This is a genomic window from Planococcus maitriensis (assembly GCF_003289925.1).
GTDB classification, from domain to species: Bacteria; Bacillota; Bacilli; order Bacillales_A; family Planococcaceae; genus Planococcus; species Planococcus maitriensis.
In genome coordinates, this window is the sequence record NZ_QLZQ01000001.1 from 1,095,760 (window position 1) to 1,211,102 (window position 115,343).

Consider the following 115,343-nt stretch of genomic DNA (forward strand, 5'->3'; position numbering starts at 1 on the left):
GCGGTCACGGACCATGCCGGTGTCCAGGCATTCCCGGATGCCTATGCCGCGAGCCAAAAACACGGCATCAAAGCAATCTTCGGATTGGAAGCGAACTTGGTCGATGACGGCGTGCCGATTGCCTACGAGGAACGCCATGCGCTTCTCGAGGAAGAAACGTTCGTCGTCTTTGACTTGGAGACGACTGGCCTATCCGCTGTCTACGACACCATCATCGAATTGGCAGCGGTCAAGATCAAGGGCGGGAACATTATCGATAAATTCGAGCGTTTTGCTAATCCGCATCACCCGCTGTCAGCAACGACCATCGACTTGACCGGCATCACCGATGACATGGTCCGAAACGCGCCGGAAGTCGAAGAAGTGATCCGTGAATACCATGAATGGGCCGGTGACCATATCATGGTCGCTCATAATGCTTCATTCGATATGGGCTTTTTGTATGTCGCCTACAAGAAATACGGAATCGATAAAACGCATGCCACGATCGACACATTGGAACTGGCCCGCATGCTCCATCCGGAAATGAAAAACCACCGTTTGAATACGCTGGCGAAAAAATTCAATATCGAACTGACGCAGCATCACCGTGCGATCTACGATACGGAAGCGACGGCTTACCTATTGACGCATCTTCTGAAAGAAGCGGACGATAAAGGGATCCTCTACCATGATCAATTGAACGATTACGTCGGCACGGGAGATTCCTATAAGCGCTCACGGCCGACACATTGCACCTTGCTGGCAAAAGACCAGGAAGGCCTGAAAAACCTGTTCAAGCTCGTGTCAGCATCCCATATCAATTATTTCTACCGCGTCCCGCGCATCCCGCGCTCGCTTCTACAGCGGCACCGGAAAGGGCTCCTCGTCGGATCGGGCTGCGATAAAGGCGAAGTATTTGAAGCCGTCATGCAGAAATCGATGGAAGAAGTGGAGCGCACGGCACAGTTCTATGATTATTTGGAAGTGCATCCGAAAGAAGTCTACCAGCCCTTGATCGACCGCGAACTGATCCGCGACGAATGGAATCTCGAAGACATCATCCGCAAGCTCGTCAAAGTGGGGCGCAAGCTCGATAAGCCGCTGGTCGCGACCGGGAACGTCCATTACTTGGATGAAACGGATGCCATCTTCCGCCAGGTGCTGATCGGTTCCCAGGGCGGGGCGAACCCGCTGAACCGTTCGACATTGCCGAAAGTGCATTTCCGGACGACCGATGAAATGCTCGATGCCTTCGATTTTCTCGGGGAAGAGACGGCACGTGAGATTGTCGTCAATAACTCCCGCAAGATTGCGGAGATGATCGATGTTGTCAAACCGATCAAAGATGAATTGTATACACCGAAAATCGAAGGCGCGGATGAGGAAGTGCGCGAACTCAGCTATACGATGGCCCGTTCGATTTACGGAGATGACTTGCCGGAAATCGTTGAAGCGCGCATCGAGAAGGAATTGAAGTCGATTATTGGCCACGGTTTTGCGGTCATCTATTTGATATCGCATAAGCTGGTGAAAAAATCCCTGGACGATGGCTATCTCGTCGGTTCCCGCGGGTCCGTCGGGTCTTCCCTTGTCGCGACGCTGACGGAGATTACGGAAGTCAACCCGCTTCCGCCGCATTATGTATGCCGGAAATGCAAGAAATCTGAGTTCTTCGATGACGGCTCTGTCGGTTCCGGTTTTGACCTGAAAGATAAGGATTGCCCGGACTGCGGAATCCCTTACAAGAAAGACGGGCAGGATATCCCGTTTGAAACTTTCCTCGGATTTAAAGGGGACAAGGTTCCCGATATCGATTTGAACTTCAGTGGTGAATATCAGCCGCAAGCGCATAATTATACGAAAGTGCTGTTCGGCGAAGATAATGTCTTCCGGGCGGGCACGATCGGGACCGTAGCCGAGAAAACGGCGTATGGCTATGTCCGCGGATACGCCAATGACCGCGATATGACCATGCGCGGCGCAGAAATCGACCGTTTGGTGCAGGGCTGTTCCGGCGTCAAGCGCAGCACAGGCCAGCACCCGGGCGGTATCATCGTAGTGCCCGATTATATGGATATCTATGATTTCTCGCCGATCCAATTTCCGGCGGACGCACAGGATTCTGAATGGAAGACGACTCATTTCGACTTTCACTCGATCCACGACAATTTATTGAAACTCGATATCCTCGGGCACGATGACCCGACCGTCATCCGCATGCTGCAGGATCTATCGGGCATCGACCCGAAGACGATCCCGACGGATGACCCGGAAGTGATGAAGATTTTTGCAGGCCCGGAATCGCTCGGCGTCACGAAAGAACAGATCGGCTGCAAAACCGGAACGCTCGGCATCCCCGAGTTCGGGACGCGCTTCGTCCGCCAGATGCTAGAGGATACGAAGCCGACGACGTTCTCGGAACTCGTCCAGATTTCGGGATTGTCCCACGGCACGGACGTCTGGCTCGGCAATGCCCAGGAATTGATCCACAACGGCACATGCCAGCTGTCAGACGTCATCGGCTGCCGGGATGACATCATGGTCTACTTGATCTATCAGGGCCTTGAGTCGTCCTTGGCGTTCAAGATCATGGAATCGGTACGGAAAGGGAAAGGCTTGACGCCGGAGATGGAAGCGGCGATGAAAGAGAAAGCCGTCCCGAACTGGTACATCGAATCATGCAAGAAGATCAAGTACATGTTCCCGAAAGCGCACGCCGCCGCGTACGTGTTGATGGCGGTCCGCATCGCTTATTTCAAGGTTCATTTCCCGGTTCTCTACTACGCCGCGTACTTCACGGTGCGGGCGGAAGATTTCGATGTCAACGCCATGGCGAAAGGATCGCAGTCGATCCGTGCCAAGGTGGATGAAATCAATTCAAAAGGGTTGGAAGCTTCGACGAAAGAAAAGAACTTGCTGACGGTCATGGAGCTGGCGCTTGAAATGGTCGAGCGCGGCTATTCATTCCAGAAAGTCGATTTGTATAAATCGTCTGCGGATGAATTCCTGATCGAAGGCAATACGCTGATCCCTCCGTTCAATGCCATTCCGGGACTCGGTACGAACGCCGCGAAATCGATTGTCGCCGCCAGAGCGGAAGGCGAATTCCTGTCGAAGGAAGATTTGCAGCAGCGCGGCCGCGTTTCAAAAACGATCATCGAGTACATGGATGACCACGGCTGCCTTGAAGGGATGCCGGACGCCAATCAGCTGTCCTTGTTCTAGTCAGTTGCGCGGCTCCGCCAAGCGTGGTATTATTGTAATAACATTTACTGATAGCTCTGTCGCAGAAGAGTGGGTTCTCCCGCTCTTTTCTGTTTGTTATGGCATATTATTGGCAGGAGGCATTTTATGAGCAAAATTACAGATCAAATTGAAGCAATGGCACAACCGATCATCGATGAGCTGGAACTTGAACTGGTCGATGTCGAGTTCGTGAAGGAAGGCAAGAACTGGTTCTTGCGCGTCTATGTGGACAATCCACAGGAGCCGATCGACATCGACCAATGCGCGATCGTCAGCGAACGCTTGAGCGAAGAGCTCGACGCAACCGATCCGATCGAGCAGAACTATTTCCTGGAAGTATCTTCACCCGGGGCGGAGCGTCCCTTGAAGAAAGAAAAGGATTTCGAAAAAGCTTTGGAGAAATTCATCTACATCAAAACGTATGAGCCGATTGAAGACGCTAAGGAATTCGAGGGTTACTTGAAGTCATATGATGAAGAACAAGTGGAGATCGAGATCAAGATCAAGACCCGCAGAAAAACCATCAGCATCCCGAGAAAGAAAATTGCCTTGATCCGTCTGGCGATCGATTTTTCTGCAAGCTGAATAGAAGAATTTAGGAGTGAAAAACATGAGCAGTGAGCTATTGGATGCTTTAGAAGTGTTGGAGAAACAAAAAGGAATATCACGCGATGTGTTGATCGAAGCGATCGAAGCAGCGCTTGTCACCGCCTATAAGCGCAATTTCAACCAAGCGCAAAACGTCCGTGTCGACTTGAACCTCGATACCGGCACGATGCTTGTCTATTCCCGCAAGGATGTAGTTGAGGAAGTCGAAGACGACCGCCTGCAAATCTCATTGGAAGATGCACGTGCGCTCAACCCGGTTTATGAAATCGGCGATATTGTGGAAGAGGAAGTTACACCGCGCAATTTCGGGCGCATCGCTGCGCAAACGGCAAAACAAGTCGTGACGCAGCGCGTGCGTGAAGCAGAGCGTGGCTTGATCTTTGAAGAATATGTCGACCGTGCGGACGATATCGTCAACGGCATCGTGGAACGCATGGATGCCCGCAATCTCTACGTCGGATTGGGCAAAGTCGAAGCGGTCTTGCCGCAGACGGAACAAATGCCGAACGAAAGCTACCAGCCGCATGACCGCATCAAGGTCTATATCACTAAGGTCGAGCGTACGACGCGCGGCCCGCAAGTGTTCGTTTCACGCACACATCCAGGGCTTCTGCGCCGTCTGTTCGAGAACGAAGTGCCGGAAATCTATGACGGCATCGTCGAAATCAAATCGATCGCGCGTGAAGCGGGAGACCGTTCGAAAATCTCGGTGCATGCGAACGATGAAGAAGTGGATCCGGTCGGTTCATGTGTCGGTTCACGCGGCGGACGCGTGCAAACCATCGTCAATGAGCTTGGCGGGGAGAAAATCGACATCGTGGAATGGTCGGAAGACCCGGTCGTATTCGTAGCGAACGCCCTTAGCCCATCCAAAGTATTGGATGTGCAAGTAAGTGAAGACGATAAATCGACGACAGTCGTCGTACCGGATTACCAATTGTCGCTTGCAATCGGCAAACGTGGACAAAACGCGCGTTTGGCGGCGAAATTGACAGGCTGGAAAATCGATATCAAGAGTGAAACGGATGCCCGTGAACTTGGGATCTACCCGTCTGCAGAGTCAGCATCTGTTGCATCAGAAACAGATGAAGATGCGGATGGCTTTGATTTTTACGACGAAGAAGAATAAGCTGAGAAGGTGATATCCGTTGGCTATGCAAAAGAAAATTCCGTTAAGAAAATGTGTCGCGACCGGTGAAATGCATCCGAAAAAGGAAATGATCCGCGTGGTACGCTCCAAAGAAGGAGAAGTATTCGTCGATCTTACCGGCAAGAAGTCAGGGAGAGGCGCGTATGTTTCCAAATCGGAAGATGCCATCGAACTGGCACGTAAAAAGAAGGTTTTGGACAAGCAGCTTGAAGTGAAAGTTCCAGGCGAAATCTATGAGGAGCTCGTCCATGCCGTACGCAGAGAGCAGCTGAAATCATGAATAAAGAAAAGATCCTGCAGTTTTTGGGGCTTGCCACGCGCGCGCGCAAGCTGGTGACCGGTGAAGAACTGGTCATCAGCGAAGTGCGGCGCGGCAATGCAAAATTGGTCATTGTGGCTGAGGATGCGTCCGAAAACACGAGAAAAAAACTGCATGATAAATGCAATTCCTATAACGTCCCAGTCCGCATAGGCGCTAGCCGCTATGAGATCGGGCATGCAATAGGAAAAGAAGCGCGCGTCGTCCTGGCGGTTACCGATACCGGTTTTGCCAAGAAAATGACGAGCTTGTTTGATGAAAACTAACCGGGGGTGAGCAGATGACCAAAATTCGAGTACATGAATACGCAAAAAAAGTAAATAAACCGAGCAAAGACATCATCGATGAATTGTCAAAAATGAATATCAAAGTCAATAACCATATGGCTACACTAGAAGACACTGCTGTGACGAAATTGGACGGCATTTACAAAAAAACTGCACAAGGAAACCGTGCGCAAGGTTCACAATCCCGCCCACAAGGCCAAAACCAGCGCCGCGGGCAAAGCGGACAAGGAAGCCAAGGCGGACAGAACCGCTCGCAAGGCGGCCAATCACGCCCTCAAGGCGGTCAAGGCCAGAACCGCACAGGCGGGCAAGGCGGCCAGAACCGCTCGCAATCCACTCAGCAAGGAACGGCCCAAGCAGGGCGCGGTTCCAACTTCACGCCGAAAGCTGCAAAACCGGCTCCGGGGCCAGGCCAGCGCGGCCGTTCGAACGGACCGGGACGAGGCGGCCAAAACCGCAACCGCAAAGGCAAACAGCAGCGCCCGGTGAACCCGATGCCGCCAATGCCGAAAAAAGAAAAAGAATTGCCGTCAAAAATCACATTCAGTGAATCATTGACTGTTGGCGATTTGGCGAAAAAACTCGGGCGCGAGCCGTCAGAGATCATCAAAAAATTATTCATGCTCGGCGTCATGGCAACGATCAACCAAGAGTTGGATAAAGATGCCATTGAACTTGTCTGTGCAGAATACGATGTAGAAGTGGAAGAAGAAATCCTTGTCGATAAAACCGACTTGGAAGTCTACTTCGAACCTGAAGAAGAAGCCAAAAAAGAAGAGCGCCCTTCAGTTGTTACGATCATGGGCCACGTTGACCACGGGAAAACGACTTTGCTGGATTCAATCCGCCACACGAAAGTGACTGCCGGAGAGGCAGGAGGGATTACACAGCATATCGGCGCTTACCAAGTAGAGGAAGACGGCAAGAAAATCACGTTCCTTGATACGCCGGGCCACGCAGCGTTCACGACGATGCGCGCGCGCGGTGCGAAAGTAACGGATATTGCGATTATCGTCGTCGCTGCTGATGACGGCGTCATGCCGCAGACAGTCGAAGCGATCAACCACGCAAAGGCGGCGGAAGTACCGATTATCATCGCAGTCAATAAAATGGATAAACCGTCCGCTAACCCGGACCGCGTCATGCAGGAATTGACCGAGCACGGTCTCGTCCCTGAAGCATGGGGCGGCGATACGATTTTCGTGCCGCTTTCCGCATTGACTGGCGATGGCATCGATACCCTTCTTGAAATGATCCTACTTGTTTCCGAAGTGGCGGAATTGAAAGCGAACCCTGCCCGCCGTGCGATCGGTACGGTCATTGAGGCGGAGCTCGACAAAGGCCGCGGTTCTGTCGCGACTTTGCTCGTCCAGGACGGCACTTTGCATGTCGGCGACCCGATCGTTGTCGGCAATACCTTCGGGCGCGTGCGTGCAATGGTCAATGACCTTGGCCGCCGCGTGAAGACTGCGGGCCCTTCAACACCTGTCGAAATTACGGGGCTTAGCGATGTGCCGCAAGCCGGTGACCGCTTCGTTGTCTTTGAAGACGAGAAAACGGCCCGTCAAATCGGGGAAGCGCGTTCTGCAACAGCGCTGCAGGAAATGCGCTCTGAAAAGAACCGTGTCACACTCGACAATTTGTTCGATCAGTTGAAGCAAGGCGAGATGAAAGAGTTGAACTTGATCGTCAAGGCTGACGTTCAAGGGACAGTGGAAGCGATGGCTGCTTCACTCTTGAAAATCGATGTGGAAGGCGTCAACGTGAAAGTCATCCATACTGGCGCCGGCGCCATTACGGAGTCCGATGTGTCACTGGCGGCAGCTTCTAACGCGATCATCATCGGCTTCAACGTCCGCCCGGATGTCAATGCCAAGCGTGCAGCAGAAGCAGAAGGCGTCGATATCCGCTTGCACCGCATCATCTACAAAGTGATCGAAGAAATCGAAGCGGCGATGAAAGGCCTCTTGGACCCAGAGTTCGAAGAGAAAATCATCGGCCAGGCGGAGGTCCGCAGCACCTTCAAAGTGTCCAAAGTCGGGACGATTGCCGGAAGCTATGTAACGGAAGGCAAAATCACCCGCGATAGCGGCGTGCGTATCATCCGTGATGGCATTGTCGTTTTCGAAGGTGAAATCGATACATTGAAACGCTTCAAAGATGACGCGAAAGAAGTCGCTAAAGGCTATGAATGCGGCGTGACAATCAAAAATTTCAATGATGTTAAAGAAGGCGACATCATCGAAGCCTACATCATGGAAGAAATCGAACGAAAATGATCCTTTTGATGGAATGCGAGTTTTTCATCCCTACCGCGCATTCATTGAAAGAAAAACGCGCGGTCGTCAAAAGCATGATGACCCGCACAAAACAGAAATTCAATGTATCGGCGGCGGAAGTCGATCACCAGGAAGTCTGGCAGCGCACGCGCCTCGCGTTCGTCACCGTTTCTTCTTCGAAAGAAGCGGCGGAACGTGAAATGGAGCATGTGCTGCGCTTTCTCGAAAGCAATCCGTCGTGGGAATGCATGGAAATACAGAAAGAATATTTGTAAGAACGGAGTGGATTCGAAATGTCATCAATGCGCTCGAATCGTGTGGCTGAGCAGATGAAAAAAGAGCTCGGCGAGATTATCGGCAGAAAACTGAAAGATCCGCGCATCGGATTTGTCACAGTGACGGATGTCGAAGTGACGGGCGACCTTCAGCAGGCAACAGTCTATATCAGCGTATTGGGCGACGACAAAGAGAAAGAGCAGACATTGCTCGGCCTTGCGAAGTCCAAAGGATTCATCCGCTCGGAAATCGGGCAGCGGATCCGTCTGCGCAAGACTCCTGAATTGGCGTTTGAAATCGATTCGTCTGTCGCATACGGCAATCGGATTGAATCATTGCTGCGGGATATTAAAGATCCAACAGAAGAGTAAACCGAAAGCCTGCCAGTCTATTACTAGACAGCAGGCTTTTTTCTACATACTATAGCTCGGTCCTAGAACCGATGAAGAGAGGGGCTTCCGATATGGAACCGAATGGGATCCTTCCGTTATGGAAAGAACCGGGCATGACGTCACATGATTGTGTTTTCCGGCTGAGAAAAATCCTTAGAACAAAAAAGGTCGGGCATACCGGGACACTTGATCCCCAAGTGGATGGCGTGTTGCCGATTTGTTTGGGCCGATCAACTAAAGTCGCAGAATACATCACAGATCAAGGGAAAACATACGAAGCAGAGGTGCTGATCGGATTTTCCACGGAAACCGAAGACGCAGAAGGCGCGGTAGTCGCACGGGACACAAGCGAGAAAACAATCACCCGCAAGCAGCTTGAAGCAGTGCTGAAAAGCCTGACCGGCGAAATCCAACAAATTCCGCCGATGTATTCAGCGGTCAAAGTGGACGGCAGAAAGCTTTACGAATATGCCCGCAAAGGCCAAACGGTGGAACGCCCGGTACGGACGGTGCAGATAGACTCAATCGAATTATTGGGTGAAGCGGACGCTTGGAGCGGGCAGAATATTCGTTTCCGTATCCGCATCCGCTGTGGCAAAGGGACGTATATCCGGACGCTTGCTGTCCAGATCGGCGAAGCGCTTGGCTATCCGGCCCATATGTCACAGCTGACACGCACCCAATCCGGCAGTTTTACGCAAGAACAATGTGTGACGCTTGCCGAAGTGGAGGAAATTGCGCAAAATGGGGATATCGGTTCCATTTTGCAGCCTCTCGCCTATGGCTTAAGTGCATTTCCTTTTGAAGAGATTCCGGCCGATTTGCTGTTCGGCATCAAGAATGGTCAAGTGCTCGAGGAGCATCCGGCCCTGAAGGCAGAACCGCTTGTCGTGTTCACCTATCAAGGCGAACCGGCAGCATTGTACAAACGGCATCCGGATAAGCCGGGCAAAATGAAACCCGAAAAAATGTTTGGATTTCCCCCAACGGACGAGGTGTAATATGAAAATCATTCACTTGAGTTATCCGCATGAGATGAAAGCACAAGAACACGGCCCGCTGTCGATGGCGATCGGCTTTTTTGACGGCGTCCACCGCGGGCACCAGAAAGTGATCGGCACGGCGATCGATAAAGCGCAGGCAGGCGGAATGAAATCCGCTGTCATGACTTTCGATCCGCATCCTTCATTGGTGCTCGGTGGCCGGAAAGAAGAAGTCTTCTACATCACGCCGCTTGGCCAAAAGATGGAAATCTTGCAGAAGATGGGCGTAGACATCTGCTATATCGTCCGCTTCACTTCGGAGTTCGCGAAACTTTCTCCGGAACAATTCATCGAGCATTTCATCGAAGGCCTCGGCGTGAAAGAAGTCGTTGCCGGTTTCGATTTTTCGTTCGGCTATAAAGGCGGCGGGGATATGGCGTTTATGGAAACCTGCGGTGCCGGGCAATTCAATGTCACAACGGTCGGTAAAATCGAGGAAGATGATGAAAAAATCAGTTCGACGCGCATCCGCCACCTGCTGAAAGATGGCCTGGTGGAGCCGGTCCATCATCTGCTCGGCAGGCCCTACCGGATTTCCGGGACGGTCGTCAACGGCGACAAGCGCGGGCGCACGATCGGCTTTCCGACTGCGAACGTCGAACCGGAACTCGGCACATTCGTTCCGAAGCGCGGCGTCTATGCTGTGCGAATCGAAGTGCAAGGCGCATACTTCGACGGCGTCTGCAATGTGGGCTACAAGCCGACGTTCAATAATCCCGACGTGAAGAACCTGGTCATCGAGGTACATATCCTAGGCTTCGATAAGTCGATTTACGGGGAGAAAGTTGTCGTCGAATGGCATAAGCGCATCCGTGATGAACAGAAATTTTCCGGCATCGATGAACTGAAAACCCAAATCGGGCGGGACAAAGATACTGCAAAGCAATACTTCGAAGTATAAGTCGGACAGTTGATTTCAGGAAATCACTGTGCTATGATATCAAAGTACTGAACGTACTAACCGTTGCTTGGCAAATCGAATCACCAACGTTTGCTAGGTAATAGGGGCTATCAGAGATTAGGAGGTGGAACAGCATGGCAATCACTCAAGAACGTAAAAATGAATTGATCAATGAATACAAAGTGCATGACACTGATACTGGTTCTCCAGAAATTCAGATCGCCATTCTTACAGAAGACATCAACAACTTGAACGAGCACTTGCGTACCCACAAGAAAGATCACCATTCACGCCGTGGTCTATTCAAAATGGTTGGACGCCGTCGTAACTTGCTTAAATACCTACGCGAGAACGATGTACAACGCTACCGTGAGTTAATCGCAAGACTTGGCCTACGCCGATAATAGCAAGCAGAGAAAGCGGGATTCGTCCCGCTTTTTCTTTATGCTTAAAACTTATCATTGAATCGCACTTGATGTGCTTTTTTGATACACTATTTAAAGATACATACTACATGAAACACGGTAAGAGAGGAGCTCGACTATGGAGCAAACAAAAAAGGTTTACACATTTGACTGGGCTGGCCGCGAACTGAAGGTCGAAGTCGGTCAACTGGCAAAACAAGCAAACGGAGCGGCATTGATCCGTTATGGCGATACAGCAGTGCTGTCCACTGCAACCGCATCGAAATCACCGAAGCCTTTGGATTTCTTCCCGCTGACGGTGAACTACGAAGAGCGCCAATATGCTGTCGGGAAAATCCCGGGCGGATTCATCAAACGCGAAGGGCGCCCATCCGAAAAAGCGACCTTGATCAGCCGTTTGATCGACCGTCCACTGCGCCCGCTATTTCCGGACGGTTTCCGCAATGAAGTTCAGGTCATTTCAATGGTCATGTCAGTCGACCAGGATTGCCCGTCTGAAATGGCAGCGATGTTCGGTTCTTCATTGTCATTGATGATTTCAGATATTCCATTCGATGGACCAATTGCCGGCGTTATCGTCGGGATGATTGACGGCGAGTACATCATCAACCCGACTGGCGAGCAAATGGAAAGAAGTTCGATCAATTTGACGGTTGCCGGCACGAAAGACGCCATCAACATGGTCGAGGCCGGCGCCAAAGAAGTGTCGGAAGAAGTGATTCTTGAAGCGATCATGTTCGGCCACGAAGTGATCAAGAAATTGATCGCTTTCCAGGAAGAAATTGCTGCCGAAGTCGGCAAAGAGAAATCAGCTGTCCAATTATACGAACTGGATGCTGACTTGACGGCTGATTTGAAAACTGCCGTTGAAGAAGATATGAACGCTGCAGTCCAAGTGAACGAAAAGCAGGCTCGCAATGAAGCGATTGCGGCAGTCCGCGAACGTGCGCTAGAAGCGTATGCAGATTCAGAAGACGATGTTAAGAAACAAGCGGGCCAAGTGCTCGATAAAATGGTCAAAGATGAAGTCCGCCGCCTGATCACGGATGAAAAAATCCGTCCCGACGGCCGCGGCCCATCCGAAATCCGCGCGCTTTCTTCTGAAGTTGGCGTCCTTGCGCGTACGCACGGCTCCGGCCTCTTCACGCGTGGCCAGACACAGGCGATGAGCATCTGTACGCTCGGCGCACTCGGCGATGTGCAGATCATCGACGGCCTCGGCTTGGAAGAGACAAAACGTTTTATGCACCATTATAATTTCCCGTTGTTCTCCGTCGGGGAAACCGGCTTCCTGCGCGGCCCCGGCCGGCGCGAAATCGGCCACGGAGCTTTAGGCGAGCGTGCGCTTGAAGCGGTCATTCCAAACGAAAAAGATTTCCCATACACCATCCGCCTTGTTTCCGAAGTGTTGGAATCGAACGGTTCGACTTCACAGGCAAGCATCTGCGCCTCCACTTTGGCCATGATGGATGCAGGTGTGCCGATTAAGGCACCGGTTGCCGGGATTGCCATGGGCCTTGTGAAAAAAGGCGAGAACTATACCGTTCTTTCCGATATCCAAGGAATGGAAGACCATCTCGGCGATATGGACTTCAAAGTAGCGGGAACGGCAGAAGGCGTCACAGCCCTTCAGATGGATATCAAGATCGACGGCTTATCCCGTGAAATCCTGGAAGAAGCATTGACCCAAGCGAAAATCGGTCGCCTTCACATCCTGGAATCGATGATTGCCACGATCAATGCACCACGCACGTCCTTGTCTAAATTCGCACCGAAGATTATCATGGTGAAAATCAACCCAGACAAGATCCGCGACGTCATCGGGCCCGGCGGAAAAGTCATCAATAAAATCATCGATGAAACAGGCGTCAAGATTGACACCGAACAAGACGGCACGATTTTCATCTCTTCCGTTGATGAAGACATGAACGCCAAAGCGAAAGCGATGATCGAGAATATCGTACGCGAAGCGAAAGTCGGCGAATATTATGAAGGCGCAGTCAAGCGAATCGAGAAATTCGGCGCATTCGTTGAGTTATTCCCAGGCAAAGACGGGCTTCTCCATATTTCCGAAATCCAGGAAGAACGGACGAAGGAAGTGGAAGATGTCTTGAAGATGGGCGATATCGTCAAAGTGAAAGTCATCGAAATCGACCGCCAGGGACGCGTCAATTTGTCCCGTAAAACGGTTTTGAAAGAAGAAAAAGAAGCTGCCGAAAAGGCTTGAAACAGCAAGTGAAAACACATTGAAAAAATTGCCGGTGGCACTCGCCGGCAATTTTTTTCATATACAGGAGGGCTTTCAATGGTTACCACTTATACTTGCCAAAATGGTTTGCGCATCGTCTCTGAACATATTCCTCATTTCCGATCCGTTGCGGTCGGGGTGTTCGTCAATACGGGATCACGTGATGAGGGGCCGGAAGAAAACGGCATCACGCATTTTATCGAGCATCTATTGTTCAAAGGCACCGAAAAACGCAGCGCTAAAGACATCGCGCGGGAATTCGACCGCATCGGCGGCGATTTGAACGCCTATACATCAAAAGAATATACGTGTTATTACGCCAAAGTGCTTGACCACCATGCCCCGCTGGCAGTCGAAGTGCTGGCGGATATGTTTTTCAATTCGGTGATGGACCCCGTAGAAATCGATAAAGAGCGGCTCGTCGTCAAGGAAGAAATCAGCATGACAGAAGATATGGCAGATGACGATGTCCACGAGCAGTTATGGCGGGTCATGTATCCCGACAATGCGATCGGTGCCCCGATTTTAGGTACGGTTGAAACGCTGGACCGCTTTTCGAGACAGCAGATCTTGGATTATATGGAGCGCCATTACACACCGTCGAATACGGTCATTTCCGTGACAGGCCATATCGACAGCAAACTGCTTGCGCAAATCGAGTCCTTATTCGGCTCTTTTGAGCGGAAAAGCCCCTGCAATGCCCATGTCCTGCCGACCTTCGTTCCAGGGCAATCGATCAAGCATAAAGAGACCGAACAAGCCCATATCTGCCTAGGGTATCCAGGGTTGTCGCTGCAAGACGATAAGCTGTTCGCGCTGGCTGTTTTGAACAATATCATCGGCGGCTCTATGTCATCCCGGCTGTTCCAGGAAATCCGCGAAGACCGCGGCCTGGCCTATTCGGTCTACTCCTACCATTCAGCCTATTCAGACCACGGCACGCTCGCGATCTACGGGGGCACAGCCGACCATCAAGTCGGGGAAGTCGAGGAATTGATCCGGACATCGCTGCAACGTATGCGGGAAGGGGATATCAGCGACTTGGAAATTTCGGATTCCCGCGAGCAATTGAAAGGCAATTTGCTGCTTGGGCTGGAAAGTACGGGGGCAAGGATGAGCCGCAACGGGAAATATGAGTTGCTTCACGGCAAACACCAATCCGCTGACGACATCATCCGCCTGATCGATGCAGTCGAGCGTGAACATGTGCTTGATTTAATGCAATTGACTGTCGCTGCGCCAGCCATCTCCATCATCCGTTCACAATGAAAAATGAATTGCGGCAATTTGTCGCGCTAATGCGATAAATTATGTTACAATAACGCAAATCAGCTAAAAAGGAGAGAGTCGAGTGAAAACCTATAATGTAGCGATCATGGGCGCAACCGGTGCTGTCGGCCAGCAAATGAAAGACCAGCTGGAGAAGCGCCAGTTCCCTGTCGGGGACATCAAGTTCCTGTCTTCTGCGCGCTCTGCGGGCAAGAAAATCGAATTTAACGGGCAATCCTATACAGTAGAAGAAGCGGTCCCTGAATCTTTTGAAGGCGTGGATATTGCCTTGTTCAGCGCAGGCGGCAGCATCTCCGAAAAATTCGCCCCTGAAGCCGTGAAACGAGGCGCCATCGTGGTCGACAATACGAGCGCATTCCGCATGAACGAAGAAGTTCCGCTCGTTGTCCCTGAAGTGAACAAATCGGCGTTGAAAGGCCATTCCGGCGTGATCGCCAACCCCAATTGCTCGACGATCCAAATGGTGTGCGCCTTGCAGCCGCTAAAAGACCAGTTCGGCTTGCAGAAAATCATCGTTTCGACGTACCAAGCGGTTTCAGGCGCTGGGATCGATGCGATCAACGAATTGAAAGAACAGTCCGCGGATTTCGATAACGCAGCAAATGCTGAAGCGAAAGTCTTGCCTGTAAAGTCAGCAAATCGCCATTATCCGATCGCCTTCAACGCAGTGCCGCAGATCGACCAATTTGCAGATAACGGCTATACGCTGGAAGAAATGAAAATGATCAACGAAACGAAGAAGATCATGAGCGACCAAAACTTGGCGGTCGCGGCGACTTGTGTGCGCTTGCCTGTCGTGACGGGCCACTCGGAATCCGTCTATGTGGAACTGGATGGCACGCCGTCCGTCGAGCAAGTAAGGGACGCATTGAGCTCAGCGCCAGGCGTCGTGCTGCAAGACAATCCTGCCAATCAGGAATACCCGATGCCGTTGATGGCAGCCGGGAAAGATGAAGTGTTCGTCGGCCGCATCCGCAAAGATCTCGACAACCCGAACGGCTATCATTTGTGGATCGTCTCCGATAATTTGATCAAAGGTGCGGCGTTGAACTCGGTTCAAATCGCTGAAGCGCTTATCGAAGAACAATTGCTGTAAGCTGCCAGCCAAACCCCATCCACGGGTAACCGGCTGATGCACATGAAATCCATCGCCATCCGGTGCCGCTTGGAAGTTGTTTCTTCCTAGTGTGTGCGGGTGGCTTTTTTTGTTTCACGAACGGATGTTTTTGCGCCAGGCACGCGGGACAAACGGCTGGGATATTTTTTCTTTGGACTGTTACCGGTGATTACCGTATAATGAAGTCTATGGATCTGTACGGGTGAAATATTTTTAGGAGGAAATCAATTGAGTAAAATTAAAAACGAAGTCATAAGAGTCATTCCGCTTGGCGGAGTAGGAGAGATCGGGAAAGCGATGTACGTCATCGATATCGACGATGACCTGTTCGTTGTCGATAGCGGATTGATGTTTCCGGAAGATGAGATGCTCGGCGTCGATATCGTCATTCCGGACGTCACGTATCTTGAGGAAAACAAAGACCGTGTTAAAGGGATCTTCCTGACACACGGCCATGAAGACGCAATCGGATCGATTGCATACTTATTGAAGAAAGTCCAAGCGCCGGTATACGGGTCGAAGCTGACCATCGCGCTTGCAAAAGAACACGTGAAGGAACTCGGCTCACTCAAGCATTACAAATTCTTCGAAGTAACGAATAAGAGCCGCATGAATTTCGACAAAACACACGTCACCTTTTTCCATACGACACACAGCATTCCGGATGCACTCGGCATCGTCTTCCATACATCGGAAGGCGCCATCGTCCATACAGGCGAATTCAAATTCGACCAGTCGATGCAAGGAAGCTACCGCCCGGATTTTGCCAAAATGGCGAAGCTTGGCGAAGACGGCGTCCTGATGCTGCTGTCGGATTCCACCGAAGCTGAACGCCCGGGCTATACGACGTCAGAGACGGTCGTTGCCGACCATATCCTGACGGCATTCCACCAGGCGCCGGGCCGTATTCTTGTATCACTTTATTCATCAAACTTCATCCGTATCCAGCAAGTATTCGATATCGCGCACCAAACGGGCAAGAAAGTCGCCGTTATCGGCAAAAGCCTGGAGAAGAGCTATGAAGTCGGCTTGCGCCTAGGGTATCTGGAAGTGGACGAAGACACGGTCATTTCCATGAAAGACTTAGAGAAATACAATGATGATGAAGTCGTTATCATCGTGACCGGCAACCAAGGTGAACCGCTTGAAGCGCTCGACAAAATGGTCAAACGCCAACATAAAGATGTGCGCATCAATGAAACGGATACCGTCTTGATCACCTTCACGCCTTCACCGGGCATGGAAGTGCCGATGTTCCAGACGATGAACAAATTGGCGAAAGCCGGGGCGAAAGTGCTGACATCCAACAAGAAAGTCCACGTTTCCGGCCATGGCAGCCAGGAAGACTTGAAAATGATGCTGAACTTGATGAAGCCGAAGTATTTCATCCCAATCCAAGGGGAATACAAAATGCTCATCGCCCACTCGAAATTGGCACAGCAAATCGGGATCGCTAAATCGGATATCTTCATCGCCGATAAAGGCGATATCGTTGAATACAGAAAAGAAAAAGTCCGCATGAGCGGCCGCGTCACGACAGGCAATGTCCTGATTGACGGCATCGGTATCGGGGACGTCGGCAACATCGTCCTCCGCGACCGCAAACTTCTGTCGCAGGACGGGATCTTTATCATCGTTGTCACGCTGAACCGCAAGGAAAAGCGCATCGCTTCAGGGCCTGAAATCATTTCCAGAGGCTTTGTCTATGTCCGCGAATCGGAGCAATTGCTTGATGAGTCGAGCCAATTGGTGCGCAAAGTCGTCGATAAATACGTGACGCGCGATGCGTTCGAATGGAACAACATCAAACAGGAAATCCGCGATACGCTCAATTCGTATCTGTACCAGCAGACGAAACGGCGTCCGATGATCATTCCGATCATCATGGAATACTAAGAATACAAGTAAAGGGATTCCGTACCGATTTTATCGGCAGGAATCCTTTTTCATTACGTAAGAAAAGAGGGAATCCCATGGCGCCAAGCCGCACGAATAAAAAAACCACCGCAAAGCCGCGCACCAAACCACGCACAAAACCGAAGGCCAAAGCGAAGAAGAAGCGCCAGCCGGCACCGATGATCGCCTACGAAGTGACAGGGCTCATCATGATCGGCATCGCGATCCTGATGGTCTTTAGGCTCGGTTTGATCGGACGCATGTTCAATAACATGGCTGAGTACCTGCTCGGCTATTTGGCCTTTCTCGCACCACTGGCATTGATCGCAGCTGCACTCCATATCATGGTCAAGCGGGGGCTGCCGAAAATCCGCGCAAAAATTGCAGCCGGTTCGGTGTTTCTCCTTGCCGGTGCATTATTGATCAGCCATTTGATCTGGGCAGCCGGTTCGATCTTGCCGATCACTTCGGCGAATGTCTTGTCGGAAACATCGAAAATGACGCAAATGACCGGCACGATCTGGGGCAATTACGAAGCGACGGGCGGCGGGTTTTTCGGCGCTGTCCTGTATGCGCTACTTCATGTGCTGTTTGCGACAGCCGGCACATGGGTCATCGCGATCATCCTATTGTCGATCGGCGCCATCATCTTGACCGGCAAAGCGGCAGCGCCGGTGATCGCAGAGCGCTTGCCGGCTGCCGGCGAAGCGATGCGGTCTCTCGCAGAACGCTTCAAGCCGGAACACAAACCGGTGGAGAAACAGCCGCGCAGGAAAAATGCGCCTGAAAAAGTATTGGAAATGAATGAGCAATTGGCTTATGACGATACTTTGGAGGAAACGGAGACCACGCTGGTTTTTGATCAGGAAAGCGAGCGCGAACCGGAAGAGCAAGCGGAAAAAGAGCCGATCATATCGGCATTCACCGAAAAGGTCAAACCGAAGCGGCAGGATGCAGAGGAGGAAAAGCCTAAAGCTGAAGCTTCTGAAGAAATCAGGCACGTCGATCCGGAAACCGGGGAGATCTTGAAAGAGCCGGTCATGTCGATGAAAGAGGAGGCAGAAAATGAAGATTATGCTTTGCCGCCGATCGATCTATTGACCTTGCCGCCGCATAGCGACCAAAGTGGCGAGTATTCGGGCATCCAGAAAAACGCCAAGAAGCTCGAGAAAACCTTCCAAAGTTTCGGCGTTCGCGCGAAAGTGACGCAAGTCCATCTGGGGCCTGCCGTCACGAAATACGAAGTGCTGCCGGATGTCGGCGTGAAAGTCAGCAAGATTGTCAGCCTGCACGATGATCTGGCCTTGGCGCTTGCTGCGCGTGACATTCGCATAGAGGCGCCGATTCCCGGGAAATCGGCGATCGGCATCGAAGTGCCGAATACGGAAGTGGCGGTCGTGAGCCTTCGGGAAGTACTGGAATCGGAAGAGAACAACCGTCCCGATTCGAAGCTGTTGTTTGGGCTCGGCCGCGACGTGACGGGCCAAGCGGTCATGACCGAACTCAATAAAATGCCCCACCTGCTCGTAGCGGGATCGACCGGCAGCGGGAAATCGGTGTGTATCAATGGCATCATCACGAGCATTATCATGCGCGCCAAGCCTCATGAAGTGAAGATGATGATGATCGACCCGAAAATGGTTGAATTGAATGTCTATAATGGCATTCCCCATCTGCTTGCGCCGGTCGTGACGGATCCGCGTAAGGCAGCACAAGCCTTGAAGAAAATCGTTTCGGAGATGGAACGGCGTTATGAGCTGTTTTCCCATACCGGCACACGCAACATCGAAGGTTATAACGATTATGTTGATACATTCAATGCGGAAAATGAAGAAAAGCATCCGAAGCTGCCGTTTATCGTCGTCATTGTCGATGAATTGGCGGATTTAATGATGGTCGCATCGAACGAAGTGGAAGATGCCATCACAAGGCTTGCGCAGATGGCGCGGGCTGCGGGCATCCATTTGATCATCGCCACACAGCGCCCGAGTGTCAATGTCATCACCGGCGTCATCAAGGCGAACATCCCGTCGCGCATTGCATTTGCGGTATCATCCGCAATCGACTCACGCACCATCCTCGACATGGGCGGGGCGGAGAAATTGCTCGGCCGCGGCGACATGCTGTTCCTCGGTGCCGGCCAGTCAAAACCTGTGCGCGTGCAAGGGGCGTTCCTGTCGGATACCGAAGTTGAGAAAATCGTCGACTTTTCAATCGAACAGCAAAAAGCGCAATATCAGGAAGATATGATTCCATCCGACGTCGAGGAAGTAAGCATCGACCAGGAAACGGACGACCTTTATGATGAAGCCGTGCAATTGGTGACGGAAATGCAGACAGCATCCGTCTCGATGCTGCAGCGCAGGTTCCGTGTCGGTTATTCGCGTGCTGCCCGGATCATAGACCAAATGGAGCAGCGCGGGGTCGTCGGGCCTTATGAGGGCAGTAAGCCACGTCAGGTCCTGGTTCCTAAGCAGGAAGAATACTGATCAGTCAATAGCTGATTTGTGACAAAATGTTTAGTATTTGAGCAGGCCCATTAAGGAAAATTCGCAGAATTCGACAAATTGCTATTTATTTCACTTCTATTAAATGGTATAGTATTTCTGATTAGTAGGAATGTTTTACATCAGATGTCTGATCTCTGTCATGGGTGGTGAATCGTATGACAATCAAATCGGATCACCGTGCATTGTATCTCCAAGTGATCGATCGAATGAAGCAGGACATTGCTTCGGGTGTCTATAAAGAGAAAGAGAAACTGCCATCCGAGTTCGAACTTTCGAAATCCCTTGGGGTGAGCCGCGCGACTCTCCGAGAGGCGCTGCGGCTTCTGGAAGAGGATAATGTAATCGTCAGGCGCCACGGTGTCGGGACGTTTGTCAATTCGAAACCGGTCTTCTCATCGGGCATCGAGGAATTGACAAGCGTCTCCGATATGATCCGGCAGGCAGGAATGGAACCTGGGGTGGTCTATTTGAGCACTTCGGAGTCCATTTGTTCTGAGGAAGATGTTAACCGCTTTCATTGCAATCCGGAGGATACTGTCATTACAATTGAACGCGTCCGAACGGCAAACGGGGAGCCTGTCGTCTATTGCATCGACAAAGTGCCTTCCGTCTTCATGCCTGAAGGCTTTCTCGGACGCAAAGAAAGCTCCATTTTTTCGGCGCTTGAAGAATCCGGCGATATCCGCATCTCGTATGCGGTCACCTTCATCGACCCAACCGGTTACCATGAGGAAGCCTCTCCGATTCTTGAATGCGATCCGGAAACCGCTTTACTCGTATTAAAACAGCATCACTACGATGAAAACGATCGTTTGGTGCTGTATTCAAAGAACTATTTCCGGGCTGATAAATTCAGCTTCCATGTAGTTCGAAAACGTCTGTAAACATCTGATTCCTGCTATTATCAAAAAAACCTTGGGGGTTATTACATTGATTAAACGTAAATTTGGCGTAGGTTTATCATTAATGCTAGCGGCTGGAGTTCTTGCGGCATGCGGCAGCGAAGAAGACACTTCAAACGGCGGCGATTCGGCTGCAGGCGGAGAAGGCACTGAAGAAGCAAGCGATTTCTCTGTGGCGATGGTTACGGATGTCGGCGGTGTCGATGACAAATCCTTCAACCAATCAGCTTGGGAAGGGATCCAGCAGTTCGGTGAAGAAAATGGCCTTGAAAAAGGAGACGGCGGGTTTGATTACCTCCAGTCCGCTTCCGACGCTGATTACAACACCAACTTGAACAACTTGATCCGCCGTGATTTTGATGTCGTCTTCGGTATCGGTTTCTTGATGGAAGGTGCAGTTAAGGAAATCGCTGAGCAGCAGCCGGATGCACAAATCGCGATCATCGATGCGGTAGTGGATGCACCGAACGTGGCAAGCGTCATGTTCAAAGAGCAAGAAGGCGCATTCCTTGCAGGTGTTGCTGCAGCATTGATGACTGAAACTGACAAAATCGGTTTTGTCGGCGGCATGGAAATCCCGGTTATCGAACGCTTTGAAGCTGGATTCCTCGAAGGCGTGAAAGCTGTTGATGATTCAATCGAAGTCGATGTTCAATACACAGGTGCTTTTGATAAAGCGGAATTGGGTAAAACGACAGCAAACCGCATGTACAGTGCTGGAGCTGACATCATTTTCCACGCTGCAGGCGGAACAGGAAACGGCGTGTTCACTGAAGCAAAAGAACGCAAAGAAGCCAATCCTGATGAAAACGTATGGGTGATCGGCGTAGACGCTGACCAATACGAAGAAGGCCAGACTGGCGATCAGAACGTAACATTGACTTCTGTCTTGAAACGCGTAGATACTGCGGTTATGAACATTTCTGAACAAGCGATGAACGGCGAATTCCCAGGCGGGGAAACTGTCACTTACGGTTTGTCTGACGAAGGTGTCGGCCTTGCGGATTCACGCGGGGCAATTCCGGAAGATGTCATGAGCCAAATCGAAGAGTACAAAGAGAAAGTGGTTTCCGGTGAAATCGAAGTTCCTGAAACGCTTTCCGAATAAACTGTAGTCAAATACGGTCATCATAAAGACCGGGTATCCGGTCTTTATGATTTTTTTTCGTCTATTTTTCGAAAGATTAATAGATGAAAGGTTTCTGCCAATAGAAGCCTTTCATGTATTAATTCATTAAATCAAGAAACAACCAGTCTCCGAGGGAGTGAAAACCGTGGAATATGTTATTGAAATGCTGAATATCCGCAAAGAGTTCGGGAATTTTGTCGCCAACGACAATATCACCCTGCAGCTTGAAAAAGGGGAAATTCATGCACTGCTCGGTGAAAACGGGGCAGGGAAATCCACCTTGATGAACGTCTTGTTTGGATTGTACCAACCAGAAGGCGGTGAAATCCGCGTCAGAGGGAAGAAAGTGGATATTTCCAACCCGAACGTTGCGAATGATCTCGGGATCGGCATGGTGCACCAACACTTTATGCTGGTCGAGAATTTCAGTGTCACCGAAAACATCATTCTCGGCAGCGAGCCGACAAAGATGGGCGTGACGAACAAGAAAGATGCCGCACAAAAAGTGGCGAAGTTATCGGAGCAATACGGCTTGAATGTCGATCCATATGCCATCATCGAAGACATTTCGGTGGGCATGCAGCAGCGCGTGGAAATTTTGAAAACGCTTTATCGCGGTGCTGAAATCCTGATTTTCGACGAGCCGACTGCATCGCTCACTCCGCAGGAAATCACGGAATTGATCCAAATCATGAAGCGTTTGATCGCTGAAGGCAAATCGATCATTCTCATCACCCACAAACTAAAAGAAATCATGGACGTTTCAGACCGTGTAACAGTCATCCGCAAAGGGCAAGGCATCGGAACCGTCACAACGTCGGAAACAAATCCAAATGAATTGGCTGCCTTGATGGTTGGGCGCCAAGTCACGTTCAAGACCGAAAAAGGCCCAGCCCACCCAACGGAAGAGACCTTAACAGTCAAAGACCTCGTCGTCGAGGATTATCGGGGCGTTGCTAAGGTGAAAAACTTGAACTTGGCCGTCCGCAAAGGGGAAATTGTCGGGATTGCGGGGATCGACGGCAACGGCCAATCGGAATTGATCGAAGCGATCACCGGGCTGCGCAAAGTCAAAAGCGGGCAAATATTGATTCATGGCAAGGATGTAACAGGCATGAAGCCGAGGAAAGTGACGGAATCCGGCGTCGGCCATATTCCGCAGGACCGCCATAAGCACGGCCTGGTGCTCGATTTCCCGATTGGGCATAATATTGCGCTTCAAACCTACTATACTGCACCGATCTCGAAGTCAGGAATCATGGACTATAACAAGATTACGGAAAAAGCCCAGCAAATCATCAAGGACTTTGATGTCCGCACGCAAGGGCCGCATGAACCGGCACGGGCTTTGTCCGGCGGAAATCAGCAAAAAGCGATCATCGGCCGTGAAGTCGACCGCAATCCGGACTTGCTCATCGCCGCCCTTCCGACGCGCGGGCTTGACGTGGGCGCGATCGAATTCATCCACAGCCGCTTGATCGAACAGCGGGATAATGGAAAAGCCGTATTATTGATTTCATTCGAATTGGATGAAGTCATGAACGTTTCCGACCGGATCGCCGTTATCCATGATGGCGAAATCGTCGATGTCGTGATTCCTGAAGAAACAACCGAACAAGAACTGGGTCTTCTCATGGCAGGACATGCGGAAAAAGACAAGAAAGGCGGGAAGCACCGTGTCGAATAGAGCGACAAACTTGCTGGTCCCGATCGTTTCCGTCGTGCTCGGCCTGATCGTCGGGGCGATCATCATGCTCGTCAGCGGCTATAGCCCGATTGAAGGTTATGCTGCATTATGGAACGGTATTTTTGGAGACCTATATACAATCGGCGAAACGCTTCGCCAAATTACACCTTATCTATTGGCTGGTTTAGCCGTTGCATTCGCATTCCGCTCAGGGCTCTTTAACATCGGGGTCGAAGGGCAATTGATCGTTGGCTGGTTCGCTGCAGCTTATGTCGGCGTAGCGGTTGAACTGCCGAAAATCATCCATTTGCCGCTGGCGATTTTGGCAGCGGCTGTAGCGGGGGCATTATGGGGCTTTGTTCCGGGGTTATTGAAAGCCAAGTTCCGCGTGCACGAAGTTATCGTCACCATCATGATGAACTACATTGCCCTTCACGTTACCAATGCTTTGATCCGGACGGTATCCGAAGGGGGAGACCGCACAGAGCGAATTTTCGCCAGCGCGTCCCTTCGTTCTGAATTCCTGGAGAACTTGACGGAATTTTCCCGTTTGCACTTGGGCTTATTGCTGGCGTTGATCATGGTCGCCGTCATGTGGTTCATCCTGGAGAAGACGACGCTCGGCTTCGAGCTGAAGGCGGTCGGCTTTAACCAGCATGCTTCTGAATATGCAGGAATGAATGTCAATAAAAATATTATTATGGCAATGGTCATCTCCGGTGCATTTGCTGGACTTGCTGGCGCAATGGAAGCGCTTGGGACGTTTGAGTATGTTTCGTCCAAAGGCGGCTTCACCGGAATCGGTTTTGACGGCATCGCCGTCGCGCTTCTCGGGATGAACACGCCGCTTGGTGTCATTTTCGGCGCCACGTTATTCGGCTCCTTGAAATACGGCGCACTTAATATGCCGAATGCTGCGGGCATTCCGATCGAGATTGTTGAAATTGTCATCGCCGTGATCATCTTCTTCGTAGCATCCGGCTATATCATTCGTTTGCTGCTGCTCCGAGCGGCCGGCAAAAAGAAGGAGGCGAAGTGATATGAGCTTTTTGGAAATCCTATATTTCATCGTCCCTTCGGCAATTTTCTATGCAGCGCCGCTTATTCTTGTCGCAATCGGCGGGGTGTTCTCTGAACGCTCAGGTGTCGTCAATATCGGCCTGGAGGGCTTGATGGTCATCGGCGCATTTGTGGGAATTTTGTTCAACTTGTTGTTTGCCGATACATTCGGCGGCATGACCCCGTGGCTGGCATTGATCGCAGCGATGGTCGCAGCGCTCCTGTTGTCGCTGCTGCACGCGGTTGCATCGATTTCATTCCGTGCAGACCAAGTCGTTTCAGGTGTCGCCATCAACTTATTGGCGATTGCACTGGCACTTTACTTGGTGAAAAGCATTTTCGATAAAGGTCAGACAGATTTCATCAGCGAACGCTTTGCTCGTTACAACGTGCCGGTATTGTCTGAGATTCCTGTTATCGGCCCACTATTCTTTACATCGGTCTACAATACCTCATTCTTTGCGATCGCTGTCGCGTTCCTTGCGTGGTTCGTCATCTACAAGACGCCGTTCGGCTTGCGCCTTCGCGCAGTCGGCGAGCACCCGATGGCAGCCGATACAATGGGGATCAACGTCGCGAAAATGCGTTATGTAGCAGTCATGATTTCGGGCGCACTTGCAGGAATCGGCGGCGCGATCTATGCGCAGACGATTACAGGAGACTTCGGCCATGCGACGATCAATGGCCAAGGATTCATGGCGCTTGCCGCGATGATTTTCGGCAAATGGCATCCGCTCGGCGCGATGGGCGCAGCCTTGTTCTTCGGCTTCGCACAATCCTTGAGCATCGTCGGTTCTTCAATCCCGGTCATACAGGAAATCCCGAACGTCTTCCTGTTGATCCTCCCGTATGTATTGACGATTTTCGCGCTGGCAGGCTTTATCGGCCGCGCCAATGCCCCGAAAGCGAACGGGAAACCGTATATCAAAGGGCAGCGTTAAAAAACTGCGCCGCCTATTAGCGGCCGGTGAAACTGGTGGGGAAGCCCCACCAGTTTTTTTGTGGGGAAAATCAGGCGCGGATGACGCATGTTCCAAAGAAATCTTTCATTAAATAGAAACTATGGAACGGTGATTTTGCCAGGAATCCGCATTATCAGGGAGTAGCTTGAACTTCGTCCGCTTTTTTCCAGTGCTTTCCTCCGGTTTCATTGCAATTAAAGGAAAAAGTCCGGTATAGTTAGTGTAAGAATCACGAGAGGGGATCCAACATGTTTGAGACAAATAAGATTGCACAAGGCGTCAATGTACACGTACATGAAACGACGCAATTCAAGACGATAAATTTCTCGATTCGCTTCAAGGACCGGCTCACCGTGAAAAGCGCGTCGGAGCGCGCGATTCTGGCGAACGTTTTGCAGCACAGCAACGCAATGTACCCATCCCATACAGCACTCCGCATGGTGCTTGATGATTTATACGGCACATCATTATACATAGATTCCACCAAACGCGGTGACGACCATATCATCAACTTGAATGTCGAAACCGTCAATGATCAATACCTATCGGATGAAGGGGTCCTTGAGAAAGTAATGAATTTGATGTATATCGTCCTGTTCAAGCCCAATTTCGAGAATGGGCTATTCAAGGAAAATATTTTCAAGCGTGAACAGGAATCGATCGTCCAGCGGATCGAATCGGTGTTCGACGACAAAACCCGCTACGCCCAGCAGCGCATGATGGAACTGGGGCTTCCCGGCCATCCGGCATCAATCACTTCCAATGGCTCGATCGATCAAGTAAAGCAAGTGACGAACGAGTCGCTTGTCGCGGCCTACCATCATATGCTGGAAAATAATGAAGTGGAGATTTATGTAGTAGGAGACGTCTCACCGGAAGTGATCACGGCCCATATCCGCGATTATTTCCATTTTGCCGACCGCAAACAGCTTCCGGCAAAAACAGAAAACCAATTGCAATCGCCGAAACAGTCCCGCGTGCTTGAATACGAGGACATGAAACAAGGGAAATTGCATATGATGTTCTTCACGCCGGTCACTTTCCGCGATGAAAATTTCCCGGTCATGCAATTGATGAATGGCGTCTTCGGCGGCTATGCACATTCGAAGTTGTTTGCCAATATCCGCGAGAAGGAAAGCATGGCATATTATGTATCGAGTTCCTATGCCTCTCAGTTCGGCTTGATGTTTGTCCTGGCGGGCATCGACCGCAAACTGGAGGAAAAAGCGGTATCGCTGATCCTCGATCAATTGGGGGAAGTCAAAAACGGGCACATCACCGATACCGAATTGGAACAGACAAAGGCCTTGCTCACCAATCAACTAAAAGAAGCACTCGATTCGGCAAGAGGCCAGATCGATATTTACGATCAATACATGGAACTCTCGGAAGACTTCGAACCCGCTTATTTGATCGGGAGATGGGAAAAAGTGACAAAAGAGCAGATTGCGCAGGCAGCTCAAGGCTTGAGCCTGCAAATGACGTATTTCTTGTCCGGCAAGGAGGAAGCTAGTGATGAATAAAATGGAATTCAACCAACTCGAAGAAACGCTTTATCACGAACAATTACCGAACGGTTTAACGGTTTATATTTTGCCGAAGCGCGGGTTCTCGAAAACCTATGCGACCTTCACGACCAAATACGGCTCGATCGATAACCATTTCATCCCGCTTGGTGAAAAAGAAGCGATTCAAGTGCCGGACGGCATTGCGCATTTTCTGGAGCATAAAATGTTCGAAAAAGAGGAAGGCGATATTTTCCAGGAATTCAGCAAAAACGGCGCTTCTGCCAACGCATTTACCTCGTTTACACGGACAGCCTATCTATTTTCTGCGACAGGGCGCATCCAGGAGAACGTCACGACCTTGCTTGATTTCGTCCAGAGCCCTTATTTCACCGAACAGACGGTAGAAAAGGAAAAAGGCATCATCGCACAAGAAATCACCATGTATGACGACCAGCCGGATTGGCGTTTGTATTTCGGCATGATCGAGAATCTTTACAAGAACCATCCGGTGAAAATCGATATCGCAGGCACAGTCGAGTCGATCCAACACATCACTGCGGAACATCTATACACCTGCTACCACACGTTCTATCATCCGTCGAATATGACGTTGTTCATCGTCGGGAACGTCGAGCCGGACAGCATGATGCAGTTCGTTAAAGACAACCAGGCGGCAAAAACATTCGATGAGCCAGCACCGATCGAGCGCATTTTCCCGGAAGAGCCGAAGGAAGCGGCAGTCAAGGAACGTACATTGGAAATGGCGGTGCAAAAACCGAAAGTGTTTGTCGGCGTCAAACCGGAGCGGCTCGATTTGTACGGGCCGGCAATGCTCAAGCACGAATTGTCCGCACAGCTAGCGTATGAATTATTGTTCGGCAGAACTTCGGATTTCTACCATGAAGCTTATGAAAACGGCTGGATCGATGAATCGTATTCATTCGACTATTCACTGGAAAGCGGATTCGGCTATGCACTCATCGGCACGGACACGAACCATCCTGAAAAATTCGCACAAGAGGTCAAGAAGACGATCCATCAGGCAGTGGAAAAATGGCCTTTCGGACAGGAAGACCTGGACCGCGTACGCCGCAAGAAAATCGGCTTTTTCATGCGCGCTTTGAATTCCCCGGAATACATCGCCAACCAATTTACGCAATATGCGTTCAATGGCATGAATCTTTTCGATGTTGTGCCGGTGCTTGAGCAAATCGAAGTGGCCGATTTGCAGGAAGCATTTGCAGCGGTCAGTGCGGAAAGCCAGCAATCCGTCTTCACGATCAAATCACCGGAGAAAGAACAGGCGTGAAGCGATTCGCTCTGATTCTCGGGGCGTCGGGAGACATCGGCGGCGCTATCGCCAGGCAGATGGCGGATGAGGGCTGGTCGCTTTATCTTCATTACCATTCGAACCCCCTTGAAGCGTTGGAGGAAGAACTAAGCCTGCGCTACCCGCAGCAGGAGTTCATCCCGGTACAAGGCGATTTCACAAAAGACGGCGGTGCCGAGCAAGTCGCAAGCCAAGTTTTCGATAGCTCGTGTCTTGTTTGTGCAAGTGGCCATGCGCTGTCAGGCCTTTTACAGGACACCAGCAGTGCCGATCAAGACGCTTTATGGCGCGTCCATGTAAAGAACCCGATCGAGACGGTTCGGCTATTGTCGCCTTTTTTCAGGAGGCATGACAAATCCTATGTTATCTTCATCGCATCGATCTGGGGCGAGACGGGAGCTTCGATGGAAACGGCTTATTCGGCCGTAAAAGGCGCGCAACTCGCATTCACGAAAGCCTACGCCAAAGAGATGGCCCCGTCCGGCACACGCGTCAATGCGGTGTCGCCAGGCTTGATCCGCACGAAGATGAATGCCGGATTGACCGAAGAGGAATGGCAGGATCTCGAAGAAGAGATTCCGCTAGGTGCGGGCGCACCTGAAGATATCGCCCATGCGGTGGCCTTTTTAGCGAGCGGCAAAGCGGATTATATTACCGGCCAGACGATCCGTGTCAATGGCGGCTGGCTCATCTAGCGCCCGTAAGCTTTTCATCATTGTCGATGTAGGCTATCATAAAGGCAAAGGGCCATAGTGTATGGCGAATGATGTATGGGAAGGGAGAGTGAAGCATGAAAGAATGGTATTTTGAGTATGAAATCCAAGTCAACCGCCCGGGCCTGCTCGGGGACATTGCGTCGCTTCTCGGCATGCTGCGCGTCAATATCGTCACCATCAACGGCGTGGACCAGGGGCGTCGCGGCATGTTGCTGCGTGCAGAGCATGACGTGCAGATTGAACGCTTCGAACAGATCCTGTCGACGATCGAAACGATTGCGGTGACGAAATTCCGCGAACCGAAATTGCGGGACATTCTCGCCGTGCGGCATGGGCGTTATATCCAGCGTGATGCAGACGACCGGAAGACTTTCCGTTTCGTGCGGGATGAACTCGGGCTGCTCGTCGATTTCATGGCAGAAATCTTCAAGCAGGAAGGCCACAAGCTGGTCGGGCTTCGGGGCATGCCGCGTGTCGGGAAAACCGAGTCGATTGTCGCCGCAAGTGTCAGCGCAAACAAGAAATGGATTTTCCTGTCGTCCACGATGATCAAACAAACCGTCCGCAACCAATTGATGGGCGATGAACACAACGACAATAACATCTTTATCTTGGACGGCATCGTCACGCGACGTTCAGCCGATGAACGCCATCTTCAGCTCGTGCGGGAGATGATGCGCATGCCGACCATCAAAGTGGTTGAACATCCGGATAAATTTGTCGAACACTCCGAGTACAGCATCGACGATTTCGATTATATTATCGAATTGCGCCATCACCCGGAAGAAAAGATCACATATGAAGTATTGGAGAAAAACACGTTTATGGACAATAAAGACCAGATGGACATGTTCGGCGACGGTTTCAACTTTTAACCAGGCAGGTGATGACGATGGGACAATTGGGCACGAAGCTGAAACAGGCAAGGCTCGATCAAGGCTTAAGCTTAGGACAGCTTAATGAGCGGACGAAAATCCAAAAGCATCATTTGGAAGGCATCGAAACCGGGGATTATTCCTCAATCCCCGGCGGTTTTTATGTGCGTGCGTTCATCAAGCGCTATGCACAGGCAGTCGGCTTGGACGGCGATGCCCTGTTAAGGGAGCACAAAAGCGAATTGCCGGAAGATGAGCCGGGGACCGTCCCTGCTGAGCATTTGACGCGCAGGCCCGAAAAGAAAAAACGCAGCTCTGGACCTTTCGCAGAATCAATGCCGAAAGTGCTGGTGGCATTATTTATCGTTTTCATACTATTGGTTATTTGGTATTTCTATCTGCTCAGCACATCAGGGAATGATGTCCAGCTGGAAGAGGAAAGCGGCGATGTGGAATACGAAGCACCGCCTGAGCAACAACCGGATGAACAGCCGGAAGCGGCCGAGGAAGAAGCTCCCGCTGATGAACCGGAAGAACAACCGGAACCCCAAGAACCACAAGCACAATTGGAACTTGAAAGCGTAACGGGTGAAACGACGACTTATACGTTCTCAGGCCCGGCGGACAGGGAGCTTGCGTTTACGGCAAGCGGGGATTCCTGGCTGGCCGTCATGGACGATGACGGAGCTGAACTGTTGAGCCTCGCCCGCGTGTTCGAGGCCGGTGAGACGGAAGCCGTTGATGTATCTGATGAGACGAGCGTGTTCATGCGCATCGGGGATTACTCGATGCTTTCAATTGAGCTGAACGGTGAAACGGTTCCGTATGAACAAGAGCGAAAACCTCAAAATATCATCATCCGCTTTGATGATGCCGAATAGCCATCACCCGATGGCTATTTTTCTGCAAGGATTGAAAGGAGAAAAACAAATGAATATTCCAAACCAAATCACCATTTCCCGGATCTTGCTCATCCCGATCTTCATGGCTTTCATGCTCATCGATTTCGGGTGGGGAGACATGACGCTTCTGGGGGCAACGCTTCCGGTCGCGCATTTCATCGGGGCATTGATTTTCATTTTTGCATCCGCCACCGACTGGGTCGATGGCTATTATGCACGCAAATACAATTTAGTCACGACTTTCGGTAAATTCCTGGATCCTCTTGCCGATAAACTCCTCGTCTCTGCCGCATTGATCATTCTGGTCGAGCTCGGATTCGCGCCGGCATGGGTCGTCATCGTCATCATCAGCCGTGAATTCGCCGTAACAGGCTTGCGCTTGGTCCTGGCAGGCGAAGGAGAAGTCGTGGCAGCGGGCAATTTGGGCAAAATCAAGACGGTCACACAGCTGCTCGCGATCATCTCGCTCTTGCTTTACAATATGATCTTTGCGCTGATCGGCATTCCGTTCGGGGAAATCATGCTCTATATCGCATTGCTGTTCACTGTCTGGTCCGGTTGGGATTATTTCTACGCCAACCGCAAAGGGCTTATGGCATCCAAATAAGCGCCACACGAAAGGAAGACCGCTATGAACGCTGAAATTATCGCAGTGGGCTCAGAGCTCCTGCTCGGCCAGATCACCAATACCAATGCACGCTTCATTTCAGGGCATCTTGCTGAAATCGGGATCAATGTGTATTACCATACGGCTGTAGGCGACAATCCGGAGCGTTTGAAGGAAACGATCGCCATCGCGGAATCCCGTGCTGACTTGATCATCTTCTCCGGGGGGCTTGGGCCGACAAAAGATGATTTAACGAAACAGACCATCGCGAACCATCTAGGCACGACGCTTTCGATGGACGATTCGGCGATGGAATCGATTGCCGCGTTTTTCGAGCGCGCCGGCCGCCCGATGACCGACAATAACAAAAAGCAGGCGCTCGTTCTTGCAGGCAGTGAAGTACTTGTCAATGAGAACGGAATGGCGCCCGGAATGATGTATCAAGACGGCGATCATATGTATATGCTGCTGCCGGGGCCGCCGCATGAACTGGAGCCGATGTTCCAGTTCGAGGCGAAGCCTAAATTGGTGCGCATGCTCAATGAGGAAAACATCATTCTTTCACATGTGCTGCGGTTCTACGGAATCGGCGAAGCGGAACTCGAAGACCGCCTTCAGGATATTTTGGATAAGCAGACCAACCCGACGATTGCACCGCTCGCATCCGCGGGCGAAGTGACGCTGCGCATCACGGCGAAGACGGACACCACGGATGAGGCATGGAAATTGATCGACGGTGCAAAAGAAGAAATCCTGGAGCGTGTCGGCGATTATCTGTACGGCTACGATGATGATTCATTGGCATCGAAAGCCATCGACTTATTGAAACAGCAAGGCAAAACGATATCAGCAGCGGAAAGCTTGACGGCTGGCCTGTTCCAATCAGAACTCGCTTCCATCGCTGGGGCGAGCGCTGTCTTGAACGGAGGCGTCGTCACGTATAATGAACAAATGAAAATCCAGCAGCTTGGCATGGCACGGGAATTTTTCAAAGAACATTCCGTGGTCAGCGAGGAAACGGCTGAAGCGATGGCTTCGGCTGTCCGGGAGAAATTCAATACCGACATCAGCGTCAGCTTGACCGGGGCAGCGGGCCCCGACGCGCATGGCAAGGAACCGGCCGGTACAGTATGGATCGGCATTGCCAGCGGTGAAGGGACGAAAGCCTATCGCCTGCAGCTATCGGGCATGAGAAACACAAACCGCATCCGTGCGGTGAAATTGGCATTGTATTACTTGATACGGACACTGGCAGATGAAGACACGCGCAAAATTTAATTTTGCGTGTTTTTTCATGCCCATTTCAGGGGAATGATAGGATAGCGGGGATCAAATTCGGTAAACAATTATACGGACACGAATAAACGTTCGCTTTTTTCTTGTAAATTTCTCAATAAACTAGTATACTGAAATCAGTTAGAAAAATGTTTTTCACATAAGAGGAGGATTTCTTTTGAGCGATCGTAAAGCAGCGCTGGATATGGCGCTAAAACAAATAGAAAAGCAATTCGGTAAAGGTTCTGTCATGAAATTGGGTGAAAGCACAGGCCATAATGTCTCAACAGTATCAAGTGGGTCATTGTCCCTCGACATTGCACTCGGCATAGGCGGATATCCGCGCGGCCGTGTCATCGAGATCTACGGTCCGGAAAGTTCGGGTAAAACGACGGTTTCGCTTCACGCCATTGCAGAAGTCCAGGCTTCAGGCGGGACAGCCGCATTCATCGATGCGGAGCATGCCCTTGACCCGGTTTACGCGAAAGCGCTCGGCGTCAACTTGGATGAACTCTTGCTATCACAGCCGGATACAGGCGAGCAAGCACTTGAAATCGCCGAAGCGCTCGTGCGCAGCGGCGCAGTGGATATCGTTGTCATCGACTCCGTAGCGGCACTTGTGCCAAAAGCGGAAATCGAAGGCGAAATGGGCGACTCCCATGTCGGACTTCAAGCCCGTCTCATGTCACAGGCCCTCCGTAAGCTGTCAGGCGCCATCAACAAATCGAATACCATTGCTGTATTCATCAACCAAATCCGTGAAAAAGTCGGCGTCATGTTCGGTAACCCGGAAGTAACGCCGGGCGGCCGTGCATTGAAATTCTATTCGTCCGTGCGCCTTGAAGTACGCCGTGCCGAAGCGTTGAAATCAGGCAATGACATCATCGGTAACCGCACGAAGATCAAAATTGTCAAAAACAAAGTCGCTCCACCGTTCCGTACGGCAGAAGTCGACATCATGTATGGACAGGGCATCTCGCGCGAAGGTGAAATCGTCGACCTTGCAGCAGACCTTGACATCATCCAAAAAAGCGGTTCATGGTATTCCTATAACAACGAACGGGTTGGTCAAGGCCGTGAAAACGCCAAGCAGTTCATGCGTGAACATGAAGACATCCGCAATGAGATCGCAGGGAAAGTCCGTGAACATTACGGCATGTCTGCAGCATCGTATTCCGTTTCCGTTCCTAAAGATGAAAAGAAGGATGCAGAAGAATTCAACTTGCTTATCGACGAAGAGGAATAAGCTTCAGCTGAAACTTCATAAAAGACCTTGCCAAAAGACTGCGAAGCGGAATGCTTCGCAGTCTTTTTACAAGCACCGGCACCGGCTTGGCAGGGTTGACAGGGAATAGGTCCATCTATACAATTAAAATTGTATTATTTACTAATTTTTAAACGATTGATGAAACACAAAGAGTTATCGATTCATCCTTTGAAAATGTAAAAAATCAATAGCAAGAGGAGGTGTCCGAATGGGTATTACTGAGTTCATCTTCGCTTTGCTTGGTATCATCGTCGGTGTAGTTGTTGGGTATTTTGCATTGAAAAAGGCAAACGATTCCAAAATGGCTGGCGCCAAACATTCCGCAGAGCAAGTCATTGAAGATGCAAAACGGGAAGCGGAGGCGCTGAAAAAAGAAGCCTTGCTGGAAGCGAAAGACGAAAATCATAAATTGCGTACTGAAGCTGAATCTGAAATTCGAGAACGCCGATCGGAAATGCAGAAACATGAAAATCGGTTGTTGCAGAGAGAAGAAAATTTGGATCGCAAGGATGATGCATTAAACAAACGCGAGGCCGGCCTTGAACGCAAGGATCAGGCACTTGCCGAAAAACAACAGCATATTGAGCAGATGGAGAGCAAAGCTGAGAATTTGGTTCAGCAGCAACAAACCGAAATGGAACGGATTTCCTCTTTGACACGCGAAGAAGCGAAGAGCATCATTCTCGAACAAGTAGAGAACGAGCTGTCCACAGACATCGCGGTCATGGTGAAGGAATCGGAAGCCCGTGCCAAAGAAGAATCGGACAAAAAAGCGAAGAACATCTTGTCGCTGGCGATGCAGCGTTTTGCTGCAGACCATGTAGCGGAAACGACCGTTTCCGTGGTCAACTTGCCGAATGACGAGATGAAAGGGCGCATCATCGGGCGCGAAGGGCGCAATATCCGGACGCTTGAAACCTTGACCGGCATCGATTTGATCATCGATGATACGCCGGAAGCGGTCATTCTTTCCGGATTTGACCCGATCCGCCGTGAAACAGCGCGTCTGGCGCTTGAAAAATTAGTGTCGGACGGGCGCATCCACCCAGCGAGAATCGAGGAAATGGTCGAGAAGTCAAGACGTGAAGTCGATGAACAAATTCGTGAAATTGGTGAACAGACCACATTTGACGTAGGTGTACATAACTTGCATCCGGACTTGATCAAGATACTTGGCCGGCTCCGCTACCGTACAAGCTATGGCCAGAACGTATTGAAACACTCGGTTGAAGTGGCATTCCTGTCAGGCCTCATGGCAGCAGAGCTTGGGGAAGATGTGACCCTTGCAAGACGCGCAGGTCTCCTGCACGATATCGGCAAGGCCATCGACCATGAAGTTGAAGGCAGCCATGTGGAGATCGGTGTCGAGCTCGGCACGAAATACAAGGAACATCCGGTCGTCATCAACAGCATCGCCTCCCACCACGGGGACACGGAAGCGACTTCGGTCATTTCGGTCATTGTCGCAGCAGCGGATGCATTATCCGCGGCACGCCCGGGTGCCAGAAGCGAAACGCTGGAGAACTACATCCGCCGGCTTGAAAAGCTGGAAGAGATTTCAGAGTCTTATGAAGGTGTCGAGAAATCGTTCGCCATCCAGGCAGGCCGTGAAATCCGGATCATGGTTCGTCCGGAGCAGATCGATGATATGACTGCGCACCGCCTTGCACGCGACATCCGCAAGCGGATCGAGGAAGAGCTGGATTATCCAGGACATATCAAAGTGACGGTCATCCGCGAAACGCGTGCCGTTGAATACGCAAAATAAAAACGAAAAAGGCTTCGTTGAATATCCATTCAAAGAAGCCTTTTTCTTATGGGGAAAGGTGATTGCATGAAAATATTATTTATCGGGGACATTGTCGGATCGATCGGAAGAGAGGCACTGGAATCGTATTTGCCAAGGCTAAAGCGCAAGTATGCGCCGGATGTCGTCATCGCGAACGGCGAGAATGCCGCTGCAGGCCGCGGCATTACGAAGTCGATCTACCAGGACCTATTGTTCATGGGGGTCGACATGGTGACGATGGGCAACCATACATGGGACCAAAAAGAAATTTTTGATTTTATCGACGATGCGGATTATTTGATCCGCCCGGCGAATTTTTCAGAAGAAGCGCCTGGCCGCGGCATGGCGACGGTTACAAAGAACGGCAAAACCTTATCGGTTATCAATCTGCATGGCCGCGTGTTCCTTCCTGCCCATGACGACCCATTCAAGATGGCGGATGAATTGATCGAAGAAGCGAAGCAAGTCTCCCCGCTCGTCTTCGTCGATTTCCATGCGGAAGCGACAAGCGAGAAGATTGCGATGGGCTGGCATTTGGATGGCCGCGCTTCTGCAGTTGTCGGAACACATACGCACGTCCAGACTGCGGATGCGCGTGTATTGCCGGGCGGTACCGCCTATATTTCGGACGTCGGCATGACCGGGCCGTATGATGAAATCCTCGGCATGAAGAAAGATGCTGTGTTGTACCGTTTCAAGACGAACATGCCGGCGCGCTTTGAAGTGCCTAAATCGGGCCGTTCGGTCGTCAGCGGGTTTTTCACGGAGATTGACGACAATACCGGCAAAGCTCTGGGCTGCGAAAGAATCTATATCAATGAGGATTACCCTTTCCAGGCGTGATCCCGGTGTCGATTTAACGACAATTGGCCGGACAGCTTGTATCAAGCCCCATTCGTTCAGTATAATGGTATGAGGTGGGCGAATGGCTGGCTTAAGGCGAAATTCTTGTCGGGCTGAGCGGATTCACTGTACAATCGTAAGCGAAAGTGTTCTGACAGATAAAGAAAATCAAAATACAGCGTCTGATGCCGGCTCTCGGCACCGGACCAGGAAATGGGTGTCTACGGTAATGACTTATACAAAACAACAAATCGTCGATAAAGCGCGTGAAGTAGCGGACATGATCGCTGAAACAGAAGAAGTGGATTTCTTTAAGCGTGCGGAAGCACAGATCAATGAAAACCAGCAGATCCGCGAAAAAATCGCCAGCTTGAAAAGCCTTCAAAAACAAGCCGTCAATTTCCAGCATTACGGGAAAGAACGTGCGCTTGAATTGATCGAGAAGAAAATCCAGAAAATCGAAGATGAAATCGACGCTGTGCCGATCGTTCAGGAATTCAAGCAATCACAAAGCGATGTCAACTCGCTATTGCAGATGGTTTCTACGGCGATTGCCAATCAAGTGACGAACAACATCATCACGGATACCGGCGGCGACTTGCTGCGCGGCGAGACAGGATCCAAAGTAAGAAACGATGGCGGCGGAAGCTGCTCATAATCCACAGCGCAGGACAAATTGCGCAATGGTTTCATAGAAACTGAAAGAGCCCAGCTCTTTCAGTTTTTTCGTTTCTGCCGGCGAGTTTGTTATAATGGGGAAACGGACAATTGATTGAATGAGAGAGGGTAGACAATGGCACCGACACCAATGATCCAACAATATTTGCAAGTGAAATCAGAGTACCAGGATGCATTCCTGTTTTTCCGTTTGGGCGATTTTTATGAAATGTTCTACGACGACGCCATCAAGGCGTCCCAGTTGCTGGAAATCACATTGACGAGCCGTGGCGGCAACGGGGAAGACCGCATCCCGATGTGTGGGGTCCCGCATCATTCCGCGAAAAACTATATTGACCAGCTGATTCAAAAAGGCCATAAAGTCGCGGTATGCGAACAAGTGGAAGACCCCAAAACGACCAAAGGCGTAGTCAAACGCGAAGTGGTCCGCCTCATCACGCCTGGGACGCATACCGAAGGCAAGAGCGTCGATGCCAAGGCGAATAATTTCATTGCGGCAGCAGATGAAGTGGCAGGCGGTTTCGGTCTCGCATATTTGGACATCTCAACAGGCGAAGCAACCGCCACATACATAGCGGGCAACGAAAAAGCATTGCTCAACGAACTCCAGGCGCTGCATATCCGTGAACTGGTCGTCTCCGAGCAATTGCGCTTATTGCTCGCGGAAGAAGACCAGCAACTCATTTTATCGGTTGAGCATATGGAAGGCCCTTTTACGGCGGAGCCGGCCTTGTTCGCCGATTGCCCGAAAGAGCTCGAGATGTGCGGTAAGCGGCTGTTGGCCTACATCGCAGCGACCCAAAAGCAATCGCTCGGCCATATCCAGCCCTTCGCATTCCGTGAAAACACCCGCATCCTAGGCATCGATTATTACTCGAAACGCAATCTGGAGTTGATTGAATCCATTCGCGGAGGGGACAATAAAGGCACGTTATTATGGCTATTGGATGAAACGGTCACGGCCATGGGCAGCCGCAAATTAAAGCAATGGCTGCATCAGCCGCTTGCGGACCGCTTTGCAATCGAAGCACGGCAACAAATGGTCGAAGCTTTGATGGACCGCTATTTCGTGCGCGTGGAATTGCAGCAATTGTTGAAACAAGTGTATGACTTGGAGCGTTTGTCTGGCCGTGTGGCATTCGGCAGCGCGAGCGGGCGGGATTTGGCGCAGCTGCGCAATTCCTTGGAGAAGATTCCGGAACTCGTGCGTGAGCTTGCAGATTCAGGCCACGCCTCGCTCGAACAATTCAGCGCCGGTTTAGATCCTTGCCCGGAAGTGTGCGAGTTGCTGGCGGCGATCAGCGACAATCCGCCGCTATCCGCAAAAGAAGGCGGCACCATCCGCGACGGCTTCAACGCGCAATTGGATGAATACCGGGACGCTTCACGAAACGGCAAGGATTGGATTGCGGAACTCGAGCAAAAAGAACGGGCCAAAACCGGAATCCGATCGTTGAAGATCGGCTATAACCGGATTTTCGGCTATTATATTGAAATTTCAAAAGCCAATATGCACTTGGCGGACCTCGATCGGTACGAAAGAAAACAGACCTTGGCCAATGCGGAGCGCTATATTACGCCGGAATTGAAAGAAAAAGAAACCTTGATTCTAACGGCTGAAGAAAAGAGCCTGACACTGGAATACGAATTGTTCGTCAGCGTGCGCGAACAAGTGAAGGAATACATTTCGCGCATCCAGCAATTGGCTTCAAAAGTCAGCGCACTCGACGTCTATATCAGCTTTTCGGAAGTCGCGGAAAAATACCGCTTCACGAAACCGGCCTTTAACGACGGGCGAAAAATCTCGATCCGCGAAGGCCGCCATCCGGTCGTCGAGAAAATGCTCAATAAACAGCATTACGTACCGAATGACTGTGAACTTGGCGACGACGGCAATATGCTGCTGATCACTGGGCCGAATATGTCGGGGAAAAGCACTTATATGCGCCAAGTCGCCTTGACGATCGTCCTGGCACAAATCGGCAGCTACGTCCCGGCGGCTTCTGCGGAATTGCCGATCGTCGACCAGATCTTCACGCGCATCGGCGCAGCGGATGACCTCGTCTCCGGCCAAAGCACGTTCATGGTCGAGATGATGGAATCGCAATACGCCATCACCCATGCGACGGAACGCAGTTTGTTATTATTCGATGAAATCGGCCGCGGGACATCCACTTATGACGGCATGGCGCTGGCACAGTCGATGATTGAATACATCCATGAACAGATCGGCGCCAATACCTTGTTCTCAACGCATTACCACGAATTGACGGCTTTGGAAGAAACTTTGCCAAAGCTGAGAAATGTCCATGTCTCGGCAATGGAGCAATCCGGAAAAGTCGTATTTTTGCATAAAGTGAAACGAGGGCCGGCCGATAAGAGCTACGGCGTCCACGTAGCGGAACTTGCCAATTTGCCGGAAGCGATTTTGCGCCGCGCGCGCGAATTATTGCTTAGTTTCGAGGCAGATAACCACAAAACGCAGCAGCAGGCAGAACAATTATCGTTTTTTGATGAACGGGATACGGTGAATGAAGAAGTGCTGCAAACCATCAAAGATGCGTCGATTTCACGCATGACGCCGCTCGAAGCATTGCAGCTGATCAACGACTTGCAGGAGAAAATAAGCGGAGGAGGCTGATCCCATGGGCAAAATCCGGTTGATGGACGAACCGCTGTCGAATAAAATCGCGGCGGGGGAAGTCGTCGAACGGCCGACTTCCGTCGTCAAGGAATTGGTGGAAAATGCGATCGATGCCGGCAGCACGGCTATTGAAGTGCTCTTGCAGGAAGCAGGGCTGACATCGATACAAATTATCGACAACGGGGCGGGCATGGACGAAGAAGACGCGTTATTGTCTTTTTCAAGACATGCCACGAGCAAAATCGAGAATGAACATGATCTGTTCCGCATCCGCACGCTCGGCTTCCGTGGGGAAGCACTCGCCAGTATCGCCTCCGTCTCGAAAGTAGTGTTGCAGACATCCGACGGAACGACAGGGACCCACCTGGAGATTGAAGGCGGCCGGCCCACAGAACAGCGTGCAGGGGCCTTGCGGCAAGGGACGGATATCCGCATCGGCCAGTTGTTTTTCAATACGCCGGCAAGATTAAAATACATGAAAACCTTGCAGACAGAACTCGGGCATACAATTGATTTGATGAACCGATTCGCGCTCAGTTATCCACGTATTTCATTCCGCTTGGTCCATGACGGCAAGCAATTACTGCAGACAGCGGGAAGCGGCGATATCCGCCGTGTGCTGGCGGATATTTACGGAGTGGCCATCGCCAAGAAAATGATCGCGTTTGAAGGCGAGTCGCCTGATTATCAAATTGAAGGCTTTGCTTCACTTCCTGAAATTACGCGTGCCAATAAAAATTACATCTCGCTGTTCGTCAATGGCCGTTGGGTCAAGCATTACGCCATCGCCAATACGGTGCATAAGGCATATCATACATTCCTGCCACTGGAGCGCCAGCCGATTGTCGTCTTGAACATTAAAGGGGACCCGTATTTGACCGATGTCAACGTGCATCCTTCCAAGCAGCAGATCCGGCTGAGCAAAGAAAAGGAATTGCTGGAACTTGTCCATGACACGATACGCAGGGCCATCCAGACCGCCGTTCGCGCACCGGTCATCGAGAAGCCGAAACCGGCCAAGCAGGCGCCCAGCCGGCAATTGGATTTGTGGAAGCGCCCTGTTGAAGAAACGGTGCGCCGTCAACCGGAACCCCTGTCATCGATGGATTGGAAACAGGACAAACTGCAAGAACGGGTTGAGGATTTCAAGCTGGAGCCAAGGCTTGAACCGGTCATTGAACCGGCGTATGAGCCGGTAGAAGACGTGCAAGGGCCATTCGATGAGCCCGAAAGCCGTCAAGCGATTGACGACGGTCCGCAATTTCCGGAACTGGAAGTGGTCGGCCAAATCCACGGGACTTACATTGTGGCACAAAGCTCGGACGGCTTTTATTTGATTGATCAACATGCAGCTCAAGAGCGCATCAAGTATGAGTTTTTTCGTGAAAAAGTCGGCGAGACTGACTCGAACGAACGCCAGTCGCTGCTTTTGCCGTTAACCTTCCATTACAGCCGCGATGAGGCGTTGCATTTGAAAGAGCATTTGGATGCCCTGGAAGAAAGCGGCGTGTTTCTTGAGGAATTCGGCGATACGACGTTCATTGTCAGGGAATACCCGACCTGGTTCCCGAAAGGCTTTGAACAGGAAGTCATTGAGGACTTGATTGAGCAAGTGCTGGCCGAGCGCAAAGTCGATATCAAGAAATTGCGTGAAGATGCGGCGATCATGATGAGCTGCAAACGTTCGATCAAAGCGAACCACTTTCTGCAAAAGCATGACATGGAACGTTTATTGGCTGATTTGAAAAATGCGGAACAGCCATTCACTTGCCCCCACGGGCGCCCGGTCATCATCCATTTCAAAACCTACGATATCGAAAAAATGTTCAAGCGCGTGATGAATTGAGTACTGCGCTTATCGGTGCGCGCTCAAGGGAATAGTAGAAGATGTTTCATCATATCATTACCGGAAGGATGTGGATCGATGGAAATGACAAGTTCATTCGTTCGTGTATCGGATAACCACGAACTTTACTGCAGCGTGCATAGGGCTGAGAATCCGAAAGGCCATGTACACATTATCCATGGCATGGCGGAACATAGCGGCCGCTACAAGGATTTCATCCAGGCACTGAACGCCCAAGGATTTACCGTGTCGGCACATGACCAAAGAGGCCATGGCAAAACGGCAGAGCATAATGGGCCAATTGGCTATTTAGCGGAAACCGAGGGCTTCTTGCGTGTTGTCGAAGATGCGCACGAAGTCATTCGAAATGTCCAAAGGGAAATCGGCGAGTTGCCGTTCACGCTTGTTGGACATTCGATGGGATCTTTTGTCGCGCGGCGGTATCTTCAGCTTCATGGAGATGAAGTGGATTGCGCTGTGCTGTCAGGCACCGGCGGACATCCCGGTTTTTCTTTATCTGCGGGCATCGCGACAGCGAAGAGTTTCAGCAGGCTCGAAGGGAAGACGGCAACCAACCCGATTCTCGGGAAATTGATCTTCGGCAGTTACAATAAAGATTTTCTTGATGAAAAATCCAAGTTTTCCTGGTTGAGCCGAAAAAGTGAAGCGGTGGCACAATATGAAGCGGATTCGTGGTGCGGATTTGAAATGGCGAACCAATTCTATGTCGACTTGTTTGAAGGGTTGGATATCATTCATCGCATGGACGAGGTCAGGCGAATCCCCAAAAGCCTACCGGTCCTGTTTATCAGCGGATCGATGGACCCGGTCGGCGCGAAAGGGGACGGTGTGTTTGAAGCCGCTAGCCAATTCAGCCAGGCCGGCTTAGAGACCGTGAAAGTTTACCTGGCAGAAGAAGGGCGCCACGAAGTGTTGCACGAGTTGCACGCCGAGACGTATCAGCAAGTCATCATCGATTGGATAAATGACCATGGTTGAAGTGATTGCCATTGTCGGGCCGACTGCTTCCGGAAAGACCGCCCTCAGCATCGAACTCGCCAAGCGGTTTGAAGGGGAGATCATCAACGGGGATTCGATGCAGGTCTATCGGGGAATGGATATCGGAACAGCAAAAATCAGTCCGGCGGAAATGGGCGGCATTCCGCATCACCTGCTCGACATCCGGGACCCGGACGAATCGTTTTCAGTTGCCGAATACCAATCGCTGGTCCGTGAAAAAATCGACGAAATCCAACAGCGCGACAAGCTTCCGATCATCGTCGGCGGGACGGGGCTATACGTCCAGTCGGTCCTGTTCGATTACCGTTTCTCCAAGCAGCAAGTTGATGAAGAACTCAGGGATTCGCTGCATGCCGAGCTCGATCGCTTAGGGCCTGAGGCCATGCACAGCAAGTTGATGGGGCTGGATCCGGATATCGACATCCATCCGAACAATACGCGGCGTGTCCTGCGTGCGTTGGAGATTTTATTGAGCGGCGAGGAAAAAGAGGATGGCAGCCTGGCACAAACGCCGATGTACGATGAATTGATCATCGGCCTCGATGTGCCGCGTGCTGAATTGTATAAGCGCATAGACGGCCGCGTCGACCGGATGGTGGAAGCGGGCTTGCTGGAGGAAGTCAGGCGTTTGTACGACAGTGGGTTGCGCGATGCACAATCGATCAAAGCGATCGGCTATAAGGAATTGTATGGTTATTTCGACGGCCACGATACATTGGGAGAGGCGATTGTGAAACTGAAACGCAACTCCAGAAAGTATGCAAAACGCCAATTTACATATTTCCGTAATAAGATGCCGATTCTTTGGCTGGATGCTACAGCGGACCCGGAAAACAATTTGGAAGAAATTATGCGCTTCTGGCAGGAAAACGACCGGAATCGTCGAATTGAACAGATGGCCAAAACTATACGCTAGAGAAACAGGGGGAGTTCCATGAAACCGGTTAATATCCAAGATGTCTATTTAAACCAGCTGCGTAAAAACAATATTTTCGTTACAGTGTTTTTGCTGAATGGGTTCCAATTGAAAGGAACCATCAAATCCTATGATAATTTCACGGTGCTGGTGGAAACGGAAGGCAAACAGCAATTGATCTACAAACATGCCATCTCTACTTTTTCGCCTTCAAAACCCGTATCGATCGAGCACCAGGAATAAATAGCGCAACAGCGCAAATAAACAATGGGAGGAATAGCGGATGAAATCGATCAGCACAGATGAACTGAACCAGAAAGTGGATGCCGGGGACGAACTTCACATCATTGACGTTCGTGAAAAAGATGAAGTGGCTGCCGGCATGATCCCGGGAGCACGGCACATCCCGCTCGGTGAATTGCCGGAGCGCACAGGGGAGCTGGATTCCTCAAAAGAGTATTACGTCGTTTGCCAAGCAGGCGGCCGCAGCGCGAAAGCTGCAGAATACTTGGAGTCGAATGGATTCCATTCAGTCAATGTCGATGGCGGCATGTCGTCATGGCGCGGCGTCACAGTTTACGGATGAGAAAAAGCCGATCGGCAATTGCCGGTCGGCTTTTATGTTGTGGTGAGTATTTTTCGTGTCGGCAATTTCCACTTATACGTATAGGATAAGATCCTCAATAGTGTAATGGCCAAAAACAAGGCATAAAGCATGAAATCGGTCCTGATCACATCAAAGCTGATCAATAATCCCGCAATCGCCGCCCAGACGGCATATATTTCCGCTTTCAACACCAAAGGCTTTCTCCCGGCTAGGAGGTCCCGTACCATGCCGCCGCCTGACCCCGTAAGCACTGCAGCCACAACCGCCGCATAGACTGGCAACCCCAGTTCGACCGCAAATAAAGCGCCTTGCACCGCGAATGCAGACAAGCCGATCGCATCGAAGAAATGGCCCCAGCGATTCCAGTGGCCGAGTGTTTTATGCGGAAACAGGAAAACGATGGTGATGGAGATGAGCGCCAATTGGAACATGAATTCCTGCTCCCATAAAGCGGAGACGGGAACCCCGATCAATAGGTTTCGGATGGCCCCTCCGCCGAACGCGGTTACGACGCCAAGCAGGTAGACGCCGAAAATATCGTATTCCTCTTCCATGGCGATGATTGCGCCGGATATTGCAAAAGCAATGGTCCCGATGGCGCTTAATACTTCCCAAGCCATTATGCGACGCCCTCCTTAACTTCAACAACTCTATGAATTGTAGCAGAATTGGAGACATTTTCAAATAGCATGACGAGTAAATAACCACCAAAGAGAAATGGAGATTTTTTATGTATACTACGATAAAAAAAACAGAAGACCTGATCCGCCCGCAATTGGAGGCTGCAGATTACATAGCCCTGCATAACCAGCAGAAAGTGCTCGAAGCGTTCCATCGCCAAAAAGTAAGCGATCATCATTTCCACCCTTCAACAGGCTATGGATATGACGATGAAGGAAGGGATACATTGGAACGTGTCTATGCCGACGTGTTCAGAGCGGAAGCGGCACTTGTCCGCCCGCAGATCATTTCAGGCACCCATGCCATCACCATTTCCTTGTTCGGCATCTTGCGGCCAGGCGATGAACTGCTGTATATCACTGGCCAGCCTTATGATACGCTCGCTTCCATCGTATCAGGTGGAGATAAGGATACAGGTTCGCTGAAGGATTTCGATATTTCCTACCGGCACGTGGACCTGGATGGTCAGCATCAAGTGGATTGGCAGGAGGTCGGACGCGCTGTAACCGGCAATACCAAAATGATTGCGATTCAACGTTCGAGAGGTTATGACAACCGGCCGTCTTTCACCATCCGTGAAATCAAGGATATGGTTGGAAAAATCCGGGAAATCAAGCCGGATGCCATCATATTCGTCGATAACTGCTATGGCGAGTTTGTGGAAACCGAAGAACCGGTCGAAGCAGGCGCAGATCTCATAGCCGGTTCATTGATCAAGAATCCGGGAGGGGGCCTTGCCAAAATCGGCGGGTACATCGCTGGAAAAAGCGCTTTTGTTGAAAAATGCGCTTACCGGATGACCTCTCCGGGTATAGGAGGGGAGGCTGGAGCTTCTCTCAATGCGCTCCCTGATATGTATCAAGGATTTTTCATGGCTCCGCATATCGTGTCCCAAGCTTTGAAAGGCGCGATTTTCACTGCAGCATTATTGGAAACGGCTGGCATGGCGACCAGCCCTCATTACAGTGCAGCGCGGACAGACTTAATCCAATCGGTCTCATTCCGGACGGCAGAACAGATGATAGCATTTTGCCGTGCAATCCAAGCATATTCACCGGTCAATGCACAATTTTTGCCGGAACCAGCTTATATGCCGGGGTATGAAGATGATGTCATCATGGCAGCCGGCACGTTTGTCCAGGGCGCAAGCATCGAATTGACGGCAGATGGGCCGATACGGGCGCCGTTTACGGCATTCGTCCAGGGCGGTTTAACATACGAGCATGTAAAGATAGCAGTCGTTAACGCGATGCGTGCTTTAGAGAAGGGTCAATTGCTTTAGGAAAAATAAAAGGTTTCAGAATTCGTGTCAGAAAATATAACATTGGTTTGACAATTAACCTGACATGTAATAAACTGAAAGTGTAGTAATTAGTGAAATGGGTGAAACTTATGACAAATCGGGTTCGCCGCACCATGCCCATTCTCCCGATCAGCATCGTAATGCAGCTAACGGATTTGACAGCACGGCAAATCCGTTATTACGAAGAGCAGCAGCTGATCAGTCCAGCCAGGACAGAAGGCAATAAGCGCATGTTTTCATTGAATGATGTCGACGCCTTGCTCGAGATCAAGGATTACCTGGAGCAGGGGCTTAATGTCGCGGGCATCAGAAAATTGTATGAAACCAAGGAGACGCCAATCAACGACCAAGCCGAGCCGAAAACATTGAGCGATGCAGAACTCCGCAGTTTGCTGCGCGAAGAGATGAAGCATCAGGCACGGCCGTTTGACCGGGCGTTTCATCGACAAGGGGATCTATCCCGTTTCTTTAAATGAACGGGCTACATAATATAACTTAGGAGAGTGAACAGTACATGGGCAAATATTCAAAAGAAGACATTATTCGATTGGTAAAAGAAGAAGACGTCAATTTTATCCGCCTGCAATTCACCGATATTCTTGGAGTTATCAAAAACGTAGAAATTCCAACATCTCAGCTTGATAAAGCACTCGACAACAAAATGATGTTCGATGGTTCATCGATCGATGGATTCGTCCGCATCGAAGAATCCGATATGTACTTATTCCCGGACCTGGATACATGGGTTGTATTCCCATGGATTACCGGCAAAGGGAAAGTTGCCCGCTTGATCTGCGATATCTACAATGCAGACGGCACGCCATTTGCAGGAGACCCGCGCACGAACTTGAAGCGTATATTGAAAGAAATGGAAGAGATGGGCTTCACTCATTTCAACCTGGGGCCAGAGCCTGAGTTCTTCCTTTTCAAACTTGACGAGCGTGGCGAACCATCGCTTGAACTCAATGACCATGGTGGTTATTTCGACTTGGCACCGATGGACCTCGGCGAGAACTGCCGCCGCGATATCGTCCTTGAGCTTGAGGAAATGGGCTTTGAGATCGAAGCTTCCCACCACGAAGTGGCGCCAGGACAGCACGAAATCGATTTCAAATATGCAGACGCCATCAAAGCATGCGATGATATCCAGACATTCAAGCTTGTCGTCAAAACCATCGCGCGCAAGCACGGCCTTCATGCGACATTCATGCCGAAGCCATTATTCGGTGTCAACGGATCAGGCATGCACATGAACGTTTCCTTGTTCAAGGGCAATGAAAATGCCTTCCTTGATGAAGACGGCGATATGAAATTGAGCAAGACGGCATTTCAGTTCATGGCCGGCATCATCGAGCACGCGAAAGGATTCACTGCGGTCACGAACCCGACGGTCAACTCCTATAAGCGCCTCGTGCCGGGCTACGAAGCACCTTGCTATATCGCATGGTCAGGCCAGAACCGGAGCCCGCTCGTCCGCATTCCAGCTTCACGCGGCTTGTCAACGCGCGTAGAAGTGCGTTCAGTCGACCCGGCTGCGAACCCTTACTTGGCGATGGCTGTATTGCTTGGGGCTGGCCTTGACGGCATCAAGCGTGAATTGACTCCGCCAAAAGCGGTAGACCGCAACATTTACGCAATGAACAGAAAAGAACGCAAAGAAGTCGGCATCGAAGATCTGCCAGGCACATTGTATGCGGCTCTTGATGAGCTGCAAAACGATGAAGTCATGTCCAAAGCGCTCGGTTCACATATCCTGAACAACTTCGTGGAAGCGAAGGAGATCGAATGGGATATGTTCAGAACAAGCGTTCACCCTTGGGAGCGCGAGCAATATTTGAAAATGTATTAAGAGCGCGAAACCGGAGCCACCAGCTCCGGTTTTTTTATTTCAAGGATTCTTTAGGCCTTCCGGAGAATAGACTCGGCCAAGACATCGGCGACTTGCAGAAAGATTGCGCCATTTCGCACATACGCTGAATGCTGGAAACGTGGTAAGATTTTACTTATAATGAAAGAACTTTTATATGTGGGGGGATAAAATGCGGTTTATGAATGTCATCGTTGTATTTCTCGTAGCCTTTTCGGCAGCGGGAATCGCGTTATACGCAGTAGGTCCAGACCTGTCCTCGGATGCTGTAGCCCAAAAAGCATTTGAAGAACTTGAACAAAGTGGCAAGATGGAGGAAATGGTGCGGCAGATCGAAGCCGACCCTGAAGTCAATCGCTATATGGAAGAACTGGAATCGAAGGAAATGTTTTCCGATAGTCCGCCTGACAGCGGTGTGGAGGAGCAGGTCGAGGGGAACATGGATGGGGTAGACATAAACGATAGCGACTCGCTGGAGAGCGATCCGCCCCAAGAACCTGTAGTGCCTGAAGAGCAAGGATTGGCTTTTGACACGAAAGAGGATGCGGCCAGCGTCATGATGGAAAAAGTCGGTTTCCGTAATTTGCTTAAAATGAAAAATGCAGTTGAAAACGATACGATGACAGCTGAACAGGTCATGGAAGAACTCGATGAAGATTTAACTGAAGAAGAGATGCTGGCCCTTAAAGTGATGATCTTCAAGGAATGGCAAAACCGAAACTAAGCGGCTGTTTATGCTACACTAATAAGTGCATTTCCATTCATTTTGAAGGGAGGAATCTCGGTGAAAACGTTTCAAATAGAATTCTTCTTTGATCAAGGAAATACCATCGTGCATACAGTGAAAGCAATCGATAAGGAATCGGCCATGAGCCAGGTCCCATCGAACGGCACCTATGAATTGACGGACGAAGCGAACGGCAAGATTTACCGCATCACCATCAACTTGGTTAAATACATTGTCGTGACGGAAAGACAAGCGGATTAAAAAGGCTATTAGCACAACCGGGGATGTATCTCCCTGGTTGTTTTCAAGACTTTTAGGTTACATAAGAAGATTATGAAAAAATAAAACCATAGAAAAAAGGAGGAAGCCCTACATTCCTCCTTTTTTCTATGGTTTTTCGGGATGAAGCCGTGTTCTTAATGGATTTGTCGATAGACACCGACGACTTTTCCGAGAATGCTCACCTGATCGACGATAATCGGGTCCATCGATGAATTTTCTGGCTGCAGGCGGAAGTAATTATCCTCGCGGAAGAACCGTTTGACAGTCGCTTCGTTTTCTTCGGTCATGGCGACGACGATATCCCCATTATCGGCAGTCTGCTGTTGTTTGACGACGACATAATCACCGTTTAGGATGCCGGCTTCGATCATACTTTCACCCATGATCTCCAGCATGAAAATATGGTCTTCTTCCGTGCCGTAAGTTTGTGGCAGCGGAAAGTATTCTTCAACGTTTTCAATGGCAGTGATCGGCATGCCCGCTGTGACTTTACCAATTAGGGGCACATGGAGGACTGGGCTTTTATCGATGAGTGCCTCTTCCGATCCGATGATTTCGATGGCTCTCGGTTTTGTCGGGTCACGGCGGATCAGCCCTTTGCTTTCGAGCCTAGCTAGATGGCCGTGGACAGTTGAACTGGATGCAAGGCCGACCGCTTCGCCGATTTCCCGGACGGAGGGCGGATAGCCTTTTGCACGGACTTCATCTTTTATGAAATTCAGGATATCTTCCTGACGCTTAGATACTTTTTTCACCAGTTTCACCTCTTTATAGGATTTATTCAAGATTAACTATCTATAGTATAGCAACTCGGGCATTGAAATGCAAACATAGGTTCGAATTTAATCTTGACAAGAAACGCTTGTTCGCTTTAATATGAGAACATACATTCCGAACAAATATTCTAAGGAGGCGGCTTGAATGACATTCTTTCGACAGAACTCATATTTGGTTTTCTTTTTCTCACTCATAGTGGTGTTTACATTTTATGCGGTGATCAGCCACAATGCCGAAAAGCAGCAATTGGGCGAGCTGCAAATTGAAAAAGGTGATACGCTATGGGAGCTGGCTGAATCGTTCAGCGGCGAAACTCCCCATCATGAATGGATAGAAGAGATCATGGAAGTGAATAATTTGAAGACGACCAAAATCGTGGCTGGGCAATCCTTGAAGATTCCGGCAGAACAGCTGAATTTCTCGCCGGATGAAACCAAATACTACGCAGGTGATGCAGAATGAAGAAAAAAGCACTGGTTTACTGCCGTGTCAGTACCACTAAAGACGAGCAGGAAACTTCACTCGAACGGCAGGAGGAAGAACTGCTTTCGTTTGCGTTCGGGCAAGGGTATCTGGTTGAAGACGTCTACACTGACCAGCACAGCGGTTATGAAATGGACCGGGAAGGCCTTCTTGAGATGCTTAACCAGGTCAAAAGCGGAAAGGTCGATGCCGTCTTCATACAGGATGAGACACGGCTTGGCAGGGGGCATGCGCGCATCGCTTTGCTGCATGTCATGAAGAAGCACGAAGTCGATGTCTATACGCTGTCGGACAATGGCCCGATCGCCTTGAATGATATGGATGACATGGTGCTTGAGATCTTGGCCATCGTGGAAGAATACCAACGCAAGATCCATAATGCCAAGATCAAGCGGGGCATGAAGCGTGCAGTGGAGAACGGTTACAAGCCGGAACGCAATCTAAAAGGGAAAGGCAATCCGGACGGCCGCGAGCGGCTGGACTTACCGGTGGATCAGATCGTCAGCTTGAAAGCGAGCGGCTTGACCTTCCAGGAAATCGCCGTCACGCTGCAGGGTTTCGGTTACCAGGCGAGCAAAGCGACGGTACACCGACGGTTCCGTGAGTACCAGCAGATGAAAGAAAGCTGAAATCTTGCACTGTCCCGCCTTTTTTTGTACCATGAAGCAGTAGAAAGGGGGACTTTACATGCTATCTCCAGATAAGATCGGCCGCATCAATGAACTATCGAGAAAGTCCAAGCGCGACGGGCTGACGCAAGAAGAAGCAAAAGAACAGTCAGCGCTGCGCCAGGAATACTTGCAAAGTTTCCGCAAGTCGATGCGCGGGACGATTGAAAATGTCACCGTCATCGATCCGGAAGGAAAAGACGTAACGCCAGACAAGATCAAAAATAAACGGGAGAATAAGTATTTGAATTAATACTTATTCTCTTTTTCGTTGTATTCTTCCTTAGAGTTGACTAAACTAGAATAGGATTAAATTTAGTTTCAGAGAGGATGTCACTATGTCAAACCATGCAGATCAACTTGCAGTTAACACCATTCGCACACTTTCAATCGATGCTATTGAAAAAGCTAACTCGGGACACCCGGGACTTCCAATGGGCGCCGCTCCAATGGCGTATACACTCTGGACAAAACACATGAACCACAATCCGAACAACCCAAACTGGTTCAACCGCGACCGTTTCGTCCTGTCGGCAGGGCACGGTTCAATGCTCCTGTACAGTTTGCTCCATTTGAGTGGTTACGGATTGCCGATGGAGGAAATCAAGAACTTCCGCCAATGGGATTCCAAGACACCAGGCCATCCTGAATACGGCCATACAGTCGGCGTCGAAGCGACGACAGGCCCTCTTGGCCAAGGGATCGGCATGGCGGTCGGCATGGCAATGGCAGAACGCCATTTAGCAGCTACATACAATAAAGAGGGCCTCGACATCATCGATCACCACACATTCGCACTTTGCGGGGACGGAGATTTGATGGAAGGCGTAGCAGGAGAAGCAATTTCACTTGCAGGCCATCTTAAGCTGGATAAATTGGTCGTCTTGTATGACAGCAATGACATCTCACTCGACGGTGATTTGTCGATGAGTTTCTCGGAGAACATCCAGAAGCGTTTCGAGTCATATGGCTGGAACTATCTCCGCGTGGATGATGGTAACGACATGGATGATTTGTCTGCAAAAATCGCTGAAGCGAAAAAGTCCACTGACAAACCGACATTGGTCGAAGTCAAGACAGTCATCGGCTACGGTTCACCGAACAAATCCGGCAAAGCGGACTCGCACGGTGCGCCACTTGGCGAAGATGAGATGAAGTTAACGAAAGAATACTATAAATGGACTTTCGAAGAGGATTTCCATGTTCCGGAAGAAGTCTATGAAACCTTCAAGGAAGCGACCGATTCACTTGGCGCGAAAGCGGAATCGGCTTGGAACGAATTGTACAAGCAATACGAGGAGCAGCATCCTGAACTTGCTTCACAGCTGCAAGCAGCGATCCGTGGTGATTTGCCGGCTGATTTCGATTCACAATTCCCTGAATACGAAGTCGGTAAAAAGCAAGCGACGCGCGCATCGTCCGGTGATATGGTCAATGCCATCGCAAAAACGGTTCCTTCGTTCTTCGGCGGAAGCGCTGACCTTGCTGGTTCGAATAAAACCAATATCAAAGACGGTGGCGACTTCGACGCTGAGCATCCGGAAGCCCGCAATATCTGGTTCGGCGTCCGTGAATTCGCGATGGGCGCTGCACTTAACGGCATGGCGCTTCACGGTGGCTTGCATGTCTTCGGTGGCACATTCTTCGTGTTCAGTGACTACGTCCGCCCAGCGATCCGCCTAGGCGCTTTGATGGGACTTCCGGTCACCTATGTGTTCACACACGATAGCGTAGCGGTCGGGGAAGACGGCCCGACACATGAACCAATTGAACAGCTTGCGTCACTTCGCGCAATGCCGAACCTGGGCATCATCCGCCCAGCCGATGCGAACGAAACAAAAGCGGCATGGCGTTTGGCGCTCACGTCTAAAGACAAGCCGACCTTGCTCGTATTGTCCCGCCAAAACTTGCCGGTCCTCGAAACAACTGGCGAAAAAGCGGAAACAGGAGTCGAAAAAGGTGCTTACGTCGTGTCACCAGCTGATGACGCACAAGCCTTGCTGCTAGCGACTGGGTCTGAAGTCAGCCTAGCAATCGATGCACAGAAACAATTGAAAGAACAAGGCATCGCGGTGTCTGTCGTGTCGATGCCATCATGGGATCGTTTCGAACAGCAGGATAAAGAGTACAAAGAATCCGTCTTGCCGAAAAACATCACGAAACGCCTTGCCATCGAAATGGGCTCATCGTTCGGCTGGGACCGTTATACTGGATTTGAAGGCGATACCCTAGCGATCGATCACTTCGGCGCAAGTGCCCCGGGTGAAAAAATCATGGAAGAATTCGGTTTTACGCCTGAAAATGTTGCAACTAAAGTGAAACAATTGATCAACGGTTAACCATGATCACCTGATGATTCGATTCGTTTGTTCAAACGTTGTTTCATCCGGTACAGAAAAGCCGCCAGAATGGGATTCTGGCGGCTTTTACTTGTGCTAGGAAATTCTCCCGTCATGCATTTCAATTGCACCTCTAGCAAGGCAAGGGGAAGAGGGATGAGCGGGGGCCATGCCGGTTTTCAAAGAGACCGCATAATTCAGGGCACGGGAGCGGCTGCCTTTGTTTCTCCGCAATTTTCATGCCGTGCATATAGTCACGTCCTGAAATTTATAGTATAATCCTTTTTGGTGCATGATTTAATTGGCAACACGAAGGAGGTAATTTGTATGGATACATGGATCTGGATTGTTATCGTTATTGTGGCTTTACTCGCAGGTGTTGCACTTGGATTCTTTATCGCTCGCCGATACATGATGAAATATTTGCAGGACAACCCACCGATCAACGAAGAGATGCTTCGGATTATGATGATGCAAATGGGACAAAAACCATCTCAAAAGAAAATCAACCAAATGATGGCTCAAATGAACAAAGCCTCGACAAAACCGGGCAAAAAATAAACGCTTATGCAATTATTCGCCCATAGGTGATGAATACAAGAAGAACCCCTGTTTCGCTAAAAGCGCGACAGGGGTTCTTTTTGGTTTTAAGTTAATGTGCCATCATTTCATGCGCAATGTCGTGCCCGTCCAATGAAGCTGGATAATAGGTAGGCCAGCGGTCCATTTCCTCGAGCAATTCCTCTTGGTCTTCACCCCAGTACAAATGGTAATGATCGGATTTTTGAGGGGAGATGCCATGGTCGCTGAACTGGATAAACTTTGGCATATCATCAGATCCGCCAGTTTTTGAAAACAGAAAACGGACGCCGCGATTGCCGGCTTCATAAGTCAGGATCTCGAATTTCTCGTATGTATACTCCGCAGTCTCCGTCTTGCCTTCTACGTGAAAACTGATGGTGTTGTCGCCCATGGTGATGTTGTCCACGTCTGTTTGATAACCAATCCCATAATACGCTTTGTATTGCTCGAAAGTCTTTTCCAGGGATTCCTGAGCCTTATGCTCGAATACTTCATCGAGTGCACCGGATTCGAAGTGGGGATAAACCGATTGCCATTCGCCCTGCCAGTCGCTAAGCGGGCGGTCTGCTACTTGGCTATCATCAAAATATCCCTCATAGATTTCGGTTTCTTCACTATGCGAGTGATTATGATTATGGGCATTATTTTCCTGGTGAACGGGTTGCTGCGTTGCAACCACTGTAGCCGGTTGCTGATCTTTTTGCTGGCAGGCCGCTAATAATAACGCGGATGCCAGCATGACGATTTTCCACTTTACTTTCATCCAACTCATCCTTCCGTTTTTAAATCGTAATCATTACAATTTAAAAGTATACAGAAATAATGGCGGAATGCTAATTAAAAGACGATTCTGACTTTTGATGTGCAAAAAGCAGGGGTGAGTACTTGGCAAAGACAAAGAAAAACAGCCATTCCCATTATTGGAATGGCTGTTTTCATTCAGCTGGAAATGGCGTCACTGTCGACCGGTTTCTCCTTAGGCGTCAGCAAATCGTATGCCATAAGAAACTCCGCGATCGTTTCTTCGTATTCATCCGGATTTTTATTGAAGGATTGGGCGTGTTCGCCTTCTTCGAATAATTTAAGCTGTTTCGGGCCTTGTTTCAATTCGAATAATTCCTTTGTCATTTTCGGCAAGACAAACTCATCAGGTAGGCTATGGATGAATAGCACAGGCTTTGAAATGTTTTTTACGACCTCACGGGGCGACACGGTGGAAATGGAATAACCGTCACGCAATTTCAGGAACACATTGGCGAGGCGAAGCGCCAAAGAAGTGCGCATCGGGGTCGTCGTGCGCATGACGTGCAGAATCTGTTCGCTGATATCGGAATAGGCACAGTCGGAGATGTAAAAATCCGCCGAGTCCTCCATTCCGGCATATAAAAGCGTCGTTGAGGCGCCCATCGACTCTCCATGAATGCCGAAGAACAGGGAAGGGCCGACATGCTGTTTCAATGCTTTGACGACCGCCTGCAGGTCCAGTTTCTCATAATGGCCGAAACTCGTAGTCTTGCCGCCGGATTCCCCGTGTCGGCGGTGGTCGTATACGACCGAGTTGAATCCGAGGCGTTCGAACATGCGGGCATACTTAAACGAATTGACTTTGCTTTCGGTCACGCCATGGCAGATGATGACGTAACGGTTCGTTGTGTGCGGCTCCAGGAAAATCGCTTTAATCGGATAGCCATTGGCGGATTCAATCCATTGCTCGCTTTTCTTGGCACCGGCATACCAAGCTTCATCGTAGCGCTTGGCGTTGGTCTCCCGTTCCAAAATCAAGGATGCATCTTTATTCTTTACATACATCAAACGGTTGCTTGCAACAAAACCCAATACGGCAAAAGAAGCGGTCAATGTGCTCGAAACGATGGCTGAAGTCATCAATAGTCGCTTTTTCATGGCGCACACACCTCATTTTCTGTTTTTGTACAAAGTATACATTCCCGTTTGCAATGGATTCGATACATGGGGTTCAATGAACGAAATCGCTTCGTAAAGTTTCTCGAGATCCACTCCGGTATCGACACTCATGCGGTGGAACATATGGACCAAATCTTCGGTCGCGACATTGCCTGTCGCACCCGGTGCGAAGGGGCAGCCGCCCAGGCCGCCGGCGGATGCATCAAATCGGTCGATCCCCGCTACGAGCGCTGCGTAGGCATTGGCGAGCGCCATGCGTCTCGTGTCATGGAAGTGCGCGGCTATCAGCACATCCGGAAACCGTTTTTTCAATTGGCTGAACAACTCATGGCTTTCTTGAGGGTTCGCCATGCCGATCGTATCGGCAACGCTCAGTTCATCGACTCCCCAATCGACGAACTGGCCGCATAGCTCAATGGTCTTCTGTGGATCGACCGCGCCTTCGAACGGGCAGTAGAACGCAGTCGAAATGCAGGCGCGGACGAAAATGCCGTCTTGCTTCGCTTTTTCAATCAATGGCTTCAGTGCTTCCATGGACTGGGCTGTGGACTTGTTGATGTTTTTTTCATTGAAGGAATTGGAAACACCTACAAAAACCGCGATTGAATCGGCCCCCGCTTCCAGCGCAGCATTGATGCCCCTTTCGTTAGGCGTCAGCACGAATTGGCGTCCCGACTTTTTCGTTCCGGCAACGATCTCGCGCGCATCGGCCATTTGCGGCACCCATTTCGGTGACACGAAAGACGTCAGTTCCATTTCCGGCAAGCCAGCCTCCTGCAATGCTTTGATAAAATCCAGTTTGTCTTCGGTATTGACGGTCCTGGCTTCATTTTGTAGGCCATCTCGCGGACCGACCTCGATTATCGTAGCTGTTTTTGGTAAACTAAACATACTATCCCCCCTTAGCTTTATTGTAGCGATAGGGGGGATAAAAGAGCAAGAAGCAGACAAGGGGGAAAATGAAAATGTCACAACAAATCGTAATTGCAAGCGCTGTCAGAACGGCAGTCGGTTCTTTCCAAGGGGCTTTGAAAGATGTGCCGGCGACAGATCTCGGCGCCATTGTCATCAAGGAAGCTTTATCGCGCGCAGGGGTAGCGGGCGACCAGGTTTCGGAAGTTATCATGGGCAACGTCCTGCAGGCAGGGCTCGGACAGAACCCGGCCCGCCAGGCTTCCATTAAAGCGGGGCTTCCGGAGACGGTGCCGGCGATGACCATCAATAAAGTATGCGGCTCCGGCTTGAAATCGATCCACTTGGCGTACCAGGCAATCTTTGCGGGTGATGCCGACATCGTCGTGGCAGGCGGCATGGAGAACATGAGCCGCGCGCCGTATCTATTAGAAGGCGCAAGAGACGGATACCGCATGGGAGACCAGAAAGTGGTCGACAGCATGGTCCACGACGGCTTGACATGCGCATTCAATCATTACCATATGGGCACGACTGCCGAAAACCTGTGCGACCGCTATGATATTTCGCGTGAAGAACAGGATCGTTTTGCGGCCCGTTCGCAAGCCCGTGCATCAGTGGCAATCGAAGGCGGCCGTTTTGACGAGGAAATCGTGCCTGTAGAAATCCCGCAGCGCAAAGGCGACCCGATCATCTTCAAAACGGACGAATACGTAAAAGCTTCTTCCACAGAAGAGAAGCTTGCCAAACTGCGCCCGGCATTCAAAAAAGACGGTTCAGTCACGGCCGGCAACGCATCCGGCATCAATGACGGAGCAGCGGCAGTGATCGTCATGACAAAAGAAAAGGCCGATGAGCTTGGCCTTGAGCCGCTAGCGGTCATTTCTGCAAACGGCAATGCAGGCGTCGACCCGGCGGTAATGGGCATCGGCCCGGTCCAAGCGGTGAAAAATGCTTTGGATAAAGCGAACATGACGCTTGGCGACATCGATTTGATCGAAGCGAACGAAGCGTTTGCGGCACAGTCGATTGCGGTGGACCGTGAATTGAAGTTCGATCATGAAAAATTGAACGTCAACGGCGGGGCGATTGCAATCGGCCACCCGATCGGCGCGAGCGGTACACGGATTTTCGTGACACTTCTCCATGAAATGAAAAAACGCGATGCCAAGACAGGCCTTGCGACATTGTGCATCGGCGGCGGACAAGGTGTCGCAACGATCGTTAAACGCCCATAAGGAGAGAATATGATGGCGAAAGACAAAGCCAATGATAACGGACTTTTTTCGGAGGAACAGCTGTTGAAATTGAAAGCTGCGAAAAAAGAGTTAGTGAAGGACCAGCATAAACTCGAGGAAGAAAAAGAAGCGCAGCGCCAGTTTGAGCGTAGAGAACGTGAAAAAAACATGACGTTTGCAGAGTTGCTTGAGCGGCATGGAGATTCAGGAAATAAATATTGACGAAGGAGCCTCCTGTCATTTCTAGTGACAGGAGGCTCCTTCGTTTAGCTTAACCATTCAAGAAGAAAGGCGATTAAATATAAAGGGGCACCTACGATAAGGGCCCCAGCGGCAAGATAAGAGAATCCCCATAAAATCCAAATCAAGATATCGTAAATTGCGCCTGCTAAATCGTCGACAAATTTCATAACCATCCCCCGTTTCGATGTGAAGAGCAATCATTAGCACACAGCTTTTTTCCATTTTAACAAAATAAGCAGGGGCTTGGATTTTAATTTTAACTAATAATTTCCAAAAAAAAATTATATTCCACTTTCCGTCAATTGGTATAATAGAGGCAGTGATTATGCCACCATGACCATTCAACGAAACGGAAAATGTCGAAAGAAGAAGATTTGATTGCAGGAGGAGCAAAGGATGAGGGATGAAGAGTTACAGACAAGCCCAGAACTTAAGCAAGCTCAAGAACATGGGGAACAAAGGCCGATTCATCCGTACGCAAAACCACTTATCCACTTCGGGTATTTTGTATTCGTGCTGATGGTATTATCCGTCATTTTTTCACTGATTAAAGTGATATCAGACTAGTTTGTAAGATTGATGGCTATTCTTTGCCTTTTTTTGAAACATCTTACTGATTTAACCGTACACTTTAATGCAGGGGAAAATCAGCTTATGGAAAAGGATGGGATAAGATGGAGTCAATCGGAATTATTTCAATTTTAATTGTGATTCTCATTTTGGCGGCACTTGCGGGCGTCGGTTATTTCTTCTGGATGAAGATCCGCTACCGCACCGCCAAATCGAACGAAGCCTTGATCATCACGGGCCCGAAACTTGGGGACCCAAAGAAAGACACGAATATTTTTACGGACGATGAAGGGCGGTCCATGAAGATCATCCGCGGCGGCGGCTATCTGCTGCGGCGCTTCCAGACCTCGACGCCGGTCAATTTGACGTCGTTCCAATTGAAGTTGTCGACACCGCGTGTCTACACGAATGCCGGGGTGCCGATCGTGGCAGACGCTGTGGCGATGGTCAAAGTCGCAGATACCTTGAACGGCATCGCCAATTACGCCGAGCAATTCCTTGGGAAGAAGCAAGACGAAATCGAACGCGAGATCATCGAGGTCCTCGGCAGTAATTTACGTGCTATCTTATCGAAGATGACCGTCGAAGATATCAATAGCGACAGGGAGAAATTCAATACGGACGTCCAGGAAATCGCGCAAAAGCAACTTGATCTAATGGGCTTTAAAATCACTTCACTCGGGTTGACAGACCTTCGCGACGCGGATGAAGACAATGGCTATCTCGAGAACCTTGGGCGGCCGCGCATCGCTGAAGTCCGCAAGCAAGCGGAAATCGCCGAAGCGAACACGGAACGGGAAACGCGCATCCACCGTGCGCAGACCGACCAGGAAGCGAAAGAAGAAGAGTATATGCGCCAGATCGCCATTGCGGAATCGCGCAAACAGAAAGACTTGAAAGATGCGGCGTTCAAGGAAGAAACTGAACGCGCACGCGCGAAATCCGAACAGTCTTATGAACTCGAAAAAGCGAAGCTCGCGATGGAAATCCAGGAAGAAGAATTGAATATGCAGTTCATGGAGCGCGAACGTGCGGTCCGTCTCGAAGAAGAAGAAAGCAAAGTCCGCAAAACGAAGGCGGATGCCAGTTATTATGAAACGACTCGTACGGCAGAAGCGGAAGCGAGACGTTCTGTCATCGACGGGGAAGCAAAAGCGAAGATCAAACGTGATGAAGGGGCTGCCGAAGCGGAAGTCATCCGTGAACGCGGTAAAGCGGAAGCGGAATCCCGTAAATTGCTGGCGGAAGCCATGGAAGAACATGGCGATGTCATCATTGCCGAAAAATTGATTGACATGCTGCCGGTATTCGCCGAGAAAGTGGCACAGCCGCTCAATAATATCGATTCCGTGAAAATTATCGATTCCGGAAACGGGCAAGGCGTTCCGTCGTTCGGCAGAAGCATCACACGCACGATGGTTGATATGCAGGAACCTTTGAAAGAAATGACCGGCATCGATATTGCAGACATGCTGAAGACCTACACATCTAGAAATACAGGGGGTCTTGAACCGATAAGCCAGCCCGTACATGACCAGCCCGATGTGCAGCTCGACGGACAGCCTGCAGATGAAGCAGCGAAAGAAGATCCGGAACAAATCTAAACGGGCTAAACGCAAAAAGACAGGGAACATTTTATGTTCCCTGTCTTTTTTATATTGCAGATGTGTTAGACCGTCATGATGTCCTTGAACATCTGTTTTAAGCTTTTGGCTACGTCGTTAAGGTGAAATTCCTTCCGTGCCTCAGCTTGCTGCTGCTCTATGAATGTTTCGGAAGTGCGTTTTCTGGAAAAAGGCGTCAACGTGTGAAGCTCTTTCGGCTGGGTTTCAGCCAGTAAGCGCAAAGAAGCGAAGACCGGCTCTGAGATTTCAAAACGCTGGTACCCATTCGGCATATGGATGATTTTTTCCGGGGCGTCTGCAAGCAGCCAGTGGTCTTCTGCTTCCCAGGCCAGCTTATGATTTTTAAACTCCTGTCCAAGGGATCTTGTCACAGATTCAACAACGAGGTATGAATGCATCGAAATGGCATCTCCGTCTGCTGACTGATAAGATTTTTTGGATTGGGTCAAATAAAAATTCATCATTTTGCACGCCCCCGATTTCTTGAAATTAAGGTTTGAAAATTTCAGTCGTAATCAGTATATTCACTTCTGGACATTCTTTCAAACCTGCAAAAGTCCTTTTCGGTAAATTAAATCTGTCGTTGAAAAACGGGGTAATTTCTTCAAAACAAGAAGTGAAAATAGAGAAGAACCGCAACGCACAAGGGGTTCATATGCATTGAACCGGCCAATCGGATTTACTGCAAAGAGTTTGACGGCGAAAAAAGGTACAAAGGTCCCTAGCGGAATTCCGTGCCCTGAAAAGATGCGTTGAAAGGCTGAAAAAAAACGCCCCGTATAAGGCGGGACGCCGTTCTTAATGAAGAAAGGGTTTAATCGCGGTGCTGTTCATAGCGGTCTTGCCGCGTCGCTTTGTTGGCTTCTTCAATCTGTTGTGCACTGACAGGCTGCTGATAAGCCTGCAGCGTTTCGCGCAATTGTCCAAGGCTGCTCGCGCCGGTGACCGCAGCTGAGACAGTTTCGTTTGAAAGCACCGAATGCAAAGCGAGTGCATGGACATTGTCATGGATGTCAACCAGCTGCTTTAGCGTCGCCATTAACTGGTCTTGGCCATACTGCAGATAGTCGCCCATCTTTTCGGCGCGATTAAGCCCTTCCGCCGTCAGCAAGCCTTTTGCCAGGCTGCCGCGTGCCAAGACGGAGCGGCCAGTTTTGCCGATTTCCGGCAGGAATTCCTCTGGACGCCGGTCGAGAAGGCTGTATTGCATCATGATGGAGGCAATCTCGCTGTTTTTCAAATAGCGCCGGATGACATTCGGCCGGATGGATGAGATCCCGTATGCACGGATCAAGCCCTCCTTTTTCAAGTCCTCGAACGCTTCGATCGTTTCTTCAGAGTTATCGGAGATCATCCCGCCGTGAAGCTGATACAGGTCTAAATAATCGGTTTTGAGCCGGCGCAGCGAATGGTGGATTTGTTCTTTGATATAAGCTTTTGAGGGATTCCATTTCACTTCATCTGATTCCTCGGACCATTCATTCCCCACCTTGCTTGCAAGGATGATGTCTTTGCGGCGATTGCCGAGTGCATCGCCGACGATTTCCTCGTTCTTTCCTTTGCCGTAGAAGTCAGCCGTATCGAAATAAGTGACGCCATTGCCCATCGCTTCATCGATAATGGCCTTTGCTTGTTTCGGGTCTTCCGGCAGTGACATGCAGCCGAGTGCGATTTCACTGACCTTGAATCCGCTAGTTCCGAGTGTATTGTATTTCATCATTTCACCTCATTGTAAAATTTTGTTTCCTCTATGGTATACTTTGCGGTATTGAAACTACAAATGAAATGAGGGCCAGCATGAAGAAATTTGAAGAAAAAACACTCCATAGCGAACGATTGTATGAAGGCAAGGTCATCAATTTGAAAGTTGACGATGTAACGCTGCCAAATGGCAAACAATCGAAGCGCGAATTGATCGAACACCCGGGAGCAGTGGCTGTCATCGCATTGACAGAGGAAAAGAAAATCATCATGGTCGAACAATACCGCAAAGCGCTCGAACGCTCACTGGTCGAAATCCCGGCGGGGAAGCTGGAACCTGGTGAAGCGCCTGATTATACCGCCATGCGTGAGTTGGAAGAAGAAACAGGCTATTCAGCGGACAAGCTCGAGAAAGTGATCAGTTTTTCGACATCTCCCGGCTTTGCAGATGAAGTGGTGCACGTGTTTTTTGCAAGCGGATTGCATCGTGCGGAGAACGGCGCCGTGACGGACGATGATGAATTCGTGGAATTGCTGGAAGTGACGGTGGAAGAAGCGGAAGGGTTGATCAGGAACGAACGGATCTACGATGCGAAAACAGCATATGCGGTGCAATGGGTCAAAGACTACTTGTCAGATAAGAATTAATCCAATTACTAGATAATAATGATTCTAAATAATAAACGGCATCGATTGTTGTAATCGAGAACGCCCTTTTGATATAATGAATACAGTTTGAGGGAGGGCGTCGCATGGAAACAAGGATAGATCGTATAAAAAAGCAATTACACGCTGCGAGTTATAAGCTGACGCCACAGCGTGAAGCAACGGTACGGATATTATTGGATCATGAAGAAGACCATCTGAGTGCTGAAGATGTCTATCTTTTGGTCAAAGACATCGCACCGGAAATCGGCTTGGCTACGGTATACCGTACGTTGGAACTTCTGACCGAATTGAAAATTGTCGATAAAATAAATTTTGGGGATGGCGTTTCCCGTTATGATTTGCGTCAGGAAGGCGCAGCACACTTTCATCACCATCTTGTCTGCCTGGAGTGCGGGGCTGTGGATGAAATACAGGAAGATTTGCTTGAAGATGTCGAAGCAGTCGTGGAAAAGCGCTGGAACTTCCAGATCAAAGACCACCGTCTGACCTTTCATGGCATTTGCTGGCGCTGCAATGATTCGGGTGCTGAAAAGCCGGAAAAAGACGCATAAAAGACGGCCTGCAAAAGGCCGTCTTTTTTCATCTTCATATAGCAAAGGATGAAAAGGAGGAGATTAAATGAAGGATGCAAAAGATGCACTTGATGATTATTTGCATTTTCTCCGTGTGGAAAGGCAGCTGGCTGATAATACGCTGACTTCATATGAACGCGACTTAAAGGTTTACATACAGTATATGAGTGAAGTCGAGCAATTGAATCGGCTGGGGGACATCGAGCGCGTACATATCTTGAATCATCTGCGCCATCTGCAGGAAATGGCGAAAACTTCGCGCACAGTGGCAAGGCATATTTCCTCGATCCGCAGTTTCCACCAATTTTTGATCCGGGAAAAACGCAGCGATTCGGATCCGACCGTCCATCTGGAAATGCCTCAAATGGACAAGAAGCTGCCCAACATCTTATCTATAGAAGAAATCGATGCGTTACTGAATTCGCCGGATACGTCAAAAGCCAGCGGGCTGCGAGACCGGGCCATGCTGGAATTGCTTTATGCGAGCGGCATGCGGGTCAGTGAATGCATTAACTTGGACATGGAAGATGTCCATTTGACGATGGGCTTCGTCCGGTGCATAGGAAAAGGCGGTAAGGAACGGATCATCCCGCTCGGCAGGGCTGCACTTGAAGCGAACCGCGAATACATCGAATCAGGACGTCTCGCCTTGAGAGACCCTTCCGAGAAAACGGATGCCCTGTTCATCAACCAGCGCGGCAAACGTTTAACACGACAAGGTTTTTGGAAATTGTTGAAACAGCATGCACAAAAAGCGGGCATCCAGAAAGAATTGACGCCTCACACATTGCGCCATTCATTTGCGACCCATTTGATTGAAAATGGGGCAGACCTGCGTGCCGTACAGGAAATGCTAGGACACGCCGATATTTCGACGACCCAGATCTACACCCATGTCAGCAAAACGCGTTTAAAAGACGTATATTCGCAATTTCATCCTCGCGCATGATAGAGGTCTGACTTCCGACGTGGGTGATTCTTGTGATAGAATAAAAGGGCAAATAAGGAGGAACTTACATGACAATGAAACCGTTTACTCGTATACATTTAATCGTTTTGGATTCTGTTGGCATCGGCGAAGCGCCCGATGCTGAAGCGTTTGGCGACAAAGGCGCGGATACGCTCGGCCATATTGCGCAATCCGTCGGCGGACTCAAGATGCCGAATATGGAAAAACTGGGACTTGCCAATATCGTTCCGGTCAAAGGGCTCGAGGCACAAGGAACGCCAGCCGCCCATTTCGGCCGTTTGCAGGAGGCATCTGTCGGAAAAGATACGATGACAGGGCACTGGGAAATCATGGGCCTTAATATCGATACACCGTTCAAAGTATATCCGGAAGGCTTCCCGCAAGAATTGATCGATAAGCTTGAACAGGCGACAGGCCGAAAAGTCATCGGCAATAAACCGGCAAGCGGTACTGAGATCCTCGATGAACTCGGCCAGGAGCACATGGAAACGGGCGCGTTGATTGTCTATACGTCCGCTGACCCGGTTCTGCAAATTGCCGCGCACGAAGAAGTGATTCCGCTAGAGGAGCTGTACCGGATCTGCGAAACGGCACGTGAATTGACACTGGACCCGGAATTCTTGGTCGGGCGCGTCATTGCACGCCCATTCCTTGGCGAACCAGGCGCGTTCAAGCGCACGTCCAACCGCCACGATTATGCCTTGACGCCGTTTGACCGGACCGTCATGAATGAACTCGAAGACGCCGGCAAAGACGTCATTGCGATCGGCAAAATCAACGATATCTACAACGGCGCCGGTGTGACGGAAGCCTTAAGAACAGCGGATAACGCAGACGGCATGGACAAACTTATTCAGGTCGTAGAGAAAGACTTCACTGGCCTGAGCTTTTTGAATCTCGTCGACTTCGATGCGCTTTTCGGGCACCGCAGAGACCCGGAAGGCTATGCACAAGCACTGGAAGCGTTCGATGAGCGCCTGCCGGAAGTGCTGCAAGGCTTGCGCGAAGACGATTTGCTGCTCATTACAGCAGACCACGGGAACGACCCGACATTCCCGGGCACGGACCATACGCGTGAATATGTACCGCTCCTTGCGTTTTCCCCTCGTTTCAACGGCGGAGGCGATCTTGGGACAGGGCCGACATTTGCGGATATCGGCGCGACCATTGCCGATAATTTTGCGTGTGAACTGCCAAAATTCGGCACAAGCTTTTTATCGAAACTAAACTGAAAAGGCGGTAATGATCGATGAGAATGGTGGATTTGATCGAAAAGAAACGGGACGGCCATGAGCTGTCCACAGAAGAAATCCGTTTTATCGTCTCTGGTTATACGGAGGGCGAAATCGCCGATTATCAGATGAGCTCATTCTTGATGGCGGTGTTTTTCCGGGATATGAGTGAGCGTGAACGGGCAGATTTGACCATGGCGATGGTGGAATCAGGCGACCAGATCGATTTGTCTGATATCGAAGGCATCAAAGTGGACAAGCATTCAACAGGAGGCGTCGGCGACACGACAACTTTGGTGCTCGGGCCCCTTGTTGCTGCATGCGGTGTGCCGGTCGCGAAAATGAGCGGCAGAGGACTTGGCCACACCGGCGGGACGATCGACAAGCTCGAAGCGATCGACGGTTTCCATGTGGAGCTGTCTACACAGGATTTCATCCGCCAAGTCAATGAACACAAATTGGCGGTAATCGGCCAGAGCGGCAATTTGACGCCTGCTGATAAGAAAATGTATTCCTTGCGTGATGTAACAGCTACTGTCAACAGCATCCCGCTCATCGCCAGTTCGATCATGAGCAAGAAAATCGCAGCCGGAGCAGATGCTATCGTCCTTGACGTGAAAACAGGCGAAGGCGCATTCATGAAAACCGAAGAAGATGCAAAGAAACTGGCGCACGCCATGGTCGGTATCGGCAATGCAACAGGTCGCAAAACGATGGCCATCATTTCGGATATGAGCCAGCCGCTCGGATATGCGATCGGCAATGCGCTGGAAGTGAAGGAAGCGATTGAAACGCTGCAAGGAAAAGGCCCGGAAGATCTGACGGAGCTATGCCTCGCGCTCGGCAGCCAGATGGTCGTTGTCGGCGGCAAAGCAGGAACTTTGGAAGAAGCGCGCGCCATGCTAGAAAGCGTCATCAAAGACGACTCTGCATTACAAGCTTTCCGCCAATTGATCGAAGACCAGGGCGGCAATCCAGCTGTGGTGGATGATCCCACGCTATTGCCGCAAGCGCAATTCGTCACCGAACTTCCTGCAAAGCAAGACGGCTATATTTCCTTTATGGAAGCTGATGAAATCGGGACAGCTGCCATGGTGCTCGGCGCGGGCCGCGCAGCGAAGGATTCGGTCATCGATCTGTCGGTCGGCTTGGTGCTGCACAAGAAAGTCGGCGATTTCGTCAAAAAAGGCGAAGCCTTGGCCACCATCTATTCCAACACACAAGACCTCGCAGAATGCCAGGAAATGTTATACAATAGTATCGAGTATTCAAACGAGCCGGTTGAACCGATTCAACTCGTCTCCGCTTTGATCACCGATTAAACGAATCTTGCTGGGTCCAGGCCCGGCAGGATTTTTACTTTACATAGCCCAGGGGGAGTCGACATGCATCTATACGGGACACAATCAATCAACGAGAAAGGCCATTTGACGATCGGGGGAGTAGACACGGTAGACCTTGCAGCACAATATGGCACGCCGCTTTTTGTCTATGACATCGCATTATTCCGCGAACGCGCACAAGCGTTCCAGCAAACCTTCCAAAACGAACAAGTCGGTTATCAAGTCGCTTATGCCAGCAAAGCTTTCTCCGGCATCGCCATCTACCAAGTCGCGGCACAAGAAGGGCTGTCGCTCGATGTCGTGTCCGGCGGCGAACTTTACACGGCGATCCAAAGCGGGTACCCGAAAGAGAAAATCCACTTCCATGGCAATAACAAGAGCCAAGCGGAAATCGACATGGCTTTCGATGAAGAAATCGGCTGCATCGTCGTCGATAATTTCCACGAAATTGATTTATTGAAAAAAACGGCGGAACGGCGCCAGCAGAGAATGAAGATCCTGCTTCGTGTCACGCCGGGCATTGAAGCCCATACGCATGATTACATCACGACCGGCCAGGAAGATTCAAAATTCGGGTTCGATTTGAACAATGGCCAAGCAGATCGCGCTTTCGAGGAAACCCATGCCCATGAATTCCTCGATTTGATTGGCCTCCATTGCCATATCGGGTCGCAGATTTTCGATACTGCCGCGTTCCAGATGGCTTCCGAAAAGCTGTTGCTGAAAATGGCTGCCTGGCAGCAGAACCATTCCTATACATGCACTGTGCTGAATTTGGGCGGAGGCTTCGGCATCCGCTATACAGAAGAAGATGCTCCGCTTGAACCTGCGGTGTATGTGAAAGACATGATCCGTACGGTCAAAACGGCATCCGAAGGGGCCGGGTTCCCAGTCCCGGAGATTTGGATCGAGCCGGGCCGTTCATTGATCGGCGACGCTGGCACGACGCTTTACACGGTCGGCTCGACAAAAGATGTGCCGGATACACGGCGCTATGCAGCGGTCGACGGCGGAATGTCCGACAATATCCGCCCTGCACTGTACGGCGCGAAATACAGTTCATTGCTCGCTAACCGTGCCCAAGAACAGGCAGGGCAAGTGTATACGATTGCAGGGAAATGCTGTGAATCCGGCGACAAGCTTATCGAAGAAGCCGAGTTGCCGGAAGTTACTGCCGGGGATATCCTGGCTGTTTTCTGCACCGGCGCCTACGGCTATTCCATGGCGAGCAATTACAACCGGATCACCCGCCCGGCAGTCGTTTTTGCGGAAGGCGGCAAGCATCAGCTCGTCATCCGGCGGGAAAGCTTTGAAGACTTGATCAAAAATGAAGTGGGGTATATGCAGGAGGGGGCTAAGCGTTGAGAAAACAGAACATCATGCTGTTCCTGTTCGTCCTGGTGATGGCGTTCGCCTGGGGCATCGCCTATTGGCTGTTCTTTGCGGACAATGTCACGGGCGGCTGACCTGGCATAAACTTGAGTTATTGTGGCGTTTATAGTAGTATGGGTAGAGCTGCTTTTAAGATGAAAATGAGGGATCAATTATGTTATACAGATACAAAAAATCATTTGAAAAGATCGCCATGGGCTTGTTGTCTTTCATGCCCAAAGAGCGCGAACTGAAAAAGCTGCAGCAGACCATGCACATCTACGAGGAAAATCCGGAATGGCAATTGTTCCTCTGGAAAAAAAGAGGATGATTTTGTCGGATTGTTAGGTGTGGAAGTCGCAGATGATCATTACACCATCCATCATGTATCAGTGAATCCATCCCATCGGGGCGATGGGATCGGCCATCAGATGATCGACAAGATTCAAGATATGATGCAGCACCGGGAAATGCGGGCTACAGATGAAACCGAAGCTTTCCTGAATAAATGCCCAGTAAAAAAAGGCGGCCTTTAATTCTTAAAGGTTCCGCCTTTTTTTCTGTTGCCGGAGCGCAATGATTTCGCTTCGGTCGCGCAGCCGGTGCTTATGCATCAGATAATATTCATCATGTGCAGGGGCAAGATACTGCTGTCTGCGTTCTTCGATCGCTTGGATCAGGTCTCCCGGCAAGAGCGGAAGGTCGCGGTGTTCGAATGGTTCGCGGTCGGTGACTCCCTGTATCGATTCGTTCAGGAGCCGGGTCAGTTGCTGATGGTCGAAGCCTTCGGTCCAAATGCCCGCCTCGGCTAGTTTCGGTTTGGCCCGGATAAGCGAACGGAGCGCACCCGGATAATTGCTGCGGCGCCAATGGTACATGCCCACCGCCAATTGGATCCATCCGGTCAACGGATGTGTCTTGTCTCTCGGTGCTATTTGCTTCCAATACTCTTCGCCGACTTCATGGCATTCGAAATAATCTTTTTCATCATTGAAGTGAATGATGTACTGAAGGAATAAGGGATGGTTAAGCGGATGCATTTCGATCTCCTTTCTTTTATAATCAGTTATAGCACGAATATGAACAGTCAGGTGGTAGTCGCATGTCTTATGAAGTGAAAGTGGATGCCTTTGAAGGCCCGCTTGATTTATTATTGCATTTAATCCATCGTTTGGAAATCGATATTTACGATATACCCGTTTCACAAATCACTACACAGTATATGGAGCATATCCGTGCAATGCAAGTGCTCGAACTTAATGAAGCGAGCGAATACTTGGTGATGGCGGCGACCTTGCTGGCAATCAAGAGCAAAACGCTGCTGCCGGTACATGAAGGGGAAATCGATGAAGTCGATTATGAATTCGATGAAGAAGACCCCCGCGATGAGTTGGTGTCGCGGCTGATCGAGTACAAGAAATACAAGGAGGCGGCCGGCGAACTAAAAAAACTGGAAAATGAGCGGGCGGTGCTTTATTCAAAAGCGCCTGCTGATCTATCGGAACTCCAGCAGCCTGATGCCATGGATTATGATGCCAATGCCTACGACATGCTCGGGGCATTCCAGAAGATGCTGCGCCGGAAACAATTGAGGGCACCGCTTTCGACACGTGTCGCACGCCAGGAAGTGTCCATCAGGGAACAGATGGGCTCGATGGTCGAACGATTGAAATCATTCAAAGGACGGGCAAATTTTTCCGAACTTTTCCCTTCTGATGACCAAGCGGTGCTCGTCGTTTCGTTTTTGTCCTTGCTTGAATTGATGAAACGGCAAGTGATTATGGTCGAACAGCAAAAGAATTTCACCGAATTGTCGGTGGAACTGAGAAAGGAAACGTGGCAAGATGAAGAAGAACCTATTGGCCCAAATTGAAGCATTGCTTTTTGTCACAGGAGATGACGGCATGAGTTTCAGCCAATTGCAGTTTTTGACGGAAGCAGACGCGCAACAAGTGGAGCAGGCGCTGGCGGAATTGAAAACGCGATATAACGATGAATCGGCAGGAGTGACGCTGAAAGAACTGGCAGGCGTTTATCAATTGGTGACCAAGCCGGAAATGGCGGAAACCATCCAGAAGCTGGTAGAGAATCCCACTCCTCAATCATTGTCGCAAGCTTCGCTTGAAGTGCTGGCGATCGTGGCGTATAAACAACCGATCACCAGGGTCGAGCTGGAGGATTTGCGCGGCGTGAAAAGCGAAAAAGCGCTGGCCACTCTCGCTGCCAAAGGCTTGATTCAGGAATGCGGGCGCGCTGAAGGGACGGGCCGTGCCATCTTGTATGGCACGACCGGCGAATTCCTCAATTATTTCGGACTAAAGAACTTGGAGGAACTGCCTCCGCTGCCTGAAGAGATGGCTGAAGAACCCGAAGAAGACACCGATCTCTTCATGACGAAATTCCAAGAAGCCTTCAAAGAAGAAGTAAATGCATAGGAGCTTACTGGGAAGACTGGGACGCATCAACAGTCTTCTTTTCTTTTGAGCGATGCGCTTTCTCTTTCACCGGAATTATGCCATAATTCCGGTTAGAAAGACCGCGAAGAACGTGAATCGGCCGCCTATGCAGCCGGTATTTAAACAGATGGGGTGAACAGGAAATGGAAAGATTGCAGAAAGTGATGGCGCATGCAGGAATTGCATCTAGGCGCAAAGCAGAACAAATGATTCTGGATGGAAAAGTGAAAGTGAACGGAAAGACCGTCAAGGAGTTGGGTGTCAAAGTGACACCGTCCGATAAAATCGAAGTGGAAGGCGTCCAGATGGAAAAAGAACGCAAAGTATACTTCCTTCTATACAAGCCTCGCGGTGTCATTTCGGCAGTGTCAGATGACAAGAACCGCAAGGTCGTGACGGATTTCTTCCCGAACGTCGAAGAGCGGATCTATCCTGTCGGGCGGCTCGACTATGATACATCAGGCTTATTGCTATTGACAAACGACGGCGAATTCGCCAATAGTTTGACGCACCCGAAATTCGAAATCGACAAGACCTACGTGGCGCGCCTGAAAGGCATTCCATCCAAGGAAGACCTCCAGAAGCTGGAGCGGGGGATCAAACTGGAAGACGGCATGACTGCGCCGGCGAAAGTGAAATTATTATCAGCCGATGCGAAGTCCGCAAAAGCGATTGTCCAGATTACGATCCACGAAGGCCGCAACCGGCAAGTCCGCCGGATGTTCGAAGCGATTGGCTTTCCAGTACAGAAACTGAGCCGTGAACAATTCGCCTTCTTGACATTGCATAGCTTGAATGCCGGCGAATCGAGAGAGCTAAGCCCTCACGAAGTGAAGCAATTGCGCGTGCTTGCGGATACAGGCAAACGGCGCTAACGTTCACAAACCCTTCAAAACTGTAGTCAGGCGCCCTTTGAAACTTTGCTATAATTGATGTGCATCCAATCCTTCGAAGGAGGATCTTTATGAGTACGGAGAAAAAAAGAAACAAGAAGAAAAACCGGACGATCATGCGCTCCGTTATTTTGCTGCTATTGGTCGCGGCCATCGGTTACACGATCTACAATAGTGTGACAGCCGATGAAGTGGAAGTGCTGAAAGTGGGAGACCCGGCACCGGATTTCACCTTGACGGATCTTGACGGGGAAACCCATAAGCTATCCGATTACAAAGGACAGGGCGTGTTCCTGAATTTCTGGGGCACATGGTGTGAACCGTGCATCAAGGAAATGCCCGCAATGGCTAACCAGTACGAAGTATATGAAGATCAAGGCGTCCAGATCCTTGCGGTGAATATTGCGCAATCGAATTTTGAAGTAGAGACGTTCGCGCGTCAATACGGCCTCAATTTCCCGATTGTCATCGACCGCGATAAAAGCGTCATGACTGCATATAATATCCGTCCGCTTCCAACGACCATGCTGGTGAATCCGCAAGGCGAAATCCAGCGCATCGTGACCGGTGAAATGACAGAGCAGGATATCGCAGGTTTTATGGAAGAAATCAAACCTGAATAAGGAGATTTTTGGGATGGACAAATTGATTTGCAAATGCGGCCATGAAAACCCGCCAGGCACAATTCTCTGTGAATCGTGCGGCCGGCCGCTCAATGAACAAGAACAAAGTAAAAAGTTGGCAGACATGCGCTATGAAGGAACGGCAAGGCGTTCCCAGACGTATAACAAATCGATTATCGACAAAATTTGGAATTTCTTTTCCAGCGTTAAAATAGGCGTCGGAATCATCGTCGTCTTATTGGTCGCAGCCGCTGTCGGAACGATCCTGCCTCAGAAACAATATGTGCCCGCCGCGACGGATGCGGACATCGAAGCTTATTATACCGATATTTACGGATCTGTCGGGACTGTGTATCATGCGCTTGGCTTCCATGACCTATATAATTCCTTCTGGTTTATCGGGCTTGTCGGTATGCTGGCAATCTCGCTGATCATCGCGAGCCTTGACCGATTTGTGCCGCTCTATAAATCATTGAAAAACCAGCGGGTGCTGCGCCACTCCAGCTTCATGCGCAAACAGCGCATCCTGGCGGAAGGCCCGGGGGAAGCGGATACGCTCAAAAAAGCAGAAGAGAAATTAGCCGAATTGAAATATAAGGTGTCGACCGATAAAAACGGCTTGCTTGCTGAAAAAGGCCGTTTTTCGCGGTGGGGCCCTTATATTAACCACATCGGGTTGATCATTTTCCTATTCGGGGTCATGCTGCGCATGATGCCTGGTTTCTATGTCGACGAAACGCTGTGGATCCGTGAAGGCGAGACGCGTGCGATCCCGGATGCCCCCGGCTATGTGCTAGAGAGCAAGGGGTTTACTTTGGAAACCTACACAGGTGAAGGCGAAGAAGAGAAATTCGGTGAAGCGATCGACCGCGTCGGAACGGTAGCGAAAAATTACCAGACGGATGTCGTGCTCTACAAAATTCCTGAGGGTGCATTGCCAGGCGATACAGCCGATATGGAAGTGGTTGAAGAACACGCCATCCGCGTCAACCAGCCGTTCAAATTCGATGGCTACGCTTTATATCAGATGGATTTCCAGCAGGACGAGCTAAAAACGATGAGTTTTGCGCTTCAGAATAAGGAAACAGGTGAAAGCCGCGGAGACTTGACGATCGATTTGGTAAATCCGGAAACCACTTACGAACTTGAAGACGGCTCGGTTGTGGAATTGCTCGGCTACTATCCTGATTTTTCAGGTTTTGAAAACGGTGAACCGCAAACAGCGACACCGCTGCCGAAAAATCCCGGCTTCCTCGTGAAAATGACGACTCCGGATACACCGGATGGCGAAACGAGTTTCATCACCATCCAGAACACCGTCGAACCACTCGGCGATAACGAATACAAACTTGCCTTCCAGGGGGTCGAAACCCGTGATGCGTCAGGCTTGACGGTGCGAAAAGACCGCACCTTGCCGATACTCGGGCTCGGGGGCTTGATCTTCATGATCGGCGTGGCACAAGGCATGTACTTCAACCACCGCCGCTTCTGGATCCAGCAGCAGGCAGATGGCAGCATCTTGCTTGCGGGCCATACAAACAAGAACTGGTTCGGACTTAAGAAAGACCTGGACCAGGTGACTGAACACGCTTCTCTTCCGGCATATCGCGACCAACAGGAAGACATGGAAGCACAGGAGAAAGGGGAAGGTGAACAATTGACATGACACTAGCCGATATCAGTTCCAATCTATTATACGCTGCCTTCATCGCCTACCTGATCGCGACATTTGTATTCGGTGGGGCCGTTAAAGGCAATAAAAAAGGCACCTACAAATCTGAACAGCGCTGGGGCAAAGTTGCCATCACCATTACGGTCATCGGCTTCCTTGCGCAATTAGGCTATTTCATCACGCGGTGGATGGTCACTGGCCATGCGCCGATCAGTAATATGTTCGAATTCACGACAGCATTCGGAATGACGCTTGTCGGCGGATTCATTATCATCTATGCATTATATAAAACCGCAGTGCTCGGGATGATCGTCTTGCCGATCGCGTTATTGATCATTGCTTATGCAAGCATGTTCCCGAGTGAAGTGAGCCCGCTGATTCCAGCGCTTCAGACGAATTGGCTGGCAATCCATGTCATCACGGTCGTCGTCGCGGAAGGGATTCTTGCGATCAGTGCGGCGGCAGGTTTGATTTATCTGCTCAAAGTCGTCGATCAAAAGAAAAAAACGAAGCAGCGCTTCTGGCTCGAAGCCATCATGTATTCGCTCGTCCTGGTCCTTGGTTTTGTGGTGACCAGCACATTCTTTACCTTGACGAATTATGAGGCGGATTTCGCTTATGTCAATAAAGACGGCCAACCTTCAGAAATCACTTACAATATGCCGGCAATATTCGGCATGAACGAATTCGAAGCAATGACAGACGGGGCGTTTACGCCGCTAGTGGAAATGCCGCCGATTGTCCACGCCGGAAAATTGACGACCGTGTTCTGGTCGGTCATGGTCGGGACCGTGCTGTACGCATTGATCCGGCTGGTCTTCCGCAAACGGATTTCCGAAATGCTGCAGCCGTTTACGAAAAACGTCAATCTGCAGCTCATGGATGAAATCAATTACCGGTCGATCATCATCGGCTTCCCCATTTTCTCTCTAGGGGCTTTGATCTTCGCCATGATCTGGGCGCAAATCGCATGGTCGCGCTTCTGGGGCTGGGACCCGAAAGAAGTATGGGCGCTCGTTACATTCTTGTTCTACGCAGCGTATTTGCACTTGCGGCTTGGCAGAGGCTGGGCAGGCGAAAAGTCTGCTTGGCTTGCGGTCATCGGTTTTGTCATCATCATGTTCAACTTGGTGGCAGTCAACTTGATTATTGCCGGACTGCATTCATACGCTTGACGCCGAAAGCCTTTTCCTTTCACGGAAAAGGCTTTTCGTTTATTTTTGGAACCCTTATCGGTACAATGAAAGGTATAGAGACGAAAGTTGGAGGGATTAGGATGTCTGAAGAAATTACAATTCTTGTAGTGGATGATGAAGAGAGGATCCGCCGCCTGTTGAAGATGTATCTCGAGCGTGAAGGATATATAGTCGAAGAAGCTGAAAACGGCGTGGAAGCATTGGAAAAAGCGATGGAGACGGATTACCATTGCATCCTGCTCGATCTCATGATGCCTGAAAAAGACGGCATCGAAGTGGCAACTGAACTTCGTGAGACGAAAATGACGCCGATCATCATGCTGACGGCTAAAGGCGAGGAAGCGAACCGTGTGGAAGGGTTCGAATCCGGGGCGGATGATTATATCGTCAAGCCATTCAGCCCGCGGGAAGTGGTGTTGCGCGTGAAAGCGATTTTACGCCGCTCATCTGCGTATTCGCCTTCTACGAGTTCGACTGTCTCGAAAGACTTGGTCGTGTTTCCGCATCTGACGATCGACCACGACGCGCACCGCGTAACGGCAGACGGCGTGGAAGTGAACCTGACCCCGAAAGAATATGAACTTCTGTATTTCCTGGCCAAATCCCCGGACAAGGTGTTCGACCGGGAGCATCTGCTCAAAGAAGTATGGCATTATGACTTTTTCGGCGATTTGCGTACCGTGGATACCCACGTCAAACGCTTGCGTGAAAAATTGAACCGCGTGTCGGAATCCGCCGCTAAAATGATCGTCACCGTATGGGGTGTCGGATACAAATTCGAGGTCGGCAATGAATAGAATATGGAATAGCATCGTCGGGAAGCTGTGGGTAACCATTTTGCTTCTCGTTTCCTTTGTCCTGTTTATCGTGACGGTGCTGCTGTTGGAGTTTCTGGGTAATTTCCATAGCGAGACGGTAGAAGAAGCGCTTCACAATGAGGCGAATATGATAGCCCGGATCTTCAATGACCACTCCGGGGAAGGCAATTTGTCCATCGTTGACGAAGTGTTAGGACCAGAAACCAATGCAGTCATCGCTGAAGAACCGGGGGAAATCTCCTATTATTTGCACGATGGGTTGAATGGGGAGGAAATAAGGGAAAAGATTGTCAGCGAAAATGAATTCCAAAAAGTGTTCGAAAGCGATGAAACCGTAACGAAAGAAATGCTGTTGCCTTCCTTATCGGAAGCAGACCGGATGGAATCGTATATAGTCATGGCTTCGCCCCTTCAGACGAGTGATGAACTTCACGGGACGGTTTTCATTTACCAGTCATTGGAAGTGATGGACCGCACGGCTGAAAGGACGACCAACATCGTTTTCCTGTCCGCATTCATCGCTTTATTACTGACGACGTTTTTTGCGTTTTTCCTGTCGACTCGCATCACTTCCCCGCTGCGCAATATGCGTGAAGGGGCATTTGAATTGGCGAAAGGGAATTTCGACACGAAAGTGAAAGTCTCTTCGGGAGATGAAATCGGCCAATTGGCGATTGCCTTTAACCAGATGGGCCGCCAGCTGAAACATCATCTCGAAGTGATCAATCAGGAAAAAGAACAATTATCGAGCATCTTGACCTCGATGGCGGATGCCGTAATCACCTTCAATCAGGACAAGACGATCCTGTTGAGCAATCCGCCGGCAGAAAAGCTGCTCCGGCAATGGCTCTTTAAAGACGGGACGACCGATGCCAATGCATTGCCATCGGAAATGCTCCATATGCTCGACCATGTCCTGACGTTCCAGGAGGAAATCGAGGAAGAACTTGAAATTGAAGGGGCTTATTATGCGGTCAATTTCAGCCCGCTTTATAGTGGCGAAAGCGTACGCGGAGCGGTGGCCGTACTCCATAATATGACCGAACAGCACCGTCTCGAGAAGCTGCGTGAAGATTTCATCGCCAATGTATCCCATGAACTGCGGACGCCGATCGCTATGCTGCAGGGCTATAGCGAAGCTTTGCTCGATGACGTCGGCGCAAGTGAAGAAGAGCGCAACGAAATGACCAAGATCATCTATGAGGAATCCCAGCGCATGGGACGGCTCGTCACTGACCTGTTGAACTTGGCGCGGTTGGAATCTGGCCATATGCGCCTCTATAAGGAATTGGTGCAATTCAATAATGCCATCGAGCGGATGACCTTGAAATTCAGCCAAGCGGCGAAAGAAAAAGGCATCGAGCTGAGCTTCACGACTGAACTCGATGACTGGGCGGCTGCCGAACTGGATGAAGACCGCATCGAACAGGTCATGACGAATTTGATCGATAATGCGCTTCGCCATACCCCCCAGGGAGGGCAAGTGCTTGTGCATGTCGAAAACATGGGAGACTGCGCAAAAGTTTCGATCAACGACACCGGCGCCGGAATTTCGGAGAAAGACCTGGAATTTGTTTTTGAGCGCTTCTATAAAGCCGACAAGGCAAGAACGCTCGGTAAGGGCGGCACTGGGCTCGGTCTTGCGATTGCCAGTAATATCATCAAAGCGCATTCGGGAGAAATCCGTGCCGAAAGTAAATTCGGCGAAGGCACGTCGTTTATCTTCACATTGCCGTTGAAGGCGATGTAACTTTTCTGCTGTCGCGACGACTAATCCAAGGAACGGGGGGAGCTGCGTGAATGACTCCGTGTTTCATCGGCTATACGATCAATACCATCAGGATGTCTTTCAGTTTTTAGTGTATTTAGTGAAGGACCGTCATGTGGCAGAAGATCTGATGCATGAAGTATATGTAAGGGTGCTGCGCGCTTATGACCGTTTCCAGGGAAAGAGTTCAGAAAAAACATGGCTCTTCTCGATCGCTAAAAATGTCGCAATCGACCATTTCCGCAAGGCCGCAGTGAGGAAAAAGCATTCGATGGATTTCTTCGACTGGGAAACCCAGCAATTGGTGTCGACCGAACGGATTCCGGAAGAAGTTTCGTTGCTCAATGAAGACAAGATCCGCTTGTACCGAATGCTCGATTTCTGTACAGGCGACCAGAAGCTCGTCATCATCATGCGTTATTTCCAAGATCTCTCCATTGCGGAAACTGCCGAAGTCCTGGAGTGGTCGGAAGGCAAAGTCAAAACGACACAGCACCGGGCGATCCGGTCCCTCCGCCAAAAATTACTAGAAGCAGAAGGGGGAGGAGAATATGCCGAATGACAAATGGAACGATGAAGAAATCGAAAATTTGTTACGGGATTTCCCCAAAATACAAGACAGGCGGCCAAAAGCCGAAGTCTATAAAAAGCTTTCCAGAAAAGAGCGGATGCCTAAGCAGCCAAAGCGCTGGCTGCCGTTGCTTGTTGCCATAGTCGCATTCCTGAGCATTACGGTGCTCGTCGCCTCTTTGCTGCAGCAGAATGGAACCGACTCAAGCAGCGAGAGTGAAAGCAGTGAAGCGGAGTCGACAATGGCAACAGATGAGGCACCGACGGAACAAGCAGAACCGCCGGAAGGGCCAGGAGCTGAATCCGGCGGGGAGGCTAGCTTAGCCGTAGAAGAACCGGAAACACTGCGGACAGCGGTCTATGAGAGTGATTTGGAAGATGCCCATATTTTGCGCATCGGGCTCGCTTATCAAGGCTATGTGGTGCCGGCAAGTTTTGTCGTACCTAAACAGCTGGCCGGTACGGCAGAGCCGGACAGTCTTGGGCTGTATGAAAATTTCGCCGGGCAGATCGACGAATCCGGACTGGGCTTTGATGAGTACCACCCTTATGAAGGCGAGCTTCAGCAAGTCGGTTCGACGATCAGCCATTTCCTGCCGGACGGCCATTCCTATGATCAAGGTTCGTCTTCCACTTTGCTGTATCTGAATAGTTTAGAGGAAACGTTCATGGATCTGCAGGAAATCCGGGTATTGACTGAAGATGGCGAGACAGCCCAATTATCCCATGTCGGGACAGTTGAACCAATCGTCCCCGGTGAACAAGGGCAAAGTTTCTATTTGATCGAATCATCGACAGGCGATTGGTATATGGCCCCCGCTTACGGCATGTCAGCGGGGAACGTGCAGGAGGCGTTGATGGCGCTTCCTCAACCGCCGAACGACGATTACCGTTCACCGGTGCCGGAAGAGGTCAGTTATAGTGTCGAAGCGGAAGGGGCAGCCGCCATCTTGACATTCGAGGAGCCATTGGACTTCGAGGCGATGGATGGAACGGAGGCGATGCGCATGCTCGAAAGCATGGCGCTCACTGCCCATTCCTACGGTGCATCGCTGACCGTATCCAATACTGTGCAAACGGAATGGTCGGGCTTCGACTTCTCCGGCGAACTGGAACTGCCGCTTTCGCCCAACCGGATCGACTGGCCGGAAAAATAAAAATGACAGCAATGTAAGCAGTATGGTTTACATTGCTGTCATTTTTTTATAAGATTAACTTGTATAAAAAAATATCGATTCATCTTCGGGGCAGGGTGCAATTCCCTACCGGCGGTAATTGGACATAATGGTCCATCAGCCCGCGAGCCGTAAAAAGCAGGATTTGGTGAGATTCCAAAGCCGACAGTATAGTCTGGATGGGAGAAGGTGAAGGTGCGGACGCATGCCGTTTTTTATGGCAGACCGTTTATTTCAGTGTGCCTGACTCTCCCTTAAGTGAAACTTGCTTAAGGGATTTTTTATGGCAGCATGCGTTCCGAACCTTTCTTCTGGTGAATCACGACAAGGAGAGAGGAACATGAAGAACAAGAAATTGCAATCGATGATCGTCATCGGTATGCTGAGCAGCATCTCATTTGTGTTGATGCTTTTCAATTTCCCGCTGCCGGCATTACCGGCATTTCTGAAAGTGGATTTCAGTGACGTGCCTGCGCTGATCGCAGCAATCACGATGGGGCCAATAGCAGGCGTCTTGGTAGCATTCTTTAAAAATGTCTTGGACTGGGTTTTTTCAGGAAGCCCGACTGGCGTTCCTGTAGGGCATATGGCGAACTTCGCGACGAGCCTATTGTTCATTTTGCCGGTCTATGCAATCTACCGCAAAGTTTCCACTAAAAAAGGAATCGCCTTCGGTTTGGTCGTCGGGACCTTCTCGATGGCAATCGGCATGAGCCTGCTTAATTATTTCGTCTTTTTGCCGATGTACACGTATTTCCTGAACATGCCTGAACAGACAGGGAACGCATTGTATGCGACTATCGTTCTCGGGATCTTGCCGTTCAACTTGATCAAAGGCTTGGCGCTTACCACCGTCGTCTTATTGATCTTCGGCAGCATGCATACCTGGATCGAAAAACAACGTTCCTATTATTTATCATAAAAAGAAGCGGCTGGAAGATGATTCTTCCGGCCGCTTTTTCTATTGACCAAAATTTGGTCAGTCTTCGTATTTAAGTGGATCCCCTTCAAATGGCTCGTCTGCAACTTTAATGGAATCGGTTGGGCATCCTTCAAATGCGTCTTCCATATCCTCCATCAGCTCATCTGGCACTTGTTCAGTCCCCGTGTTATCATCAAGAATAACGAAGGCGATGCCCTCATCATCATAATCGTAAATGTCTGGTGCCGCTGCTCCGCAAGCTCCGCATGCGATACACGTATCCTTATCAACAATGGTATATTTAGCCATTCCAGTTCCTCTCCTTTATCTCCGAACAAGTTCAGTTATACTATCGTGTTTATTCTATAGATATTTTGAGGTTTTTTCAACCCAAAACCGCCGGGAGGGTAATTCAGTGCGATTCGATGAAGTCGTTTTAGCAATCATGAAAGCGGTTGACGGTCAACGGACCGTGTCTTCCCCTTATCATTTAATTAAAGGAAAGAAATCGGGACAAACCATTCAAGACATCGGCTATTTCGGGCTCCATCCTTATTTTGCCGTGTTCCCTAAGCTGGACAAGCAAGACTATCTATCGTCCATCGAAAGGCTCGAGGCAAGAGGATTACTAATACCGGATGAAAATACTGTCCAGCTCCATCGCTCTGCCATCGAGCTGGAGATTCCGCCTACGCCGTTGAACGGCTGGAAGTACAGGGGCAATGAAAGCCGGTTCTTCGCACGTATATCCTTGGTGGTCCAGACGATGTCAAATTTTATGCAAGGCCATAAACGCTTTGACCCAGTCGTCACCGATGAAACGGTGCAGGCATGGGCCAAGGCTTATTTGAACCGCATCGATTTCCGCTCTGCCGCTGTCCAGGAGGCTTTTAGCAACCAAGTCGAAACCAGTCTGGCTGCAGCGAAAATATCCGAAACGCACAAGGAGATCCTCGTGGAGCGGTTATCGGGATTCGGTGTCGGCGGCCACACCTGGGATCAATTAGCCATGGAGCATGGCGTCTTGCCGATCGATGCGAAAATTGCGGCAGTCGAAACATTGCATGCTTGGCTGGATATGCTCGAAAGCATGGAGTATCCCTTGCTGTCGGAGATGCTTGAAGGCATCATCCAGCAATCCGCCTTGACAGAATCGGCGAAGCGGACGCAAAACCTGTCCGAACGCGGATTTTCACTCCAGCAAATTGCCGAACTCAGGCAGCTGAAGTCCAGCACGATCGAGGATCATTTCGTGGAAATGGCAATGAATGATCCAGCCTTCAGCTCTGCGCCGTTTATGGATGATCAGTTATTTGCATCAATACATCAAATCAGCAAGGAGATGAAGACGATGCGCCTGCGCGATATTAAAGAACGTTTGCCCGAAGCCAGCTATTTCCAGATCCGGCTGGCGTTGGCGATGAGAGGTGCCGGCAAATGAACCTTGAGAAGCTGTTATACGACTCTTATGGATACACGGAATTCCGCCCCGGCCAGCAACAAGTGATCGAGCAAGTGCTTTCAGGGCGCGATGTGTTGGCATTGCTGCCGACCGGCATGGGGAAATCGCTTTGTTATCAGCTGCCCGGTAAAGTGCTGCCGGGCGCGATCGTCATCGTCTCACCCCTTTTATCCTTGATGCAAGACCAAGTCGCCCAATTGAAGAAGATGGGGGAGAAATCGGTTGTTGCCATCAATTCCTTCATGAAACCGGAAGATCGCGAAAGGGTGTGGAATACGCTCGGCAGTTATAAATTCATCTTCGTTTCACCCGAGATGCTCGTACAGCCTTATGTACTCAGCAAACTAAAAGCTCTCGGCATATCGCTGCTCGTTGCGGACGAAGCGCATTGCATTTCTCAATGGGGCTTCGATTTCCGACCGGATTACTTGCGCATCGCAGAAATCCTGCCGCTGCTCGGCAATCCGCAAACATTGGCGCTGACCGCAACGGCGACCGATAAAGTAACGGATGAAATCAAGCGGTATTTAAAATTGAGCGATCCCTTCGTCTACTCCCATCCGATGGACCGCAAGAACCTTAGCTATGATATCCGGAAATTCGACAATGACAGCGAAAAATTGGATGAATTATTGCGCTTGGTGTCAACATATGGAGGGCCGGGGATCATTTACGCCGGAACACGCCGGAAATCCCAGGAACTGGCGGAGCGGCTTCTTGGCATCGGCATTCGTGCGGCGTTTTATCACGGCGGGATGGAGCAGCAGGACCGCATTTTTGTGCAGCAGCAATTTGCCAATAAGGAGCTGGAATGGGTGTGCGCGACCAATGCGTTCGGCATGGGGGTCCATATTCCCGATATCCGCCACGTCATCCATTTCCAATTGCCTTCTTCAATAGAAGGATATGTCCAGGAAGTCGGGCGTGCCGGCCGGGATTCTTTGCCTTCACTTGCGACTTTATTGTATGCCGCAGGCGACGAGCGGCTCGTGGAAAGTTTGCTCATGGATGATTTGCCAAGCCCCCATGAAATCGAACTGATCTATGAGCGTGGCGAAGAAGCGAAACAATTGATTGAGCAGGGAATGATAAGGGAAACCGCGTATCGCATCATATCCTATTGGCGTGAGCGACTCCCCCTTGAAGGCACTTTGAACCAGATCGAGCAATTGAAAAAAGAGAAACAGCATCAAGCCGCCTCTGTCCGCGGCCTGATACATTCAACTGGCTGCATCCGGCAGTATATAAGCATGAGCTTTGACCAAGAAAACCCTGAGATACCGCCAAATTGCTGCAGTTTCCATGGAATCGACCACAGCCAGTTCCAAAGTGATCGAAACGCAGTGAAAGCAGCACCGCAAGGGTCCTGGAAAGAGCGCTTGAAGGTCCTTCTTCCTATATGAAAATCTCTATTTCTATTATTTACAAATAAGTCTTTTTTCGTCATAATAGATATATTAGTACAGATAGGGGTAGTCATGAAATGGGAAACGATAATTATCATGAATCAATGGAAAAGAATCGCCAGGAATTGTCACAGGAACGTATGGCAGAATTGTCGAGGCGTGCACGCCAGATGCCTAAGCCGAAAAGCAGGGGCTTATTATTGCCTTCCTTGTTTTTCATCTTTATCTTGATTCCGGTCACTTTGTTGATCTATGTTGCGTTTTACTATGAGCCGGATGACACGCTAACTGCCAAAACAAACGAAAATGAAGTCAGTTTCGAACTGAACTCCCAGCCGCCTTCTGACAGCACGGTACTTGCTGCGACAGAAGGCCAGGAAGAAGATGAAAGTGAAGGCGAAAAGAAAGATTCGCAAACAAAAGATGCGGCAGAGCAAAAAGAGCTGAAAGAAAAAGCGCGCGAACGTGAAGAAAAGGCGGCTGCAAAAGAGAAAGAGCAGGCAGCTGCGGCCAAGGAACAAGCTGAGAAAAAAGCGCGGGAAACAGCACTGGCAGAACAAAAAGCCCGTGAAGAAGCTGAAGCGAAAGAAAAAGCCGAAGCGGAACAACGTGCATTAGCTGAACAAAAAGAAAAAGAACAGCAAGAAAAGCAAGATGAAACACCGTCTGCAGGCGGCAAGACGGTAACCGTCCAATCGAGTGAAACGCTTTACCGCATCGCCGTCAATAATTACGGCGCGAGCGGAGCAGCCGCCGCCGTCGAGAAAATCAAGCAGGCCAATGGATTGGCATCTAACGATATCAGCCCTGGACAAACATTGATTTTGCCATAAGGCGAGATTAAATGCCTCCTGTTAGGGAAAAGATAAGAAGAATCTAAAAAGAGGTGAGCAAATGTTTGTCAAAAGTGCATTGGTGAAAAAAGAAAAATGCTTTACTGTAAAACCGGAAGATACGATGGAAAAAGGGCTCGAGCTGTTGGAAAAGCATTCCATTGATGCTTTGCCTGTCGTCGATGGCGACAAATTCCAAGGAATCTTCACCTGGTATCATGCATACCGCGCATTCTTTTATTCGGACGCCAAAAAAGATAATTTTATCCGTTCGACAAAAGTGAAAGATATCATGGTCAACCAGGATGTATACTTGAATATTGACGATGTATACGAAAAAGCCTTGGTCGAATTGCGTGACTTTCCGATCATCGCGGTTGTCGATGAAGGGAAATTCGCCGGCATCGTCACCCGTTTTGACCTCGTCAACCAATTGCAAAGCGCGTTCGGCATGCAGCAATCCGGCTTCCGCATCACGTTCACGTCGGTCGAGTCAGAAGGCCGCATCGGCCGTCTCGGGGAAATCATCGAGAAATATAAGGAATCTGTCGTTTCCCTTGTTACTTTTGACGAGACAGATAAAGTGGTGCGCCGCATTGTCCTGAAGGTCAAGAAAAAGAACAATATCGACAAATTCACGAAGGAACTGGAAAAATCGGGCTTCCGTATTCTTGATATCACTGAAGATTGAATAGCGGCTTGAACAGGAAAACATAAGCGCAGCTTATGTTTTTTTGTTGCCTTGGAAAGGAGCTACAATATGAAATGGATTTTACGGTCCGCATTGGCTGGCCTGGCATTACTGGCATGGATGTTTCGCTCCGCACACACTGAAATCGAGAGGACGGCAGCAGTCCGCTTATCGGGAGACGCTGAGTTTTCTCCTTTTAAACTGCTCTTTATCTCCGACGTTCACCGGCGCAAGCTTCGGCAAGATATGTTTAGCGATAAAGTCGATCTTGTGGTCATCGGTGGTGATTTTGTCGAGCGGGGGGTTCCTGAACAGCGCATTCGCGAAAATTTAAAGGTTTTGAGCGGGCTCGCTCCTGTTTATTACGTGTTCGGGAATAACGACAGGGAAATCGGTGAAGAACGGTTAAGGATGCTGCTCGAAGAACAAGGCGCCATCATCCTTGACGACGAATCGATTGAACTGTTCGGCAACACTGAACTGAAATTGACTGGAATTGATTACTTCGCTTTTCGTGAGAACAGTATTGAAGCTGCTTTCCGCACTGTCGATAAAGATGATTCCGTCATTTTCATCTCCCATACGCCCTTTGTCTTCAAGCACGTGAAACAACATTATCCAGCCAGCTTGCTGCTGGCCGGCCATACGCATGGCGGCCAAATCAGGCTGGGCCGTTTCGGGATATTCGAACGCGGTTCCTTGGTTGTCTCGGAAGGGATTACCGAACTCGTCAGCAACGGGTTCGGCACGACCACTTTGCCATTGAGGTTGGGCGCAAAAGCGGAATTCCACGTTCTGGAAATTCATCCCGCGTCAGCCGGGGAGGATTTGGCACAAAGCTCTTCAATCGGATAAGATGGATATGACATTATTACAGGAGTGGTTGAAATGGAATATGCAGATGTCATTATCGTTGGAGGGGGGCCGTGCGGATTATCGGCCGCCATCGAAATACAGAGAATGGGCTTACATCCCGTCATTCTCGAAAAAGGCAATATCGTCAACGCCATCTATCATTATCCGACGCATCAGACTTTCTTCAGCAGTAGCGAAAAACTATCGATCGGGGATGTGCCTTTCATTACGGAAGACCGTAAGCCGAAGCGCAACCAAGCGCTTGTCTATTACCGCGAAGTGGTGAAGCGGCACGCGTTGGATGTGCGTGCTTATGAAACGGCGTTATCGATCGAACAATCGGACGGCTTTCTCGTGAAGACGACTAAAGGCGAATACAAGGCAAAATACGTGGTAGTGGCGACAGGCTATTATGACCATCCGAACAAGCTTGATGTTCCGGGTGCTGGCTTGCCGAAAGTGATGCATTACTTCAAGGAAGGGCATCCTTATTTCGACCGGGACGTTCTGGTGATCGGTGGTAAGAATTCAGCAGTGGATGCAGCACTTGAACTGCACAAAGCCGGGAGCCGCGTGACGGTGTCCTATCACGGCACGAGCTATTCGAAAAGCGTCAAGCCATGGATCTTGCCGGAATTCGACGGGCTCGTGCGCCAAGGGGAAATTACCATGCTGTTCGATTCCATCGTCGATGAAATCCGCGAAGGAGAAGTGGAATTGACCGTGAACGATACGAAAGAAACCTTGGCGAATGATTTCGTCTTCGCGATGATTGGGTACCACCCGGACCATCGTTTCCTCCAGCAGATGGGAATCGGAATCGATGCGGCAAGCGGAAGGCCCTCATTCGATGAGGAAACGATGGAAACGAATGTCGAGGATTTGTTTATCGCTGGCGTGATTGCAGCCGGAAACAACGCCAATGAAATCTTCATCGAGAACGGCCGTTTCCATGGCCGGCAAATCGCCTCGGCAATCGCGAAGAAAGAAGCGCTGAAAAAACCAACAGACTAGATTATCCAAACGAGGTGCAATATGAAAAAGAAAGTATCATTGATTACAACAGGCGGCACTATTGCAAGTAAAGCCATTTCCGATGGCGGCCTGCTGAAATCCGGCGCCATATCGGGAAAAGAATTGGCGGAGCTTTGCCAATTGCCGTCTGAAATCGAAGTGAAAGTGATCGATGTTTATCAATTGCCGAGTATGCATATCGGTTTCGATGAAATGAACATCGTTAAGGAAGCGATTTTGAAAGAATTGGAAAATCCGGAAGTAGAGGGTGTGGTCGTCACACATGGCACTGACACCTTGGAAGAAACAGCCTATTTCCTGGATTTGACAGTCGGCGATGAGCGTACGGTCGTTGTGACAGGAAGCCAGCGTGCGCCTGAAGCAGTGGGGACAGATGTGTATTCCAATTTGCGCAATTCGATTTACGTCGCGGTCGATCCGGTGATCAAAGGCGTCGGCACGGTCGTCGTCTTCAATGAACGGATCTACAGCGCGAAATATGTCAAGAAAGTGCATGCCAGCAATTTGCAGGGCTTCGATTCATTCGGCCATGGTTATTTAGGAATCATCGACAATGATAAAGTCCGCATCTACCAAAAGCCGGTGCTACGGGAAGTGCATCGTGTGCCAGGGGGCATGCCGCGCGTCGATATCGTCAAATGCTATTCCGGCCAGGAAGGGTCGGTTGTCGATATGCTTGTCGAAAGCGGATCAAAAGGCATCGTCTTAGAAGCGGCTGGCCGCGGCCAGATCTCCCCTCATATGGTAGGGGCAGTCGAACGCGCCGTGAAATCCGGCGTTCCCGTCGTATTGACGACGAGCGCCGAAGAAGGCAATGCCTATCCGGCCTACAGCTATCCGGGAAGCGCTCACGACTTGCTGACGCGTGGCGTCATTCTGGGCAGCGATTACGACAGCAAGAAAGCGCGCATCAAATTGGCGATCCTGCTGTCAGGCAATGAAACGATCGATAGGGCAGCATTTGAAATTTAACAGCATCGGCTGAATGGAATGGAGGAGGGCGTCTATGCTAGAGCTGTTGACGGTGGCTATCGCGCCCGGGCTCGCATTGTTCAGTTATTTCTATTTGCGTGATCAATTTGCAGGAGAACCGTCGAAACTGATTTTCCATTGCTTTTTATATGGCGCTCTTCTGACGTTCCCGATATTATTTATCCAGTATGTGTTTGAAGCCGAGAATGTGTTCCAGAATGCCTTTGTTAAATCCGTCTTGTTCTCGAGTTTATTGGAGGAGTTCTTCAAATGGATCGTCCTGCTTGCGGCCGTGTTCCGCCATATCGATTTCGAAGACCCATATGACGGAATTTTATACGGCGCCAGTTTGTCGCTCGGATTTGCCACGGTCGAGAATATACTATATTTGCTTGAGTTCGGGCTTGGCGCAGCTTTCCTGAGGGCATTCCTTCCCGTATCGAGCCATGCCCTGTTCGGCGTCGTCATGGGTTATTATTACGGGAAAGCGAAGTTCACAAGGAAAACGGAGAGCAAATGGTGGCTGGCTGCTGCTTTATTTGCGGCATCGCTGTTGCACATCGCCTACAACGCTTCGCTTTATGCTTACGATAACTTGTTGTATGGGGCGGTTCCGTTCATGTTGTTCTTATGGTGGTTCGGTTTGCGGAAAGTCCACCAAGCCCATCAATTATCGGTCAACCATTACCACAAGCACACTCCACATTAAGAGAAAAAAGCCTTCCGCTGCGGGGCTTTTTCTTTTTGTGCTGCTTTGGCTCCGTAACTATTCGGAGGCTGCTTTGATTTTGCCCGAAACCTTTAGCATATTGTGATAAAATGAAATCATTACATAAGATGAGGTGACAGTTTTGACAAAAGCTATACAAATCGCGATCGACGGTCCAGCAGCTGCTGGCAAGAGCACGATCGCTAAAATAGTGGCAGGGAAATTAGGGTATATCTATATCGACACGGGCGCGATGTACCGTGCCATTACGCTGAAAGCGTTGAATGCCGGCATCAATTTAGCGAGCAATGAAGAGGCTGGGGCTTTGCTTGAGGAAACCGAAATCGATTTGGTTCCTGTAGAAGGCGGACAGAAAGTGCTGCTCGATGGAGACGATGTTTCGGAAGCGATCCGCTCCCAGTACGTCACGAAGGCGGTATCGGAAATGGCTGCCCATGAACTGGTCAGAAGACGCATGGTCGAGCTTCAGCAGAAGCTCGCAGAAGGCCGCGGCGTCGTCATGGATGGGCGCGATATCGGCACGCATGTTTTGCCTAGCGCTGCACTCAAAGTATTCATGTCTGCTACGGTCGAAGAACGGGCAAGACGCCGTTTCGAGGAAAATAAAAAACGCGATATCCTGACGCCGCTTGTCGAGCTGCAGGAAGAAATCGCCATGCGCGACAAGATGGATTCCGAGCGCGAAGTGGCGCCTTTGAAACAAGCGGAGGATGCGGTGTTCTTAGATACGACTCCTTTAACGATTTCAGAAGCAGCGGAAGCCATCCTGAAATTAGCGGAAGAGAGGCTGATGGCGTCATGAATTTATATGCAGTGGGAAAAACGCTCGTGAAGACAGCGCTGAGCCCGTTATACCGTTTCCAGGTCAGCGGCACCGAAAAATTCCCTGAAACGGGCGGCGTGCTCCTTTGCAGCAACCATATCCATGCGCTCGATCCGCCTGTAGTGGGCATGACAGCGCCGAGAACCGTTCATTTCATGGCGAAAGAGGAATTATTCAAAGCGCCTGTGCTCGGTTCGATCCTGCCGAAAGTCAACGCCTTTCCGGTGAAGCGCGGCATGAGCGACAGGGAGGCACTGCGGACGGCGTTGAAATTGCTGAAAGGCGGGGAAGTCGTGGGGCTGTTCCCGGAAGGCACGCGTTCGACTGACGGCGTATTGAAGAAAGGCTTGAGCGGCGCCGGCTTCTTTGCCCTTCGCGGCAATGCCGATGTCATGCCGTGCGCCATCATCGGGCCGTATAAGCCGTTCGGGAAAGTGAAAGTGGTCTATGGCGACCCGATCCTGATTGGCCCCTATCGTGAACGAAAAGCTTCCGCGGAAGAAGTAACAGAAGCCATCATGGCCAGTATTCAAAAAATTCTGGATGAAAACACCTGAAATAAGTGATTATTTTTGTTTTTATTAGAGAATTCGAATAAAATAGAAGATGGATAGTTTGTGAAGGAGGGCTACTTATGTCAGAGGATATGAATTTGATGGAAAACCGTGACTTCCAAACAGGAGATCGCGTAAAAGGAATAGTTGCCAAAATCGAAGAAAAAGCAGTGACGGTGACAATTGATGGAGCGCCGTTCGACGGGATCATCCCGATCAGCGAGTTATCGAGCCTCCACATCGAAAAAGCTTCGGACTCGGTCCAAGAAGGAGACGAGCTTGAATTGATCATCACCAAAGTGGAAGACGAGAACTTTGTATTGTCGAAACGCAAAGTCGATGCGGAATCTGCATGGGATGATCTCGAGAAGAAATTCGAATCCGGTGAAATCATCGAAGCGGAAGTGAAGGACGTCGTCAAAGGCGGCTTGGTCATTGACTTGGGTGTGCGTGGTTTCGTGCCGGCTTCACTTGTGGAAGATTATTTCGTCGAATCTTTTGAGGATTACAAAGGCCGTGTCATGACCTTTAAAATTGTCGAAATGGAAAAAGAGAACAACCGATTGATCCTTTCCCACCGCGCGGTAGTGGAAGGCGAAAAAGAGTCCAAGAAAGAACAAGTGATGGATTCGATCAATGCTGGAGATGTGCTTGACGGCAAAGTCCAACGCATCGCTTCGTTCGGTGCATTCGTCGACATCGGCGGGGTGGACGGGCTTGTCCATATTTCCCAATTGTCACACGAGCATGTCGACAAAGTGTCGGACGTCGTGACGGAAGGCCAGGAAGTGAAAGTGAAAGTACTTTCCGTTGACCGTGATTCTGAACGCATCTCGCTGTCGATCAAGGATACTTTGCCTGGGCCATGGGATGCTATCGATGAAAAGGCTCCAAAAGGATCTGTCCATAAAGGAACTGTAAAGCGTTTGGTCAGCTACGGTGCATTCGTAGAGGTGCTTCCCGGAGTAGAAGGCCTTGTGCACATCTCTCAAATTGCGCACAAGCATATCGCCACGCCTCATGAAGTTCTTCAGGAAGGCCAGGAAGTGGACGTGAAAGTGCTGGAAGTCAATAAAGAGGATAAGCGTTTGTCCCTCAGCATCAAAGAGCTTCAGGAAAAAGAAGCCGAACAGGATTACTCGCAATACGATATGCCGGAAGAAGCATCCGGATTCTCCATCAGTGATGTAATCGGTGACAAATTAAAAGGGTTCAAATCCGAATAAATGTCACGGGCAAAAAGAAAGATGGATCATATCAATTACGCATTGTCCACCGGGCAATGCCGGGCCACTTGGCTCGACTGTGTCCGTTTCGTCCATCAGGCACTGCCGGGGATCGGCATCGATGATGTATCGTTGGAACCCAAAACAGGTGATTTGAAACTAAAATCACCTGTTTTTATTAATGCCATGACCGGGGGCGGCGGTTCCGAGACCTTGCAGCTGAATGCCATGCTTGCACGGGCTGCGAAAGAAACAGGGATCGCGATGGCTGTCGGTTCACAAATGGCTGCACTGAAAGACAAGAAGGAACGCGAAAGCTACCAAATCGTGCGGAAGGAAAATCCGGAAGGGGTCATCTTCGGCAATCTGGGGAGCGAAGCGACCGTTGGGCAGGCACTTGAAGCAGCCGAAATGATCGAAGCGGATGCATTCCAGATTCATTTGAATGTCGTCCAGGAACTGACGATGCCAGAAGGCGACCGCCAGTTCCGCGGTGCGCTCGAGCGTATTGAAATGATTGCAGAAGCACTCGATGTGCCGGTGATCGTCAAGGAAACCGGATTCGGCATTTCCCAAGAAACCGCCGAGGCGCTTGCGAACACCCAAGTCTCGGCCATCGACGCCAGTGGCTTCGGCGGCACCAATTTTGCGAGCATCGAAAATGAACGCAGGAAACGCAAGCTGTCTTATTTTGAAGACTGGGGCATCCCGACGGCTGCGGCGGTCGTCGAATGCCGTAAAGGCTTCAGCCGCACCGTATTGGCTTCAGGGGGGCTTCAGGATGCTGGCGACCTGGTCCGCGCATTCCGGCTCGGCGCAGACGCTGCGGGTATCGCAGGCAGTTTCCTGAAACACGCGGTAAGCCTTGGGGAGGCCGGGCTGATCGAAGAGATCGAAGGCCTCCATGAAGATTTGCGCATGCTGATGACTGCGCTCGGGGCCCGCACAATTGAAGAGATCCGCTCCGTCCCTGCCGTCATCAGCGGGGAATTGCTTTCCCATTTGCAGCAAAGAGGCTTTGAGACGGACCATTTCGCAGTTCCTTCGAAAAACTGAATATTGGACAATTTAAAGGGATGGACATTATTCAGATGCCATCCCTTTTTTCGTGTATAATAGGCTTATCAGAAGTGGAAGGATGAATTAATTATGTCAAAACCGGTAGTAGCAATTGTTGGCCGGCCGAATGTAGGGAAATCCACGATTTTTAATCGCGTGGTAGGAGAACGAGTTTCCATCGTGGAAGATATTCCAGGGGTTACGCGTGACCGCATCTACAGCTCGGCAGATTGGCTGACACATGAATTCAACATCATCGATACAGGAGGCATCGACCTTAGCGACGAGCCGTTCCTCGAACAGATCCGGAGCCAGGCAGAAGTGGCGATGGATGAAGCGGATGTCATCATCTTTCTCGTCAATGGGCGGGACGGAGTGACGGAACAGGACGAGCAAGTAGCGAGAATCCTTTACCGCACGAAAAAACCTGTGGTGCTGGCTGTCAATAAAATCGACAATCCCGATATGCGCCACATGATCTATGACTTCTATTCCCTTGGAATCGGCGAGCCGTATCCGGTTTCAGGATCGCACGGCTTGGGTCTTGGCGACTTGTTGGATGAAGTCGCCAAGAACTTCCCGAAAGAGGATGAAGAGGAATATCCGGACAATGTCATCAAGTTTTCATTGATTGGCCGGCCGAACGTGGGAAAATCATCACTCGTCAACGCCTTCCTTGGAGAAGAGCGAGTCATCGTCAGCGAAGTGGCCGGGACGACACGCGATGCCGTCGATACACAGTATGAATACGACGAGCAGCCTTATGTCATCATCGACACGGCGGGCATGCGCAAAAAAGGGAAAGTATACGAAAGCACGGAAAAATACAGCGTACTGCGCGCTTTACGCGCGATTGAACGTTCTGACGTTGTACTGGTCGTCTTGAATGCAGAAGAGGGCATCCAGGAACAAGACAAGAAGATTGCAGGGTATGCCCATGAGGCAGGGAAAGCGATCGTCATTGTCGTCAATAAATGGGATGCCGTGAAAAAAGATGACAAGACCATGAATAAATTCACGCAGCAGATCCGCGAGCATTTCCTGTTCCTGGATTATGCACCGATCATTTTCGTTTCCGCATCCAGCGGACAGCGTGTGCACAACATCCTTGACATCATCAACCGCGTCAATGACAACCATTCACGCCGTATCCAGTCCAGCATACTCAATGAAGTGATCGAAGATGCTGTGGCGATGAACCCGGCACCGTCCGATAAAGGGCGCCGCCTGCGGCTTTATTATGTGACGCAAGTGGCAGTCAAACCGCCGACTTTCGTTGTATTCGTCAACGAACCGGAATTGATGCATTTCAGCTACGAGCGCTTCTTGCAGAACCGTATCCGGGAAAGCTTCGATTTTGAAGGCACGCCGCTGCGCTTGATTACGCGCGCGCGCACATAAGCTCAACCAGCAGGTGTCTCCACCTTGCTGCTGGCATTAATTGATCCAACCGGACTTTGCAGACCATTAGGGCTCCCACTTGAAGAGGTGGGAGTTTGGTTTTCTTAACGCAGGACAAAGGAGAGATAAAGATGGAAAAAGTCACTGTATTTGGTGCAGGGAGCTGGGGGACCGCACTCAGCTATGTACTGGCGCAAAATGGCCATGATCTTCTGTTATGGACCCACCGCCAAGAGCAGGCGGATGAGATCAACGGCCATACGAACGAACGCTACCTGAAAGATGTGCGCTTGCCGGAATCACTGAAAGCGACTGCGAATCTCGATGAAGCGGTGGCACATGCCGATATTTTCGTGCTGGCCGTCCCGACCAAGGCAATCCGCGAAGTTTCGAGGGATATCCGTAAGCGGATGACGAAAAAAGGCTTGTTCGTCCATGTGTCGAAAGGCATCGAACCGGACTCGCTCAAACGGATCAGTGAAATGATCCGTGAAGAAATTCCGGCCGAGCTGATCGATGATGTCGTCATCCTGTCAGGGCCAAGCCACGCAGAGGAAGTCGTGCAGGAGCATCCGACAACCGTCACTGCAGCGTGCGAAAATACGCAAGCGGCGAACCGTGTCCAGGATCTGTTCATGAACTCCTATTTTCGCGTTTACACGAATACCGATGTCATCGGAGTCGAAATCGGCGGTGCTTTGAAGAACATCATCGCTTTAGCGGTCGGGATTACTGATGGCCTCGGCTACGGCGATAATGCTAAAGCCGCAATCATGACGCGTGGCCTGGCTGAAATTGCCCGCCTCGGCGTGAAGATGGGGGCGACACCGCTGACCTTCTCTGGCTTATCGGGCGTAGGCGACCTGATCGTTACCTGCACGAGCGTCCATTCGCGCAACTGGCGGGCAGGCAATATGCTTGGAAAAGGCAAGAACGTCGATGAAGTGCTGGATGAAATGGGTATGGTCGTTGAAGGGATCCGGACAACGAAAGCCGCACATCAATTGGCTGCGGAATACAAAGTGCCGATGCCGATTACGGAAGCTTTGTATGCGGTCTTGTTTGAAGGCGTCAAGCCCGAGAACGCCGTGGAAGCGTTGATGGGCCGGATGAAGAAAAATGAAATGGAAGATTTGATCGACTTGCTGTAATTGTCACAAACGGAGGGGCTGCTTGCTGCTGCCCCTTCTTTATTTATGCTATACTATGGACTGAAACTCGACGAAAGGCGGCTTATTCATGAGTTCTTTGGATAAAATGTGGGTATCGTTTGCAGGCATCGCTTTTTTGATCATTTCCATGGGGATGATCTACTTGAGCCGATACAAATTGCAAAACGGCATCCTGAAATTTCTATTTGCGCTGATCGCGTACGTTCTGCTGATCCTGGGCTTCTTTATCATGGTTTTCACTGTATTCAGCGGACCGACCGGTGGCGCCTGAGGGGATGGACATAATGAAAAAAACAACAGCGTTGCTGCTCATCCTGCTGACAGCAAGCCTGCTTACGGCTTGTGCGTATCCCAGCAGCGAGCGGGCGGAAAATCAGATTCCCTATGAAGATCAGCTGGCCACTGCGCAACAAGCGGTTGAACGCTATCAGGAGTCGAAAGGCGGCTTATTGCCGATCAAGACGCGGGACATGGACGTCGACCAATTCATCAAATACCCTGTCGACTTTTCCAAAATCGTGCCGGATTTTACTGCTGAGATCCCGAGCAACGCGTTTGAAGTCGGAGGCATTTATCAGTATGTGCTGATGGACGTAGAGGAAAACCCGACCGTCAAGCTAGTCGACCTCCGGGTTGCGGAAGGCATCCGTTCTGTCAATGTGAGAAAGAGTGCGAATGGCGGCAGGGCCCCGATCTCCGAGATCATTGCCGATAACGTCTATAAATTCAATCACGAAGCAATGGGCTTCAATGAAGAACCGATGGTTCAAAGCCCCTACAGCGGCAAGATGCTGCCGATGGTCATCACCGGACAAGGAGATGTCTATATCGATTATTCCATCGATCTGTATGAGGCGATTCAAAGCTATGAAGGCGAACTTGAACAAGGCGAGGATATCCGTTTCATCCTATATGAAAACAGCCCGGTGGTTCCCGCTTATTCACTTCCATACACCATCGATGGAAATGGGGAGCCTATTTTTTTGACAGATGAAAAAGCTTGATACAGCACGGATTTGCCCGAAATCCACATGTTTTTGAAAATATTGGGAGTATTTGGTGGTTTTCTTTGAAATGCGGCCTATTTGTTGTTGCTATGCGATTTTCGTTGTGATACTCTTTTTACAGGATTGATGGCAAGCATCCCCTTTGAGAGGAGGTGAATAGCATGAACAAAACAGAATTAGTGAACTCTGTTGCAGAAGCGGCTGAACTTTCTCGTAAAGACGCTGCGAAAGCAGTTGACGCTGCATTTGAAGCGATTCAAGATGCTCTAACTAAAGGTGAAAAAGTACAATTGATCGGATTCGGTAACTTTGAAGTTCGTGAGCGCGCAGCCCGTAAAGGACGCAACCCACAAACAGGTGCTGAAATCGAGATCGCCGCAAGCAAGGTTCCTGCCTTTAAGCCAGGTAAAGCACTTAAAGACGCAGTGAAATAAGCTTCGGCTACTGTACATAGAATGGCTTTTGCGAGATCTGATCTTGCAAAGGCCATTCTTTTTTTCGGCCCCGTTTTTGCCAATACCCCCCGTAAATGCTACAATTCAGGTGAGAAATGCGGAGCTGCTCACGGCTTTGCAGAAAAGGCGCATGAAACTGCAATGATTTCTGGCTGTTTTCAACCGCTGCCCCAAATAGAGTGATTTTCTACAGGAGGAAACAATGTGATAGATATAAAAAGCCATAACGTAGATCTGGATAAAATAGAGCAAGCTGTCGGGATGATTTTGGAGGCAGTCGGAGAAGATGTAGGCCGTGAAGGGCTGCAGGATACCCCGAAACGCGTCGCGAAAATGTATGCGGAAGTTTTTGCGGGATTGAAGGAAGACCCGAAAGAGTATTTCCGCACCGTGTTCCATGAAAATCACGAAGAGCTGGTACTGGTAAAGGACATCCCGTTCTATTCGATGTGCGAGCATCATTTAGTGCCGTTTTTCGGGAAAGCGCATATCGCTTATATCCCGCGTGATGGGGTTGTCACAGGGCTCAGCAAACTGGCGAGAGCGGTCGAAACAGTCGCAAAACGCCCTCAGCTGCAGGAGCGCATCACTTCCACCATTGCAGATTCGATGATGGAAACCTTGAACCCCCACGGCGTGTATGTCATGGTCGAAGCCGAGCATATGTGCATGACGATGCGCGGCATCAAGAAGCCAGGATCGAAAACCGTGACGGCTGTCGCAAGAGGGCTATTGGAGACAGACGATATCAAACGCTCGGAAGTCATAACTTATATCAATATGGATTAATAAACTGGAAAAGCAGGTGTAAACAATGGCACAAACTGAATATGTAGTGATCCGTGCCCAGGAAGACGGCGTCAACGTCATCGGGCTGACACGCGGCAATGATACGAAATTCCATCATACGGAAAAGCTCGACCGCGGCGAAGTGATGATCGCCCAATTCACCGAGCATACATCAGCGATGAAAATTCGTGGCAAAGCGGAAATCCATTCCGCGCATGGCATCATTGAAAGCGACGCGAAAAAATAAGCGTTAATGGTGAAGGCCATAAGGGCATTATGCTATAATATGAGCTATGGCTAACCTATGAATGGAGCAGGCAGTATGAACGGACAACAAATACAATCCAAAATCATCTCCATGGAAATCGACGTACTAAAAGCAGTCCGCCAACGAACGCTAGACCAGTTGACGGAAGGGCCTTTTGTTAAAGAGGCGCGCCTGTTTTTCTTGCTGCTGCCGTTTTTTAACGGGGAGCAATGGTCGGGTAAACTGGAGACAAGCGCTCGGACAGTAGCGATCGTCTACGCTGCGCTGCACGCACATGACCGTGTGAAAGAAGACATGCCTATCAGCAAAGAACAGCAACTGACAGTGCTCGCCGGGGACTTTTACAGCGGCATCTACTATCAATTGCTGGCTGAAGGAGAAAATATCGAAATGGTCCAAAAGCTCGCTACGGCAATAATCCAGGTGAGTGAAAAGAAAGCCTCTTTCCATGAGCTTGTGATCCAGCAGCCTGAGCAAGTGGAAGAAACCGCGATAGTAATCGAAACAGCGCTATTGAATGCATTCTATGAAGAGAATGGCTTTAGCCATTATAAGCAACTGATGGAACAATCCTTGCTGTATATCCGGTATACGGAAGAACTCGAGGCGCTGAGGGACGGCAAGTTCAGCTATGTGCTGCGATTACTGAGCGAGACGCTGACCCACCCGACGTTCATCGAGCGATGGCTCATCGCCCGCATGGAAACCTTGAGCAATGGCATATTGGAGTCCATCAATGATTGTGAACTGGATTTCGAGCTCAAGAATATATTGCTCCACCAAATTATTCCGCATCGGCACAGTGCTGAACCGCTGACGCGAGAAGGATGACGATGATGCAGAAAACGAAAGAACAAAGAGTTCACGAAGTGTTTGAGAAAATTTCCGAAAACTATGACCAGATGAATTCAGTCATCAGTTTTCAGCAGCATAATAAATGGCGCAAAGACACGATGCACAAAATGCAAGTAGCACCAGGGGCGGCGTGTATCGATGTTTGCTGCGGCACCGCAGACTGGACGGTCGCACTCGGTGAAGCCGCCGGGCCTACTGGGCGCGTGGTCGGCTTGGATTTCAGCCAGAACATGCTGAATGTCGGACATCAAAAAACTGATCACATGCCTCAAATCGAACTGGTCCAAGGGAATGCGATGTCCCTGCCTTATCCTGACAACTCATTCGATTTTGCGACAATCGGTTTCGGATTGCGCAATGTGCCGGATTATGAGCAGGTGCTTTCCGAAATGCACCGCGTATTGAAGCCAGGCGGCATGATTGCCTGCCTGGAGACTTCACAGCCTGAAAGCCTGCTATTCAAGCCGTTTTTCCGCGTGTATTTCCGTTTTATCATGCCGGTATTCGGGAAACTCTTTGCGAAAAGCTATAAAGAGTATTCGTGGCTGCAGGAATCAGCTAAAACATTCCCGGGCATGAAAGAGCTTGCAAAGCTCTTCAGCAAAGTCGGGTTTGAAAAAGTGAAGTATAAACCTTACTCAGGAGGGGCTGCTGCCCTCCATATGGGATTGAAAAAGTAAACAAGCGGGAGAAGGTTATTAAGTGGAAAAGATGAAGTTGAAATTGCTCTATTCCGACCTGAAACCAGAGCTGGAACTGATCGAAAAAGAATTGGAACAGGCAGTGGATTCCGAATCCCTACTATTAAATGATGCTTCTCTTCATTTATTGCAGGCCGGAGGAAAAAGGATCCGCCCTGTTTTTGTTTTGCTTGCCGGAAAATTCGGGAATTACGATGTCGAATTGCTGAAGCGGGTAGCTGTGCCCTTGGAACTTATACATATGGCGTCTCTGGTCCATGACGACGTCATCGATGATTCGGAAATCCGAAGAGGCCGCCCGACCGTTAAATCGGAATGGAATAATAGCGTGGCGATGTATACCGGTGATTTCATCCTGGCGAGAGCGCTGGAACGGATCACGGAAATCGAATCGCCGAGGATCCATGACATCCTCTCAAAGACCTTGATCGAAGTTTGCCGTGGGGAGATTATCCAAATCGAACATAAATACAGGCTTGACCAAAGTATGCGGGATTATTTGCGGCGCATCAAACGCAAAACCGCCTTATTGATTTCTTCGAGCTGTGAATTAGGGGCATTGGTATCCGGAACCGATGAGAAAACAGCAGCGCATTTGCGCCGTTTCGGTTATTTCATCGGGATGTCGTTCCAGATCATCGACGATATCCTCGACTTTACGGCGAGCGACCAGGAATTGGGCAAACCGGCAGGAAGCGATTTTATCCAAGGCAATATTACCTTGCCGATTCTCTATGCGCGCCGGGACCCCCTGATCTACCAGATGCTCCGCGAGAATTTGAACCAGGACATTTCCGATGAAAAACGGCTGGAAATCGTCCGTACCATCCGAACAAGCGCAGCGGTTGACGAAGCGAAACGGATGAGTGAACGCTATTTGGAGAAGGCACTGAAAGAGCTGGATTATTTACCGAAAGGGCCGGCGACAAAAACGATGCGCAAAATTGCCTTCTTCATCGGCAAGCGAAAGTTTTAGTTTCCAGTTGACAAATGATCGGACAATGATAGTATTTTTTAAGGTGGGCAAAGTGCCCGAGCTTTTTAACAGAGGAGTGTTCTATAATGGAAAAAACATTTTTGATGGTAAAACCTGATGGTGTGCAACGCAATGTCATCGGTGAAATCGTTTCCCGTTTCGAGAAAAAAGGCTATCATTTGGCAGGCGCTAAATTGATGCAAATCCCGACTGAGCTTGCTGAACAGCATTACGGTGAGCACAAAGAGCGCCCATTCTTCGGCGAACTAGTAGACTTCATCACTTCAGGTCCTGTTTTCGCTATGGTTTGGGAAGGCGAAAACGTCATCTTGACTGCGCGTCAAATGATGGGAGCAACTAACCCGAAAGATGCAGCTCCAGGAACAATCCGCGGTGACTTCGCAGTTACTGTCGGCAAAAACATGATCCATGGTTCCGATTCAGCTGAAAGCGCTGAGCGTGAAATCGGTTTGTTCTTCAAGGAAGAAGAATTGGTATCCTACGAAAAAACAATGAACAGCTGGGTCAACTGATCCGGATCCAGAAAAAATGCGGCCGCGCAATCGGCCGTATTTTTTTATTTTGCAGAGCGGTTTCGGAAATGGGATTGAATCGCCAAAATGAAAGCGGTTTCTTTTGCTGGCGCGGGTTTGTTGCTATTAGAATGTTTAGTTTTCTTCATATTTAGGATAGAATTGAACAAATGCCATATGGTATAGTGATAGTTAAATACTTTAGCACGTTGAAGGGAGAAAGCGTACATGCGTTACTTAACAGCAGGAGAATCTCACGGTCCACAATTGACCGCCATTATTGAAGGGTTGCCAGCGCAACTGCCTTTGACGGCGGAAATGATCAATAAAGAGTTGAAACGGCGCCAGGGAGGCCATGGCCGCGGCCGCCGCATGCAGATCGAGACAGATACAGTAGAAATCGTTTCAGGAGTACGCCATGGGAAGACTTTGGGTTCTCCTGTCGCATTGGTCGTCAAGAACGATGATTGGAAACATTGGACAAATGTCATGGGGATCGAGCCGATCGAAGAAACAGATGAAGTGAAACGCCAATTGACACGCCCGCGCCCAGGGCATGCTGATTTGAATGGCGGCATGAAGTATGGCCATCGTGATTTGCGTAACGTATTGGAACGTTCTTCTGCGCGTGAAACTACCGTTCGCGTAGCGGTGGGGGCAGTAGCCAAACAGCTTCTCGCCGAACTTGGCGTCAAGATCGTTTCGCATGTGACAGAAATCGGCGGAATCAAAGTCGACCCGGCAAGCTATCTCGGAAAATCCGCAGATGAAATCCGTGATATCGTCGAAGAGGATGCTGTCTATTGCGCGGACTCTTCAAAAACAAAAGAAATGACCGATCTGATCGATGCCACGAAGAAAAACGGCGACTCGATCGGCGGTACTGTAGAAGTCATCGTGGAAGGCATGCCAGCCGGAATTGGCAGTTATGTGCATTATGACCGCAAACTGGATGCGAAAATTGCGGCTTCCGTCATGAGCATCAACGCGTTCAAGGGCGTGGAGTTCGGCCTTGGATTCGAAATGGCGCGCCGCCCAGGCAGTGAAGTCCATGATGAAATCATTTGGGATGAAGAAGCGGGATATACCCGCAGCACGAACAACCTTGGCGGTTTTGAAGGCGGGATGACGACGGGCATGCCGATCATCGTCCGCGGTGTCATGAAGCCGATTCCAACGCTCTATAAACCTTTGAAGAGCGTGGACATCGAAACAAAAGAGCCGTTCCAGGCAAGCATCGAACGCTCAGACAGCTGTGCGGTACCGGCAGCGTCGATCGTGGCAGAACACGTCGTTGCTTTTGAAGCGGCAAATGCATTGCTCGATCAATTCGACGCGGACCAATTGCCGCGACTGAAAGAGAACATCGAAAGCTATAAAGCCTATACAAAGGAGTTTTAATCCATGAGGGAGTTGCGGGTCGAGACCGAACATCCATATACGGTGCATATCGGACAAGGGGCGGTCAAGCTGCTGGCGAAACGCTATCGTGATTTGCTCGCTGCAGCCGATCAAGTCGTCGTAATTGCCGACAGCCAAGTGGCTGCCCTGCATTTGCCGCAGCTGCTCGAGGCGCTGGAGGATTTTCAGCCGAAGGTTCTTCAAGTGCCGGCGGGCGAGCGGGCGAAATCTGCCGAAAGCTTTATGGATTGCCATAGCTTTTTATTGTCGGAGAATTGCTCGCGCAATACGGTCATCGTCGCTTTCGGCGGTGGAGCTGTCGGGGACCTGGCTGGCTTTGTCGCCTCGACTTTCATGCGCGGGGTGCCTTTTATCCAAGTGCCGACCACGATCTTGGCCCATGACAGCGCTGTAGGAGGCAAAACTGCCATCAACCATCCGCTTGGCAAGAATATGATCGGAACCTTCTATCAGCCGCGTGCAGTCGTTTACGACGCAGATTTCCTGCAGACGTTGCCTGAAAACGAAATCCGTTCGGGGATGGCTGAAGTGATCAAGCATGCGTTCATTTCGAATGAAGGCTGGCTTGACGAACTTTTGGCTTACCAAAATTTCAGCGAAATGTCTGGGCGGGAACTTGAAGGGCATCTTGAAAAAGGAATTGCTGTCAAATCGGCGATTGTTGAGGAAGATGAGTTTGAAGGCGGTGTCCGCAAATTCCTTAATTTCGGCCATACGCTGGCCCATGCCATCGAAGCACATCTGGGCTATGGCAAATTGACGCACGGGGAAGCTGTCGTGCTGGGCATGGCCTATGCGCTTGAATTGTCTGAAAGCCCGCAGTTGCCGCGTTTCCTGGATTGGGCGAAAGTGAACCGCTATCCACTCGCTTTATTGCTCGATATGCCCTTCAGCGAACTCCTGCCATATATGAAAAAAGACAAAAAATCGACGGCTGCCGCGCTGAACTTCGTGTTGCTTGGCGCAGTGGGCCGGCCATATATTGAAACCATCCTGGAACAACGGGCACAAGCGGCTTACGATAAGCTGAGAAAAACGATCAAGGAGATGATCTGATGATTCGAGGAGTCAGAGGCGCCATCACCATCACGAAAGATGAAGCGCCTGAAATTTTGGAGCAAACGCGCCGCCTGGTCTTGAAAATGGCCAAAGAAAACGGCATCGAACCGGACGAAGTGGCTTCTGTCATCGTATCGACGACGACGGATATTTCTGCAGCTTTTCCTGCAAAAGCCGTACGGACCATTGAAGGCTGGACGTATGTGCCGGTCATGTGTACACATGAAATGGATGTGCCGGGCAGCATGCCGCTATGCATCCGTGTCATGATGCACGTCAATACAAGACTTGCACAGGATAAAATCCAGCATATCTATATGAATGATGCTGTCAAACTACGTCCCGATCTATCACAGAAAAGCCAGGTGAGCCAAGCGTGAAAACAGAAGTCCTCATTATCGGCCTCGGATTGATCGGCGGCTCGTTAGCGAAAGCATTGCAGCGCCATGAAGATGTTCATGTCTCGGGCTATGATGCGGACGCTTTGACGGCCAGAAAAGCTTTTAAAATGGGCATCATCCAAAGCTCGCCGCCTTCTCTTGAGCAGGCAGCCGCTGCGGCTGATGTCATCGTTTTTGCTACACCGGTCGGGGCGACTGTCAAATTAATGGAACAGAGCAAGTACTGGGATTTAAAAGAGAATGTCATTCTGACAGATACCGGCAGCACCAAGGCCCAAATCATGGAAGCCGCAGCAAAGTTGACGCACACCTTTATCGGCGGGCATCCAATGGCCGGTTCCCATAAAAGCGGTGTCGAAGCCGCCAAGGACGTGCTCTTTGAAAATGCCTTCTATATCTTGACGCCCGGAGAGGAGACAGCTGAGGAAGACGTCGAGAAGTTGCTTGGGTTGTTATCTGTCACGAAAGCCAAAGTTAAAGTGCTTGGAGCGAAAGAACACGATCATATGACGGCGATCGTCAGCCATTTCCCCCATTTGATCGCAGCTGCTCTGGTCCATCAATTGGACCGTGAAGAGCAATTCCCATTCGCGAGGCAGCTCGCAGCGGGCGGTTTCCGGGACACGACGCGCATCGCTTCGGCGAACCCGGATATGTGGCGTGACATCACGACGCAAAACAACGAGATGATTGTCGAACAGCTGGATCATTGGATGGACCAGATGGCGCATTTGCGCGAGATCCTGCAGAAGAACGAACCCGGGCCGATTCACCGCTTTTTCGCGAAAGCAAAGGAAACGCGTGATGAATTGCCGGTGGCAGGGCACGGGGCCATGTATTCCGTATTTGATGTGTATATCGATATTCCCGACGTGCCGGGAATCATCTCGGAAGTGACGGGCTATCTGGCGGAAGCCGGCATCAGCATCGTCAATTTGAGGATCTTGGAGACGCGCGAAGATGTTTTCGGGATACTCGTCCTTAGTTTCCAGACGGCGGAAGACCGTGAAAATGCAAAACGCGTTTTTTCCGAACGCACCGCTTACGATACGTACATCTCCTGAAAGGAATGAAATTCATGTCCAAAACGATCAGCTACGCAAAACCTGCGCTAACGGGCAGCGTTCAAGTGCCTGGGGATAAGTCCATCTCACACCGAGCCATCATGTTCGGTGCGCTGGCACAGGGAACGACGACCATCGAAGGTTTCCTGATGGGAGATGACTGCCTGAGCACCATCAGCTGCTTCCGTTCGCTCGGAATCGATATCCAACTAGATGGCGAACAGGTGACGGTAAAAAGCGGCGGCCGGAAAGCCTGGAAAGAGCCGGATGTCGTCCTGGACACCGGAAATTCAGGCACGACGACGCGCTTGATGCTCGGCTTGCTCGCGGGCACTGATTTCCATTCGGTCATGGCAGGGGATGAATCCATCGCACGCCGCCCGATGAAGCGCATCGTCGAACCGCTGCGCTTGATGGGTGCGGACATCCGCGGGCGCGCCAATGGCCATTTTACGCCGCTTGCCGTCCAAGGAACAGCTCTTCAGGCCATCGACTACACGATGCCTGTCGCAAGCGCACAAGTGAAGTCGGCGGTGCTGCTTGCAGGATTGTCGGCACAAGGCACGACGACCGTCCACGAACCGGTGCCGTCCCGCGACCATACGGAAATCATGCTGAAGCATTTCGGGGCGGACATCTCCCGCAACGGCGATATCATTTCATTGATTGGCGGGCAGGAGCTGCGTGCTGCGCATGTCCAGGTGCCAGGCGATATCTCCTCCGCTGCTTTTATGATCGGTGCGGCGCTCATTGCTGTAGGCAGCGAAATCCAATTGAAAAACGTCGGTGTCAACCCGACGCGTACAGGTTTGCTTGATGTGTTCGAAGCCATGGGCGCGGACATCGAGCAGAGTGGGCATAAAGCCGAAGGGGAGCAAGCCGCTGATTTGATGGTCCGCAGCACTCTCTTGAGGGGGACGGAAATCGCCGGGGATGTCATTCCGAGGCTGATCGACGAAATCCCGTTGATTGCGCTTGTGGCGACTCAGGCGCAAGGGAAGACCGTCATCCGCGATGCGGAAGAATTGCGCGTCAAAGAAACCGACCGGATACAGGCGGTCGTCACCGAGCTGAAAAAACTTGGCGCCGATATCGAAGCGACGGAAGACGGAATGGTCATACAGGGCCCCACTCCATTGACTGGCGCAGCGATGAAGAGCTACGGTGATCACCGGCTTGGCATGATGGCAGCAGTCGCTGCGCTCATCGCAGACGGCCCTGTGACGATTGACGACCCGGGCTGCATTTCGATCTCTTACCCGAACTTTTTTGAACATCTGGATAAGCTAGCCCAATAACTCTCCTTCGGGGGAGTTTTTATTATGCTAGCATGATGGTTTCGTGTACGATAACTATATAACGGCAAGGAATAGGTGATGCAAATGGCAACTTTACAGAATATCCAAGAAGCGGTGCAGGCCGGAGATACGGCTGCACTTGATACATTGCTCGAACAGTATTTGCTGAAAGGCGATCCCGATGAACAATATGCGGTCATGGAATGGCTGCAGGAGATCGGCTTTATCGAAGAAGCGCTCCGCATAGTGGAACATCTTCAGTATATGTTTCCGGAAGAGGCGCAATTGCGTGTCGACCGTTCCAAGCTGCTGATCGATGCCGACCGCGAAGATGAGGCACTCAATGAGCTGATGGCTATCCCGAAAGATGATGAACTATACCCTCAGGCACTCGTCACATTGGCGGACCTGTTTCAGCTGCAGGGACTTCTCGAAGCAGCGGAACTAAGGCTGGACGAAGCGATCGGTTTGATGCCCGATGAACCGCTCCTCCAGCAGGCGAAAGCGGAACTTCTGCTCGATTCCGGGCGCTACCTGGAATCTGCCCGGATCTATCAGGAACTGGAAAGCCGCAATGTCAAGATCGATGGAGTCAACCTGAGCGAGCGGCTGGCAGAAGTCTATAGCGCCGGGGCGGCTTATGAAGAAGCCTTGCCCTATTATGAGCGCGCATTGGAAGATGAAGCGCAGCCCGACGTATTATACGGCGCAGCATTTGCCGCTTTCCAGGCGAAACAATATGAATTGTCATTGAAACGGCTGGACGAACTTTTGGATGCCGATCCCGATTATTTCTCCGCATATTTGCTGAAAGCGCAATGCTTCAATATGATGGAAGACTATAAACGTGCTTACGATGCCATCAAAGAAGGGCTCGCACGTGATGAATTCGACAAGGAATTGTATTTGTTTGCTGGGAAACTGGGGCTGAAGCTTGGCAAAGGCGAAGAAGGCGTCGAGATGCTCCGCCAGGCGATCGCTCTCGATCCCGAATACATGGAAGCCCTCTTTGCGCTTATGTCTTATTTCCATTCAGAAGAGCGGGACGAAGAGTTGCTTGAGCTCGGCGCGATGGCTGTCGAAAGCGGGAACGACTGGAGCGCGCTTTATCCGATGATGGCGGGCGCGTATGACCGGACGGAACAATTCGGCAAAGCTTTGGAGTATTATGAAAAAGCTTACCCGGCATTTTCCGATGACCCCGGATTCCTTGAATCCTACGCCTTATTTTTAGTGGAGGAAGGGAAACGCGACCGCGCCCTCGAAATAATTAAACAGCTTCAAGCGCTGGAGCCGGAAAATCCGCAATGGTTCGATTGGCTCCAATCGTTTGAATGAAAGGGGGAGACGATATGACTGCATCCGTTTCGGTAGGCGAGAAAAAACAATTTGTCCGCTGGTTCCTCGGATCCTATAAGATGAAAAGGCGCGAATGCATATGGATCCTCAATTACTTGCTGAGCAATGATGAATTGCTGGAGAAAACGCATTTTGTTGAAGAAGCGCATTATTGTCCCCGTGCCATGGTCATGTCGACGACTGAGTCGAAAGAAATCCCGTTCCAGTTCTATAAAGGGAAGTTGATGACCGCCGATGCCGAAAAATCATTCCACGACCTCCGGCTGCATCCCGACGAGCCTTTATATGTACAGTTGAATTTCCCGAGCATTCCGCCGGCGCCGCTGTATCTTGCGGTGCTGGAAGAAAACCCCCATATGCCGAAAGGGGCATCGGTCAACGAGCAGGACCGCCTGCTGGCCGAACAAGTCTTGAATGAAAGCCTATCGTCCTATCAGGAAGAAACGATCCTCAAAAAAATCGATGAAGCGCTAGACGCAGGGGACAAAGACCGGTTCTTTGAACTGTCTGCCCTGCTGTCTGCAGTGAAATCGGCCAAAAAAATGGAGAGTGACTGAATATATGCATTTTAACAGCAAAGACATCGATTTATATGCAAGCCAAAAAGACTATGTCGATACAGCGGTCGTCCCGCTGATTGAATTGGACTTGACCGCATCGGGCATGAAGGCGAGTGCCGGTGCCTCAGAATATCTGCAGTCCTTAACTGTTATATTGGAAAAGCAATTCAAAGGGCGGATCCTTTTGCTTCCGCCTATTTCTTATGTCCGGGCGGCAGATCGGACAGAACTCGGCGGTCAATTGAAAAAAGAGCTGTCTGAAACGGGATTCAAGCACATCTTCTACTTGACGACGGACCCGAAATGGCGTTCTGTAGATGATCTTGACAATGTTTTATGGCTGCCGGCCATACCGACCGGGGATATGGATCAATCCTTCAAGAAATCGGTCATGGAAGACCAGCTGCGGCAGGTGCTGCCGCTGTTCACCAAAGAATGGACACATCATTCATGAAATGTTCACAAACTGTTCCAATAGACTGAATGCGATATTGACCTTAAGTTTTGATTGATATATCATTAGGTTGTCCTAGTAATTATATTTGAATGAGTATGTCCATTGGACTGACCTTGAATGTTAGAGGGGGGAAAAGAATGAGTAATAATCGTGTATCACGACGCCAATTCCTAGGTTACACACTGACTGGTGTAGGTGGTTTCATGGCAGCAGGAATGTTAATGCCGATGGTGCGTTTTGCAGTCGATCCAGTATTGCAGCAAAAAGGCGCCGGCGATTATGTTTTGACTGACCAAGCTGTGGCCGATATCACAGAGGAGCCTGTACGTGTCGACTTTACATTCGAACAAGTTGACGCATGGTATACATCTGAAGTCACGAATTCTGCATGGGTTTACAAAGAAGGCGACAAGCTAGTCGCGCTTTCACCTGTCTGCAAACACTTGGGATGCACAGTCAACTGGGGCGGGGACCCAGAACAGCCAACACAGTTCTTCTGCCCGTGCCACGCTGGACGCTACGAGAAAAACGGCCAGAACATCGCAGGTACACCGCCGCTCGGACCTCTTGATGAGTACGACGTTCAAGAGCAGGATGGTTTTGTAGCCATCGGACAAGTAAAACCAAATACTTTAGTTTAATAGTTAGGGGGTACGACACCAGTGCTAAACAAGTTATATGATTGGGTAGACGAGCGATTGGACATCACGCCGATCTGGCGCGATATTGCAGACCATGAAGTACCGGAACACGTAAACCCCGCACACCACTTTTCAGCATTTGTCTATTGTTTCGGAGGACTGACGTTCTTTATCACAGTCATCCAGATCCTGTCTGGCATGTTCCTTACCATGTATTATGTGCCGGATATTGAAAATGCTTGGCAGTCGGTTTATTATCTCCAGAATGAAGTCGCTTTTGGGGAAATCGTGCGCGGGATGCACCACTGGGGAGCTTCTTTAGTAGTAGTTATGATTTTCCTTCATACACTGCGCGTATTCTTCACAGGGTCTTATAAGAAACCTCGTGAGCTCAACTGGGTAGTCGGCGTTATGCTATTTGGCGTAATCCTCGGCCTATCTTTCACAGGTTATTTGCTTCCATGGGATATGAAAGCATTGTTCGCAACAAAAGTTGGGATTGAAATTGCAGCTTCTGTACCGGTGATCGGCGAAACGATCAAAATTTTGCTTGCAGGGGATTCAACGATTCTCGGCGCACAAACTTTGACACGCTTCTTCGCGATCCACGTCTTCTTCTTGCCTGCTGCTTTGCTTGGGTTGCTCGCAGCACACTTTATCATGATCAGAAGACAAGGTATTTCAGGACCATTGTAATTCATCCTTGACCAAGGATTTTAAGGAGGGGACACTATGCATCGCGGAAAAGGGATGAAATTTGTAGGGGATTCACGTGTTCCGAGCAAAGAGTTTCGGAAACCGAATATCCCGAAAGATTACTCCGAATATCCTGGCAAAACGGAAGCCTTCTGGCCGAACTTCCTTCTGAAAGAATGGATGATCGGTTCTGTCTTCCTGATTGGCTATCTGCTTTTGACTGTCGCTCACCCATCGCCTCTTGAAGGCCAGGCTGATCCGACAGACACGGCATATATTCCATTGCCAGACTGGTATTTCTTGTTCTTATACCAATTATTGAAATATGAATTCGCGTCCGGCCCATTCAACATCGTCGGCGCAATCATCATGCCGGGCCTTGCGTTCGGTGCCTTGATGCTTGCTCCGTTCCTTGACCGTGGACCGGAACGCCGTCCGTCCAAGCGCCCATTGCCGACAGGCTTTATGCTTTTGGCGGTCGCATCCATCGTATTCCTTACCTGGGAGTCAGTAGCTAACCATGACTGGGAAGCAGCTGCCCGCCAAGGGGAAATCACCGAAGAAGTCGAAATCGATACAGCGGATCCTGGATATGAAATCTACTCTGCTTCTGCATGTATCAGCTGTCATGGCGATAACTTGGAAGGGGCAGTCGGACCGAGCTTGATCGGAACTGGCCTGTCACCTGAAGAAATCGCTGAAATTGCTGTGAATGGTATCGAAGATGGAGGCACTCAATTGATGCCGCCATCATGGGATGGAACTGACGAAGACCTTCAAGTCATGACAGAGTTCATCGCTGGGCTTGAAGCTGAATAAACTCACAGAAAAAGAGCCGGGAAACCGGCTCTTTTTTTCTGCACAGGAAAGGAAGATTGGATGGTGGAGTTCGCAGCGAAAATTTCTGCTTGGCTGATGTTCCGGCCGTTTTTGATATTGCTGTTCTTCATAAACTTAGGGGGGACAGTCTATGGATACATATGGTATGGTTGGCAATTGCGCATCACCGAACCGATATTTCTCATATTCGTGCCGGACAGCCCGACCGCAAGCCTGTTTTTCACGATAGTCCTTGGACTATGGATTATCGGAAAGCATAGCCCACTCATCGAAGCGCTCGCTTTTGTCACCTTGATTAAATATGGTTTATGGGCGGTCGTCATGAATCTGTTGACGCTCCTGCAAACCGGGTCGATTGGCTGGCTGGGTTGGATGCTCGTCGTTTCCCATTTCGCCATGGCCCTTCAAGCGGTGCTGTATTTCGAGCATTACCGCTTCGGCTTCCTATCAGTGGCACTTACCGCCGTATGGACTTTACATAATGATGTCATCGATTATGTATTCGGCCAGATGCCGATCTACTCAAGCCTAAGCGAGTTCAGTGCACAAATCGGCTATTTCACATTCTGGCTTTCGATTGCCTGCATCGCGTTTGCATGGTTCACGGCGTCACAAAACCGCCATCTGGAACCGCGGCGTATTAGTTGACCCAAAGTTAGAAAAACAAGTAAAATAAACCTATAGAAACAAAAAGAGAGGTTGATCGATAATATGGGATTGGGCGGCTATTTGATTTATTTTATCGTCTTGCTGATTGTGCCGATTTGGGCTCAAATGAAATTGAAAAGCACATATAAGAAATATTCCAAGGTGCGGTCGACTTCCGGCCATACAGGTGCCGAAGTGGCGCGCATCATTCTTGACCAGAATGGTTTGAGCAATGTGAAAGTTGTCGAGAGCCGCGGCATGCTCAGCGACCATTACAACCCGATGACCAAAACGGTGGCGCTTAGCAGCCATAACTACCATGAACCATCGGTAGCCGGCACGGCTGTCGCCGCGCACGAAGTGGGGCACGCGATCCAGGACGCCACGGATTATTCCTTCCTGCGTTTCCGCCACCGCCTTGTGCCGATGGTCAATATCTCGTCGAACATGTCTTGGGTATTCATCATGATCGGCTTGTTCGCACAAATGAGCGGCGCCTTGCTGATCGGTATCGCGCTACTGGCGGTCGGCGTGTTATTCCAATTGGTCACTTTGCCGGTGGAGTTCAATGCATCGAACCGCGCGATGGACCAGCTGCTGTCGCATAATATCATCCGTAACGAGGAAGAGCGCCATGCGAAGAAAGTATTGAACGCTGCTGCGATGACGTATGTAGCAGCAACAGCTGTCGCAGTGATTGAACTTGCTCGTCTAATCTTGATCTACACAAGCATGGACCGTTCGTAATAAAACAAAACGGGAGGGAAAAGCATTTGCTTTTCCCTCCCGTTTTTTGTTTGGCATAATAAAGCTATAGAGGCTGTTTTTGTTCATCGAGCGTGAACCCTTCGCCCATTACGTCATGCACTTCAATCAATGAGACGAATGCGTGGGGATCGACGGAATTGACGATATTCTTCAGCCGCACGAGCTCATTGCGTGCCACGACGCAGTAAAGGACTTCCCGCTCTTCTTTGGTGAAATGGCCGTACCCTCTGAGAATGGTGATGCCGCGATCCATCTCGATGGCGATGCGGCTCGCAATCTCTTCCTGTGAATTGGAGATGATCAATGCGCCGCGGCCGGAATATGCCCCCTCCTGGACAAAGTCGATGACACGTGCGCCAACGAAGACCGCGACGAGCGTATACATCATGGAACGGTAATCAAGGAAGGTCAGCCAGGACAGCAGGATGACCAACGCATCGAATAGAAACATCGTCTTGCCCATGCTCCAGCCGAAGTACTTCTGTACGAGCCTCGCGATGATGTCAACCCCGCCGGTCGTCCCTCCGTAGCGGAAGATGATGCCGAGCCCCATCCCGACAAAGACGCCTGCAAACAAAGCGGCAAGAAATAAATCATCTCGCAACGGAATTTGGACCTCGTAGACAAGGAAGATTTTCAAGAAGACAGAAACAGCGACCGTGCCAATGATTGTATAAAGAAATACCTTGCGACCAAGCAGTTTCCAGCCGATAAAGAATAAGGGGATATTCAATAGCAAGTTCATTAAAGCCGGATCCCAATTCCAAAGGAAATACAAGATCAGCGTAATCCCGGCAAAGCCGCCTTCCCCTAGCTCATTTTGGATATTGAAATGAACAAAGCCGAAACTATAGATAGCTGAGCCGAGAAGGATGAAAAAAATATTTTTCAACTGAAGATCTTTCATAAAAAAAGCAGCCTCCCTTTTTGTCATTAACTTCTGTATTATCTGCCATGCTGCCGTTTTTGACAACACCCCCTGTTTTCTTTACGATTGAATGGGAGTGTGATGACAGTGAACGCAGATAAAAGCATGAGGCAATTGCAGCAAGAAGTGGACCGCCACATCGGGCAGTTTAAGGAAGGGTATTTTGCGCCGATGGAGATGCTTGCGCGGATGACCGAAGAACTCGGGGAACTGGCGCGCGAGGTCAATCATGTGTACGGGCCGAAAAAGAAAAAAGAGACGGAAGCCGAAAAGCTGATCGAAGAGGAAATGGGCGATGTGCTATTCGTCTTGATCTGCATGGCCAACTCAATGGATATCGATTTGCAAAAAGCCCACGATGGGGTCATGGAAAAATTCCGGACCCGTGATAAAGACCGCTGGACAAGAAAGGAAGAGCAATGATGACGATAAAAGTAGCGATTGCCGGAGCCCGCGGGAAAATGGGCAAAGAGGCTGTACATACTGTAATGGAAAATGCCGATATGGAACTGGTGGCGGCACTGGATTATAAAGACATCGGCGCCACCTTGGCAGACACGGGATTGTTTCCCGAAAGCTTCCAAGTGCCGGTCTTTACCGATCTCGAAGAGCTTCACGGCCAGCACGCCCCAGCTGTACTTGTGGACCTGACAACACCGGAGCATGTATATGCCCATACGAAACAAGCCCTTCAGCTCGGCATCCGGCCGGTTGTCGGGACGACCGGATTTTCGACTGAGGAATTGAAAGAATTGACGGAACTCGCAAGAAACTCAGAACTTGGTTGCATCATCGCGCCGAACTTTGCGGTGGGGGCCGTCTTGATGATGAAATTTGCGGAGCAGGCTGCGAAGTATTTGCCGGATGTGGAAATCATCGAGATGCACCATGACCAAAAACTCGACGCCCCGTCAGGCACCGCGATGAAGACGGCCCATATGATGAGCGAGGCCCGGACTGTCCACCAGCAAGGGCATCCCAATGAAAAGGAAACTTTGCAAGGCGCTCGCGGCGCAGATTATGAAGGCATGCGCATCCACAGCGTCCGGCTGCCGGGGCTAGTTGCGCATCAGCAAGTGCTGCTTGGCGGGGAAGGCCAGCTGTTGACGCTGCGCCATGATTCATTCAACCGGGGTTCGTTCATGTCAGGCGTCAGTTTGTCGATTCGTGAAGTAGTCAAGCGTAAGGAATTAGTTTATGGACTGGAACATATCATCGGCTAGAGGAGACGATTGAATGAATATCGCATTGATAGCACACGACCGGAAAAAAGATGATTTGATAGAATTTGCAATAGCTTATGAACCTATTTTGTCGAAGCATCATTTATACGCAACGGGAACGACAGGTTCCCGTTTGGTCGAAGGGACAGGCTTATCGGTCCACCGTTTCCAATCCGGCCCGCTTGGCGGCGACCAGCAGATCGGGGCGATGATAGCCCGGAACGAAATGGACATGATCATCTTTTTCCGCGACCCGCTGACGGCGCAGCCGCACGAACCGGATGTCACGGCTTTGATCCGTCTCTGTGATGTTTACCAAATCCCGCTCGCGACCAATATGGGAACAGCAGAAGTCCTCCTGAAAGGCCTGGAAAACGGATTGGTCGATTGGCGGCTCCTGAGTGACCGCCGGAAATAGGAGGAGAGAGTTTGCGAAAAATGAAGATTGGAATTACATGTTATCCGACGGTCGGCGGATCTGGCGTAGTGGCGACTGAACTGGGAAAAATGCTGGCTGAAAAAGGCCATGAAATCCATTTCATCACGTCGAGCACGCCGTTCCGGCTGAACCGGCTGTATGCGAATATATTCAGCCACCAAGTGGATGTCAACAGCTATTCGGTGTTTCAATACGCGCCATATGACATCGCGCTGGCAACCAAGATTGCCGAAGTGATCAAAAATGAAGAACTCGACCTGCTGCATGTGCATTACGCCATCCCGCATGCCGTCTGTGCAATACTGGGGCGCGATATGGCAGGGTCCGATATCGGCATCGTCACGACTTTGCATGGCACCGATATTACAGTACTCGGCACGGACAGTTCATTGAAAGATGCAATCCGCTACGGTATCGAGAAATCCGATGTCGTGACGGCAGTTTCGGATTCATTGAAACAGCAGACCTATGACATGATCGCGCCGGAAAAACAGATTGAAACCGTCCATAACTTTGTCGATGAACGGGAATATTATTTGCGGGATTCCCTCAAGCTGAAGGAAGAGCTGGGCATCGAAGTGCATGAAAAAGTATTGATCCATGTGTCGAATTTCCGCAAGGTGAAGCGTGTGGAAGATGTAGTTTCCACTTTTGCGAAAGTGCAAAAAAAAGTCGGCGCCAAATTATTGCTGGTAGGAGACGGCCCTGAGATGAGCCGCATCCATCAGCAAGTGAAAGACCTCCATATCGAGCAGGAAGTCTTATTTCTCGGCAAGCGCGACAATCTATCGGAACTCTACAGCATGAGCGACGTGAAATTGCTGATGTCGGAAAAGGAAGCATTCGGACTCGTCTTGCTAGAAGCGATGGCATGCGGCGTGCCGGCAATCGGAACGCAAGTGGGGGGCATCCCTGAAATCATCGAGCCCGGTGAAAACGGATTTTTGGTGGAACTGGGCGATATCGATGCAGCGGCAGATGCGGCGATCCGCATATTGACCGATGGCAAGCTCCACGAAAAAATGTCCGCAACG

General features: G+C 50.2%; 119 protein-coding genes, 1 pseudogene and 1 riboswitch (2 of these 121 only partly in view). Of the genes and pseudogenes, 109 read left to right on the forward strand and 11 right to left on the reverse strand.

The window, feature by feature from the left end; translation table 11 throughout:
- The 38 genes from DP119_RS05300 to DP119_RS05485 form a co-directional block, all read left to right on the forward strand.
- On the forward strand, nucleotides 1-3,207 hold the 3' portion of the coding sequence (locus DP119_RS05300; RefSeq protein WP_112231496.1) for a PolC-type DNA polymerase III. It extends 1,101 nt beyond the left edge of the window; the window shows 3,207 of its 4,308 coding nt (coding positions 1,102-4,308); the start codon falls outside the window, past its left edge; it ends in the stop codon at nucleotides 3,205-3,207.
- A 126-nt stretch (nucleotides 3,208-3,333) separates the two neighbouring features.
- Nucleotides 3,334-3,813 carry a ribosome maturation factor RimP gene (rimP, locus tag DP119_RS05305; RefSeq protein WP_112231499.1) on the forward strand — a complete coding sequence of 160 codons (480 nt, stop codon included), beginning with the start codon at nucleotides 3,334-3,336 and terminating at the stop codon, nucleotides 3,811-3,813.
- Between the two features lie 25 nt (nucleotides 3,814-3,838).
- Nucleotides 3,839-4,966 (forward strand): transcription termination factor NusA, encoded by a 1,128-nt coding sequence (gene nusA / locus DP119_RS05310; protein ID WP_112231501.1) that lies wholly within the window; start codon nucleotides 3,839-3,841, stop codon nucleotides 4,964-4,966.
- A gap of 19 nt (nucleotides 4,967-4,985) precedes the next feature.
- Nucleotides 4,986-5,267, forward strand: a complete 282-nt coding sequence (rnpM, locus tag DP119_RS05315) for an RNase P modulator RnpM (RefSeq protein ID WP_058380470.1) — start codon at nucleotides 4,986-4,988, stop codon at nucleotides 5,265-5,267.
- Nucleotides 5,264-5,572 (forward strand): YlxQ family RNA-binding protein, encoded by a 309-nt coding sequence (locus DP119_RS05320; RefSeq protein WP_112231503.1) that lies wholly within the window; start codon nucleotides 5,264-5,266, stop codon nucleotides 5,570-5,572. Before rnpM ends, DP119_RS05320 begins: the two co-directional genes overlap by 4 nt.
- Nucleotides 5,573-5,586: 14 nt before the next feature.
- Nucleotides 5,587-7,872 (forward strand): translation initiation factor IF-2, encoded by a 2,286-nt coding sequence (gene infB / locus DP119_RS05325; protein ID WP_112231505.1) that lies wholly within the window; start codon nucleotides 5,587-5,589, stop codon nucleotides 7,870-7,872.
- Nucleotides 7,869-8,147 carry a DUF503 domain-containing protein gene (locus DP119_RS05330; RefSeq protein WP_112231507.1) on the forward strand — a complete coding sequence of 93 codons (279 nt, stop codon included), beginning with the start codon at nucleotides 7,869-7,871 and terminating at the stop codon, nucleotides 8,145-8,147. Before infB ends, DP119_RS05330 begins: the two co-directional genes overlap by 4 nt.
- 18 nt (nucleotides 8,148-8,165) lie before the next feature.
- Nucleotides 8,166-8,519 carry a 30S ribosome-binding factor RbfA gene (gene rbfA, locus DP119_RS05335; RefSeq protein WP_068462817.1) on the forward strand — a complete coding sequence of 118 codons (354 nt, stop codon included), beginning with the start codon at nucleotides 8,166-8,168 and terminating at the stop codon, nucleotides 8,517-8,519.
- 92 nt (nucleotides 8,520-8,611) lie between these two features.
- Nucleotides 8,612-9,541 carry a tRNA pseudouridine(55) synthase TruB gene (gene truB / locus DP119_RS05340; RefSeq protein ID WP_112231509.1) on the forward strand — a complete coding sequence of 310 codons (930 nt, stop codon included), beginning with the start codon at nucleotides 8,612-8,614 and terminating at the stop codon, nucleotides 9,539-9,541.
- Nucleotide 9,542: 1 nt separating this feature from the next.
- Entirely contained in the window at nucleotides 9,543-10,484 is a 942-nt protein-coding gene (gene ribF, locus DP119_RS05345) for a riboflavin biosynthesis protein RibF (RefSeq protein WP_112231511.1), read from the forward strand.
- A gap of 134 nt (nucleotides 10,485-10,618) precedes the next feature.
- On the forward strand, nucleotides 10,619-10,888 hold the full coding sequence (gene rpsO / locus DP119_RS05350) for a 30S ribosomal protein S15 (RefSeq protein ID WP_058380477.1): 270 nt from the start codon (nucleotides 10,619-10,621) through the stop codon (nucleotides 10,886-10,888).
- A gap of 139 nt (nucleotides 10,889-11,027) precedes the next feature.
- Complete coding sequence (gene pnp / locus DP119_RS05355) at nucleotides 11,028-13,136, forward strand: polyribonucleotide nucleotidyltransferase (protein ID WP_112231513.1); 2,109 nt, start codon at nucleotides 11,028-11,030, stop codon at nucleotides 13,134-13,136.
- A 78-nt stretch (nucleotides 13,137-13,214) separates the two neighbouring features.
- Nucleotides 13,215-14,426 carry a M16 family metallopeptidase gene (locus tag DP119_RS05360; RefSeq protein WP_112231515.1) on the forward strand — a complete coding sequence of 404 codons (1,212 nt, stop codon included), beginning with the start codon at nucleotides 13,215-13,217 and terminating at the stop codon, nucleotides 14,424-14,426.
- 82 nt (nucleotides 14,427-14,508) lie between these two features.
- Complete coding sequence (locus DP119_RS05365) at nucleotides 14,509-15,543, forward strand: aspartate-semialdehyde dehydrogenase (protein WP_112231517.1); 1,035 nt, start codon at nucleotides 14,509-14,511, stop codon at nucleotides 15,541-15,543.
- A 249-nt stretch (nucleotides 15,544-15,792) separates the two neighbouring features.
- Nucleotides 15,793-17,460 carry a ribonuclease J gene (locus DP119_RS05370; protein ID WP_112231519.1) on the forward strand — a complete coding sequence of 556 codons (1,668 nt, stop codon included), beginning with the start codon at nucleotides 15,793-15,795 and terminating at the stop codon, nucleotides 17,458-17,460.
- Between the two features lie 77 nt (nucleotides 17,461-17,537).
- Nucleotides 17,538-19,949 (forward strand): FtsK/SpoIIIE family DNA translocase, encoded by a 2,412-nt coding sequence (locus DP119_RS05375; RefSeq protein WP_112231521.1) that lies wholly within the window; start codon nucleotides 17,538-17,540, stop codon nucleotides 19,947-19,949.
- A gap of 176 nt (nucleotides 19,950-20,125) precedes the next feature.
- On the forward strand, nucleotides 20,126-20,854 hold the full coding sequence (locus DP119_RS05380; RefSeq protein ID WP_112231523.1) for a GntR family transcriptional regulator: 729 nt from the start codon (nucleotides 20,126-20,128) through the stop codon (nucleotides 20,852-20,854).
- A 46-nt stretch (nucleotides 20,855-20,900) separates the two neighbouring features.
- Nucleotides 20,901-21,980 carry a BMP family lipoprotein gene (locus DP119_RS05385; RefSeq protein ID WP_112231525.1) on the forward strand — a complete coding sequence of 360 codons (1,080 nt, stop codon included), beginning with the start codon at nucleotides 20,901-20,903 and terminating at the stop codon, nucleotides 21,978-21,980.
- 166 nt (nucleotides 21,981-22,146) lie between these two features.
- The gene (locus DP119_RS05390) at nucleotides 22,147-23,688 is read left to right on the forward strand and encodes an ABC transporter ATP-binding protein (RefSeq protein ID WP_112231527.1); all 1,542 of its coding nucleotides are present in this window, start codon (nucleotides 22,147-22,149) and stop codon (nucleotides 23,686-23,688) included.
- The gene (locus DP119_RS05395) at nucleotides 23,678-24,727 is read left to right on the forward strand and encodes an ABC transporter permease (protein WP_058380485.1); all 1,050 of its coding nucleotides are present in this window, start codon (nucleotides 23,678-23,680) and stop codon (nucleotides 24,725-24,727) included. The genes DP119_RS05390 and DP119_RS05395 overlap by 11 nt, the downstream gene beginning before the upstream one ends.
- 1 nt (nucleotide 24,728) lies before the next feature.
- Complete coding sequence (locus DP119_RS05400) at nucleotides 24,729-25,688, forward strand: ABC transporter permease (RefSeq protein ID WP_112231529.1); 960 nt, start codon at nucleotides 24,729-24,731, stop codon at nucleotides 25,686-25,688.
- A 269-nt stretch (nucleotides 25,689-25,957) separates the two neighbouring features.
- Nucleotides 25,958-27,232 (forward strand): EF-P 5-aminopentanol modification-associated protein YfmF, encoded by a 1,275-nt coding sequence (gene yfmF, locus DP119_RS05405; protein WP_112231531.1) that lies wholly within the window; start codon nucleotides 25,958-25,960, stop codon nucleotides 27,230-27,232.
- Nucleotides 27,225-28,526, forward strand: a complete 1,302-nt coding sequence (gene yfmH, locus DP119_RS05410; RefSeq protein WP_112231533.1) for an EF-P 5-aminopentanol modification-associated protein YfmH — start codon at nucleotides 27,225-27,227, stop codon at nucleotides 28,524-28,526. The genes yfmF and yfmH overlap by 8 nt, the downstream gene beginning before the upstream one ends.
- A complete protein-coding gene (ymfI, locus tag DP119_RS05415) occupies nucleotides 28,523-29,242 on the forward strand; it encodes an elongation factor P 5-aminopentanone reductase (RefSeq protein WP_112231535.1) in 720 nt (239 codons plus the stop codon). The genes yfmH and ymfI overlap by 4 nt, the downstream gene beginning before the upstream one ends.
- A gap of 95 nt (nucleotides 29,243-29,337) precedes the next feature.
- Entirely contained in the window at nucleotides 29,338-30,138 is an 801-nt protein-coding gene (locus tag DP119_RS05420) for a YmfK family protein (RefSeq protein ID WP_058380490.1), read from the forward strand.
- A gap of 17 nt (nucleotides 30,139-30,155) precedes the next feature.
- Nucleotides 30,156-31,019, forward strand: a complete 864-nt coding sequence (locus DP119_RS05425) for a helix-turn-helix domain-containing protein (RefSeq protein WP_112231537.1) — start codon at nucleotides 30,156-30,158, stop codon at nucleotides 31,017-31,019.
- A gap of 49 nt (nucleotides 31,020-31,068) precedes the next feature.
- Nucleotides 31,069-31,647: a CDP-diacylglycerol--glycerol-3-phosphate 3-phosphatidyltransferase gene (gene pgsA / locus DP119_RS05430; protein ID WP_112231539.1), complete on the forward strand. Its 579-nt coding sequence runs from the start codon at nucleotides 31,069-31,071 to the stop codon at nucleotides 31,645-31,647.
- Nucleotides 31,648-31,671: 24 nt separating this feature from the next.
- Nucleotides 31,672-32,925 carry a competence/damage-inducible protein A gene (locus DP119_RS05435; RefSeq protein ID WP_112231540.1) on the forward strand — a complete coding sequence of 418 codons (1,254 nt, stop codon included), beginning with the start codon at nucleotides 31,672-31,674 and terminating at the stop codon, nucleotides 32,923-32,925.
- A gap of 175 nt (nucleotides 32,926-33,100) precedes the next feature.
- Entirely contained in the window at nucleotides 33,101-34,168 is a 1,068-nt protein-coding gene (recA, locus tag DP119_RS05440; RefSeq protein ID WP_112231542.1) for a recombinase RecA, read from the forward strand.
- Between the two features lie 229 nt (nucleotides 34,169-34,397).
- On the forward strand, nucleotides 34,398-35,957 hold the full coding sequence (gene rny / locus DP119_RS05445; RefSeq protein WP_068869359.1) for a ribonuclease Y: 1,560 nt from the start codon (nucleotides 34,398-34,400) through the stop codon (nucleotides 35,955-35,957).
- A 66-nt stretch (nucleotides 35,958-36,023) separates the two neighbouring features.
- Entirely contained in the window at nucleotides 36,024-36,821 is a 798-nt protein-coding gene (locus DP119_RS05450) for a TIGR00282 family metallophosphoesterase (protein WP_112231956.1), read from the forward strand.
- Between the two features lie 229 nt (nucleotides 36,822-37,050).
- Nucleotides 37,051-37,479, forward strand: a complete 429-nt coding sequence (locus DP119_RS05455) for a YlbF/YmcA family competence regulator (protein WP_058380497.1) — start codon at nucleotides 37,051-37,053, stop codon at nucleotides 37,477-37,479.
- A 135-nt stretch (nucleotides 37,480-37,614) separates the two neighbouring features.
- Nucleotides 37,615-40,140, forward strand: a complete 2,526-nt coding sequence (mutS, locus tag DP119_RS05460) for a DNA mismatch repair protein MutS (RefSeq protein WP_112231544.1) — start codon at nucleotides 37,615-37,617, stop codon at nucleotides 40,138-40,140.
- Nucleotides 40,141-40,144: 4 nt separating this feature from the next.
- Nucleotides 40,145-41,989: a DNA mismatch repair endonuclease MutL gene (gene mutL, locus DP119_RS05465; RefSeq protein ID WP_112231546.1), complete on the forward strand. Its 1,845-nt coding sequence runs from the start codon at nucleotides 40,145-40,147 to the stop codon at nucleotides 41,987-41,989.
- Between the two features lie 78 nt (nucleotides 41,990-42,067).
- Nucleotides 42,068-42,988: an alpha/beta fold hydrolase gene (locus DP119_RS05470; protein ID WP_112231548.1), complete on the forward strand. Its 921-nt coding sequence runs from the start codon at nucleotides 42,068-42,070 to the stop codon at nucleotides 42,986-42,988.
- Entirely contained in the window at nucleotides 42,981-43,925 is a 945-nt protein-coding gene (gene miaA, locus DP119_RS05475; protein WP_112231551.1) for a tRNA (adenosine(37)-N6)-dimethylallyltransferase MiaA, read from the forward strand. Before DP119_RS05470 ends, miaA begins: the two co-directional genes overlap by 8 nt.
- 18 nt (nucleotides 43,926-43,943) lie before the next feature.
- The gene (hfq, locus tag DP119_RS05480) at nucleotides 43,944-44,168 is read left to right on the forward strand and encodes an RNA chaperone Hfq (protein WP_112231553.1); all 225 of its coding nucleotides are present in this window, start codon (nucleotides 43,944-43,946) and stop codon (nucleotides 44,166-44,168) included.
- Nucleotides 44,169-44,208: 40 nt separating this feature from the next.
- Nucleotides 44,209-44,511, forward strand: a complete 303-nt coding sequence (locus DP119_RS05485; protein ID WP_112231555.1) for a rhodanese-like domain-containing protein — start codon at nucleotides 44,209-44,211, stop codon at nucleotides 44,509-44,511.
- A gap of 32 nt (nucleotides 44,512-44,543) precedes the next feature.
- On the opposite strand, the gene DP119_RS05490 is transcribed toward DP119_RS05485, so the two are convergent.
- Complete coding sequence (locus tag DP119_RS05490) at nucleotides 44,544-45,152, reverse strand: trimeric intracellular cation channel family protein (protein WP_112231557.1); 609 nt, start codon at nucleotides 45,150-45,152, stop codon at nucleotides 44,544-44,546.
- Between the two features lie 110 nt (nucleotides 45,153-45,262).
- Between DP119_RS05490 and DP119_RS05495 the strand changes: the two genes are divergently transcribed.
- The 5 genes from DP119_RS05495 to DP119_RS05515 all read left to right on the forward strand — a co-directional run bounded on the left by DP119_RS05495 (nucleotide 45,263) and on the right by DP119_RS05515 (nucleotide 49,371).
- Entirely contained in the window at nucleotides 45,263-46,495 is a 1,233-nt protein-coding gene (locus DP119_RS05495) for a methionine gamma-lyase family protein (protein ID WP_112231559.1), read from the forward strand.
- 110 nt (nucleotides 46,496-46,605) lie between these two features.
- Nucleotides 46,606-46,992: a MerR family transcriptional regulator gene (locus DP119_RS05500; RefSeq protein ID WP_112231560.1), complete on the forward strand. Its 387-nt coding sequence runs from the start codon at nucleotides 46,606-46,608 to the stop codon at nucleotides 46,990-46,992.
- A gap of 38 nt (nucleotides 46,993-47,030) precedes the next feature.
- The gene (glnA, locus tag DP119_RS05505; RefSeq protein ID WP_112231562.1) at nucleotides 47,031-48,365 is read left to right on the forward strand and encodes a type I glutamate--ammonia ligase; all 1,335 of its coding nucleotides are present in this window, start codon (nucleotides 47,031-47,033) and stop codon (nucleotides 48,363-48,365) included.
- Between the two features lie 190 nt (nucleotides 48,366-48,555).
- Nucleotides 48,556-49,107: a hypothetical protein gene (locus tag DP119_RS05510; protein ID WP_112231564.1), complete on the forward strand. Its 552-nt coding sequence runs from the start codon at nucleotides 48,556-48,558 to the stop codon at nucleotides 49,105-49,107.
- A gap of 60 nt (nucleotides 49,108-49,167) precedes the next feature.
- Nucleotides 49,168-49,371 (forward strand): hypothetical protein, encoded by a 204-nt coding sequence (locus tag DP119_RS05515; protein WP_112231566.1) that lies wholly within the window; start codon nucleotides 49,168-49,170, stop codon nucleotides 49,369-49,371.
- Between the two features lie 155 nt (nucleotides 49,372-49,526).
- Here the strand turns inward: DP119_RS05515 and lexA are convergent, their stop codons facing one another.
- Nucleotides 49,527-50,147 (reverse strand): transcriptional repressor LexA, encoded by a 621-nt coding sequence (lexA, locus tag DP119_RS05520; RefSeq protein WP_058380510.1) that lies wholly within the window; start codon nucleotides 50,145-50,147, stop codon nucleotides 49,527-49,529.
- 166 nt (nucleotides 50,148-50,313) lie between these two features.
- Between lexA and yneA the strand changes: the two genes are divergently transcribed.
- From yneA to DP119_RS05545, 5 genes are all read left to right on the forward strand, one after another.
- Nucleotides 50,314-50,631, forward strand: a complete 318-nt coding sequence (gene yneA, locus DP119_RS05525; protein WP_112231568.1) for a cell division suppressor protein YneA — start codon at nucleotides 50,314-50,316, stop codon at nucleotides 50,629-50,631.
- Nucleotides 50,628-51,281 carry a YneB family resolvase-like protein gene (locus tag DP119_RS05530; protein WP_112231570.1) on the forward strand — a complete coding sequence of 218 codons (654 nt, stop codon included), beginning with the start codon at nucleotides 50,628-50,630 and terminating at the stop codon, nucleotides 51,279-51,281. The genes yneA and DP119_RS05530 overlap by 4 nt, the downstream gene beginning before the upstream one ends.
- Nucleotides 51,282-51,339: 58 nt before the next feature.
- Nucleotides 51,340-51,573, forward strand: a complete 234-nt coding sequence (locus tag DP119_RS05535) for a DUF896 domain-containing protein (RefSeq protein WP_112231572.1) — start codon at nucleotides 51,340-51,342, stop codon at nucleotides 51,571-51,573.
- A gap of 85 nt (nucleotides 51,574-51,658) precedes the next feature.
- Nucleotides 51,659-53,659 carry a transketolase gene (gene tkt / locus DP119_RS05540; protein ID WP_112231574.1) on the forward strand — a complete coding sequence of 667 codons (2,001 nt, stop codon included), beginning with the start codon at nucleotides 51,659-51,661 and terminating at the stop codon, nucleotides 53,657-53,659.
- Between the two features lie 327 nt (nucleotides 53,660-53,986).
- Nucleotides 53,987-54,220, forward strand: coding sequence for a YneF family protein (locus tag DP119_RS05545; RefSeq protein WP_058380516.1), 234 nt, complete (start codon nucleotides 53,987-53,989; stop codon nucleotides 54,218-54,220).
- A gap of 91 nt (nucleotides 54,221-54,311) precedes the next feature.
- On the opposite strand, the gene DP119_RS05550 is transcribed toward DP119_RS05545, so the two are convergent.
- From DP119_RS05550 to DP119_RS05560, 3 genes are all read right to left on the reverse strand, one after another.
- Nucleotides 54,312-55,004 carry a metal-binding protein ZinT gene (locus DP119_RS05550; protein ID WP_112231576.1) on the reverse strand — a complete coding sequence of 231 codons (693 nt, stop codon included), beginning with the start codon at nucleotides 55,002-55,004 and terminating at the stop codon, nucleotides 54,312-54,314.
- A 176-nt stretch (nucleotides 55,005-55,180) separates the two neighbouring features.
- Nucleotides 55,181-56,143 carry an alpha/beta hydrolase gene (locus DP119_RS05555; protein ID WP_112231578.1) on the reverse strand — a complete coding sequence of 321 codons (963 nt, stop codon included), beginning with the start codon at nucleotides 56,141-56,143 and terminating at the stop codon, nucleotides 55,181-55,183.
- Nucleotides 56,144-56,155: 12 nt separating this feature from the next.
- Nucleotides 56,156-57,055, reverse strand: a complete 900-nt coding sequence (locus DP119_RS05560; RefSeq protein WP_112231580.1) for a hydroxymethylglutaryl-CoA lyase — start codon at nucleotides 57,053-57,055, stop codon at nucleotides 56,156-56,158.
- Between the two features lie 74 nt (nucleotides 57,056-57,129).
- Between DP119_RS05560 and DP119_RS05565 the strand changes: the two genes are divergently transcribed.
- Together DP119_RS05565 and DP119_RS05570 are read left to right on the forward strand one after the other, a co-directional pair.
- A complete protein-coding gene (locus DP119_RS05565; protein ID WP_112231582.1) occupies nucleotides 57,130-58,314 on the forward strand; it encodes an acetyl-CoA C-acetyltransferase in 1,185 nt (394 codons plus the stop codon).
- 12 nt (nucleotides 58,315-58,326) lie between these two features.
- Nucleotides 58,327-58,536 (forward strand): DUF3886 domain-containing protein, encoded by a 210-nt coding sequence (locus tag DP119_RS05570; RefSeq protein ID WP_112231584.1) that lies wholly within the window; start codon nucleotides 58,327-58,329, stop codon nucleotides 58,534-58,536.
- 44 nt (nucleotides 58,537-58,580) lie between these two features.
- Here DP119_RS05570 and DP119_RS15810 read toward each other — a convergent pair whose 3' ends face one another.
- Complete coding sequence (locus DP119_RS15810) at nucleotides 58,581-58,724, reverse strand: hypothetical protein (RefSeq protein ID WP_167399165.1); 144 nt, start codon at nucleotides 58,722-58,724, stop codon at nucleotides 58,581-58,583.
- Nucleotides 58,725-59,231: 507 nt separating this feature from the next.
- Between DP119_RS15810 and DP119_RS05575 the strand changes: the two genes are divergently transcribed.
- Nucleotides 59,232-60,731, forward strand: coding sequence for a flotillin family protein (locus DP119_RS05575; protein WP_112231586.1), 1,500 nt, complete (start codon nucleotides 59,232-59,234; stop codon nucleotides 60,729-60,731).
- Between the two features lie 65 nt (nucleotides 60,732-60,796).
- Here DP119_RS05575 and DP119_RS05580 read toward each other — a convergent pair whose 3' ends face one another.
- Both DP119_RS05580 and DP119_RS05585 read right to left on the reverse strand, forming a co-directional pair.
- Nucleotides 60,797-61,216 carry a hypothetical protein gene (locus DP119_RS05580; protein WP_112231588.1) on the reverse strand — a complete coding sequence of 140 codons (420 nt, stop codon included), beginning with the start codon at nucleotides 61,214-61,216 and terminating at the stop codon, nucleotides 60,797-60,799.
- Between the two features lie 350 nt (nucleotides 61,217-61,566).
- Complete coding sequence (locus DP119_RS05585) at nucleotides 61,567-62,469, reverse strand: aldo/keto reductase (protein ID WP_112231590.1); 903 nt, start codon at nucleotides 62,467-62,469, stop codon at nucleotides 61,567-61,569.
- Nucleotides 62,470-62,549: 80 nt separating this feature from the next.
- Between DP119_RS05585 and DP119_RS05590 the strand changes: the two genes are divergently transcribed.
- The 7 genes and pseudogenes from DP119_RS05590 to DP119_RS05620 all read left to right on the forward strand — a co-directional run bounded on the left by DP119_RS05590 (nucleotide 62,550) and on the right by DP119_RS05620 (nucleotide 69,146).
- The gene (locus DP119_RS05590; RefSeq protein ID WP_112231592.1) at nucleotides 62,550-63,101 is read left to right on the forward strand and encodes an NUDIX hydrolase; all 552 of its coding nucleotides are present in this window, start codon (nucleotides 62,550-62,552) and stop codon (nucleotides 63,099-63,101) included.
- A 104-nt stretch (nucleotides 63,102-63,205) separates the two neighbouring features.
- The gene (gene fur / locus DP119_RS05595; protein ID WP_112231594.1) at nucleotides 63,206-63,673 is read left to right on the forward strand and encodes a ferric iron uptake transcriptional regulator; all 468 of its coding nucleotides are present in this window, start codon (nucleotides 63,206-63,208) and stop codon (nucleotides 63,671-63,673) included.
- A 67-nt stretch (nucleotides 63,674-63,740) separates the two neighbouring features.
- Complete coding sequence (gene xerD / locus DP119_RS05600; RefSeq protein WP_112231596.1) at nucleotides 63,741-64,643, forward strand: site-specific tyrosine recombinase XerD; 903 nt, start codon at nucleotides 63,741-63,743, stop codon at nucleotides 64,641-64,643.
- A 68-nt stretch (nucleotides 64,644-64,711) separates the two neighbouring features.
- Complete coding sequence (gene deoB / locus DP119_RS05605) at nucleotides 64,712-65,896, forward strand: phosphopentomutase (RefSeq protein WP_112231598.1); 1,185 nt, start codon at nucleotides 64,712-64,714, stop codon at nucleotides 65,894-65,896.
- Nucleotides 65,897-65,913: 17 nt separating this feature from the next.
- Nucleotides 65,914-67,218, forward strand: coding sequence for a pyrimidine-nucleoside phosphorylase (locus DP119_RS05610; protein ID WP_112231601.1), 1,305 nt, complete (start codon nucleotides 65,914-65,916; stop codon nucleotides 67,216-67,218).
- 63 nt (nucleotides 67,219-67,281) lie between these two features.
- A complete protein-coding gene (gene lysA / locus DP119_RS05615) occupies nucleotides 67,282-68,604 on the forward strand; it encodes a diaminopimelate decarboxylase (RefSeq protein WP_112231603.1) in 1,323 nt (440 codons plus the stop codon).
- A 181-nt stretch (nucleotides 68,605-68,785) separates the two neighbouring features.
- A pseudogene (locus tag DP119_RS05620) lies at nucleotides 68,786-69,146 on the forward strand (GNAT family N-acetyltransferase).
- Between the two features lie 3 nt (nucleotides 69,147-69,149).
- On the opposite strand, the gene DP119_RS05625 reads toward DP119_RS05620, so the two are convergent.
- On the reverse strand, nucleotides 69,150-69,650 hold the full coding sequence (locus tag DP119_RS05625) for a DUF309 domain-containing protein (RefSeq protein WP_112231605.1): 501 nt from the start codon (nucleotides 69,648-69,650) through the stop codon (nucleotides 69,150-69,152).
- Nucleotides 69,651-69,712: 62 nt separating this feature from the next.
- Between DP119_RS05625 and DP119_RS05630 the strand changes: the two genes are divergently transcribed.
- The 11 genes from DP119_RS05630 (at nucleotide 69,713) to DP119_RS05680 (ending at nucleotide 80,703) form a co-directional block, all read left to right on the forward strand.
- Nucleotides 69,713-70,483, forward strand: a complete 771-nt coding sequence (locus DP119_RS05630) for a segregation/condensation protein A (protein WP_112231607.1) — start codon at nucleotides 69,713-69,715, stop codon at nucleotides 70,481-70,483.
- Nucleotides 70,455-71,045, forward strand: a complete 591-nt coding sequence (scpB, locus tag DP119_RS05635) for an SMC-Scp complex subunit ScpB (RefSeq protein WP_112231609.1) — start codon at nucleotides 70,455-70,457, stop codon at nucleotides 71,043-71,045. The genes DP119_RS05630 and scpB overlap by 29 nt, the downstream gene beginning before the upstream one ends.
- A gap of 164 nt (nucleotides 71,046-71,209) precedes the next feature.
- A complete protein-coding gene (locus tag DP119_RS05640; protein WP_112231611.1) occupies nucleotides 71,210-71,941 on the forward strand; it encodes a pseudouridine synthase in 732 nt (243 codons plus the stop codon).
- An 89-nt stretch (nucleotides 71,942-72,030) separates the two neighbouring features.
- Entirely contained in the window at nucleotides 72,031-72,582 is a 552-nt protein-coding gene (resA, locus tag DP119_RS05645; RefSeq protein ID WP_101190472.1) for a thiol-disulfide oxidoreductase ResA, read from the forward strand.
- Between the two features lie 13 nt (nucleotides 72,583-72,595).
- Nucleotides 72,596-74,248, forward strand: coding sequence for a cytochrome c biogenesis ResB family protein (locus DP119_RS05650; RefSeq protein ID WP_112231613.1), 1,653 nt, complete (start codon nucleotides 72,596-72,598; stop codon nucleotides 74,246-74,248).
- The gene (ccsB, locus tag DP119_RS05655; RefSeq protein WP_112231615.1) at nucleotides 74,245-75,429 is read left to right on the forward strand and encodes a c-type cytochrome biogenesis protein CcsB; all 1,185 of its coding nucleotides are present in this window, start codon (nucleotides 74,245-74,247) and stop codon (nucleotides 75,427-75,429) included. The genes DP119_RS05650 and ccsB overlap by 4 nt, the downstream gene beginning before the upstream one ends.
- Before the next feature lie 101 nt (nucleotides 75,430-75,530).
- Nucleotides 75,531-76,247, forward strand: coding sequence for a response regulator transcription factor (locus DP119_RS05660; protein WP_112231618.1), 717 nt, complete (start codon nucleotides 75,531-75,533; stop codon nucleotides 76,245-76,247).
- Nucleotides 76,240-78,018, forward strand: a complete 1,779-nt coding sequence (locus DP119_RS05665) for an ATP-binding protein (RefSeq protein ID WP_112231620.1) — start codon at nucleotides 76,240-76,242, stop codon at nucleotides 78,016-78,018. Before DP119_RS05660 ends, DP119_RS05665 begins: the two co-directional genes overlap by 8 nt.
- A gap of 46 nt (nucleotides 78,019-78,064) precedes the next feature.
- Nucleotides 78,065-78,598, forward strand: a complete 534-nt coding sequence (gene sigX / locus DP119_RS05670) for an RNA polymerase sigma factor SigX (protein ID WP_112231622.1) — start codon at nucleotides 78,065-78,067, stop codon at nucleotides 78,596-78,598.
- Complete coding sequence (locus DP119_RS05675) at nucleotides 78,588-79,763, forward strand: hypothetical protein (RefSeq protein ID WP_112231624.1); 1,176 nt, start codon at nucleotides 78,588-78,590, stop codon at nucleotides 79,761-79,763. Before sigX ends, DP119_RS05675 begins: the two co-directional genes overlap by 11 nt.
- A 77-nt stretch (nucleotides 79,764-79,840) precedes the next feature.
- Nucleotides 79,841-79,976, forward strand: a riboswitch (FMN riboswitch).
- Nucleotides 79,977-80,121: 145 nt separating this feature from the next.
- Nucleotides 80,122-80,703, forward strand: a complete 582-nt coding sequence (locus DP119_RS05680; protein ID WP_112231626.1) for an ECF transporter S component — start codon at nucleotides 80,122-80,124, stop codon at nucleotides 80,701-80,703.
- A 57-nt stretch (nucleotides 80,704-80,760) separates the two neighbouring features.
- On the opposite strand, the gene DP119_RS05685 is transcribed toward DP119_RS05680, so the two are convergent.
- On the reverse strand, nucleotides 80,761-81,012 hold the full coding sequence (locus DP119_RS05685) for a ferredoxin (RefSeq protein ID WP_068869317.1): 252 nt from the start codon (nucleotides 81,010-81,012) through the stop codon (nucleotides 80,761-80,763).
- A 106-nt stretch (nucleotides 81,013-81,118) separates the two neighbouring features.
- On the opposite strand from DP119_RS05685, the gene DP119_RS05690 reads away from it, so the two are divergent.
- The 36 genes from DP119_RS05690 (at nucleotide 81,119) to DP119_RS05865 (ending at nucleotide 111,698) form a co-directional block, all read left to right on the forward strand.
- On the forward strand, nucleotides 81,119-82,144 hold the full coding sequence (locus DP119_RS05690) for a YpbB family protein (RefSeq protein WP_112231628.1): 1,026 nt from the start codon (nucleotides 81,119-81,121) through the stop codon (nucleotides 82,142-82,144).
- Nucleotides 82,141-83,568 (forward strand): RecQ family ATP-dependent DNA helicase, encoded by a 1,428-nt coding sequence (locus DP119_RS05695; RefSeq protein WP_112231630.1) that lies wholly within the window; start codon nucleotides 82,141-82,143, stop codon nucleotides 83,566-83,568. The genes DP119_RS05690 and DP119_RS05695 overlap by 4 nt, the downstream gene beginning before the upstream one ends.
- A gap of 80 nt (nucleotides 83,569-83,648) precedes the next feature.
- A complete protein-coding gene (locus tag DP119_RS05700) occupies nucleotides 83,649-84,404 on the forward strand; it encodes a LysM peptidoglycan-binding domain-containing protein (protein ID WP_112231632.1) in 756 nt (251 codons plus the stop codon).
- 61 nt (nucleotides 84,405-84,465) lie between these two features.
- The gene (locus DP119_RS05705; protein WP_112231634.1) at nucleotides 84,466-85,095 is read left to right on the forward strand and encodes a CBS domain-containing protein; all 630 of its coding nucleotides are present in this window, start codon (nucleotides 84,466-84,468) and stop codon (nucleotides 85,093-85,095) included.
- Nucleotides 85,096-85,164: 69 nt separating this feature from the next.
- Nucleotides 85,165-85,950 carry a metallophosphoesterase gene (locus DP119_RS05710; RefSeq protein ID WP_112231636.1) on the forward strand — a complete coding sequence of 262 codons (786 nt, stop codon included), beginning with the start codon at nucleotides 85,165-85,167 and terminating at the stop codon, nucleotides 85,948-85,950.
- A gap of 33 nt (nucleotides 85,951-85,983) precedes the next feature.
- On the forward strand, nucleotides 85,984-86,964 hold the full coding sequence (locus tag DP119_RS05715) for a YpdA family putative bacillithiol disulfide reductase (RefSeq protein WP_112231638.1): 981 nt from the start codon (nucleotides 85,984-85,986) through the stop codon (nucleotides 86,962-86,964).
- 21 nt (nucleotides 86,965-86,985) lie between these two features.
- The gene (locus tag DP119_RS05720) at nucleotides 86,986-87,957 is read left to right on the forward strand and encodes an asparaginase (RefSeq protein ID WP_112231640.1); all 972 of its coding nucleotides are present in this window, start codon (nucleotides 86,986-86,988) and stop codon (nucleotides 87,955-87,957) included.
- Between the two features lie 34 nt (nucleotides 87,958-87,991).
- Nucleotides 87,992-88,666 (forward strand): glutamic-type intramembrane protease PrsW, encoded by a 675-nt coding sequence (prsW, locus tag DP119_RS05725; RefSeq protein WP_112231642.1) that lies wholly within the window; start codon nucleotides 87,992-87,994, stop codon nucleotides 88,664-88,666.
- A gap of 142 nt (nucleotides 88,667-88,808) precedes the next feature.
- Complete coding sequence (gene cmk / locus DP119_RS05730) at nucleotides 88,809-89,489, forward strand: (d)CMP kinase (protein ID WP_112231644.1); 681 nt, start codon at nucleotides 88,809-88,811, stop codon at nucleotides 89,487-89,489.
- Nucleotides 89,486-90,067: a lysophospholipid acyltransferase family protein gene (locus DP119_RS05735; protein WP_112231646.1), complete on the forward strand. Its 582-nt coding sequence runs from the start codon at nucleotides 89,486-89,488 to the stop codon at nucleotides 90,065-90,067. Before cmk ends, DP119_RS05735 begins: the two co-directional genes overlap by 4 nt.
- 77 nt (nucleotides 90,068-90,144) lie before the next feature.
- Nucleotides 90,145-91,290: a 30S ribosomal protein S1 gene (rpsA, locus tag DP119_RS05740; RefSeq protein ID WP_112231648.1), complete on the forward strand. Its 1,146-nt coding sequence runs from the start codon at nucleotides 90,145-90,147 to the stop codon at nucleotides 91,288-91,290.
- A gap of 21 nt (nucleotides 91,291-91,311) precedes the next feature.
- Nucleotides 91,312-92,346 carry a type 2 isopentenyl-diphosphate Delta-isomerase gene (gene fni, locus DP119_RS05745; protein ID WP_276308706.1) on the forward strand — a complete coding sequence of 345 codons (1,035 nt, stop codon included), beginning with the start codon at nucleotides 91,312-91,314 and terminating at the stop codon, nucleotides 92,344-92,346.
- A 93-nt stretch (nucleotides 92,347-92,439) separates the two neighbouring features.
- Nucleotides 92,440-93,750 carry a ribosome biogenesis GTPase Der gene (der, locus tag DP119_RS05750; protein ID WP_112231652.1) on the forward strand — a complete coding sequence of 437 codons (1,311 nt, stop codon included), beginning with the start codon at nucleotides 92,440-92,442 and terminating at the stop codon, nucleotides 93,748-93,750.
- A 131-nt stretch (nucleotides 93,751-93,881) separates the two neighbouring features.
- Entirely contained in the window at nucleotides 93,882-94,901 is a 1,020-nt protein-coding gene (locus DP119_RS05755) for an NAD(P)H-dependent glycerol-3-phosphate dehydrogenase (protein WP_112231654.1), read from the forward strand.
- An 88-nt stretch (nucleotides 94,902-94,989) separates the two neighbouring features.
- Nucleotides 94,990-95,193 carry a DUF2768 domain-containing protein gene (locus DP119_RS05760; RefSeq protein WP_058380557.1) on the forward strand — a complete coding sequence of 68 codons (204 nt, stop codon included), beginning with the start codon at nucleotides 94,990-94,992 and terminating at the stop codon, nucleotides 95,191-95,193.
- A 13-nt stretch (nucleotides 95,194-95,206) separates the two neighbouring features.
- Entirely contained in the window at nucleotides 95,207-95,926 is a 720-nt protein-coding gene (locus DP119_RS05765) for a hypothetical protein (protein ID WP_112231656.1), read from the forward strand.
- 164 nt (nucleotides 95,927-96,090) lie between these two features.
- Nucleotides 96,091-96,363, forward strand: coding sequence for an HU family DNA-binding protein (locus DP119_RS05770; protein ID WP_068869301.1), 273 nt, complete (start codon nucleotides 96,091-96,093; stop codon nucleotides 96,361-96,363).
- Between the two features lie 225 nt (nucleotides 96,364-96,588).
- Nucleotides 96,589-97,173 carry a GTP cyclohydrolase I FolE gene (folE, locus tag DP119_RS05775; RefSeq protein WP_112231658.1) on the forward strand — a complete coding sequence of 195 codons (585 nt, stop codon included), beginning with the start codon at nucleotides 96,589-96,591 and terminating at the stop codon, nucleotides 97,171-97,173.
- Between the two features lie 25 nt (nucleotides 97,174-97,198).
- Nucleotides 97,199-97,420: a trp RNA-binding attenuation protein MtrB gene (gene mtrB, locus DP119_RS05780; RefSeq protein ID WP_058380559.1), complete on the forward strand. Its 222-nt coding sequence runs from the start codon at nucleotides 97,199-97,201 to the stop codon at nucleotides 97,418-97,420.
- A 75-nt stretch (nucleotides 97,421-97,495) separates the two neighbouring features.
- Nucleotides 97,496-98,272 carry a heptaprenyl diphosphate synthase component 1 gene (locus tag DP119_RS05785; RefSeq protein WP_112231660.1) on the forward strand — a complete coding sequence of 259 codons (777 nt, stop codon included), beginning with the start codon at nucleotides 97,496-97,498 and terminating at the stop codon, nucleotides 98,270-98,272.
- A gap of 5 nt (nucleotides 98,273-98,277) precedes the next feature.
- On the forward strand, nucleotides 98,278-98,976 hold the full coding sequence (locus tag DP119_RS05790) for a demethylmenaquinone methyltransferase (protein ID WP_112231958.1): 699 nt from the start codon (nucleotides 98,278-98,280) through the stop codon (nucleotides 98,974-98,976).
- 22 nt (nucleotides 98,977-98,998) lie between these two features.
- On the forward strand, nucleotides 98,999-99,973 hold the full coding sequence (gene hepT, locus DP119_RS05795; RefSeq protein ID WP_112231662.1) for a heptaprenyl diphosphate synthase component II: 975 nt from the start codon (nucleotides 98,999-99,001) through the stop codon (nucleotides 99,971-99,973).
- Nucleotides 99,974-100,059: 86 nt separating this feature from the next.
- The gene (gene ndk / locus DP119_RS05800) at nucleotides 100,060-100,506 is read left to right on the forward strand and encodes a nucleoside-diphosphate kinase (RefSeq protein ID WP_058380561.1); all 447 of its coding nucleotides are present in this window, start codon (nucleotides 100,060-100,062) and stop codon (nucleotides 100,504-100,506) included.
- Between the two features lie 228 nt (nucleotides 100,507-100,734).
- Nucleotides 100,735-101,907 (forward strand): chorismate synthase, encoded by a 1,173-nt coding sequence (gene aroC / locus DP119_RS05805; protein ID WP_112231664.1) that lies wholly within the window; start codon nucleotides 100,735-100,737, stop codon nucleotides 101,905-101,907.
- 3 nt (nucleotides 101,908-101,910) lie between these two features.
- Nucleotides 101,911-102,984 (forward strand): 3-dehydroquinate synthase, encoded by a 1,074-nt coding sequence (gene aroB / locus DP119_RS05810; protein ID WP_112231666.1) that lies wholly within the window; start codon nucleotides 101,911-101,913, stop codon nucleotides 102,982-102,984.
- A complete protein-coding gene (gene aroH / locus DP119_RS05815) occupies nucleotides 102,984-103,367 on the forward strand; it encodes a chorismate mutase (RefSeq protein ID WP_112231668.1) in 384 nt (127 codons plus the stop codon). Before aroB ends, aroH begins: the two co-directional genes overlap by 1 nt.
- A complete protein-coding gene (locus tag DP119_RS05820; RefSeq protein ID WP_112231670.1) occupies nucleotides 103,364-104,452 on the forward strand; it encodes a prephenate dehydrogenase in 1,089 nt (362 codons plus the stop codon). Before aroH ends, DP119_RS05820 begins: the two co-directional genes overlap by 4 nt.
- A 14-nt stretch (nucleotides 104,453-104,466) precedes the next feature.
- Complete coding sequence (aroA, locus tag DP119_RS05825) at nucleotides 104,467-105,750, forward strand: 3-phosphoshikimate 1-carboxyvinyltransferase (protein WP_112231672.1); 1,284 nt, start codon at nucleotides 104,467-104,469, stop codon at nucleotides 105,748-105,750.
- 84 nt (nucleotides 105,751-105,834) lie between these two features.
- A complete protein-coding gene (locus tag DP119_RS05830; protein WP_112231960.1) occupies nucleotides 105,835-107,088 on the forward strand; it encodes a tetratricopeptide repeat protein in 1,254 nt (417 codons plus the stop codon).
- Between the two features lie 14 nt (nucleotides 107,089-107,102).
- The gene (locus DP119_RS05835; protein WP_112231674.1) at nucleotides 107,103-107,666 is read left to right on the forward strand and encodes a ReoY family proteolytic degradation factor; all 564 of its coding nucleotides are present in this window, start codon (nucleotides 107,103-107,105) and stop codon (nucleotides 107,664-107,666) included.
- Between the two features lie 4 nt (nucleotides 107,667-107,670).
- Complete coding sequence (locus DP119_RS05840; RefSeq protein ID WP_112231676.1) at nucleotides 107,671-108,123, forward strand: YpiF family protein; 453 nt, start codon at nucleotides 107,671-107,673, stop codon at nucleotides 108,121-108,123.
- Nucleotides 108,124-108,263: 140 nt separating this feature from the next.
- Entirely contained in the window at nucleotides 108,264-108,767 is a 504-nt protein-coding gene (locus DP119_RS05845; protein ID WP_112231678.1) for a QcrA and Rieske domain-containing protein, read from the forward strand.
- A 21-nt stretch (nucleotides 108,768-108,788) separates the two neighbouring features.
- Nucleotides 108,789-109,463, forward strand: coding sequence for a menaquinol-cytochrome c reductase cytochrome b subunit (gene qcrB / locus DP119_RS05850; protein ID WP_058380570.1), 675 nt, complete (start codon nucleotides 108,789-108,791; stop codon nucleotides 109,461-109,463).
- 36 nt (nucleotides 109,464-109,499) lie between these two features.
- Entirely contained in the window at nucleotides 109,500-110,282 is a 783-nt protein-coding gene (locus DP119_RS05855) for a menaquinol-cytochrome c reductase cytochrome b/c subunit (protein ID WP_112231680.1), read from the forward strand.
- Between the two features lie 60 nt (nucleotides 110,283-110,342).
- Nucleotides 110,343-110,951, forward strand: coding sequence for a lipoprotein heptaprenylglyceryl N-acetyltransferase LhaT (lhaT, locus tag DP119_RS05860; protein WP_112231682.1), 609 nt, complete (start codon nucleotides 110,343-110,345; stop codon nucleotides 110,949-110,951).
- Between the two features lie 63 nt (nucleotides 110,952-111,014).
- Nucleotides 111,015-111,698: a zinc metallopeptidase gene (locus DP119_RS05865; RefSeq protein WP_112231684.1), complete on the forward strand. Its 684-nt coding sequence runs from the start codon at nucleotides 111,015-111,017 to the stop codon at nucleotides 111,696-111,698.
- 64 nt (nucleotides 111,699-111,762) lie between these two features.
- On the opposite strand, the gene DP119_RS05870 is transcribed toward DP119_RS05865, so the two are convergent.
- Nucleotides 111,763-112,626, reverse strand: coding sequence for a YitT family protein (locus DP119_RS05870; RefSeq protein WP_112231686.1), 864 nt, complete (start codon nucleotides 112,624-112,626; stop codon nucleotides 111,763-111,765).
- A gap of 126 nt (nucleotides 112,627-112,752) precedes the next feature.
- Here DP119_RS05870 and DP119_RS05875 point away from each other — a divergent pair, with 126 nt between their 5' ends.
- The 4 genes in view from DP119_RS05875 to bshA are tightly spaced (at most 13 nt apart) and all read left to right on the forward strand, a layout consistent with a single transcriptional unit that may run on beyond the window.
- A complete protein-coding gene (locus tag DP119_RS05875) occupies nucleotides 112,753-113,070 on the forward strand; it encodes a nucleotide pyrophosphohydrolase (RefSeq protein ID WP_420812290.1) in 318 nt (105 codons plus the stop codon).
- Nucleotides 113,070-113,870 carry a 4-hydroxy-tetrahydrodipicolinate reductase gene (dapB, locus tag DP119_RS05880; RefSeq protein ID WP_112231690.1) on the forward strand — a complete coding sequence of 267 codons (801 nt, stop codon included), beginning with the start codon at nucleotides 113,070-113,072 and terminating at the stop codon, nucleotides 113,868-113,870. Before DP119_RS05875 ends, dapB begins: the two co-directional genes overlap by 1 nt.
- Nucleotides 113,871-113,883: 13 nt before the next feature.
- Nucleotides 113,884-114,288: a methylglyoxal synthase gene (gene mgsA / locus DP119_RS05885; RefSeq protein ID WP_112231692.1), complete on the forward strand. Its 405-nt coding sequence runs from the start codon at nucleotides 113,884-113,886 to the stop codon at nucleotides 114,286-114,288.
- 11 nt (nucleotides 114,289-114,299) lie between these two features.
- Nucleotides 114,300-115,343, forward strand: partial view of an N-acetyl-alpha-D-glucosaminyl L-malate synthase BshA gene (gene bshA, locus DP119_RS05890; protein WP_205853838.1) — the 5' portion only. Its footprint extends 99 nt past the window's final position; the window shows 1,044 of its 1,143 coding nt (coding positions 1-1,044); the start codon lies at nucleotides 114,300-114,302; its stop codon lies off the right edge, out of view.

Coding starts and splice junctions, on each gene's coding strand:
- DP119_RS05435 (WP_112231540.1), top strand. CDS start 31,672: ATGAACGCTGAAATTATCGCAGTGGGCTCAGAGCTCCTGCTCGGCCAG.
- DP119_RS05660 (WP_112231618.1), top strand. CDS start 75,531: ATGTCTGAAGAAATTACAATTCTTGTAGTGGATGATGAAGAGAGGATC.
- DP119_RS05360 (WP_112231515.1), top strand. CDS start 13,215: ATGGTTACCACTTATACTTGCCAAAATGGTTTGCGCATCGTCTCTGAA.
- DP119_RS05770 (WP_068869301.1), top strand. CDS start 96,091: ATGAACAAAACAGAATTAGTGAACTCTGTTGCAGAAGCGGCTGAACTT.
- DP119_RS05585 (WP_112231590.1), bottom strand. CDS start 62,469: ATGAAATACAATACACTCGGAACTAGCGGATTCAAGGTCAGTGAAATC.
- DP119_RS05575 (WP_112231586.1), top strand. CDS start 59,232: ATGGAGTCAATCGGAATTATTTCAATTTTAATTGTGATTCTCATTTTG.
- DP119_RS05510 (WP_112231564.1), top strand. CDS start 48,556: ATGCGGTTTATGAATGTCATCGTTGTATTTCTCGTAGCCTTTTCGGCA.
- ndk (WP_058380561.1), top strand. CDS start 100,060: ATGGAAAAAACATTTTTGATGGTAAAACCTGATGGTGTGCAACGCAAT.
- DP119_RS05640 (WP_112231611.1), top strand. CDS start 71,210: ATGGAAAGATTGCAGAAAGTGATGGCGCATGCAGGAATTGCATCTAGG.
- lhaT (WP_112231682.1), top strand. CDS start 110,343: ATGGTGGAGTTCGCAGCGAAAATTTCTGCTTGGCTGATGTTCCGGCCG.
- scpB (WP_112231609.1), top strand. CDS start 70,455: ATGAAGAAGAACCTATTGGCCCAAATTGAAGCATTGCTTTTTGTCACA.
- DP119_RS05550 (WP_112231576.1), bottom strand. CDS start 55,004: ATGAAAGTAAAGTGGAAAATCGTCATGCTGGCATCCGCGTTATTATTA.
- aroA (WP_112231672.1), top strand. CDS start 104,467: ATGTCCAAAACGATCAGCTACGCAAAACCTGCGCTAACGGGCAGCGTT.
- DP119_RS05530 (WP_112231570.1), top strand. CDS start 50,628: ATGAAGAAAAAAGCACTGGTTTACTGCCGTGTCAGTACCACTAAAGAC.
- DP119_RS05680 (WP_112231626.1), top strand. CDS start 80,122: ATGAAGAACAAGAAATTGCAATCGATGATCGTCATCGGTATGCTGAGC.
- DP119_RS05700 (WP_112231632.1), top strand. CDS start 83,649: ATGGGAAACGATAATTATCATGAATCAATGGAAAAGAATCGCCAGGAA.
- DP119_RS05495 (WP_112231559.1), top strand. CDS start 45,263: ATGTATACTACGATAAAAAAAACAGAAGACCTGATCCGCCCGCAATTG.
- DP119_RS05375 (WP_112231521.1), top strand. CDS start 17,538: ATGGCGCCAAGCCGCACGAATAAAAAAACCACCGCAAAGCCGCGCACC.
- DP119_RS05610 (WP_112231601.1), top strand. CDS start 65,914: ATGAGAATGGTGGATTTGATCGAAAAGAAACGGGACGGCCATGAGCTG.
- DP119_RS05545 (WP_058380516.1), top strand. CDS start 53,987: ATGGATACATGGATCTGGATTGTTATCGTTATTGTGGCTTTACTCGCA.
- hfq (WP_112231553.1), top strand. CDS start 43,944: ATGAAACCGGTTAATATCCAAGATGTCTATTTAAACCAGCTGCGTAAA.
- DP119_RS05830 (WP_112231960.1), top strand. CDS start 105,835: ATGGCAACTTTACAGAATATCCAAGAAGCGGTGCAGGCCGGAGATACG.
- rpsO (WP_058380477.1), top strand. CDS start 10,619: ATGGCAATCACTCAAGAACGTAAAAATGAATTGATCAATGAATACAAA.
- pgsA (WP_112231539.1), top strand. CDS start 31,069: ATGAATATTCCAAACCAAATCACCATTTCCCGGATCTTGCTCATCCCG.
- DP119_RS05875 (WP_420812290.1), top strand. CDS start 112,753: ATGAGGCAATTGCAGCAAGAAGTGGACCGCCACATCGGGCAGTTTAAG.
- DP119_RS05570 (WP_112231584.1), top strand. CDS start 58,327: ATGGCGAAAGACAAAGCCAATGATAACGGACTTTTTTCGGAGGAACAG.
- DP119_RS05760 (WP_058380557.1), top strand. CDS start 94,990: ATGAGTTCTTTGGATAAAATGTGGGTATCGTTTGCAGGCATCGCTTTT.
- DP119_RS05675 (WP_112231624.1), top strand. CDS start 78,588: ATGCCGAATGACAAATGGAACGATGAAGAAATCGAAAATTTGTTACGG.
- mutL (WP_112231546.1), top strand. CDS start 40,145: ATGGGCAAAATCCGGTTGATGGACGAACCGCTGTCGAATAAAATCGCG.
- DP119_RS05425 (WP_112231537.1), top strand. CDS start 30,156: ATGGGACAATTGGGCACGAAGCTGAAACAGGCAAGGCTCGATCAAGGC.
- DP119_RS05735 (WP_112231646.1), top strand. CDS start 89,486: ATGAATTTATATGCAGTGGGAAAAACGCTCGTGAAGACAGCGCTGAGC.
- DP119_RS05710 (WP_112231636.1), top strand. CDS start 85,165: ATGAAATGGATTTTACGGTCCGCATTGGCTGGCCTGGCATTACTGGCA.
- DP119_RS05705 (WP_112231634.1), top strand. CDS start 84,466: ATGTTTGTCAAAAGTGCATTGGTGAAAAAAGAAAAATGCTTTACTGTA.
- DP119_RS05865 (WP_112231684.1), top strand. CDS start 111,015: ATGGGATTGGGCGGCTATTTGATTTATTTTATCGTCTTGCTGATTGTG.
- DP119_RS15810 (WP_167399165.1), bottom strand. CDS start 58,724: ATGAAATTTGTCGACGATTTAGCAGGCGCAATTTACGATATCTTGATT.
- DP119_RS05535 (WP_112231572.1), top strand. CDS start 51,340: ATGCTATCTCCAGATAAGATCGGCCGCATCAATGAACTATCGAGAAAG.
- tkt (WP_112231574.1), top strand. CDS start 51,659: ATGTCAAACCATGCAGATCAACTTGCAGTTAACACCATTCGCACACTT.
- der (WP_112231652.1), top strand. CDS start 92,440: ATGTCAAAACCGGTAGTAGCAATTGTTGGCCGGCCGAATGTAGGGAAA.
- DP119_RS05455 (WP_058380497.1), top strand. CDS start 37,051: ATGACTTATACAAAACAACAAATCGTCGATAAAGCGCGTGAAGTAGCG.
- DP119_RS05765 (WP_112231656.1), top strand. CDS start 95,207: ATGAAAAAAACAACAGCGTTGCTGCTCATCCTGCTGACAGCAAGCCTG.
- DP119_RS05665 (WP_112231620.1), top strand. CDS start 76,240: ATGAATAGAATATGGAATAGCATCGTCGGGAAGCTGTGGGTAACCATT.
- DP119_RS05855 (WP_112231680.1), top strand. CDS start 109,500: ATGCATCGCGGAAAAGGGATGAAATTTGTAGGGGATTCACGTGTTCCG.
- mgsA (WP_112231692.1), top strand. CDS start 113,884: ATGAATATCGCATTGATAGCACACGACCGGAAAAAAGATGATTTGATA.
- aroC (WP_112231664.1), top strand. CDS start 100,735: ATGCGTTACTTAACAGCAGGAGAATCTCACGGTCCACAATTGACCGCC.
- DP119_RS05755 (WP_112231654.1), top strand. CDS start 93,882: ATGGAAAAAGTCACTGTATTTGGTGCAGGGAGCTGGGGGACCGCACTC.
- DP119_RS05580 (WP_112231588.1), bottom strand. CDS start 61,216: ATGATGAATTTTTATTTGACCCAATCCAAAAAATCTTATCAGTCAGCA.
- DP119_RS05695 (WP_112231630.1), top strand. CDS start 82,141: ATGAACCTTGAGAAGCTGTTATACGACTCTTATGGATACACGGAATTC.
- DP119_RS05500 (WP_112231560.1), top strand. CDS start 46,606: ATGACAAATCGGGTTCGCCGCACCATGCCCATTCTCCCGATCAGCATC.
- DP119_RS05420 (WP_058380490.1), top strand. CDS start 29,338: ATGAAAGAATGGTATTTTGAGTATGAAATCCAAGTCAACCGCCCGGGC.
- DP119_RS05685 (WP_068869317.1), bottom strand. CDS start 81,012: ATGGCTAAATATACCATTGTTGATAAGGATACGTGTATCGCATGCGGA.
- resA (WP_101190472.1), top strand. CDS start 72,031: ATGAGTACGGAGAAAAAAAGAAACAAGAAGAAAAACCGGACGATCATG.
- fni (WP_276308706.1), top strand. CDS start 91,312: ATGGATCATATCAATTACGCATTGTCCACCGGGCAATGCCGGGCCACT.
- DP119_RS05625 (WP_112231605.1), bottom strand. CDS start 69,650: ATGCATCCGCTTAACCATCCCTTATTCCTTCAGTACATCATTCACTTC.
- mtrB (WP_058380559.1), top strand. CDS start 97,199: ATGGCACAAACTGAATATGTAGTGATCCGTGCCCAGGAAGACGGCGTC.
- yfmH (WP_112231533.1), top strand. CDS start 27,225: ATGAATAAAATGGAATTCAACCAACTCGAAGAAACGCTTTATCACGAA.
- DP119_RS05470 (WP_112231548.1), top strand. CDS start 42,068: ATGGAAATGACAAGTTCATTCGTTCGTGTATCGGATAACCACGAACTT.
- aroB (WP_112231666.1), top strand. CDS start 101,911: ATGAGGGAGTTGCGGGTCGAGACCGAACATCCATATACGGTGCATATC.
- rny (WP_068869359.1), top strand. CDS start 34,398: ATGGGTATTACTGAGTTCATCTTCGCTTTGCTTGGTATCATCGTCGGT.
- DP119_RS05790 (WP_112231958.1), top strand. CDS start 98,278: ATGCAGAAAACGAAAGAACAAAGAGTTCACGAAGTGTTTGAGAAAATT.
- fur (WP_112231594.1), top strand. CDS start 63,206: ATGGAAACAAGGATAGATCGTATAAAAAAGCAATTACACGCTGCGAGT.
- DP119_RS05650 (WP_112231613.1), top strand. CDS start 72,596: ATGGACAAATTGATTTGCAAATGCGGCCATGAAAACCCGCCAGGCACA.
- rimP (WP_112231499.1), top strand. CDS start 3,334: ATGAGCAAAATTACAGATCAAATTGAAGCAATGGCACAACCGATCATC.
- deoB (WP_112231598.1), top strand. CDS start 64,712: ATGACAATGAAACCGTTTACTCGTATACATTTAATCGTTTTGGATTCT.
- DP119_RS05840 (WP_112231676.1), top strand. CDS start 107,671: ATGCATTTTAACAGCAAAGACATCGATTTATATGCAAGCCAAAAAGAC.
- DP119_RS05870 (WP_112231686.1), bottom strand. CDS start 112,626: ATGAAAGATCTTCAGTTGAAAAATATTTTTTTCATCCTTCTCGGCTCA.
- DP119_RS05785 (WP_112231660.1), top strand. CDS start 97,496: ATGAACGGACAACAAATACAATCCAAAATCATCTCCATGGAAATCGAC.
- ccsB (WP_112231615.1), top strand. CDS start 74,245: ATGACACTAGCCGATATCAGTTCCAATCTATTATACGCTGCCTTCATC.
- mutS (WP_112231544.1), top strand. CDS start 37,615: ATGGCACCGACACCAATGATCCAACAATATTTGCAAGTGAAATCAGAG.
- DP119_RS05450 (WP_112231956.1), top strand. CDS start 36,024: ATGAAAATATTATTTATCGGGGACATTGTCGGATCGATCGGAAGAGAG.
- DP119_RS05845 (WP_112231678.1), top strand. CDS start 108,264: ATGAGTAATAATCGTGTATCACGACGCCAATTCCTAGGTTACACACTG.
- DP119_RS05320 (WP_112231503.1), top strand. CDS start 5,264: ATGAATAAAGAAAAGATCCTGCAGTTTTTGGGGCTTGCCACGCGCGCG.
- DP119_RS05490 (WP_112231557.1), bottom strand. CDS start 45,152: ATGGCTTGGGAAGTATTAAGCGCCATCGGGACCATTGCTTTTGCAATA.
- DP119_RS05590 (WP_112231592.1), top strand. CDS start 62,550: ATGAAGAAATTTGAAGAAAAAACACTCCATAGCGAACGATTGTATGAA.
- rbfA (WP_068462817.1), top strand. CDS start 8,166: ATGTCATCAATGCGCTCGAATCGTGTGGCTGAGCAGATGAAAAAAGAG.
- DP119_RS05400 (WP_112231529.1), top strand. CDS start 24,729: ATGAGCTTTTTGGAAATCCTATATTTCATCGTCCCTTCGGCAATTTTC.
- pnp (WP_112231513.1), top strand. CDS start 11,028: ATGGAGCAAACAAAAAAGGTTTACACATTTGACTGGGCTGGCCGCGAA.
- DP119_RS05330 (WP_112231507.1), top strand. CDS start 7,869: ATGATCCTTTTGATGGAATGCGAGTTTTTCATCCCTACCGCGCATTCA.
- yneA (WP_112231568.1), top strand. CDS start 50,314: ATGACATTCTTTCGACAGAACTCATATTTGGTTTTCTTTTTCTCACTC.
- xerD (WP_112231596.1), top strand. CDS start 63,741: ATGAAGGATGCAAAAGATGCACTTGATGATTATTTGCATTTTCTCCGT.
- infB (WP_112231505.1), top strand. CDS start 5,587: ATGACCAAAATTCGAGTACATGAATACGCAAAAAAAGTAAATAAACCG.
- dapB (WP_112231690.1), top strand. CDS start 113,070: ATGACGATAAAAGTAGCGATTGCCGGAGCCCGCGGGAAAATGGGCAAA.
- DP119_RS05835 (WP_112231674.1), top strand. CDS start 107,103: ATGACTGCATCCGTTTCGGTAGGCGAGAAAAAACAATTTGTCCGCTGG.
- rpsA (WP_112231648.1), top strand. CDS start 90,145: ATGTCAGAGGATATGAATTTGATGGAAAACCGTGACTTCCAAACAGGA.
- miaA (WP_112231551.1), top strand. CDS start 42,981: ATGGTTGAAGTGATTGCCATTGTCGGGCCGACTGCTTCCGGAAAGACC.
- DP119_RS05485 (WP_112231555.1), top strand. CDS start 44,209: ATGAAATCGATCAGCACAGATGAACTGAACCAGAAAGTGGATGCCGGG.
- prsW (WP_112231642.1), top strand. CDS start 87,992: ATGCTAGAGCTGTTGACGGTGGCTATCGCGCCCGGGCTCGCATTGTTC.
- aroH (WP_112231668.1), top strand. CDS start 102,984: ATGATTCGAGGAGTCAGAGGCGCCATCACCATCACGAAAGATGAAGCG.
- DP119_RS05555 (WP_112231578.1), bottom strand. CDS start 56,143: ATGAAAAAGCGACTATTGATGACTTCAGCCATCGTTTCGAGCACATTG.
- DP119_RS05380 (WP_112231523.1), top strand. CDS start 20,126: ATGACAATCAAATCGGATCACCGTGCATTGTATCTCCAAGTGATCGAT.
- DP119_RS05630 (WP_112231607.1), top strand. CDS start 69,713: ATGTCTTATGAAGTGAAAGTGGATGCCTTTGAAGGCCCGCTTGATTTA.
- yfmF (WP_112231531.1), top strand. CDS start 25,958: ATGTTTGAGACAAATAAGATTGCACAAGGCGTCAATGTACACGTACAT.
- glnA (WP_112231562.1), top strand. CDS start 47,031: ATGGGCAAATATTCAAAAGAAGACATTATTCGATTGGTAAAAGAAGAA.
- DP119_RS05560 (WP_112231580.1), bottom strand. CDS start 57,055: ATGTTTAGTTTACCAAAAACAGCTACGATAATCGAGGTCGGTCCGCGA.
- DP119_RS05565 (WP_112231582.1), top strand. CDS start 57,130: ATGTCACAACAAATCGTAATTGCAAGCGCTGTCAGAACGGCAGTCGGT.
- DP119_RS05715 (WP_112231638.1), top strand. CDS start 85,984: ATGGAATATGCAGATGTCATTATCGTTGGAGGGGGGCCGTGCGGATTA.
- truB (WP_112231509.1), top strand. CDS start 8,612: ATGGAACCGAATGGGATCCTTCCGTTATGGAAAGAACCGGGCATGACG.
- lysA (WP_112231603.1), top strand. CDS start 67,282: ATGCATCTATACGGGACACAATCAATCAACGAGAAAGGCCATTTGACG.
- ribF (WP_112231511.1), top strand. CDS start 9,543: ATGAAAATCATTCACTTGAGTTATCCGCATGAGATGAAAGCACAAGAA.
- nusA (WP_112231501.1), top strand. CDS start 3,839: ATGAGCAGTGAGCTATTGGATGCTTTAGAAGTGTTGGAGAAACAAAAA.
- DP119_RS05720 (WP_112231640.1), top strand. CDS start 86,986: ATGAAAAAGAAAGTATCATTGATTACAACAGGCGGCACTATTGCAAGT.